This window comes from Streptomyces sp. NPDC049837 (assembly GCF_040674455.1).
Taxonomy (GTDB): domain Bacteria; phylum Actinomycetota; class Actinomycetes; order Streptomycetales; family Streptomycetaceae; genus Streptomyces.
This window is the reverse complement of the sequence record NZ_JBFAMP010000003.1, coordinates 459,336-573,181: the sequence shown is the minus strand read 5'-3', so window position 1 is coordinate 573,181 and position 113,846 is coordinate 459,336. Positions and strand designations below refer to the sequence as shown.

Below are 113,846 nucleotides of genomic sequence, written 5' to 3'. Positions count from 1 at the left end.
GAGCGGGCCCTGATCCTCCAGCGCAGCCTCCTGCCCCCCGGCGACCCCGAGGCCGCCGGCCTGGACATCGCCTGCCGCTACCTGCCCGGCAACACCGCCACCGAGGTGGGCGGCGACTGGTTCGACGTCATCCAACTGCCCGGCCACCGCACCGCCCTCGTCGTCGGCGACGTCATGGGACGCGGGCTGCGGGCCGCCGTCGCCATGGGGGAACTGCGCACCGCCGTACGCACCCTGGCCCAGCTCGACCTCGAACCGGCCGAGGTCCTCTCCCACCTCGACGAGATCGCCCGCGGCCTCGGCACCCCCACGGGCGGCGGGCAGGCCTCGCGGGTCACCACCAAGGCGCACGGCCCGGAGCTGTCCGAGGTCTACCTCGCGACCTGCGTCTACGCCGTGTACGACTCGGTCACCCGGCGCTGTACGTTCGCCAACGCCGGCCACCTGCCGCCCGTGCTCGTCGAACCGGGCGAGGCGGCGCTCCTGCTGGACGTACCGCCCGGGATGCCCCTCGGCGTCGGTGGCGAACCCTTCGAGGAGGTGGAGGTCGAACTCCCCGAGGGCGCGCTGCTCGCCCTCTACACCGACGGGCTCGTCGAGTCCCGCGACCACCCCCTGGACGAGGGCATGCAGGCCTTCCGCAGCGCGCTGACCGACCCGGGCAGGCCGCTGGAGGACGTCTGCGACCACGTCCTGAACACCCTCGACACCCGGCACGGCGAGGACGACATCGCCCTGCTGATGGCCCGTATCCAGGGGCTGCCCGCCGAAGCCGTCGGCGACTGGCGGCTGCCCCGCGAACCCCGCTCGGTGGGCCGGGCGCGGGAGCTGGCCCGCGCCCAGCTCACGGCCTGGGACCTCGAACCGCTCGTCGACACGGTCGAACTGCTCGTGAGCGAACTCGTCACCAACGCGCTGCGGTACGGCGAGGGCGAGATACGGCTCCGGCTGCTGCGCGACCGCTCCCTCGTCTGCGAGGTGTGGGACGCGGGCCTGGTCCAGCCCCGGCGGCGCCGGGCCCGCGACACCGACGAGGGCGGCCGCGGCCTCCAGCTCGTCGGCCTGCTCAGTGCGGGCTGGGGCTCCCGCCGCACGCCACGGGGCAAGACGGTCTGGTTCGAACTGCCCCTCCCGGACGGCGAGGCGATGACCGAACCGACCGTCGACCAACTGCTGAGCATGTTCTGACGCCGGGGTGGCCCGTCAGGCGGCCGGGGATCAGGCGGGCGGCGATCACGGCCGGGGATCAGGGGCCGGGGACCAGGCGGCCGGTGGTCACGGCCGGGGATCAGGCGGCCGCCTTGAGGGCCGCCAGCCGGGCCTCGATCTCCGCGCGGTCGCCGAGGCCCTCCAGTTGCTCGAACTGGGCGTCCAGCGAGGACGCGGCCAGCTCCTGCTTGCCCAGGGCCTTCGCCTCCTCGCGCCGTACCTTGTCCTCGAAGCGGCTCAGCTCGCTCGTCGGGTCCATCAGGTCGATGCTCCTGACCGCGTCCAGCATGCGGTTCTGTGCCCTGGCCGACGCGGCACGGGCGACCAGCTCGTCGCGCTTGGCCCGCAACTGGTCCAGCTTCGCCTTCATCTCCTCCAGGCCCGACTTGAGCTTGTCCACCACCTCCCGCTGGGCGGCGATGGTCGGCTCGGCGGTCCTGGCCTCCTTCTCCGACTGGAGCTGCCGGCCCAGCGCCACCTTCGCCAGGTTGTCGAACTTGTCCGCCAGGGCCGGCCGGTCCGAGGCGCGCAGCTCGTCCGCCTTCCTGCTGGCCGCCCTCGCCTTCTCGCCCCACTCCCGGGCCGCGTCCACGTCCTCCTGGTGGTCCTGCTCCAGCAGGCGCAGATTGCCGATGGTGCCGGCCACCGCCTGCTCGGCCTCGGTGATGTTCGAGGAGTAGTCGCGGATGAGCTGGTCCAGCATCAACTGCGGGTCCTCGGCCTGGTCCAGCAGGGCGTTGACATTGGCCTTCGCGAGCTGGGCGACCCGGCCGAGGATGGTCTGCTTGGTCATGGCACGTCTCCTTGTACGTCAGATACGTCCGGCACGTTCGTTGTGAGAGAGGAACCGGTTCAGAACCGGCCACCACCGCCCAGCCGGCCGCGGGTGCCCCCGCCGCCGAAGCGGCCGGGCCCGCCGCCTCCCCTCGAACCCCCGCCGAAACCCCCGCCGAAACCGCCACCGAAACCCCCGCCGTACCCCCCGCCCCCGCCTCCGCCGCCACCGAACAGCCCGCCGAGGAGGATGCCGCCGAGCACCGCACCGCCCAGCCCACCGCTCCCACCCGGCCCGGACACGTTCCCGCCCCCGTACCCGTACCCGCCCACGTCCTGCTCGGCGAGGCTCTGCGCCTGCCGGGCCAGCACGTCCGCCTGCCGCGCCTCGGCCAGCGCGCCCCGCACGTCACCCGCGTCACCCCGCGTGCCGTCCGCCCCCGCCGCCTTCCGTGCCCGCTCCAGCCGGCGGTGCGCCTCCGCCAGCCGGGTACGGGCCTGCGCGCCCACCGCCCCCCGGTGCGTCGCGATGTAGTCCGCCGCCGCCTCGACGGTGGAGCCGGCCGTGAGCAACGCCTGGTCGAGGAGCGCGCGTGCCCGCCGCGTGCCCTGTTCGTGCTCCCGCGCGCCCGCCAGGGCCTCGTCCAGCGCGGTGTCCGCCTCCTCGACCCGCCGCAGCGCGTCGATCGGGTCGTACCGCCCGCTCTCCACCGCGCCCCGCACGTCCGCGACGACCGACTCCGCACGCGCGGCCCTGCCCCGCAGGTCGGCCGTCGGGGCTCCGGCCGCAACGCCCTCCAACAGCCCGCCGGCGTCGGCGAGATCCGCCTCCGTGTCGGCCAGGGCGGTCGGCAGCCTGCCCGCGGCCTCCGCCAGTTCCCTCGCGCGCCGGTCCACCGCGGCGACGAGCCGCGCCGCCTGGTCGAGGGCGCCCTCGGCGGCCCGCACGTGCACCGCCGCCGTGGCGTTGTCGTCGCCCTCCACCGCCTCCCGCGCCCGCTCCAGGTTGGCCGAGGCGAACACGAGCCGGTCCCTGGCCTGGTCGGCACCGCCCGCCACCGGCGCGGCCGCCGACTCCGCGTACCGCTCCCGCATCGCCATGAGCGTCGCCTCCGCCAGGTCCGCCCCGCCGCTCACCTCACGGAACGCGGACTCCGCCGCGGCGAGGGCCTCCGGCGCCGTCCGCTCCAGGGCACGCAGCCGGTCGAACGCCTCCGCCTCCGCGTCCAGCCGCCGGTCGGCCTCGCCGCAGCGCGCGAGGATCTCCTCCAGCATCCGGCGGCGGGACGCCTCGTCCTCCGGGTGGGCGTCGTCGAGCCGCTGACGAAGCCGGAAGGCCTCGGTCAGCTCGCCCTTCGCGTACGCCACCGCCTCGGTGAAGGGCTTCGCCGCCTCGTCCCCGAACTGCGCGGTCGCGAACCCCAGTTCCTCCTCGCTCGTCCGCACGGCGTCGTCCGTGTCGACGAGCACCTGCTTGGCGCGGGCGTCCAGCTCGTCCACGGAGGGCTCGGCCGGGGAAGGGCCACCGGGGCCCCAGGGACCCCGCCCGCCGTGCGGTGTGGTGCGCGTCGCGGTCCGTCGGCGCCGCTTGGTGTACGTGTACGCCGCGACCGCGCCGGCCCCGACGAGCAGCACCACCGGGAGGACCAGGTCGGTGCCCGAACTCCCGTCGCCGCCCGGGTCCGCCGGGCCGGGCGTGACGTCGGGAGCGGGTACCGGCCGCCCGGCGAGTACCGCCTCGTAGCCACGGGCGGCACCGATCGCGGCCCCCGCCCAGTCGTTCTGCCGCAGCGCAGGCTCGATGGCGGTCCGCGCGACCTCGTCGAGTCCGGCCTGGGTGAGACCGGAGGCGGGATCGGCGGAGTAGGCGTACTGCCGGCCGTGCGTCGCGGCCGCCAGCAGCACGTCGTCGGCGCCGAGTCCGTTCCTGGCCGCGGTGGCGTCGGCCCAGTCCTGTGGTGGACGCCCCGAGAAGTCGCGCACGTACACCACGAAGAGCTGCACGCGCCGATCGTCGTAGAGCTCGTCGAGCGCCCGGCTGACCTCGCGCTCCCGGCCCTCCAGGGCGGCGACCTTGTCGGTGATCTGGCCCTGCCGGGACAGGTCGACCGGATCGTCGGCGTGGGCGCCCGGGACGGCGGGCAGGACCAGCCACCACGCCGCCACCAGTGCACCGAGCAGGGCAGCGAGGAAGCCCCGGGTGGCTCTCCGCGTCACATTCGTGAGGCTATGCCGGTGTTTGGGCGTGCGCGACCCGGCGTCAATCGTCACTGTCAGTGGTGACCACTAGTGTGGAGATCGTTCGGTATGGCTGACGGGGGGCGTGGGATGAACGTGCGAGCGCTGCGAGCCAAGCTCGCGAGCCCGAGACTGAAGTGGCCCAGGCGCGTCGCGCTGGCGCTGGTGCTGCTGATCGTGCTGCCCCCGCTCGCCGCCTGGGCGGCGCTGCGGATGAATTACGCGGGCGAGGTGCACGAGGGGACGAAGACCCGGGGCAAGGACGCCATCTGGCTCGGGCACGCCTGGGTGGACGGGCGGAAGAAGGACGCCGACCTCGCCGCCTTCGCCGCCCGGATAAAGGGGACCGGCATCCGGGACCTGTACGTCCACGCGGGGCCGCTGGAGCACGACGGGACGCTGCCCGCCGCGCGGTATCCCAGGGCGCGGTGGCTGATCGACTCCGTGCACCGCACGATGCCCGGCATACGGGTGCAGGCCTGGCTCGGTGACATCCTGGCCACCGAGGGGCCCGACGGGCTGCGCCTGGAGCGGGCCGAGTCCCGGGCCGCCGTCGTGCGCTCGACGCGCCAGATCCTGGACGCGGGCTTCGACGGCGTCCACTTCGACCTGGAGCCGCTGCTGTCCGGCGACCGTCACTACCTCTCGCTCCTCGACGACCTGGGCGAGGTGACGCGGGCCCGCAAGGTACCGCTGTCGGTCGCCGCGCACCAGATAGACCCGCTCCCGGCGGCCCACGCCGTCAACGGCGCGCTGAGCGGCAGCGAGAAGTGGTGGTCGCAGGAGTTCTTCGGCCAGGTGGCCCGCCGGGTCGACCAGATAGCCGTGATGTCGTACGACACCTGGATGCCGCTGGAGGGCATGTACGGCGGTTACGTCGCCCAGCAGACCTCGCTCGCGCTGGAGGTCACGCCCGAGGACACCGACCTGCTGATGGGCCTGCCGTTCTTCCACGAGGACGACCTGGGCCACCACGACTCGGCGGAGACCGTCGCGGCGGCGGTCCGTGGCACCAGGCTGGGCCTGGGGCGCACGGACCGCGACCGGGAGCGGTTCGGGGTCGCGCTGTACGTCGACTTCGCGGCGAAGGAGGAGGACTGGGCGGCGTACAAGGCAGGCTGGCACTAGGCCGGCCCGCCCCCGCCGCCCGACCCCTGAGAGCCGCCGCCTAGGGCTTACGGCGGGTGATCTTGTTGCCGAGCCAGACCAGCGGGTCGTACTTGCGGTCCACGGCCCGCTCCTTCAGCGGGATCAGCGCATTGTCGGTGATCTTGATCTGTTCGGGGCAGACCTCCGTGCAGCACTTGGTGATGTTGCAGTAGCCGAGTCCGTGCTCCTCCTGCGCCGTGCGCTTGCGGTCGAGACCCGACTCGGCCGCCGCGTCCAGGGGATGCATGTCCAGTTCGGCGACCCGCATCAGGAAACGCGGCCCGGCGAACGCGGTCTTGTTCTCCTCGTGGTCCCGGACCACATGGCAGGTGTCCTGGCACAGGAAGCACTCGATGCACTTGCGGAACTCCTGCGGGCGCTCCACGTCGATCTGCTGCATCCGGTACTCACCGGGCGCCACGCCCGGCGGCGGGACGAAGGAGGGCACCTCCCGGGCCTTCTCGTAGTTGAAGGACACGTCCGTCACCAGGTCGCGGACGACCGGGAAGGCCCGCAGCGGCGTCACGGTGATGGTCTCGTCGCGGGAGAACACCGACATCCGCGTCATGCACATCAGCCGCGGCCGGCCGTTGATCTCGGCGCTGCACGAACCGCACTTGCCCGCCTTGCAGTTCCAGCGGACCGCCAGGTCCGGCGCCTGGGTGGCCTGGAGCCGGTGGATGATGTCGAGGACGACCTCGCCCTCGTTCACCTCGACGGTGAAGTCCTTCAGGCTCCCGCCGTCCAGGTCCCCCCGCCACACCCGGAAGCTCGCGTCGTAGCTGGTCACTCGTAGAGCTCCTCTTCGGCGAGGTACTTGACCAGCTCCTCCTTGTCGAACAGGGCGAGCAGGTCGGAACGGATGGGTTCGGTCGTCGTGCGTTCGAGGGTGATCTGCCCCTCCTCGGAATCCGGGTCGGCGAGGCGGCACAGCAGGTTCACCCGGCGCCACTCGCGCTCCATGGCCGGGCAGTCCTCCCGGGTGTGCCCGCCGCGGCTCTCCGTGCGCTCCAGGGCCGCGCGCGCCACGCACTCGCTGACCAGCAGCATGTTCCGCAGGTCCAGCGCCAGGTGCCAGCCGGGGTTGAACTGCCGGTGCCCCTCGACACCCGCGCCCTGGGCCCGCAGCCGCAGCTCGGCCAGCCTCCGCAGCGCCCGCTGCATCTCCTCCTCGCGGCGGATGATGCCGACCAGGTCGTTCATCGTCTGCTGGAGCTCCTGGTGCAGGGTGTACGGGTTCTCCGGCCGCTCGCCCTCCCCGGTGGGACTGTCGCCGCTGAACGGCCGCAGCGCCTCCGCCGCCGCCGCGTGCACCTGGGCGTCGACCAGCACCGGGCGGGCTTCCAGGCCGCTCGCGTACTGAGCCGCGTACAGCCCGGCCCGGCGGCCGAAGACCAGCAGGTCGGACAGGGAGTTCCCGCCCAGCCGGTTGGAGCCGTGCATGCCGCCCGCGACCTCACCGGCCGCGAACAGCCCCGGTACGCCGACCGCCGCGGCCGTCTCCGACTCGACGGCGACCCCGCCCATCACGTAGTGGCAGGTCGGGCCGACCTCCATCGCCTCGGCCGTGATGTCGACGTCCGCCAGCTCCTTGAACTGGTGGTACATCGACGGCAGCCGGCGCCGGATCGTCTCGGCCGGCATCCGCGTGGACACGTCCAGGAAGACGCCGCCGTGCGGCGAGCCGCGACCCGCCTTCACCTCCGAGTTGATCGCGCGGGCGACCTCGTCACGCGGCAGCAGCTCGGGCGGGCGCCGGTTGTTGTCCGGGTCCTCGTACCAGCGGTCGCCCTCCTCCTCCGACTCCGCGTACTTCTCCTTGAAGACGTCGGGGATGTAGTCGAACATGAACCGCTTGCCCTCTGAGTTGCGCAGCACCCCTCCGTCGCCGCGCACCGACTCCGTGACCAGGATGCCCTTCACCGACGGCGGCCAGACCATCCCGGTCGGATGGAACTGCACGAACTCCATGTTCACCAGCGGCGCGCCCGCCAGCAGGGCCAGCGCGTGGCCGTCACCCGTGTACTCCCACGAGTTGGACGTCACCTTGAAGGACTTGCCGATCCCGCCGGTCGCCAGGACCACCGCCGGTGCCTCCAGCACGAAGAAGCGGCCGGACTCGCGCTCGTAGCAGAACGTCCCGCACACCCGCTCCCCGTCCTTGAGGATCCGGGTGACCGTGCACTCCTGGAAGACCTTCAGCCGGGCCTCGTAGTCGCCGAACTCCCGGAAGTCCTCCTGCTGGAGGGCGACGATCTTCTGCTGGAGCGTCCGGATCAGCTCCAGACCGGTCCGGTCGCCGACGTGGGCCAGGCGCGGGTACTCGTGACCGCCGAAGTTGCGCTGCGAGATGCGGCCGTCCTTCGTGCGGTCGAAGAGGGCGCCCCACGTCTCCAGCTCCCACACCCGGTCCGGCGCCTCGCGCGCGTGCAGCTCCGCCATCCGCCACTGGTTGAGGAACTTCCCGCCGCGCATGGTGTCGCGGAAGTGGACCTGCCAGTTGTCACCGGCGTTGACGTTGCCCATCGAGGCGGCGATGCCGCCCTCGGCCATCACCGTGTGGGCCTTGCCGAACAGCGACTTGCAGATCACGGCCGTACGGGCGCCCTGCTCGCGCGCCTCGATGGCCGCCCGCAGCCCCGCCCCGCCGGCGCCGACCACGACGACGTCCCACTGCTGCCGTTCCGCTTGTGTCATCAGAAGAACCTCGGATCCTCGAAGGCGCCCGTGGCGAGCAGGTACACGTAGAAGTCGGCGAGCGCCACGCTGATCAGCGACGTCCAGGCCAGCAGCATGTGACGGGCGTTCAGCTTGCCGACCCAGCCCCACAGCCGGTAGCGGACGGGGTGCTTCGAAAAGTGCTTCAGCCGGCCGCCGACGATGTGCCGGCAGGAGTGGCACGAGAGCGTGTACGCCCAGATCAGCACGATGTTGACGAGGAACACCAGCGTCCCGAGGCCCATGTGGCCCCACTCGTACGAGGCGTCGCGGAAGGCCAGCACGGTGTCGTAGGTCAGGATCCCGGCGACCGGCAGCGCGGCGTAGAAGAAGTACCGGTGGATGTTCTGGAAGATCAGCGGGAAGCGGGTCTCGCCGGTGTACTTCTTGTGCGGCTCGGCGACCGCGCAGGCCGGGGGCGAGGCCCAGAAGCCCCGGTAGTAGGCCTTGCGGTAGTAGTAGCAGGTCAGCCGGAAGCCGAGCGGGAAGATCAGGATCAGCAGGGCGGGGGACAGGCCCCACCAACTGCCGAAGATCTCCCAGTTGGGGCCGTCCTTCATGGGCACGCAGTTCTCGGCGAGACAGGGCGAGTAGAACGGCGAGACGTAGGGCGCGGCGTAGTAGTCGGTGTTCGCGAAGGCGCGCCAGGTGGAGTAGACGACGAACGCGAGCAGTCCGGCGGCGGTGGCGGCGGGCGCCAGCCACCAGCGGTCGGTCCGGAGGTGGGGCGCCGCGATGGTGGCGCGGGTCGGGCTGTGCACACCACCGAGCCCGGTGCGGGCGGCGGTGTCGGTGTCGGGTGGTTGTTCGGTGCCTGTGGCCAACGGGGTCTCCTAGGGCGCGTGCCGGTCATGGCGCGTGCCGGTCGGTGAGGGCGGGTGCCGGTCATGGGCCGGCGGTGGTGGCTGGCTGGTCGCGGTGCCCGTGCGTCTCGCGCACGCGCGCGCGTGCGGGGCCGGTATCGGCGTGCCTCGGCGCGCGGGCCGTGCGGCAGGGGCGGTGCCCCGGGCGGTGGCGACCGGGCGGGGCGGGCGGGGCGAACCCGTGGGGTGCCGGGCGGGGCGCGGGAGGCGCCGGGCGGGCGGGGCCGGCCGACGGCTCCGGGTAAGCCCCGGTTCAGCGGGGTACGGTCCCGTCCGCGCGGCGCACATGGCGTGTCCCGGCGCGGTACGGGCCGTACGGCCTGCGTGGCTGGTGCGGCCCGGTACGGCGCGCTACGGGCCCCGGTTCGGCGGCACGTGCCGGGAGCGGCGCGGCACGGAACGGCGGTGGACCGGCACGGACCGGGGGCGGACCGGCGCGGATCGGGGGCGGACCGGCGCGGCACGGCGGCCGCGGGGCGCACAGGCGCCCCGGTACGCCCCGGGTCCCGGCACGCCACGGCGCCGGGCGCGGTGGCCCTTCGGCGGGACCTCCCCGCGCTGTCCGGAACCCCGCTGCCCGGAACCGCACTGTCCGGTGCCGCGCTGCCCGGGACCGCCCACGGTGCCACTCCCGTCAGGGGGCGCGGCGGTCCCGCGCGCCGAGGCCCTCGTCGTCCGAGTCCGTCCACAGGGAGCTGTCGTACGGCGTATCCGGAATGGTCACCAGGCCTTCCGGCCGGCCGACCGACATGGGGACCGGTTTCTCCTCCCGCTGCTGCGTGAGATTCCGTTCCAGATTGATGACCGACCGGGCCAGCTCCTCCAGGCGGCGCTTGACCTCTGTCAGATCGTCTTCGAGTGACATGAATTGCCCTCACTTCCGCAATAGCGGGTGGCAAACACGCGCCTGAGAGTGTCGCGCGTCACATCCCCCATTGTGAAGCCATGTGCACGGATTCCACCCTTCCGGGGCTTGGGCCGCACGGGTGGTGTTTGCGCGCGGTGTCGCCGTGTCGCCACCGCGGGGACCTTCCAGTGCATTTCAGTGTATGGGCAATAGGTGTGATCATCTCTAAATTCACCAAAACAGCTAAATTCCACAAAACAGGACGAAGAGGTACAAGACATGTCCCACGTCGGCGCCCCTCGGGGGAGGACATGCTCCCGGGGCCCCCGTTCCCGCACGCTCCGGTCCGCCGTCCTCCTCACCACCGGCGTACTCGCGGTCTCCGTACTGAGCGGATGCAGCTCCCCCGAGGAGGAGAGCGACGCCAAGGCCGTCCCGCAGGACATCGCCCCCGCCGGCCGCGACAAGGTCGCCGACGGCGGCACGCTGCGCTGGGCCGTCGACACGACGCCGACCACCCTCAACGCCTTCCAGGCGGACGCCGACGCCACCACCGCGCGCGTCACCCAGGCCGTACTGCCCAGCCTCTTCACCCTCGACGAGCGCGGCCGCCCCCAGCGCAACCCCGACTACCTGGAATCCGCCGAGGTCGTCGAGCGCGAGCCCAAGCAGGTCGTCCTCTACAAGCTCAACCAGCAGGCGGTGTGGAGCGACGGCCGCGAGATCGGCGCCCCCGACTTCGTCGCCCAGTGGCGGGCCCTCAGCGGCAAGAACTCCGCCTACTGGACCGCCCGCAACGCCGGCTACGAGCGGATCGAGAAGATCGAGCGCGGCGCCGGCGACCTGGAGGTCCGGGTCACCTTCAGCAAGCCGTACGCCGACTGGCGCGCCCTCTTCTCGCCGCTCTACCCCAAGGACGTCATGGGGACGCCGGCCGCCTTCAACGACGGCGCCCGCTCGCAGCTCGCGGTGACGGCCGGCCCCTTCCAGCTCAAGGGCGTCGACGCCCGCGGCGGCACGACCACGCTCGTCCGCAACCCGCGCTGGTGGGGGCAGCCGGCCAAGCTCGACGCGATCGTGCTGCGTGCCGTCCCCCGCTCCGGCCGCGCCACCGCCCTCGCCACGGGCACCCTCGACCTCGCCGAGGTCGACCGCGCCACGGCGGACCGGATCGCCCGCGCGGCGAAGGGCGCGGCCAAGGACGCGCACGGCCCGGGTACGGCCGCGACCCCGCCGGCCGCCCAGAAGCCGGCGCCTCCCGCGCCCGGTACCGACCCCGCGAAGGCCCGGCTCCACCAGGCGGCAGTCCTGAAGAACCGGCAGGTGGCGGCGGCGTACGCGGCCGAGCAGAAGGCGCTGCGCGGCTACGTGGTCCGCAAGTCGCTGGAGCCCGCGTACACGCAGCTCGCGCTGAACGGGGAGAGCGGCCCGCTCTCCGACGACCGGGTGCGCCGGGCCGTGGCCCGCGCCCTGAACCGCCAGGAGCTCGCCGACGCGGTCCTGAAGCCGCTGGGGCTGCCCGCCCACCCGGTCGGCAGCCACCTCGCGCTCGTCGGGCAGCAGGCGTACGCCGACAGCAGCGGCGCCCTCGGCGGCCAGGACACCGAGGAGGCCCAGGAGCTGCTGGCCGACGCGGGCTGGACCCGGGGCGGGGCCCGCAAGCCCGCCGCCCCGAAGGACGGCACCAAGGCGGGCGCCCAGGCGTCGCCCGGCACGGGCGGGAAGAACGGCGGGGAGGCCGACGTACCGTCCGACGAGGGCCTGTACATCGTCGGCGACGACAAGCCCGCCATCGGCGGCAACGACGGCCCGGAGGGCACGCACGTCCTGGCCCCCGCCCCCGCCGCGGCCGCCCAGGGCATCGCCCTCCACCGCCAGGCGGAGATCCAGGCCCGGGCCCGGACGACGGCCGACCGCCCCGCGAACCGCCCGGCCGCCGCCCTCGGCGAGACCGACAAGGGTGCGGACCAGCCCAAGGCCCAGGGCGGCGGCGCCCCCGGCGCCTACGCCCCGCGCGGCACCGCCGTCCCCGCCCCGGCCGCCCCGGCCCCGGCGCGCGACGCGGCCGCCGGACCGCTCGGCAAGGACGGCGAATCACTCACGCTCCGCTTCGTCCTCCCGGCCGGCCCGGACTCCGAGTCCCTCCGCACCGTCGGCGACAAGATCTCCCGGATGCTGGGCCGCATCGGCATCGGCACCGAGATCGTGAAGGTCCCCGACGACAGCTTCTTCAAGGACCACATCGCCTCCGGCGACTACGACCTGGCCCTCTACTCCTGGCCCGGCACGGCCTTCCCGGCCACCGACGGGCGGCCCATCTTCGCCAAGCCGCAGCCGGCCGCCGACGGCTCGCTGCTGGTGGAGCAGAATTACACCCGGGTCGGCACCGACCACATCGACCAGCTCTTCGACCAGGCGGCCGCCGAGCTGGACGAGAAGGCGGCCCGTGACCTGCTGAAGCAGGCCGACGCCCGGATCTGGGCCGCGGCCGGCTCCATCCCGCTCTACCAGCGGCCGCAGCTCGTGGCCGCCAAGCCGGCGGTGGTGAACGCCGGGGCGTTCGGCTTCGCGACCCCGCGCTACGAGAACATCGGCTTCACGCGGAAGTAAGGCCAACTAAGGCCAACCTCAGAATCCGCTCAAGTCACTTGCCCGCCGGTACCACCGGCGGGCAAGCTCCGTTGCGGACCATGACCCGGGCCACACCCACGCACCCCCAGTGCACCGCAGTACAGCACCAGTACACGCACCTGTTCGATCTTCTCCGGATGGGCCGGGAAGCCTTGCGCGCGTCGGCCCCGTACCATGGACACAGCCGTGGCGCGTCCGCCCGGCGGGCGTACGAGGAACAAAGAGACGCCGCACCCACGATCCGAGAGAAGCGCCAGCCACCCATGCCCACGCGCCACGACATCCGTAACGTAGCCATCGTCGCCCACGTCGACCACGGCAAGACGACCATCGTCGACGCCATGCTCAAGCAGGCTGGTGCCTTCGCCGCCCACCAGCTCGATTCGGTCGACGACCGCATGATGGACTCGAACGACCTGGAGCGTGAGAAGGGCATCACGATCCTCGCCAAGAACACGGCGGTGAAGTACCACCCCAAGGACGGCGGGGCGCCCATCACCATCAACATCATCGACACCCCCGGCCACGCCGACTTCGGCGGCGAGGTCGAGCGCGGCCTGTCGATGGTCGACGGCGTGGTGCTGCTGGTGGACGCCTCCGAGGGCCCGCTGCCGCAGACCCGCTTCGTGCTCCGCAAGGCCCTCCAGCGCCGCATGCCCGTCATCCTGTGCATCAACAAGACGGACCGCCCCGACTCCCGGATCGATGAGGTCGTCAACGAGACCTACGACCTCTTCCTGGACCTGGACGCGGACGAGGAGCAGATCGAGTTCCCGATCGTCTACGCGTGCGGCCGTGACGGCATCGCCTCGCTGACGAAGCCGGAGGACGGCACGGTCCCGGCCGACTCCACCAACCTGGAGCCGTTCTTCTCCACGATCCTGGAGCACATCCCGGCCCCGGTGTACGACGAGGAGGCCCCCCTCCAGGCGCACGTCACCAACCTGGACGCCGACAACTTCCTCGGCCGTATCGCGCTGCTCCGCGTCGAGCAGGGCGAGCTGCGCAAGGGCCAGACGGTCGCGTGGATCAAGCGCGACGGCACCATCGCCAACGTACGCATCAGCGAGCTGATGATGACCGAGGCGCTCACCCGCAAGCCGGCCGAGGTGGCGGGCCCCGGTGACATCTGCGCCGTCGCCGGTATCCCCGACATCATGATCGGCGAGACGCTGGCCGACCCGGAGAACCCGATCGCGCTGCCGCTGATCACGGTCGACGAGCCCGCGATCTCCATGGTCATCGGTACGAACACCTCGCCGCTGGTCGGCCGTGGTGCCACCGGCAAGGGCGCGGACAACAAGGCGGCCGTCAAGGACCGCAAGGTCACCGCCCGCCAGGTCAAGGACCGTCTGGACCGCGAGCTGATCGGTAACGTCTCGCTGCGCGTCCTGGACACCGAGCGTCCCGACGCCTGGGAGGTGCAGGGCCGCGGTGAGCTGGCGCTGGCCATCCTGGTCGAGCAGATGCGCCGCGAGGGCTTCGAGCTGACCATCGGCAAGCCGCAGGTGGTCACCAAGGAGATCGACGGCAAGGTCCACGAGCCGGTCGAGCGCATGACCATCGACGTGCCCGAGGAGCACATGGGCGCCGTCACGCAGCTCATGGGCGTCCGCAAGGGCCGCATGGACAACATGTCCAACCACGGCTCCGGCTGGGTGCGCATGGAGTTCGTCGTGCCGTCCCGCGGCCTCATCGGCTTCCGTACCGAGTTCCTGACGCAGACGCGCGGCACGGGCATCGCCCACTCCATCCACGAGGGCCACGAGCCGTGGTTCGGCACGCTCCAGACCCGTAACAACGGCTCGCTGGTCGCCGACCGCTCCGGCGCCGTCACCGCCTTCGCGATGACGAACCTCCAGGAGCGCGGCGTGCTCTTCGTCGAGCCGGGCACCGAGGTGTACGAGGGCATGATCGTCGGCGAGAACTCCCGCTCCGACGACATGGACGTCAACATCACCAAGGAGAAGAAGCTCACGAACATGCGGTCGTCCTCGGCCGACTCGTTCGAGGCGATCGTTCCGCCGCGCAAGCTCTCGCTGGAGCAGTCGCTGGAGTTCTGCCGCGACGACGAGTGCGTCGAGGTGACCCCGGAGGCCGTCCGCATCCGCAAGGTGAACCTGGACCAGCGCGAGCGCGCCCGCGCCGCCTCGCGCGCCAAGAACGGCTGATCCGGCGCGGCGGCCGGGCCGGCCGCCGCCACGGACGTCAACTCCCCGTCCCGGGAGGGGTCATTCCCCTCCCGGGACGGGGAGTTTTTTCTGCGTTCCTCCGGGGCAGGCATGCCGCGCCCGCCCCTTTACCAGCACGGGACCCGTGCCCCCGCACCGGTCGGCGGACGGAGGTGTCGGCTGACCGCACGTCAAAGCGTTTTCCCGGCCGAAGCGTCCGCATATCGACCGTCGCTCTCCGGAACATGTGTTAACGGTCCGTTTCGCGGGTGTCTGTCTGTGATCGCTTTGTCCGGATTTCGGTCTTCGGGCCCTTGGTGATGTTGCCAAAACGAGACCCTTTAAGTGTGGTTTACGGCCCGGACGTACTTAATAGTTGGCTCCATTGAGCTCGGGTCAATGGGTCACGCGCTGTGGGGAGCGCCGACTCACGAGCACACTCGGGGCACTTGGGTCATCGCCGTCAGGGGTGTCGGCGTGCAACCTCGAAGTGCCCCTCTTGTAGTGACAAGTGGACTCATGAGGAGGAACCCATGCGCGGTGCCAAGAGCGCCAAGTGGGTCGCGGGCGCGATAGTCGTCGCCCTGGCAGCCACGGCTTGTGGCGGTGGCGGTAGCGACAGCAAGGCGGGCGGTGCCAAGCAGGTCGTGATGGAGCTCGGCGAGCCCCAGAACGGTCTGATCCCGTCGAACACGTACGAGTCCGAGGGCTCCGAGGTCATGAACGCCCTGTTCACCGGCCTCGTGCGGTACGACGAGAAGAACGAGACCCAGCTCGACATGGCGGCGTCGATCGAGACCAAGGACAGCAAGGTCTGGACGATCAAGCTCAAGGACGGCTACACCTTCCACAACGGTGAGCCGGTCACCGCGCAGTCCTTCGCGGACGCCTGGAACTACGGCGCCAACCAGGACAACACGCAGGAGACGAACCCGCTCTACAACAAGATCGACGGGTACGCCGACCTGAACCCGGGCGAGGGCAAGAAGCCCGCGACCGACAAGATGAAGGGCCTGAAGGTCGTCGACGAGAAGACCCTCGAGGTCACGCTCACGGCGCCGTTCTCCGCCTTCAAGACCATGCTGGGCTTCAACGCCTTCTACCCGCTGCCGAAGGCCTTCTTCAAGGACCCGAAGGGCTTCGAGACCGCGCCCATCGGCAACGGCGTGTTCAAGATGGACGGCAAGTTCGTCCGCAACCAGCAGATCAAGACGGTCAAGTACGACAAGCACCCCGACGCGGGCGAGATCAAGATCCCCGGCGTCACCTTCAAGATCTACAACAACCAGGACACGGCCTACCGTGACCTGCTCGGCGGCCGCGTCGACATCATGGACACCGTTCCGCTGTCCGCGATGACCACCGCCGCCAAGGACCTCGGCGACCGCTACATCCAGGGCACCGACTCGGGCGTCGGCTACATCGGCTTCCCGATCAAGTACAACAAGGCCTACGCGAAGCCGGAGCTGCGCAAGGCGATCTCCCAGGCGATCGACCGGAAGGCGATCACCGAGAAGATCTTCGTCAACACCCGTACGCCGGCGGACGACTTCATCAACCCGCTGGTCCCGGGCTACCGCAGCGGCGCCTGCGGCGCGCCCTGCACCTTCGACCCGGCCGCGGCCAAGAAGGCCTTCGACGCCGCGGGCGGCCTGCCGGGCAACAAGATGGAGCTCGGCTACAACGCCGACGGCGGCCACAAGGACTGGATCGAGGCCGTCGCGGCCCAGCTCGAGAAGAACCTCGGCGTCGACGTCACCGTCAAGCCGTTCGAGCAGTTCCAGACCATCCTGAACGACCTCGGCGACAAGAAGTACAGCGGCGCGTTCCGCCTGGCGTGGTCCATGGACTACCCGCACGCGGAGAACTACCTGCGCCCGGTCTTCTCCGAGGACGCCATCGAGCACGGCTCGAACTACTCGGGCTACGTCAACCCGCAGGTCGAGAAGCTCCTCGACCAGGGCGACACGGCGACCACCGAGGACGCCGCGATCAAGGCGTACCAGCAGGCTGACGACCTCATCCTGAAGGACATGCCGTACATCCCGGTGTACTTCTACAAGCTGAACGCCGGCCTCAGCAAGAACCTCAAGCCGGGCGTGCGGATCGACAACATGACCCAGATCGACTGGACCACGGTGAACCCCGCCTGACGGTTCAAAGGATCTCCGTAGGGAGATCCTGACAGCAGTGGGGGTGACGGGGTTCTGCCCCGTCACCCCCCTTCTGCCGTCCTGTTGTCGTCACCCCTCACCCGGGCCGGGGCCCATTGGTGTGCCCCTCCCGGTATCCGTACAACTGGAGACCTGATGGGTCGTTATGTGATCAGGCGTCTTCTGCAGGCGATACCCGTACTGCTCGGCGCGACAATACTTCTCTACTGCCTCGTCTTCCTGCTGCCCGGTGACCCCATCCAGGCACTGGCCGGAGAGAAGAGAGCGGACCCGGCCATCGCAGCGATCCTGCGAGAGCAGTACCACCTCAATGACCCGCTCTACATGCGGTACTGGTACTACATCTCCGGGGTTCTCACCGGGGACTTCGGCACCGACTTCACCGGCCGCGCGGTGTCCGAGATCATGGGCGAGACCTTCCCGGTCACGCTCAGGCTGGCCGGCATCGCCTTCGTCATCGAGGCCATCATCGGCATCGTCGCCGGTGTGTTCGCGGCGCTCGGCCGCGGCAAGTTCCTCGACAACCTGGTGCTGCTGTCGACCCTTCTTCTGGTCTCCATCCCGGTGTTCGTGCTGGGCAACGTGCTCCAGCTCGTACTGGGTGTGCAGTGGGCGATCGCACCGATCTCCTACGACGCCGAGGACATCACCACGCTGATCCTCCCGGGCACGGTCCTGGCGTCGGTCTCGCTCGCGTACATCGCCCGGCTCACCCGGACGAGCATGATCGAGACGATGCGCGCCGACTACGTGCGCACCGCCACCGCCAAGGGCCTGAGCCGGTCCCGGGTCATCGTGCGCCACGGGCTGCGCAACGCGATGATCCCGATCGTCACCTTCCTCGGTGTCGACCTCGGCTCCCTCATGGGCGGCGCGATCATCACCGAGCGCATCTTCAACATCCCCGGCATCGGCGGCACCCTCTACCAGGCCGTGTACCTGCGCCAGGGGACGACCGTGGTCAGCATCGTGACCGTGCTCGTCCTCGTCTACATCGCCGCGAACCTGATCGTGGACCTGCTCTACGCCGTGCTCGACCCGAGGATCCGCTATGCCTGAGAACACCTCCACCACCGTCGAGGAGAGCGAGGCCGTCAAGACGGCCGCGCCCGGCAGCCCCGTCCGCACCAAGAAGGACAAGCCCGAGCGGGTCGCCAGCATGTGGAGCGACGCCCGTCGCGACCTGATGCGCAACTGGGTCTTCCTGGTCTCCGCCGCGCTGATCCTCTTCCTGCTGGTCATGGCGTTCTTCCCGCAGCTCTTCACCAGCGGCGACCCGTACGCCAAGGGCTTCTGCGACCTGTCCAACTCGGTCGTGCCGCCCAGCAGCGCGCACTGGTTCGGCTACGACGTTCAGGGCTGCGACATCTACACCCGGACCATCTACGGCACCCGCAACTCGATCATCGTCGGCGTCCTCACCTCGGTGCTGACGACGCTCGCCGGTGGCGTGCTCGGCATGGTCGCCGGTCTGCGCGGCGGCTGGCTGGACGCCGTGGTCTCGCGCTTCACCGAGATCTGGTTCGCCATCCCGACCCTGCTCGGCGGTCTGCTCGTGCTGGCGATGCTGGGCACCGGCAACGTCGTCACCGTCTCGCTGATCATGGCGGTGCTCGGCTGGCCGCAGCTCTTCCGCATCATGCGCGGCTCGGTGATCACCAACAAGGCGAACGACTACGTGATGGCCGCCCGCGCGCTCGGTGCCGGCGGCTGGCGCATCGCGATGCGTCACATCCTGCCGAACGCGCTCGCCCCGGTGATCGTGGTCAGCACGATCAACCTCGGCGTCTACATCTCGGCCGAGGCGGCGTTCTCGTACCTCGGCATCGGTGTCCAGTCCCCGAACATCTCCTGGGGCCTGATGATCAGTGACGGCCAGGACCGGTTCCTGAGCTCCCCGCACATGGTGCTCTTCCCGTCCCTGTTCCTGAGCATCACGGTCCTCGCGTTCATCATGCTCGGCGAAGCTGTTCGCGACGCCCTCGACCCCAAGCTGCGCTAGGAGGGCGTACGTTGACCACCATCGACAAGAAGACGAGCGCTCCGCTGCTCGAAGTGCGCGACCTGCACGTCGAGTTCCACACCCGGGACGGCGTCGCCAAGGCCATCAACGGCGTGAGCTACAGCGTCGACGCCGGCGAGACCCTCGCCGTCCTCGGCGAGTCCGGCTCCGGCAAGTCGGTCACCGCCCAGGCGATCATGGGCATCCTCGACATGCCGCCCGGCCGTATCCCCAAGGGCGAGATCCTGTTCCACGGCGAGGACATGCTGAAGATGTCCGCCGAGGAGCGCCGCAAGATCCGCGGCCGCCGCATCGCGATGATCTTCCAGGACGCGCTCTCCGCGCTGAACCCGGTCCTCTCCGTGGGCTACCAGCTCGGCGAGATGTACCGCGTCCACCTGGGCATGTCCCGCAAGGACGCCAAGGCCAAGGCGATCGAGCTGATGGACCGGGTGAAGATCCCGGCCGCGGCGGCGCGGGTGAACGACTACCCGCACCAGTTCTCCGGCGGTATGCGCCAGCGCATCATGATCGCCATGGCGATGGCGCTGGAGCCGGACCTGATCATCGCGGACGAGCCGACCACCGCGCTCGACGTGACCGTCCAGGCCCAGGTCATGGACCTGCTCGCGGAGCTCCAGCGCGAGGAGAACATGGGCATGATCCTGATCACCCACGACCTGGGTGTGGTCGCGGACGTCGCCGACAAGATCGCGGTGATGTACGCGGGCCGGATCGTCGAGAACGCGCCCGTCCACGAGCTGTACAAGCGCCCCGCGCACCCGTACACCCGTGGCCTGCTCGACTCCATCCCGCGCCTGGACCAGAAGGGCCAGGAGCTCTACGCGATCAAGGGCCTGCCGCCCAACCTGATGAAGATCCCCACGGGCTGCGCCTTCAACCCGCGCTGCCCGAAGGCGGACGACCTCTGCCGTACGGAGATCCCGGCCCTGGTGCCGGTGACGGAGCAGGACGGCGGCGAGCTGCCGGGCCGCGGCAGCGCGTGCCACTTCTGGAAGGAGACGATCCATGGCTGAGCTCAGGAAGAACGATGAGGCGGCCGTGGACGCGACCCCGAACGTCACCGAGGTCGAGACGGTCGACGTGGCGAGCGAGACCGCCGCGGTCGCCGCGATCGAGGCCCCGGTGGAGCGCGGTGAGCCGATCCTCCAGGTCCGGAACCTGGTCAAGCACTTCCCGCTGACCCAGGGCATCCTGTTCAAGAAGCAGGTCGGCGCGGTCAAGGCCGTGGACGGGGTCTCCTTCGACCTGTACCAGGGCGAGACCCTGGGCATCGTCGGCGAGTCCGGCTGTGGCAAGTCCACGGTCGCCAAGCTGCTGATGATGCTGGAGACGGCGACCTCGGGCGAGATCTTCTACAAGGGCCAGGACATCACCAAGCTGTCCGGGCGCGCCCTGAAGGCGGTCCGCCGGAACATCCAGATGGTGTTCCAGGACCCGTACACCTCGCTCAACCCCCGGATGACGGTGGGCGACATCATCGGTGAGCCCTTCGAGATCCACCCCGAGGTGGCCCCGAAGGGCGACCGGCGCCGCAAGGTGCAGGAGCTGCTGGACGTGGTCGGGCTCAACCCCGAGTACATCAACCGCTACCCGCACCAGTTCTCCGGCGGTCAGCGCCAGCGCATCGGCATCGCCCGCGGTCTGGCGCTCAACCCCGAGATCATCATCTGCGACGAGCCGGTGTCGGCGCTGGACGTGTCGGTGCAGGCGCAGGTGGTCAACCTCATGGAGAAGCTCCAGGACGAGTTCAACCTGTCGTACATCTTCATCGCGCACGACCTGTCGATCGTCCGGCACATCTCGGACCGGGTGGGCGTGATGTACCTCGGGAAGATGGCCGAGATCGGTACGGACGTACAGATCTACGACCACCCGACGCACCCCTACACCCAGGCGCTGCTGTCGGCCGTCCCCGTGCCCGACCCGGACGCCCGCGAGGGCCGCGAGCGGATCATCCTGACCGGTGACGTCCCGTCGCCGGCGAACCCGCCGTCCGGCTGCCGCTTCCGCACCCGGTGCTGGAAGGCGGAGGACAAGTGCGCCACCGAGGTGCCGCTCCTGGCGGTCCCGGAGCGCTTCCAGGGCTCCGACAGCCCGGCGGCGCACGAGTCGGCGTGCCACTTCGCCGAGGAGAAGGACGTCGTCCACGCGGCGTAAGGCGCGGTTGTACGTGTACGAGGGTGCCCCGGGCGGGAACGGCCGGGGCACCCTCGCGTGCCGGGCCGTGCCGGGGCCGGGCTCCGGGGCGGTGACCGGCCGGGCCGGGCGGGCCGTCGCGCGAGGGCGGGGGCGTCGCGCAAGTGGGTGGTGCCGTGCCCGGACGGGCGGGTACAGCGTGCGCGGGCGCACCGTATGGGGTGGTATGTGGGCCTAGCCGTGAGGCGAGGACCACGACCAGGGGAGGCACCCATGCGCGGAGCCACGCACGTCAGGGCGGCAGCCTGTGCCGTGGCCGTCGTCCTCGTGGCGACCGCCTGCGGTGGCGGCAACGGCGCTGCCGGCGGCGCGGACGGGATCGTCAGCTCCTCCTGGGGCGACCCGCAGAACCCGATCGAACCGGCCAACACCAACGAGGTCCAGGGCGGCAAGGTCCTCGACCTGCTCTTCCGCGGCCTCAAGAAGTACGACCCCAAGACCGGCCAGGCCCGGGACATGGTCGCCGAGAAGATCGAGACCACCGACTCGAAGAACTTCACCATCACGCTCAAGCCCGGCTGGAAGTTCAGCAACGGCGAGCCCGTCACCGCCAAGTCCTTCACCGACGCCTGGAACTACGGCGCCCACGTCGACAACAAGCAGGCCAACGCGCCCTTCTTCAGCGACATCGCCGGCTACGAGGACGTCCACCCCGCCTCCGGGGCCGCCCGGGCCAGGACGATGCGCGGCCTGGTCGTCAGAGACGACCGCACCTTCACCGTCGCCCTCAAGGACACCTTCTCCACCTGGCCGGAAACCCTCGGCTACCAGGCCTTCATGCCGCTGCCCCGGGTGTTCTTCACCGACCACGACGCCTGGCTCGCCAAGCCCATCGGCAACGGCCCCTACACCGTCGAGTCGTACACCAGGGGCAGCAACATGAAGCTGCGCCGCTGGAACGGCTACGCGGGCGAGGACAAGCCCCGCAACGGCGGCGTCGACCTCGTCGTCTACACCGACAACAACAGCGCGTACACCGACCTGATCTCGGGAAACCTCGACCTCCTCGACGACGTGCCCGCCCAGCAGCTCAGGAACGTCGAGGGCGACCTCGGCGACCGTTACATCAACCAGCCCGCCCTCATCGTCCAGACCCTGGTCTTCCCGCTCTACCGGCCCGAGTGGAACAAGCCCGGCATGGAGAAGCTCCGCCGCGGCCTGTCCATGGCGATCAACCGCGAGGAGATCACCAAGCAGATCTACCAGGGCACCCGCACCCCCGCCAAGGACTGGACCTCACCCGCCCTCGGCAAGACCGGCGGCTACCAGGAGCTCTGCGGCGACGCCTGCACATACGACCCGGCCAGGGCCAAGCGCCTCATCGAGGAGGGCGGCGGCCTGCCGGGCGGCCGGGTGACGCTCACCTCGAACGTCGACACCGGCTCGCACCGCGCCTGGATGGACGCCGTCTGCAACAGCGTCAACAACGCGCTCGGCCGGGGCGCCGTCTGCACCGTCAACCCCATCGGCACCTTCGCCGACTTCCGCAACCAGCAGACCACGGCCAAGCTCACCGGCCCCTTCCGCTCCGGCTGGCAGGCCGACTACCCCCTCATCCAGAACTTCCTGGAGCCGCTCTACTCCACCGGCGGGTCCTCCAACTACGGCAAGTTCAGCAACAAGGAGTTCGACGGCCTCGTCGACAAGGCCAACCGCGAGACCGACCAGGCCGCGGCCGTCAAGGACTTCCAGGCCACCCAGCGCATCCTCGCCGAACAGATGCCCGCCATCCCCCTCTGGTACCAGAACGGCAGCGCCGGCTACTCGGAACGGCTCTCCGACGTGACCCTCAACCAGTTCAGCGTCCCGGTCTACGACCGGATCAAGGTCCGCTGAAGCCCCGCCTCGCGATCCTCCGGAGCCCTCATGGGACGCTATGTGATCCGGCGGCTGCTCCAGATGATCCCGGTGTTCATCGGCAGCACGTTCCTGATCTTCTTCATGGTGTACGCGCTCGGCGACCCGGTCGCGGCACTCTTCGGCGACAAGGCGCCCGACCCCGCCACCGCCGCCCGCATCCGCGAGGACCTCCACCTCGACCAGCCGCTGTGGAAGCAGTACCTGCTCTACATGGGCGCCATCTTCCAGGGCGACTTCGGCACCGCGTTCAACGGCCAGAAGGTCACCGAACTGATGGCCTCCTCCTTCCCCGTCACCCTGCGGCTCACCCTCGTCGCCGTCGTCATCGAGATCCTCATCGGCATCACCCTCGGCGTCATCAGCGGCCTCAAGCGCGGCCGCCCCCTCGACACCGGCCTGCTCGTCCTCACCCTCGTCGTCATCTCCGTCCCCACCTTCGTCTCGGGCTACCTCCTCCAGTTCCTGTTCGGTGTGAAATGGGGCTGGGTACGCCCCTCCGTCTCCTCCGAGGCCCGCGTCGACGAGCTGCTCCTGCCCGGCGTCGTCCTCGCCCTCGTCTCCCTCGCCTACGTCACCCGGCTCAGCCGCACCTCCATCGCCGAGAACGTCCGCGCCGACTACGTGCGCACCGCCATCGCCAAGGGCCTGCCGCGCCACCGGGTCATCACCCGCCACCTGCTGCGCAACTCCCTCATCCCGGTCGTCACCTTCATCGGCGCCGACATCGGCTCGCTGATGGGCGGCGCGATCGTCACCGAGCGGATCTTCAACATCCACGGCGTCGGCTACCAGCTCTACCAGGGCATCCTGCGCAACAACGCGCCCACGGTCGTCGGCTTCGTGACGATCCTCGTGATCGTCTTCCTGCTGGCGAACCTGCTCGTCGACCTGCTCTACGCGGTCCTGGACCCGAGGATCCGCTATGCCTGACACCCGCGACACCTACGACGAACCCGAGGACGTCATCGCCCCGGCCGGCGCCGGCGGCGCCATGGACCTGGCGATGAGCGAGGCCGAGACCCTGGCGCCCTCCACGGGCCGCCCGCGCAGCCTGTGGTCCGACGCCTGGCACCAACTGAGCCGCAACCCCGTCTTCCTCGTCTCCGCGGCCCTCATCGCCTTCCTCGTCCTGATCGCCCTCTGGCCGCAGATCCTCGCCGGCGCCGACCCGCTCCACTGCGACCTGTCCAAGTCCCAGGCGGGCCCCGCCCCCGGCCACCCCTTCGGGTACGACACCCAGGGCTGCGACGTCTACACCCGCACCGTCCACGGGGCCCGGGCCTCCATCACCGTCGGCGTGTGCGCCACCCTCGGTGCCGCCCTGCTCGGCAGCCTGCTCGGCGGGCTCGCCGGGTTCTTCGGCGGGTGGTGGGACGCGCTGCTGTCCCGGATCACCGACGTGTTCTTCGGCATCCCCGTCGTCCTGGGCGGCCTGGTGTTCCTGTCCGTCGTCACCAGCTCCACCGTCTGGCCGGTGGTCGGCTTCATCGTGCTGCTCGGCTGGCCCCAGGTCGCCCGCATCGCCCGCGGCTCGGTCATCACCGCGAAGCAGAACGACTACGTCCAGGCCGCGCGGGCGCTCGGCGCCGGCAGCGCCCGGATGCTGCTGCGGCACGTGGCGCCCAACGCGGTCGCCCCGGTCATCGTCGTCGCGACCATCGCGCTCGGCACGTACATCGCGCTGGAGGCCACCCTGTCCTTCCTCGGCGTCGGGCTGCGGCCGCCCACCGTCTCCTGGGGCATCGACATCTCCAACGCCGCCCCGCAGATCCGCAACGCCCCCCACATGCTGCTGTGGCCCGCCGGCGCCCTGAGCATCACCGTGCTGGCGTTCATCATGCTCGGCGACGCGGTGCGCGACGCCCTCGACCCGAAGCTGAGGTGAGACGTGCTCCTCGAAGTACGCGACCTGTACGTGGAGTTCCGCACCCGGGACGGGGTGGCCAGGGCCGTCAACGGCGTGACGTACTCCGTGGACGCGGGGGAGACGCTCGCCGTGCTCGGCGAGTCGGGCTCCGGCAAGTCCGTCACCGCCCAGGCGATCATGGGCATCCTCGACATGCCGCCCGGCCGGATCACCGGCGGCGAGGTCCTCTTCCGGGGCCGGGACCTGCTCACGCTCAAGGAGGACGCCCGGCGCGCGGTGCGCGGCGCCGAAATGGCGATGATCTTCCAGGACGCGCTGTCGGCCCTGAACCCCGTGCTCAGCGTCGGCGACCAGCTCGGCGAGATGTTCGTGGTCCACCGCGGCATGTCCAGGAAGGACGCCCGCGCCAAGGCCGTGGAGCTCATGGACCGGGTCCGCATCCCGGGGGCCCGCGAGCGGGTCGGCCAGTACCCGCACCAGTTCTCCGGCGGGATGCGCCAGCGCATCATGATCGCCATGGCGATGGCCCTGGAACCGGCGCTCATCATCGCCGACGAGCCGACCACCGCCCTCGACGTCACCGTCCAGGCCCAGGTCATGGAACTCCTCGCCGAGCTCCAGCGGGAACTCGGCACGGGCCTCATCCTCATCACCCACGACCTGGGCGTCGTCGCGGACGTCGCCGACCGGATCGCCGTCATGTACGCCGGGCGGATCATCGAGACCGCGCCCGTCCACGACATCTACAAGGCGCCCGCCCACCCCTACACCCGCGGCCTGCTCGACTCCATCCCGCGCCTGGACCACAAGGGCCGGGAGCTGTACGCCATCAAGGGCCTGCCGCCCAGCCTGACCGCCATCCCGTCCGGCTGCCCCTTCCACCCGCGCTGCCCCCGCGCCCGGGACCTGTGCCGGGTCGACGTACCGCCGTTGTACCCGGTCTCCGAGGACCGGCGCAGTGCCTGCCACTTCTGGAAGGAGACGATCGATGCCTCCCCTTCTTGAGGCCCCCCTTCGGGAGGCCCCCCTCCCTGAGGCTCCCCTTCTTGAGGTGCGCGACCTCGTCAAGCACTACCCGCTCACCCGCGGCATCCTGTTCAAGAAGCAGATCGGCGCCGTCAAAGCGGTCGACGGGGTCTCCTTCGCCCTCCACCCCGGCGAGACGCTCGGCATCGTCGGCGAGTCCGGCTGCGGCAAGTCCACGGTCGCCAGGATGCTCGTCAGCCTGGAACGGCCCACGTCCGGGCAGATCCTCTACAAGGGCGAGGACATCACGAGGCTGTCCGGCCGGGCCCTGAAGGCGGTGCGCCGCAACATCCAGATGGTGTTCCAGGACCCGTACACCTCGCTCAACCCCCGGATGACGGTCGGCGACATCGTCGGCGAACCGTACGAGATCCACCCCGAGGCCGCGCCGAAGGGCGACCGGCGGCGCAAGGTGCGGGAGCTGCTGGACGTGGTCGGGCTCAACCCCGAGCACATCAACCGCTACCCGCACCAGTTCTCCGGCGGCCAGCGCCAGCGCATCGGCATCGCCCGCGGCCTCGCCCTCAGACCGGAGATCATCGTGGCCGACGAGCCGGTGTCGGCGCTGGACGTCTCCGTCCAGGCGCAGGTGGTCAATCTGATGGAGAAGCTCCAGGACGAGTTCGGGCTGAGCTACGTGTTCATCGCGCACGACCTGTCGATCGTCCGGCACATCTCGGACCGGGTGGGCGTGATGTACCTCGGGAAGATGGCCGAGATCGGTACGGACGTACAGATCTACGACCACCCGACGCACCCCTACACCCAGGCGCTGCTGTCGGCAGTCCCCGTGCCCGACCCGGACGCCCGGGGGCGGAAGGAGCGCATCCTGCTCGCCGGCGACGTGCCCTCGCCCACCGGCGTCCCCTCCGGCTGCCGCTTCCGCACCCGCTGCTGGAAGGCGCGCGAGCGGTGCGCGCTGGAGGTGCCGGCGCTCGCCGTCCCGGCGGTCTTCCGCGACGCGGACACCCCTGCCCGGCACGATTCGGCGTGCCACTTCGCGGAGGAGAGGCAGGTCGTGCCGGCCGAGGCCCAGGCCGACATCCGTGGGCAAATGGGTTGATTGCCCATCAATTCCGTTAACATCCAGGCAACTTGCCGGAAGCGGTTTCGATATACGGACGCGTCAGTCTGAACAGCGTACGGCCGTGCGGGTGCCGTGGACCGGCCGGGGCGCGCCATGTCGCCCCGGCCGGTCGCCGTGCTACGCGAGCCCGAGCGACCGCTTCAGGAAGTCCACCTGGAGCAGCAGCAGGTTCTCGGCCACCTGTTCCTGCGGCGTCATGTGCGTCACGCCCGTCAGCGGCAGCACCTCATGCGGCCGGCCCGCCGCCAGCAGCGCCGACGACAGCTTGAGCGTGTGTGCCGCCACCACATTGTCGTCCGCCAGCCCATGGATGATCATCATGGGGCGGTGCGGGTTCTCCGGCGCCGACAGACCGTCGTCCGTGATCAGCGAGTTCGCCGCGTACACCTCCGGCGCCTCCTGCGGGAGGCCCAGATACCGCTCCATGTAGTGCGTGTCGTACAGCCGCAGGTCCGACATCGGCGCCCCCGCCACCGCGGCGTGGAACACATCCGGCCGCCGCAGCACCGCCATCGCGGCCAGGTAGCCGCCGAACGACCAGCCCCGCATCGCCACCCGGTCCAGATCCAGCGGGAACCGGTCCGCCAGCCCGTGCAGCGCCTCGATCTGGTCGTCCAGCGCCAGGGTCAGCCGGTCCTTGATCGCCTTCTCCCAGCCCGGCGAGCGGCCCGGCGCGCCCCGCCCGTCCGCCACGATCACCGCGAATCCCTGCTCGGCGAACCACTGGGAGGTCAGGTGCGGATTGTGCGCCGCCACCACCCGCTGCCCGTGCGGCCCGCCATACGGGTCCAGCAGCACCGGCAGCGGCCCGTCGCCCTCCTGGTAGTCCCGGGGCAGCAGCACCGCGCACGGGATGCGGTGCGCGCCCGCCTCGGTGAGCGTCAGGCGCGGCGACAGCACCGGCTGCTCCGCGTACGACGCCACCTCGGCCACCGGCTTGCCGTCCCGCAGCACCCGCACCGACGTCCCCGGCTCGTCCGGCCGCGCCGACGCCAGGACGGTCACCGCCCCGCACCGGACCGCCGAGTGGATTCCGGGCCCTTCGGAGACGCGCTCCACGCCCAGTTCGTTGACCCGGTACACATGAATCTCGCCAATTTCCGCCGCCGCGGCCTCCTCGCCCGCCGACGCCGACACCAGCACGTCGTTCTCGCCGACGTCCAGCACCCCGCGGAGGTGGAGCTGCGCGCCCGTCAGCGTCCGGTCGCCCACCGCCAGCACCCGCGCCCCGCCCTCGTCGGCGATCCGCACCAGCCGCCCGTCCGGCGCCCACGCCGGCACCCCGCCGAGCAGTTCCAGCCAATCCGGGTCCTCGTCGACGTGCACCGTCCGGGTCGTCCCCGTCTCGGTGTCCACCGCCAGGTACAACTGCGTGCGCTGGTCGCGGGTCTGCACGAGCAGCAGCGGCGCCCCGCCGGAGGACCAGTGCACCCGCGCCAGATACGGGTAACGCGCACGGTCCCACTCGACCTCCGTACGCGTACCGTCCAGGCCGAGCAGACACAGCGACACCTCCGAGTCGGCCGTCCCCGCCGCCGGATAGGCCACCTTGACCGGCTCCCGGTCCGGATGCGCCGGATCGGAGATCCACCAGCGCTGTACGGGGCTGTCGTCGGCCCGCGCGACCAGCAGCCGGTCCGACTCCGGCGACCACCAGTAGCCGCGCGAGCGGCCCATCTCCTCGGCCGCGACGAACTCCGCCAGCCCGTACGTGACGCCCTCCCCTTCCGGCTCGGCCAGCGCACGGTCGTCGCCCTCGCCACCGGCGCCCGTCACCCGCAGGGCGCCCCCGCTCACATACGCCACGTGCCGCCCGTCCGGCGAGGGACGCGGGTCGATCACCGGGCCCGGAACGCGCAGTTCACGCGCCGTCCCGGCCCTCAGCTCCGCCACGAACAGCCGCCCCGACAGGGCGAACGCCGCCAACTCGACGGCTCCGTCCACCGCGTAGCCCACGATGCCGCCCGCGCCTTCCCGGCTGCGTTCGCGGCGCGCCCGCTCCTCGGGCGACAACTCCTCCTGCGCGCCGCCCAGCAGCGCTTCCGGGTCGGCGGCCACGCGTTCGCGCATGCCGTCGTCCAGGTCGAGCACCCACAGCCGGTTCGCTCTGTCGGTGCCGGAGGGGGAGCGGAGGAAGACGACCCGGGAACCGTCGGGTGAGACGGTGAACGCCCGGGGAACACCAAGGGTGTAGCGCTGAGTCCGTGCGTACTGGCGGGGGAATGAGAGCTGTTGCCTGGAGGTCATACGACCGAAACTAGCGGTCGTGCGCCCCCATGTGCTGCCGTGCACCGATCGATGCGTGGGAACGGATAGTTATGATCCGTAGCGCCGGGTGGGTATGTACCCTCCGGCACGTGCGCCCTGCCCGGTCCGGAACGAACATGTATGGAGGTGAACCGCCGTGGCACTCTCGATTTCGGCGGTGGTGCTGCTGGCGATCGTCGTCTTCCTGCTGATCCGCAAGGCAGGCCTGAAGACCGGGCACGCGGTGGTCTGCATGCTGCTCGGTTTCTACCTGGCGAGCTCCTCCATCGCCCCCACCATCAGCGAGCTGACGACCAACGTGGCGGGCATGATCGGCGGCATCAAGTTCTGAGCCCTTGTGGCTAGGGTGTCCGTATGACGGAACTGCCCGCCCGTCGTCTGCTCCTGGTGCACGCGCACCCCGACGACGAGTCGATCAACAACGGCGCCACCATGGCCAAGTACGCGGCCGAGGGCGCCCAGGTCACCCTCGTGACCTGCACACGCGGTGAGGAGGGCGAGGTCATCCCGCCCGCCCTCGCCCATCTGGCACCCGACCGGGAGGACCGGCTCGGCCCCCACCGCGTCGGCGAACTGGCCGCCGCGATGAAGGAGCTGGGCGTCACCGACCACCGCTTCCTGGGCGGACCCGGCCGGTTCCGCGACTCCGGGATGATGGGCGCCGAGCAGAACCGCCGCGACGGCGCCTTCTGGAACACCGACGTGGACGAGGCCGCCGCCCACCTCGTCGAGATCATCCGCTCCGTCCGCCCGCAGGTGCTGGTCACGTACGACCCGGACGGCGGCTACGGCCACCCCGACCACATCCAGGCCCACCGCGTCGCGATGCGCGCCGCCGAGCTGGCCGCCGAACCGGCCTTCCGGCGCGACCTGGGCGACCCCCACGAGATCGCCAAGATCTACTGGAACCGGGTGCCGCGCACGGTCGCCGAGGAGGCCTTCGCCCGGCTTCACGCGTCCGGCGCCTTCGACCGGATGGCCGCCATCGACGACGTACCCGGGGTCGTCGACGACGAGCTGGTCACGGCCGAGATCGACGGGACGGAATACGCGGAACGGAAGGCGGCGGCGATGCGTGCCCATGCCACACAAATCGCCGTGCGGGACGCCTTCTTCGCGCTCTCCAACGACCTGGGCCAGCCCATCTTCGCCACGGAGTACTACCAGTTGGTACGGGGCGAATCCGGCGCCCCGGCCGGCCGGCGGGAGGACGACCTGTTCGCCGGGGTGGCGTCATGAGGGCCGCGCGGGCCGGCGGGTACGCGGGCCTCGCCGTGCTCGGCGCCGTCGTCGGCCTCGCCGGCACGCTGGTCCAAGCGGCGTGGTTCCCGGGCGGGTTGCTGCTGGCGCTCGCCGCGTGCGTGGGGCTCTTCTCCGGCGGGCTGCGCACGATGGGTACGCAACTGGGCGTGGTGGCGCCGGGCGTCGGCTGGCTCGTCGCCGTCATCGTGGCCAGCCTGGGCCGGCCGGAGGGCGACCAGGTCTTCTGGGGCGGCGGCACCGAGCTGGCGTACGTCCTGGGCGGCATGGCCGCGGCTGTGATGTGCGCCACCATGTCACGGCTCCCGCACCGGGACGGCCGATCGGGCCCACTTGGCATGTGACGTGCCCTGACTTGGGCCGGAATGACCGATCGGGTTCTCCTGGTCGCGGGATACCCGGCGGCGGCGGCCAGTATGGTGGTGCGCGCCGCCGAGCGCCCGCACGTGTAAGAGCGGGCGGCGGAGCCAACCGGGAGAACCTGCTTTGAGTCGTGAAACTGACAGTTCGTCCTCCGGCGCCCAGGGGCGCGGCGGAGCCGCGTATCCCTCGGGCACACCGCCGTACGGATCGCGCCAGTATCCGTCGCTGCACCCGACGCAGGACGCTCCGGAAGAGGGCGCCGGGGCCGCCGCGGAGTCGGACGAGCCCAGGACCGAGACCACGCTGACCACCCGCATCCGGATCAACATCCCCGGGTCGCGGCCGATCCCGCCGGTCGTCGTCCGCAAGCCGGTGAGCGAGACGGACGGGGCCGCCGCGGCCGCGGCCCCCCGCCCCGCCGCGGAGCGGCCGGCGGCGGACCGGTCACCGGCGGCGCAGACGGCCACGAGGCCGCCGGCGGAGGAGCCGCAGGCGGAGGAGAAGCCGGCGAGCGACTGGTTCGCCCCGCGCAAGCCCCCCGCGCCCGCGCCCTCCTCTCCGTCCGGGTCCGGGTCCCCGTCCGGGTCCGCTCCCGCCGGTGCTCCCGCGTCGGCTCCAGCGTCCGTGCGGCCGCCGTCGCCCGCGCAGCCGTCCTACGGGCAGGGCCCCGCCGGGCACGCCCCGCGCGCGGACGGACCGCGCATGGACGCCCCGCGCCCGCACAGCGCCCTGGACGACCTCGCGGCGGACACGGTGCCCCCGGCGGGTCCGGCCGGACCGCCCGGACCGGCGCACCCGAGCGGCCCCACGACCGGCCCGGTCACCGGCAGCATGGGCACCGTGCCGTGGATGTCCGACGACACCGCCGTACTGACCCCGCAGCCGCCCGCGCCCGAGCCGTCGTACCAGGAGGGCCAGGCGCGCCCGCCCGCCGGCCCGCCGGCCGGTGGCCACGTGTCGGGTGACACGCTCACCAGCGGCATCCCCGTCGTCCCGCCGGACCACCGCGGCCCCTCGCCGTTCCCCGTCTCCGGCCCGGCGCAGGTCGCGACCGACCGGAACGCCGCGCTGTTCGACGACCCGGCGCCGGCGCCCGCGCCGTCCTCCCCGGCTCCCGCCCCCGCCCCGGCCGGCCCGCCCGCCCGCCCGCAGAAGAAGGGCCGCTCCAAGCTGGTCCTGCTGGGCGCGGCGCTGGTCGGCCTGCTCGGTGTCGCCTATGGCGCCGGGCTGCTCCTCAACCACTCCGAGGTGCCGAAGGGCACCACGGTCCTCGGCGTCGACATCGGCGGCGGCACCAAGGAGCAGGCGGTCCAGAAGCTCGAAACCGCCTTCGGCGAGCGCGCCTCGGCCCCGCTCCAGCTCAGCGTCGGCGGCGAGAAGGAGGAGCTGGCCCCCGACAAGGCCGGCCTGTCCCTGGACGCCCAGGAGACCGTGCGCGCCGCCGCGGGCGCCGACTACAACCCCGTCTCGGTGATCGGCTCCCTCTTCGGCGGCGAGCGCGTCGCCCAGCCGGTCATCCCGGTCGACGAGGAGAAGCTCGGCGTCGCCCTGACCGACCTCGCGGGCGCTTCGGGCTCGGCCACCGAAGGCACGATCAGGTTCGAGCCGGGCAAGGCCGTCGCCGTACCCGGCAAGGCGGGCAAGGCACTGGACGTCCAGCGCTCCATGATCTCGGTACGCGACGCCTACCGCGCCCAGGTCGAGACGGGCAAGGCGAACACGGTCGAGCTGCCCGTGGTCACCAAGGAACCCACCATCACCCAGACCGAACTGAACCGGGCCATGAAGGAGTTCGCCGAACCGGCGATGTCCGGCCTCGTGACCATCAAGGCGGGCGGCAAGGAGATCCAGTTCGGACCGTCCAGGTCGCTGCCGAAGATCCTGTCCATGAAGCCGATCAACGGCCGCCTGGTCGAGGTCTACAACAAGAAGGCGATCGAGGACCTCCTGGACGGCGTCTTCGACGGTGTCATGATCACCAAGGGTGACGGCAAGCAGCACGAGGTCTCCGCCGACGACGTGGCCCACGCGATGCAGAAGGCCCTGCTCGGCAAGACCCCCGCCGAGCGCACCGAGACGATCGAACTCAACCCCCAGGGCTGATTCGTATGCGTATCCGGCCCCCGTCCGACTCCGGGCGGGGGCCTTTCGGGTGAGTACGGGACGGCTCCGGCATGCGCGCGCGCCGGAGGGGTTACCGGTGCGGACATGACCGCTCAGCTCCGCCTCCGCACCGTGTCCGTCGCCGCCGCCGTGTGCGCCGCCGTCGTGTCGGCCCCGCTGCTCACCGCCTGCGGAGACGACACCGGGGAATCTCGTGTCGCCGCCGCCGCGCCCACCCCGTACGGCAGCCCCACCGGCACCTCGTCCCCGCGCCTCGCGACCGAGGACCAGGCCGAGCGGAAGGCCCTCATCCAGGCCACCAAGGTGCCGTGGGACAAGGCGGCCGCGACGGCGGTCCGCGGCGTACGGCAGGGCAAGCTCGCCGAGATCGAGCTGAAGTGGGCGCGCTCCGCCGTCGGCAGCCCCAGCCCCGGCCCGCGCACCCCCGAGTGGGACACCACGGTCGCCGCCCGGAACGGCACCGCCTACACCGTCCGCGTCGACGCCGTCACCGGCAAGGTCACCGAGTCGCGCGTCGACCCCGACCAGGACCCGGACGACAAGCGCGAGCTCGCCGACCGGCTGGGCGCCGCCACGGTCACCCCGCAGCAGGCCGTCAAGACGGCCACCGACCGGAAGAAGGGCACGGTCACCGCCGTCCAACTGGACGACACGGTCTGGTCCGTCGACGTCGTCACGACGAACGACTGGTACAAGACGACGTACGACATCGACGCCAGGACCGGCAAGATCGTCCGCGAACACGTCGACCGGGACTGAGCCGCGGGATCCGCCGGTCCGCCCCGGCGGGCCGGCGGCCTTGGGTTACGGGATCGGGAGCCCACCTCTTGCCGCCAACCTCTGCGGGGGCGACCCCGCACGGCCCCGCCCGGCCGTCGGCCGTCTCGCGGGCCGGCGTCAGTTGAGCATCGCGCGGGCCGCGCGGGCGCGGTGGCGGACCGTCTCGGCGACCGTCGGTTCGACCGGGGCGACCACGTCCGCGTACGCGTCCATCTCCGCCGCGCCCATCAGGAAGTCGCCGCGCTGGATCAGGAGCTGGGCGCGCTCGTAGCGCAGCCGGGCCGGGTGCGCGGGCAGCAGCAGGGACAGCTCGACCGCCCACAGGGCCACGTCCGAGCGCTCGGGGCGTACGGAGGCCCAGGCGCGGATGTTGTTGAGGATCCGCTGCATGATCTGCAACGGGTCCGTGGGGGTCAGCATCGACGGGTGCAGGCGCTCGCCGGTCGCCCCCGCCACCAGCAGCTCCGCGTCCGACCCGGTCAGCGCCCGGCCCCCGGCGAAGGGGTCCGCCAGCACCTGCTCCTCCGGGTCGCCGAACCCGACCACGAAGTGGCCCGGCAGCGCCACCCCGTACACCGGCGCGCCCGCCCGCCGGGCCACCTCCATCCACACGACCGACAGCAGGATGGGCAGGCCCCGGCGGCGCCGCAGCACCTCGTGCAGGAGCGACGACTCCAGGCGCTGGTAGTCGCCGGGCGTGCCGTGGAAGCCGCACCGGTCACCGAGGAGGCCGGCCAGCGCGCCCACCCAGGAGCGCGGGCCGCGCAGCCCGTACGGCAGCAGCCCGGCCAGCCGGTCCAGCTCGATCTCGGCGGCGTCGATCCCCGCCTGCCCCAGCTCCGGGTCCGCCTCCGCGCCCACCAGCAGGCACAGCTCCGCGAGGTCCGGACGGTCCTCGCGGGCCTCCTCGGCGAACCGGCGGCGCCACTCGGTGGTGTGCATACGCGTCACGTACCCGCTTCGGGAGATCGGAAGTGGTGGTACAGGTGGTGGACGGCGAAGCCCATCCCCTCGTACAGGGCGAGGGCACCACCATTGTCCGACTCCACCTGGAGCCACGCAGCGGACGCGCCCTCCTCCAGCGCGCGGCGGGCGAGCGCCGCCATCACCGCCGTGCCCAGCCCCTGCCGCCGGTACGCCGGGTCCACCTCGACCGCCATGAAACCGGCCCACCGCCCGTCGACCACGCACCGCCCGATGGCGGCGGGCACGTCGGCGTCGCCGGGCACGGAGGCGAACCACACGGAGGGGCCGGTGCCCAGGACGTGCCGGACGTGGGGGCCCACCGCGCCCGAGCGGTTGTAGCGGCGCAGCCATGCCTCGTCCACGGAGCGGGACAGCCGTACGTCACCGGGCTCCAGGTCGCCGATCGGCGCCAGCGCCCCGATCCGTACCTCCGCCGTGACCTCCCGGCGCCAGCCCCGCTCCTCCAGCGCCGCGCACAACTGCTCCTGGGTCCCCTCCGCGCCGGTCGCCGCCTGCACGTACGGCGGCAGGCCCCGCTCCTCGTACCAGGCACGCACGCGTGCCAGGGCGTCGTCCAGCGGCATGCCCGGATCCCCGAGCGGCAGCACCGAATTGGCCCGCCGCGTGAATCCACCGGATGCCCGCAGCGTCCACTCCCCGAGCGGCTCGCTCTCCACCGGCTGCCACGCCCGGGCGGTCACCCGCGCCAGCTCCTCGAAACCGGCCGCGGGGCCCCGGCGGCGGGCGGGTGCGGCCGGTACGACCTTGCCGGCGACCAGCGACGATTCCGGGATCCGGACAGTCTCACCGGTCCGTCGTGTGATCAGCAGCACACCCTCGGTCCATGATGTGAGAACACCAACCGTGTCGGTGAACTTCTCCGGCCGTGCTCCAGTGTCGCTCAACCGGCGGACGGAGACGCGTTTTCCCACGTCAGAGGGGGTAATGCGGACCTCCAGCCGTCCGCCCGCAGTGAATTCCACAGCTCTGTCCGCCCCTCCTGTTCGGTTCCGTCCCAAGAACGGAGATACTAGGTGCGGGCATCGACGACGCCGCGCTCCCGCGCAACCAGCCCTACCGAGGAGGAACGACCAGCGTGACCTACGTCATCGCGCAGCCTTGTGTCGACGTCAAGGACAAGGCGTGCATCGAGGAGTGCCCCGTCGACTGCATCTACGAGGGCCAGCGGTCCTTGTACATCCACCCGGACGAATGCGTCGACTGCGGTGCTTGTGAGCCGGTCTGCCCGGTCGAGGCGATCTTCTACGAGGACGACACTCCGGAGGAGTGGAAGGACTACTACAAGGCGAACGTCGAGTTCTTCGACGACCTTGGTTCGCCCGGTGGTGCCTCGAAGCTGGGCCTGATCGAGCGCGACCACCCCTTCATCGCCGCTCTGCCGCCGCAGAACGGCTGATCGCGCCCCCTCGGTCCCGTACGGCTCCGCCGCTGTACGGGACCGACGCGTTCCGCCCCTGAAGCAGAAGAAAGCGAGCACCGTGTCCTCCCCCGTCTCCTCACGCCTCCCCGTCTTCCCGTGGGACAAGCTCGAGCCCTACAAGAAGACGGCCATGGCCCACCCGGACGGCATCGTGGACCTGTCCGTCGGTACGCCCGTGGACCCGGTCCCCGAGGTGATCCGGCGTGCCCTGATGGACGCCGCCGACTCGCCGGGCTATCCGACGGTGTGGGGGACCCCCGAGCTGCGCGACGCGCTCACCGGCTGGTGCGAGCGGCGCCTGGGCGCGCGCGGCTTCGCGCACACCAACGTCCTGCCCGTCGTCGGCTCCAAGGAGCTGGTGGCCTGGCTGCCGACCCAGCTCGGCCTGGGCGCGGGCGACACGGTGGCCTACCCGCGGCTCGCCTACCCGACGTATGAGGTCGGCGCGCGGCTGTGCGGCGCGACCCCGGTCGTCTACGACGACCCCACGGAGCTCGACCCGGCCGGGCTGAAGCTGCTGTGGCTGAACTCGCCGTCCAACCCGACCGGCAAGGTCATCCCCAAGGACGAGCTGATCCGGATCGTCGCCTGGGCCCGCGAGCACGGCATCCTCGTCTTCAGCGACGAGTGCTACCTGGAGCTCGGCTGGGAGGCCGACCCCGTCTCCGTACTGCACCCGGACGTCTGCGGCGGTTCGTACGAGGGGATCGTCGCCGTCCACTCGCTGTCCAAGCGCTCGAACCTGGCCGGCTACCGCGCCGCGTTCATCGCGGGTGACGCGGCGGTGCTCGGCGAGCTGCTCCAGATCCGCAAGCACGGCGGGATGATGACGCCCGCGCCGGTACAGGCGGCCACGGTCGCGGCCCTCGGCGACGACGTACACGTACAGGAGCAGCGGACGCGGTACGCGGCCCGGCGCACGGCGCTGCGTACGGCGCTGGAGACGCACGGGTTCCGGATCGAGCACAGCGAGGCGAGCCTGTACCTGTGGGCGACCCGCGACGAGCCCTGCTGGGACACCGTCGCCTACCTGGCGTCCCTCGGCGTCCTGGTCGCGCCCGGTGACTTCTACGGCGAGGCGGGGGAGCGGTTCGTGCGGGTGGCGTTCACGGCCACCGACGAGCGGGTCGAGGCCGCGGTCAAGCGGCTGGGCTGAGACACACCGAAGGGCCCGGGGAGAGTGCGTGACTCCCCGGGCCCTTCCGCGTGCGGTCCTACTTGCCGAGCCCGGGCAGGGCCGGCAGGCCGCCGCCGAGCGCGTCGGTGGGCGCGGCGCCCGCGGCCCCGCCGACGATGTCGCCGGTGTTGCCGGCCGCGTCACCGGCGGCCTTCTGCGCGACGGGCGTGGTGGCCTTGCCCGTCTTGGCGGCGGTCTTGCCCACGGCGGGAACGGCCTGCTTCACCGCCTTGCCGCCGGCCTCGCCGGCCAGGCCGGTCGTGCTCTCGGAAGCGCCGCTGACGGTGTCGGTCGCCGAGGCGGTGTCGAGGCTGCTCACGCCGCCCAGCTCGGGGGCGTTGGAGAGGTCCACGGCGCTTGCGGAGCCGGCCGCACCGACCACGGGAGCTGCACCCGCTGCGATCAGCAGCGCGGCACGGGCGATCCGACGGGTCAGGGGGAGGGACATGATGCTCCTTCGACGGGAGAGGTCGTTGACTGTGGTGCCTGTCCGACGATCGGACGCTGTGACAACCGGTCGGAGGGCGGGGAAGGTTGCGGTGGCCCGAGGTAAAGAGTTGGTAATGCGTCGCATTATCGGCTCCACCTAAAACCGGGCAAACGAGCAGAGTTCCGAGCGCATGAAGAACCGTCACTTCCCAGTGCTCGCAACGAAAATCGGCGGGAATATCGAGCGGGAGGAATTCCGGCCGGTGACGCGATGCCGAGTCCCTCGCCCGAGCGAATTCCCGCACGCACGCGCGGCGCCTTTTCGCGGGGCCGTCGTACCCGGACCGGGCGTGTGTACGGCCCGCAGCCGCCCGACGGCCGGGCGGGGCCGTGCAGGGTCGCCCCCGCAGAGGTTGGCGGCGATGGGTGGGCTCCCTTTCCTGGCGCCCAGGGCCGCCGGCCTCGAGGAGTCGAGCCCGGAGGGGCCCCGCCCCCACTCACCGGCGGTATCCGTACCCCACCGGGCCGCACTGGCCCGTGCGGCACGAATGCCCACAAACAGTCGAGGGGCGCCCGGGCACGGGGCGCCGCACGGGCACGCCCAGGCTGGGGCGCCCCGGCAGCACGGCACCGCCCAACCGCCCCGGGGGCGACCGCCCTGCGGCAGGCCCCCGCGAGTCGGTGACCGGCGGTTATCGGGCGACGCGGATGTGGACCTCGTCCGGGCGGGACGTAGGGGAGTCGGCCGTTCGCCAGCCTTCGTCGGATTCCTCCGCGCTCCAGACGCGTCCCGCGTACGAGACCTCCGCGAGTCCCAGCGCGTCGGCCTGGGCCACCGCCCACTGGGCCAGCTCCCAGCCGCCGCGCGACCCGCCGCCGGGCGTCGCGCCCTCGGGGCCGGCCGACCCGGCGGTCACGGTCCGGACCGGTACGGAGATGTCGGGCGCCGTCCCGCCGGGAGGCAGTTCGCCGAACGCTCGCTTCAGCTCCGCCCGTACCTTCGCCGGGTCACCGGCCCGTACCGGCCGGCTGCCGGACGTGCAGGTCAAAGACGCGGGCGAGCGGCCGGTGAGGGCCGCCGCCAACAGCGCGGCGTCCGGCTCGTGCTTCGCGTACGCCTGCGGGAAGCCGCTGCGCTGCACCCGCTGCGCGGCGACGGTCAGCGGCAGGCGCGAGTACCCCGGCACCTTGGCGAGGTGGTCGTAGAACTTCCCGGCCGAGAAGACCGGGTCGAGGATCTGCGCCTCGGTGCCCCACCCCTGCGAGGGGCGCTGCTGGAACAGGCCGAGGGAGTCGCGGTCGCCGTACCGGATGTTGCGCAGGGCCGACTCCTGGAGGGCGGTCGCCAGCGCGATGGTGACCGCGCGCTCGGGCATCCCGCGCGACGTACCCACGGCGGAGATCGTCGCGGCGTTCGAGGCCTGCTCGGGGGTGAACCGGTAGACGTTGTTCCCGCTGCCCACGACGCACCGCGGGGCGCCTTTGCCGCTGGTCGCGCACTGCACGACCACATACGCGACGACCGCCAGCAGCACGGCGAGCGCGATGGCGATTCTCAGACGGCGAGGTCGGCGAGGACGGGTGGACTCGGACACGGAGCCCACCGTACTGGAGGCCGGGTTAGGCTCGGCACCATGTCCGAGACCATGCCCGCCACCAAGCTGGACCTCACTCTGGACGGCCCGGCGCTCACCGCCGCGCTCGTCGACTTCCCCTCGGTCAGCGGCACCGAGAAGCCCCTCGCCGACGCGATCGAGCAGGCGCTGCGCACGCTGCCGCACCTGACCGTGGACCGGTACGGCAACAACGTCGTCGCCCGGACGAACCTGGGGCGGACCGAGCGCGTCGTGCTGGCCGGACACATCGACACCGTGCCGATCGCCGACAACGTTCCCTCCCGGCTCGACGAGAACGGCATCCTGTGGGGCTGCGGCACCTCCGACATGAAGTCGGGCGTCGCGGTCCAACTGCGCATCGCCGCGACCGTCCCGGAGCCCAACCGGGACCTCACCTTCGTGTTCTACGACAACGAAGAGGTCGCCGCCCACCTCAACGGCCTCGGGCATGTGGCCGCCGCACACCCCGAGTGGCTGGAGGGCGACTTCGCCGTCCTGCTGGAGCCGTCCGACGGCCAGGTCGAGGGCGGCTGCCAGGGCACGCTGCGGGTCCACCTCCGTACCAAGGGCGAGCGCGCCCACTCCGCGCGGAGCTGGATGGGGGCCAACGCCATCCACGCCGCCGCCCCGATCCTGGCGAAGCTCGCCGCGTACGAACCGCGCCGCCCGGTGATCGACGGGCTGGAGTACCACGAGGGGCTCAACGCCGTCGGGATCGAGGGCGGGGTCGCCACCAACGTCATCCCCGACGAGTGCACCGTGATCGTCAACTACCGCTACGCGCCCGACCGCTCCATGGCGGAGGCCGAGGCCCACGTACGCGAGGTGTTCGCGGACTGCGGCGTCGACGAGTTCGTGGTGGACGACCACACCGGCGGCGCCCTGCCGGGGCTGTCGCACCCCGCCGCCGCGGCCTTCATGGCGGCGGTCGGCGGCACCGCGCAGCCCAAGTTCGGCTGGACGGACGTGTCCCGGTTCAGCGCGCTGGGCGTGCCGGCGGTCAACTACGGCCCCGGTGACGCGCTCTTCGCCCACAAGCGGGACGAGCACGTCGCCATCGACAAGATCACCCACTGTGAACGGCGACTGTACGACTGGCTCACTGCCTGACCTCCGTAATTTCGCCTTTTGTCACGTCCGCCGCCCTACCCTGAGCGGGAAACGATGTTCAGCGGAGGGAGCGGATCATGGGCAACCCCGAGGCCGAGGCCGAAGGACTGCGAGCGCTGGCCGAGCAGCGGCTGGGGCCGGTACTGCGCCGCCGGGAGCAGGTCCAGCCCGGCACCACCGATCAGCGGCTGCTGGACACCGCGGGCGACTCCGAGTGGGTCCACACCGACCCCTGGCGCGTGATGCGCATCCAGTCGGAGTTCGTGGAGGGCTTCGGCGCACTGGCCGAACTGCCCAGCGCGATCAGCGTCTTCGGCTCGGCCCGCACCCCGGCGGGCACGCCGGAGTACGAGGCGGGCGTCAAGCTGGGCAGGGCGCTCGTCGAGGCGGGCTTCGCGGTGATCACCGGCGGTGGCCCGGGCGCCATGGAGGCCGCGAACAAGGGCGCCCGGGAGGCGAAGGGCATCTCCGTGGGCCTCGGCATCGAGCTGCCCTTCGAGCAGGGCCTGAACCCGCACGTCGACATCGGCGTCAACTTCCGCTACTTCTTCGTGCGGAAGACGATGTTCGTCAAGTACGCCCAGGGCTTCGTCGTCCTGCCCGGCGGACTCGGCACCCTGGACGAGCTGTTCGAGGCCCTGACCCTGGTCCAGACGCGGAAGGTGACCCGCTTCCCGATCGTGCTGTTCGGCACGGAGTACTGGAGCGGTCTGGTCGACTGGCTGCGCGACACGGTGATCGCCCAGGGCAAGGCGTCGGAGCGGGACCTGATGCTGTTCCACGTCACGGACGACGTCGACGAGGCGGTCGCCCTGGTCACCAAGGAGACCGGACCCGGTCGCCCCTGACGGGCGGGCCTACGCCAACCCCCGGCGGGCGACCGCCGGGGGGCGGTGGCCCGCGATGGACGCCACCATGTCCAGCACCTGCCTGGTCTCCGCGACCTCGTGGACGCGGTACACCTGGGCGCCCAGCCACGCCGAGACGGCCGTCGTCGCCAGCGTGCCCAGCACCCGCTCCTTGACCGGCTTGTCGAGGGTCTCGCCGACGAAGTCCTTGTTCGACAGCGACACCAGCACCGGCCAGCCCGTCGCCGTCATCTCGCCCAGCCGGCGCGTCGCCTCCAGGCTGTGCCGGGTGTTCTTCCCGAAGTCGTGACCGGGGTCGATCAGGATCCCGTCACGGCGTACGCCCAGCTCCACGGCGCGCTCCGCCAGGCCCAGCGTCACGCGCAGGATGTCCGCCATCACGTCGTCGTACGTGGTCCGGTGCGGCCGGGTACGCGGCTCCGCGCCGCCCGCGTGCGTGCACACCAGGCCCGCGCCGTAGCGGGCCGCGACCTCCGCGAGCCTCGGGTCGACGCCGCCCCACGCGTCGTTCAGCAGGTCCGCGCCGGCCTCGCAGACGGCCTCGCCGACGTCGTGCCGCCAGGTGTCGACGCTGATCACCACGTCCGGGTGGCGGCGGCGGACCTCGGCGACGAAGCCGACCGTACGGCGTGCCTCCTCCTCGGCCGACACCTCCTCGCCGGGACCGGCCTTCACCCCGCCGATGTCGATGATGGCGGCGCCCTCCGACACCGCCTGCTCGACCCGGGCGAGCGCCGGCTCGTCGCGGAACGTGGCGCCCTGGTCGTAGAAGGAGTCCGGGGTCCGGTTCACGATCGCCATGATCACCGGCTCGTGCGTGTCGAATTCACGCCGTCCCAAGCGGAGCATCCCGTTCGTCCTCCTCGCGTTCGTCGCCTGCGACCTTAACTGTCGGTGGCGCATGGCACGATCGGCAGCGTTGGGTTTTCGCTCCCGGTGGAGAGGCACGGTCGTGTTCTGGTTCTTGGCTGTAGCGATGGTCGTGGTCGTTGCCGCGGTCACCCTCGCCGTGATCGGCGGAGGGGAGAGCGAGGTGCTTCCCGAGGCGGCGCCCGAGCACACGGTGGACCAACTGCCGCTGACCCGTCCTGTCGGTCGTGCCGACATCGACGCGCTGCGGCTGCCGCTGGCGCCGCGCGGCTACCGGATGGCGGAGGTCGACGACGTCCTCGGCAGGCTCGGCGCCGAGCTCGCCGAGCGGGACGCGCGGATCGCCGAGCTGGAGGCCGCGCTGGCGGACGCCCGCGGGGAGGGCCCCGGCCCCGGCGCGGGCCCCGTGCCCGGCCCCGGCGCGGGCCCTGGCGCCGGTCCGGAGCAGGGCGAGGAGCGGGACCGGTGACCGGCGGAGCCGTGCCCGGCCCGGACGGGCGACTGCGCTGCCCGTGGGGCCTGTCCGCCGAGGACTACGTCCAGTACCACGACGAGGAGTGGGGCCGTCCCGTCCACGGCGACGACGCCCTGTTCGAGCGGCTCTGCCTGGAGGCCTTCCAGTCGGGCCTGTCCTGGATCACGATCCTCCGCCGCCGTGAGGGTTTCCGCCGGGCGTTCGACAACTTCAAGATCGCCGCGGTGGCCGGGTTCACCGACGCCGACAGGGAGCGGCTCCTGGCCGACACCGGGATCGTCCGCAACCGCGCCAAGATCGACGCCTGCCTGGCCAACGCGCGCGTGCTGGCGGGCTGGGCGCCCGGCGAGCTGGACGCCCTGATCTGGTCCCACGCCCCGGACCCCGCCTCCCGCCCGGTCCCCCGCACCCTCGCCGACGTCCCGGCGGTCACGCCCGAGTCGACGGCCCTGTCCAAGACGCTCAAGAAGCAGGGCCTCCGCTTCATCGGCCCCACGACGGCGTACGCCCTGATGCAGGCGTGCGGCCTGGTCGACGACCACCTCGCCGACTGCGCCGCCCGAGGCGGCGGCCTGGCCTGAGGGGCGGTGCCTGTTCCTGGGTTCCGCCCGGAGCGGTGCACGCCGGTGGGCCAGGGGCGGGGCCCCTCCGGGCTCACCTCCTCGCGGTCGGCGGGGAGCCCGAACGGTCCTGTGTCCGTATCCCGCCGCCGATCCGCTGCGGGGGCGACCCTGCACGGCCCCTTCCGTCGTCGCCGGACAGGCACCCGCCTGGGCGTGGGCCCTGCCCGGGAGCATTGGCCGAGCCCCAGTCGTGCAGGCGCCGCCCCGGAAGGGTCAGCGGCCGACGTACTTCGGCTTCTCCTTGGCCAGGAAGGCCTGGACCGCGATCCCGTGGTCCTCCGACGCGCCCGCCTTCGTCTGGAGCTCGTCCTCCTTGTCCAGGGCCTCGTCCAGGGTGTGGGCCGCTCCGTACGCCAGGGACTCCTTCAGGGCCGCGTACGCCAGGGTGGGGCCCGAGGCGAGGGTGCGGGCGGCCGAGGCGGCCTCGGCGGCGAGGTCATTGGCCGGGACGAGCCTGTTCGCGATGCCCAGCTCGTACGCCTCCTGCGCCGGGATCGAGCGCGGGAAGAACAGCAGGTCCGCCGCCCGTCCGGGGCCCACCACCCGGGGGAGCGTCCACGAGACGCCCGAGTCGGCGGTCAGGGCGACCCCGGCGAAGGAGGTGTTGAAGGACGCCGTGTCGGCGACGACCCGGTAGTCCGCCGCCAGGGCGAAGCCGAAGCCCGCCCCGGCCGCGACCCCGTTCACCCCGGCCACCACGGGCTTCGGCATCCCCGTGATCGCCCGGACGATCGGGTTGTAGTGCTCCCGCACCGTGCTCATCGTGTGCTCGGTGCCGAGCACCGAGACGTGTTCCTTGAGGTCCTGGCCCACGCAGAAGGCCCTGCCCGTCGCGGTGAGCAGGACCGCCCGTACGGCGGAGTCCTCCGCCGCCGCCAGGAGCGAGTCCCGGAGGGCGACCTTCGCCTCCGTGTTCATCGCGTTCATGGCGTCGGGCCGGTTGATCGTGATCGTGGCGAGCCCGTCGCTCACCTCGTACAGCACGGTGTCGGCCATGGCAGGTCCCCTTCGCGGCTACGGCGGTGATGTCCCGCCCAGCATGGCGGAGATCATCGGGCCCGGACATGTGACCTGCGTCAAAGAATGTCGTGCGCCGTCGTCGCGTGCGGTGGCGAAGTATCGCAGGCGTATCGCCGAAATGGACGGTTTTGCGAGAGCGCGTTGCGCAAGCGATGCCGACCGATGTTGGTCATCGGGTCCTGCCATGCGGGATAATGACCTGGAAGCAATGTGTTCGATGCCGGTGATGCGTGCCCATGCCAGAGGGCCGTCGGCGACGATGAGCTGGTTTCAGGAAGGGGAACGAGCATGGCGGCCATGAAGCCGCGGACGGGCGACGGCCCGCTCGAGGTGACCAAGGAGGGGCGGGGCATCGTCATGCGCGTTCCGCTCGAAGGCGGCGGTCGGCTCGTCGTCGAGCTGACTCCGGACGAGGCGAAGGCACTCGGCGAGGCGCTGGAGAAGGTCACGGCCTGACACGACACTGCCAAGGTTTTCCGACAGCCCCGGTGTGATCCGATCACGCCGGGGCTGTCGCCGCTCCCGGCGAGTCCTAGCCGCGGCGGACCGCGCAGAGGAGCCCGTCGCCGACCGGCAGCAGCGACGGCAGCAGCTCCTGGCTCTCCCGGACCGCCCGCAGCAGCTCGCGCAGCCTGAGCACCTCGGCCGGCTGGGCCGCCGAGTCGACCGTACGGCCGTCCGCGAAGACGCCCTCGAAGCAGACCAGACCACCCGGTCGCAGCAGGCGCAACGATTCAGCGAGGTAGTCCAGGCACTCCGTGCGGTCGCCGTCGCAGAAGACGAGGTCGTACCCGCCGTCCGCGAGCCGGGGGAGTACGTCGAGAGCGCGGCCGGGGATGAAACGGGCCCGGTTCCCGGCGAAGCCCGCCGCCCGGAACGCCTGCTTGGCGAACTGCTGGCGCTCCGGCTCCGGGTCGACCGTGGTCAGGACGCCGTCCGGGCGCATGCCCTCCAGCAGGTAGATACCGGAGACGCCGGTGCCCGTGCCGATCTCCGCCACCGCCTTGGCGTCCGCCGTGGCCGCCAGCAGACGCAGCGCGGCGCCGGTGCCTGGCGACACCGAGGGCAGCCCCGCGTCCCGGGCCCGGTCACGGGCCCAGCGCAGCGCTTCGTCCTCGGCGACAAAGGCGTCGGCGAACGCCCAGCTCGTCTGCCGGTTGGCGGTAATGACCCTCTCCTGTCCCCGTAGTTGGCGCAACGGTGACTGTAGCCGTTCGGGGCCGGGAACCCGCAGATGGGACCGCGCGTTATGGAGGGGCAGGGGGAGTACATGGATCAAGAGCCGAAGACGGTCCCAAATTCACGTAAAGATTCTTATCCGGAGCTAACGGGCGAGGTGGCTATGGTAGGGGCTCCACTGGACACCACCAGAGCCGATAGGGGAGGTGCGGCTGCGCCTGTGGATCGGGGAGGAGTGCTGCGGCGCCTTCTCAGGTCGGCGGGTGAGCCGAAATCCGTGACCGACACCGCTGACCGTTCCATGCCCGCCGACTTCGCACCCACCACCGCGACCTTCGCATCGGATGCGGAATCGCAGGCGTGGACTCCGCCCTCGTGGGAGGAGATCGTCAGCACGCACAGTGGCCGGGTCTACCGCCTCGCATACCGCCTGACCGGCAATCAGCACGATGCCGAGGACCTCACGCAGGAAGTCTTCGTCCGGGTCTTCCGCTCGCTGTCCACGTACACGCCCGGCACCTTCGAGGGCTGGCTGCACCGCATCACCACGAACCTCTTCCTGGACATGGTGCGCCGCAAGCAGCGCATCCGGTTCGACGCGCTCGGCGACGACGCGGCCGAGCGGCTGCCCAGCCGTGAGCCGTCCCCCCAGCAGGTCTTCCACGACACGCACTTCGACGCCGACGTCCAGCAGGCCCTCGACACCCTCGCGCCCGAGTTCCGCGCGGCGGTGGTCCTGTGCGACATCGAGGGACTGTCGTACGAGGAGATCGCCGCGACCCTCGGGGTCAAGCTCGGCACCGTCCGCAGCCGCATCCACCGCGGACGTTCCCATCTGCGCAAGGCCCTCAAGCACCGATCGCCCGAGGCCCGGGCCGAGCAGCGCACCTTCGTGGCCGTGGGCGGGGAGGGCGGACCCGCGTGAGTGGCACAAGTCCGACCCCCGCGGAACAGCACCTGGGGGACCGCCTCGCCGCGCTCGTCGACGGCGAGCTCGGTCATGACGCCCGCGAGCGGGTCCTCGCCCACCTGGCCACCTGCCCCAAGTGCAAGGCCGAGGCCGACGCGCAGCGCCGGCTGAAGAGCGTCTTCGCCCAGACCGCCCCGCCGCCCCCCTCGGAGGGGCTGCTCGCACGCCTCCAGGGGTTGCCCGGGGGCGCTCCGGGCGGTGACGACGACAGGCGAGGACCCTTCGGCGGCGACGGCGTCTTCGGAGTGAGACCCGACGCCTTCGGCTACGCCCGGCCGGAGGCGGGATTCCGCATCCATGAAGTGGACCGCCAGGAGACGGAGCGCTCCTCCTGGCGCGGCCGGAGGTTCGCGTTCGCCGCCGCCAGCGCCGTGTCGTTCGCGGCGATCGCCCTGGGCGGTGCGCTGCCGACGGTCGCCACGGTCGACGCGCGGGGCGACGGCACGGGCAACAACGTCACGCCGTTGCGGTCGCCCGGCCAGACCCAGAGCGCCGGCGCCGGCGAGAACAGCCGCCGCCGGGGCGGCGGGTACGGGCCGGTCCGGGCGACGGACCGGCCGGCCGGGCCGCTGTCCGCCGTGCCGCTGCACGCGGTGCAGCGCCCAGGAGGCCAGCCCTTTCCGGCGGCGACGCCGCTGGCCGTGGTGAGCGCGCTGAACACCATGCCGCCCGCGCCGCTGATACGTCCCACGGCGCTCGCGCCGCAGCTCGCCACCACCCCGTCCCCCAGCTCGCTGCCGCTGCCCGCGGGCCGCTGACCGGCGCCCCCCTGCGCGGTGGCCACCGGACCTGGTTGAATCACGCGCAGGGGCGCCCCATGGGGGCGCGGACGGGCACGCAGCGGGGAGAACATGGACGACGGGAAGCCCACGGGGTCGAAGCCGAAGTGGTGGAGCCGCCCGGCGCGGCAGCACGCGGCGCCGGACCAGCCGCCGGCCGAGGCACCGGACCCCGGCCCCGCCGAACCGTCCACCCCGGCACCCGAGCCCGCGACGCCCGCCGCCCCCGCGCCGGAATCCGCCGCAGCCGAGCCCGCGACGCCGGCCGCCTCCGTGACGCCGCCTGCGCCCGAGCCGCCCGCCGCCCCCGCGCCGGAACCCGGCCCCGCGCCGGACCCCGGCCCCTCGCCGGCGCACAGCCTCGCCCCCGCGCCCGGCCCCGCGCAGCCGCCCGCGCCCGTCGTGCCCACGCCCGCCGGGGAGCAGCCGGGCGGGGCGCCGGTGCGGCCGCAGCCGTTGCACCAGCCCGACGAGTACAGCACCCCGCCCTACGGTGAGCCCGGCCCGTGGGCGCCCGCGCCGCCCGTGCAGCGGCCCATGGCGACGCCCGCGCACGGGACCGCCGTCCCGCCCGCGTACGGCACGCCGCAACCGGTCACCCCACACCAGCCCCCGCAGCCCGCCCCACCCCCGCAGCCACACCAGCCCCGGCCGTCGCAGTGGCTCCAGTACGACCCGTGGAGCACCCCAGGCGGCGGGAACGGCGGCGGAAACCAGCCGCTCACCCACCCCGGCGGACACCCCGGCGGGGCCGTACCGGGGAAGCGGCAGGCACGGCGGCGCGGCCTGGGCGTGGTCGCCGCGCTGCTGTTCGCCGGGCTCACCGGCGTACTCGGCGGCGGCGTCGGCGCGTACATCGAGCGGCACGGCGGCCTCACCACCGTCGAGCTGCCGCAGGCCGGCCGGGAGGACGGCGACCGGGCACCCGACAGCGTCGCGGGCATCGCGGCCAGCGCCCTGCCCGGCGTCGTCACCCTGCACGTCAGCGGTGGCGGCGAGCAGGGCACCGGCACCGGCTTCGTCCTCGACGAGCAGGGCCACATCCTCACCAACCACCACGTCGTCGACCCGGCCGGCACCTCCGGCGACATCACCGTCACCTTCAGCGGCGGTGAGACGGCCGCCGCCGAACTGGTCGGCAAGGACAGCGGTTACGACCTCGCGGTCGTCCAGGTCAAGGGCGTCTCCAACCTCAAGCCGCTGCCGCTGGGCAACTCCGACAACGTCCGCGTCGGCGACCCGGTCGTCGCCATCGGCGCCCCCTTCGACCTCCAGAACACCGTGACCTCCGGCATCATCAGCGCCAAGGAGCGGCCCATCACGGCGGGCGGTGAGAAGGGCGACGGCAGCGACATCAGCTACGTCGACGCACTCCAGACCGACGCGCCGATAAACCCGGGGAATTCGGGCGGTCCGCTGCTGGACTCCAAGGCACGGGTGATCGGCATCAACAGCGCCATCCGCGCGGCCGACAGCGGTTCCGGACTCGACGGCGGCCAGGCCGGGTCGATAGGGCTCGGCTTCGCCATCCCCGTCAACCAGGGCAAGCGGGTCGCCGAGGAGCTGATCAACACCGGCAAGGCCAACCACCCCGTCATCGGCGTCAGCCTCGACATGAAGTACACCGGCGACGGCGCCCGGGTGGGGGAGAAGGCGCAGGACGGCGGCGCCTCCGTCATTCCCGGCGGCCCCGCCGCCAAGGCGGGCATCCGGCCCGGCGACGTCATCACCAAGGTGGACGGCCAGCGCGTGCACAGCGGCGAGGAGCTGATCGTCAAGATCCGCGCCCACCGCCCCGGCGACCGGCTGGAGCTGACGCTGGAGCGCGGCGGCAAGGAACAGACCAAGACCCTGACCCTCGGTTCCTCGGCCGGTGGCTGAGACCGGTGTCCTGCCGGTGGCCGAACACCCACCGGCAGGTCACCGGCAGGTCACCGGGAGGCCACCCGTGAGGTACCGCCCCGGCAGCCCGGCCAGGTACCGTGTTACGGGCCCCGGGCCGGAAGGAGCAGCAAGGTGTTCAATGACATAGGCGCACTCGAACTGGTGGCGCTCGTGATCCTTGCCGTGCTCGTCTTCGGCCCCGACAAGCTGCCGAAGGTCATCCAGGACGTCTCCGGCTTCATCCGCAAGATCCGCGACTTCTCGGAGAACGCGAAGCAGGACATCCGCAGCGAGCTGGGTCCGGAGTTCAAGGACTTCGAGTTCGAGGACCTGAACCCCAAGACGTTCATCCGCAAGCAGTTGACGGAGAACGAGGACCTCAAGGAGATCCGCAGCAGCTTCGATCTCAAGAAGGAGATCAACGACGTCGCCGACGCGGTCAACGGCCACGAGCCGGACGCGTCGGTCCCGGCTGCGGTCAACGGCGGCCACGGCGGCGGTCCCGACCTGCTCAAGAAGGGCGACAAGCCCGCTCAGGCCGAGCGCCCGCCGTTCGACGCGGACGCCACCTGAGCCCCACCGGGCCGACCTTCCGGAAAGAGCTCCCGCAAGGTGGCTATCCTCTCCATCTGTCCGGTTGCGAGAACGCCCGTCGGGGCGCGCCGCACCGGACTCCACGGATCGAGGAGGCGGCCGGGCAGATGGAGACGACGAGTCGAGTAGGGGCGCAGGGTGCCGCACCCGGCACCGCATCGACGTCCGAGACGACCGGGACGCCGGAGGGGGTGCCCGCGGCCCGGCGTACGGTCGACGGTTATCTGCGTGCGTCGTTCCCCTGGTACGGGCTGGACGAGGCGTTCACCGGGCCGCGCTGGCTGATGCAGGTCGGCACGTCCGCCGACGGTACGGTCCAGCACGGCTCGATCGGCCACGGTGACGAGCCGTCGATACGGCCGGACCGGCTCGACGGGGCCGGGAGCGAGAAGGAGCGGTTCGCGGCCGTCGTGACGGTCGCCGCGAGCCCCGTGCGCCGCAGCGGCGACGGTACGGGGGTGCTGGACGCCACCAGCGTGTCGTCCGCCGCCTGGCTGGCCGGGTCGGGGCTCCTGGCGTACACCTGGCCGCCCCAGCTCGACCACGCGCTGCGGGACGACTGGCTGGACCAGCAGACCGAGACCGCCTTCGAGCTGGCCGACGACCTGAACGGGCCGGAGTGGTCGACGCTCTCCCTGCCGGTCGACGGCGTGCCGACGCCGTTCCACTACCGCGAGTCCGCGTTCGGCTGGGTGCTGGCCGGAACGACCACGACCGGCGTCCATCTGGGCGCGTACGGACGGGGGATGAGCGCCTACGGCCTGGGCTTCTCGGTGGTGCGGGACATCGCCGCGTACGCGTAGGACCCAAGACGCGGAAGGGGCGGCCCCATGGCGGGGCCGCCCCTTCCGCGCACGCGCGCTCAGAACTTGTTGCGCGGGGTGATCCCCAGCGACATGCCCGACAGGCCGCGCTGACGGCCGCCCAGCTTGCCCGCGATGGTGCGCAGGGCCGCGCCCGCCGGCGAGTCGGGGTCGGACAGGACGACCGGCCTGCCCTCGTCGCCGCCCTCGCGCAGCCGTACGTCGATGGGGATGGAGCCGAGCACCGGGACCGTGGCGCCGGTGGTCTTCGTCAGCCCGTCGGCGACCTTCTGCCCGCCGCCCGTGCCGAAGACGTCGACCATCTCGTCGCAGTGCGGGCAGGGCAGGCCCGACATGTTCTCGACGACGCCGACGATCTTCTGGTGGGTCTGTACGGCGATGGAACCGGCCCGCTCGGCGACCTCCGCCGCCGCCTGCTGCGGCGTGGTGACGACCAGGATCTCGGCGTTCGGGACGAGCTGGGCGACCGAGATCGCGATGTCGCCGGTGCCCGGGGGCAGGTCCATCAGCAGCACGTCCAGGTCGCCCCAGTACACGTCCGCGAGGAACTGCTGGAGCGCGCGGTGCAGCATCGGGCCGCGCCACACCACCGGCGTGTTGCCGGGGGTGAACATGCCGATGGAGATGACCTTCACGCCGTTCGCCGACGGCGGCATGATCATGTTCTCGACCTGGGTCGGGCGGCCGTCCGCGCCGAGCATGCGCGGCACGCTGTGGCCGTAGATGTCGGCGTCCACCACACCGACCTTCAGCCCGTCGGCGGCCATCGCCGCGGCCAGGTTCACGGTCACGGACGACTTGCCGACGCCGCCCTTGCCGGAGGCCACCGCGTAGACCCGGGTCAGCGAGCCGGGCTTGGCGAACGGCACCTCGCGCTCGGCGGTGGTGCCGCGCAGCGCGGCGGCCAGCTCCTTGCGCTGCTCGTCACTCATCACGTCGAGCGTCACGTCGACGCCGGTGACGCCCGCCACGCGGGAGACCGCCTCGCTCACGCGCGTGATGATCGTCTCGCGCATGGGGCAGCCGGAGACCGTGAGGTAGACGGTGACGGCGACCGCCCCGTCCGTACCGATCTCCACCGACTTGACCATGCCGAGCTCGGTGATCGGTCGGTTGATCTCGGGGTCGTTCACCGTCGCCAGCGCTTCGCGCACCGCGTCTTCCGTAACCATATGGAGATGGTACGGCGCCGGACCCGGCCCCCGGAAAGCCCGTCAGCGGTCGGCTTCGTCACTTCCGTGGGTCCCGCCGCGCGGGAATAGATCGCGCCGCTCGTCGAGCTCGCGTACCAGGTCCTCCAGCTCGGAGCGGATCCAGTCGCGGGTGGCGACCTCGCCGAGGCCCATCCGGAGCGCCGCGATCTCCCGGGTCAGGTACTCCGTGTCGGCGATGGACCGCTCGTTCTGCTTGCGGTCCTGCTCCAGGTTGACCCGGTCCCGGTCGGCCTGCCGGTTCTGCGCCAGCAGGATCAGCGGCGCGGCGTAGGAGGCCTGGAGCGACAGGGCCAGGGTCAGGAAGATGAAGGGGTATTCGTCCCAGCGCAGGTGGCCGGGCGCCGAGATGTTCCACAGCACCCAGACGACGACGATCACCGTCATCCAGACGAGGAACCGCCCGGTGCCGATGAAACGGGCGATCCGCTCCGACAGCCGCCCGAAGGCCTCGGGGTCGTACGCCGGCAGCAGCTTGGGGCGCCGGATGCGTGGCTGGTCCAGCCGGATGCGGGGCGCGGGCGGCTCCCCCGTACGCTCGTACGTCCGCTCATGCGCCATGCGCGACCTCACTCTCGCCCGCCGCGCTTCCGACCTCCGCGTCGAACTCGGCCTCGCGCCAGTCCTCGGGCAGCAGGTGGTCGAGTACGTCGTCGACGGTGACCGCGCCGAGCAGCGAGCCGCTCTCGTCCACGACCGGGGCGGCGACCAGGTTGTACGCGGCCAGGTGCTGGGTCACGGCGGACAGCGGGGTCTCCGGGGTGAGCGGCTCCAGGTCGGTGTCGACGACCGCCGACACGAGCGTGAACGGCGGATCGCGCAGCAGCCGCTGGAAGTGCACCGTCCCCAGGAACTTGCCCGTGGGCGTCTCGTCGGGCGGCCGGCACACGTACACCTGGGCGGCGAGGGCCGGGGAGAGGTCCTGCTGGCGTACGCGCGCGAGCGCGTCGGCGACCGTCGCGTCGGGGCGCAGCACGATCGGCTCGGTGGTCATCAGACCGCCCGCCGTGCGCTCCTCGTACGACATCAGACGGCGTACGTCGGCGGCGTCGTCCGGCCGCATCAGGGTCAGCAGCCGCTCCTTCTCCTCCTCGGGCAGCTCGGACAGCAGGTCGGCGGCGTCGTCGGGGTCCATGGCCTCCAGGACGTCGGCGGCCCGCTCCTCCTTGAGCTTGCCGAGGATCTCGACCTGGTCGTCCTCGGGCAGCTCCTCCAGTACGTCGGCGAGCCGGTCGTCGTCGAGGGCGGCGGCGACCTCGGCGCGGCGCTTGGGGGTCAGGTGGTGCAGGGCGTTGGCGAGGTCGGCCGGGCGCATCCGCTCGAAGGTGGCGACCAGGCTCTCGGCGCCCTGCCCGTGCTCCTCCAGCGAGAAGCCGGTCACGGCCGACCACTCGACGGTGAGCGTCTCGCCCTTGCGGCGCAGCGCCCCGCCGCCGCCCCGGCGGACGAAGACCTTGTCGATCTCCCAGTCGCGGCGGGCCGGGAGCTGCTGGATGGCCACGTCGAGGACGGTCACCTCGGAGCCGTCCTCGACGAGCCGGACGCGCCGGTCGAGCAGTTCGCCGAGGACCAGGCGCTCGGTGGGGCGCTGCTCGAAGCGGCGCACGTTGAGCACGCCGGTGGTGATGACCTGGCCGGACTCGATGCCGGTGACGCGGGTCATGGGCAGGAAGATCCGGCGGCGGCCGATGACCTCGACGACCAGGCCGAGGAGGCGGGGCGGGCGGCGGCCCACCCGGAGCATCGCGACGAGGTCGCGGACGCGGCCCACCTGGTCGCCGTTCGGGTCGAAGACGGGGACGCCGGCGAGGTGCGAGACGAAGATACGAGCGCCTGCCGCCATGCCGCACACCTCCTCGTCTGCCGGAATTCTGGGCTTTCATGCCGATTCAGGCTAGCCCGTCCTGGTGCGGGTCGCCCAGGCAGGGCGTCCGTACGGCTCTCTGCCGACGGCCGTATACGACACAGGTACGCTGCGGTCTGCCAACCCCCCCACGGTTTGATGAGAGGCAGTGCGCTGGTGATCCTTCTCGCCCCGGCTTCGCGTGCCCGCCGGGCCGCCCTCCCCCTCGCACTGTGCGTCGGGCTGACCGCGGTGCTCACCGCCTGCGGAGAGGAACCCGATCCGGACGCGGGGACGAACGGGGTGGGCAGACTGTCCGCCACCGAGATCGAGACGAAGGCACGGGCGGCGGCGGCCGGGGCGAAGGCGGTACGGCTGTCGGGGTCGCTGGTCAGCAAGGGCGGCACGTACAAGCTGAACATGCGGCTGAACCAGACCGGCGCGACCGGGTCGGTCGTCACCAAGACGTCCACCTTCGAGCTGCTGCGGGTCGGCGACGCGCTGTACCTGAAGGCGGACGCGGCCTTCTGGACCAGCGCGGAGAGCGACGGGGGCGACCAGGACGACGAGAAGGACGACTCCGGCACGGGGGCGGCGGACAAGCTCGACGACAAGTATGTGAAGGTCCCCGAGGGCGACCCGTCGTACAAGCAGCTCCGCGGCTTCACCGAGATGAACGTCCTGCTCCGCGGGCTGCTGGAACTGCACGGCGACATCGTCAAGGGCGACCGCTCCAAGGTCGGCGGCATCCGCACCGTCAAGGTCGCCGGCGGTGCCCAGGGCGAGGGCGGCACCCTGGACGTCTCCCTGGAGGGCACCCCCTACCCGCTCCAGTTCGCCCGTGGCGGCGGCGCGGGAGTGGTCGTCCTGTCGGACTGGAACAAGCCCTTCCCCCTGACGGCCCCCTCCAAGGACGAGACCCTCGACTACGGCCGCCAGCTCCCGCGCACCAGCGACTGACCTCTGCGGGGGCGCGGGGGCGCAGCCCCCATACGCCCGCGCGCGGCTAGCGCTTCTTGCGCTTCAGCAGCAGGCGCGGAAGCGCCGCCGGGATCGGGTGGCGCGTGGTGGCCGGGGTGGACAGCGGGCGCGCCGCGAGGGAGCCGTCCGGGTGGGCGGTCGTCGCCTCACCGGGCGTCAGGCGCAGCACCCGGCACTCGCGCGCCCAGCGCTCGGTCATCGTCTCCGCGTCCGGGGCGTTCAGCCGCTTGCCCTTCAGCTCCGCGACGGCCGCCTCCCACGGCTCCGAACCGGGGGCCAGCTCGGTCACGGCGGCCGTCCAGGCGACCACCCGGCCGCCCTTGTCCTTGCTGCGCACCGTCACCTCGGCGGTGGAGCCGTCCGCCAGGCCCGGCAGCGGCTGCTCGCCCGGCCCGTCGCCGACGACGTACGCCGCGCCGTCCAGCCACACGTGCCACAGCGCCCGGGCCGGGCCCCCGCCGCGTACCCAGATGAGGCCGGACTTCTTGGTGGCCTCCTCGACGAGGGCCTGGTCGAGCAGTGCGTCTGTCATGGCACGCAGCTTAGCCACTCGCGCTAGAGCCACCCGTTGCGCTTGAGGGTTCGGTGGATCGCGAAACAGATCACCGAGATCCCGACCAGCACCAGCGGGTAGCCGAACTTCCACCGCAGCTCCGGCATGTAGTCGAAGTTCATGCCGTACACGCCGCACACCGCCGTCGGTACGGCGATGATCGCCGCCCACGAGGTGATCTTGCGCATGTCCTCGTTCTGCGCGACCGTCGCCTGGGCCAGGTTCGCCTGGAGGATGGAGTTCAGCAGCTCGTCGAAGCCGATGACCTGCTCCTGCACCCGCGCCAGGTGGTCGGCGACGTCCCGGAAGTACTTCTGGATGTCCGGGTCCACCAGCCGCATGGGCCGCTCGCTCAGCAACTGCATCGGCCGCAGCAGCGGCGAGACCGCCCGCTTGAACTCCAGCACCTCACGCTTGAGCTGGTAGATCCGCCCGGTGTCGGCGCCGCGCGTCGAGCCCTTGGCCGGCGGCGAGAAGACGTCGATCTCGATCTGGTCGATGTCGATCTCCACCGCGTCGGCGACCGCGATGTAGCCGTCCACCACGTGGTCGGCGATCGCGTGCAGCACCGCCGACGGGCCCTTCTCCAGCAGCTCCGGCTCGCCCTCCATGCGGTGGCGCAGGTTGCGCAGGGAGCCCTGCCCGCCGTGCCGGACGGTGATCACGAAGTCCCGGCCGGTGAAGCACATCACCTCACCGGTCTCGACGACCTCACTGGTCGCCGTGAGTTCGGCGTGCTCGACGTAGTGGATCGTCTTGAAGACGGTGAACAGCGTGTCGTCGTACCGCTCCAGCTTGGGCCGCTGGTGCGCGTGGACCGCGTCCTCCACGGCCAGCGGGTGCAGCCCGAACTCGGCCGCGATACCGGCGAATTCGGCCTCCGTCGGCTCGTGCAGCCCGATCCACGCGAAGCCACCGCCCTCGCGCACCTGCCGCATGGCCTCGCGCGGCGTGAGGCACGTGTCGGTCGCCTCGTCCTTCAGCCGGCGGCCGTCGCGGTACACGGCGCAGTCGACGACCGCGGTGGACGTCGACGGGTCACGGGTCGCGTCGTAGGAGTTGTACGTGTTGTACGGGGCAGTGCTCTTGCGCAGCGACGGGCGGACCGCTGCGCGCAGGTCACGGATCATCGACATGGCTGGCTCCTTCACGGAGAGGCCGTCGCGGGGCGTGGCACAGCCCGGAATGAGGACGTGGCGTTCCTTACGTCCGCAAAGCGGGCGGCACCGCGGGATCGCGGTGACGGCGTTCGCTACAGACAGGCAAAACGGTGTGCTCTTCCGTCGTGCGCATAGCCATGACCTCGTACTCACGCCCCATGAGGAAGAGCGGGAGCGAGCAGGTGAGATGTCTCTCGGATCACATCTCAGGTCACAGGAAAAAGCCGCGGGCGGAAGAGCGGTTGGTACTGCACGGTCGACTTCGATCCACCGCAGCCCCACCTCCTCCGGCCGGTCCCCCGTGGGGGATGACGTGTCGTCGGGACTGGAAAGCCACGCTCCGCGTGCTGTCCCGACCAGCAGACGGCCAAGACTATCAGCCGACTGAGGGTCAATCCCTTACTTTGCCCGTTCCATACGCGCTCTATGCTCGCCGCATGGGAGAAGTTCTTGCTCTGGTCGAGGCCCGGCTGCGTACCGCCCTCGGTGAACCGGACGCGCGCGCCGCGGTGACCTTCCTGGGCACCGACCGCATCGAGGTGCTCCGCTTCACGGACGCCGGCCTCGGCCTCGTGAGGTACGTCACCCTCGGGATGTCGGCCCAGCCGATGACCGACCCGACCGCCGCCCTCGCCGACCCGGTCAAGGGCCCGCGCGCGGAGCTCCTCCTGACCGTACGGTCCGGGCTCGCCGACACCGACAAGGTGCTGCGCCCGCTCGCGGTCCTCGCCGCCTCCCCGCAGGTCGAGGGCGTCGTCGTGGCCCCCGGCGCCTCCCTGGACACCGGCGAACCCCTGTGGCCCGGCGCGCCGTTCACCTCCGTCCTCGTCGCGGAGTCCGGCGGACTGGTCGAGGACCTGGAGCTGGACGCGCCGATGGACCCGGTGCGTTTCCTGCCGCTGCTGCCGATGACGCCCAACGAGGCCGCCTGGAAGCGCGTGCACGGCGCGCAGGCGCTCCAGGAGCGGTGGCTGGCGGCGGGCACGGACCTGCGCGATCCGCTGCGCAGGTCCGTAACCCTCGACTGACGGCGGTCAGTTGGCGAGGGCCGGCCGGGGGCGCGCGGCCCGGTGCTCCTCGGCCTCGTGGGTGAGCGAGCGGCGGCGCGCCCACACGATGCCCGCGCCGATCGCCGCCGCGACGCCCGCCACGACGAACGGCATGTGGACATCGCTCCACTCCTCGATCCTCGGTGCGAGCCAGGGCGCGGCGGCGGCCGCGAACCAGCGCACGAAGTTGTAGCCGGCGCTGGCCACCGGGCGCGGCGCGTCGGAGACGCCGAGGGCCAGTTCGGTGAAGACGGTGTTGTTCACGCCGATGAAGGCGCCCGACAGGATCGTGCAGGCGATCGCGGTGGTGTGGTCGCCGTACCCGAGGACGACGACGTCGGCGGCGAGCAGCACGAGCGAGCCGCCGAGCACCCTCAGCGACCCGAACCGCTCCTGGAGGCGCGGCGCCACCAGCACGGAGAACACCGCGAGCAGCACGCCCCAGGCGAAGAACACCGCGCCGGACTTGTACGGCGTCATGTCGAGCACGAACGGTGTGAAGGCGAGCACGGTGAAGAACGCGTAGTTGTAGAAGAAGGCGGAAGCGGCGGCGGACGCCAGCCCGCCGTGGCCGAGCGCCCTGAGCGGGTCGAGCAGGGACGTCTTGCGCGCGGGCTTCGGCTGTTCCCGCAGGAACGCGGCGATGCACAGGAAGCCGATCGCCATCAGCGCGGCCGTGCCGAAGAACGGATAACGCCAGCTCGCGTCGCCCAGGACGGCGCCCACCAGCGGCCCGCAGGCCATGCCCAGGCCGAGGGCCGACTCGTACAGCAGGATCGCGGCCGCGCTGCCGCCGGCCGCCGCGCCGACGATCACGGCGAGGGAGGTGGAGACGAACAGCGCGTTGCCGAGCCCCCAGCCGGCCCGGAAGCCCACCAGCTCGCCGACCGAGCCCGACTGACCGGAGAGGGCGGCGAAGACGATGACCAGGGCGAGCCCGGCGAGGAGCGTCCTACGGCCGCCGATGCGGCTGGAGACGAAGCCGGTGATCAGCATCGCGACGGCGGTGATCAGGAAGTACGAGGTGAACAGCAGCGAGACCTGGCTGGGGGTCGCGTGCAGGCCCTGGGCGATGGACGGCAGGATCGGGTCCACCAGTCCGATGCCCATGAAGGCGACGACGGAAGCGCCTGCCGTCGCCCAGACGGCCTTGGGCTGCCGCAGGATGCCGGTGGCCCCTTCGTCGAACGGATCCTTCTGCCGCATGTCCGCTCCTTTTCGTACCGGCGCATCGGCGCCCTCAAGTAGTTGCTATATACACACAATAAGTTAGACGGGCTAATGGATGCAAGATGCATCAAAAATCGGAGGGCTGAGCGGCACACCGGACGGGTGATCGTCCTTGACGAGGCGACGGCCGGGGAGGACCGTTGAACGCTATGAGGGGCGAACCCAGTTGCCCGAAGTGCGGAGGCCGGGTCCGGGCGCCCGGTCTCTTTTCCGACTCCTGGCAGTGCGACGTGCACGGCGCCGTGCAACCGCTCCAGCCCGTGATCCCGCCCAGCGTCGAAGCGCTCGGCGTCGTCACGCACCGGGCGCAGGTCCCCGTCTGGATGCCCTGGCCGCTGCCCGTGGGCTGGCTGTTCACCGGGGTCGCCTACGCGGGCGACGACCGCAGCGGCGGCCGGGCCACCGTCGTCGCCTGCTCGGGCCCCGCCCCCCTCGGCGGCGTGGGTGAGCTGCTGCTGATCGCCGAGGAACCGGGCGTCGGCCTGGGCGCGCGGTACGCCGGGATCGACGGCCCCGACCCGGGCCCCCACATGTGCACCGGCACCCGCCCGCAGGCCAAGGTCCTCGCGGCCGGGCGCCCCACCCCGCTCTGGCACGTCAGCGACGCCCCCGAGGACCGCGCGGTCTTCGCGGGCGAGGCGCGGGGGCTGTGGCTGTGGGCCATCGTCTGGCCCGAGAAGTCGGGGCTGCTGATGTACGACGAGCTCGTCCTGACCGACCTGAGGGAGGCCGGTTCGGAGGTGGAGCTGCTTCCCTGCGGCGCGCTGAGCCCGAGGCTGCTGGACTGACGGCGTGGCGACGGGGCCGGGGCCGGTATCCTTGAGCGGTCCCCTGTCCGTCCCGAGCCCCGGAGTCACGCGTCGTGCGCATCGACCTGCACACCCACTCCACGGCTTCCGACGGTACGGACACCCCCGCCGAGCTCGTGCTCGGCGCCGCCGCGGCCGGGCTCGACGTCGTCGCGCTGACCGACCACGACACCACGCGCGGCCACGCCGAGGCGATCGCCGCGCTCCCCGAAGGCCTCACGCTCGTCACGGGCGCCGAGCTGTCCTGCCGGATCGACGGCATCGGCGTGCACATGCTCGCGTACCTCTTCGACCCGGACGAGCCCGAGCTGGCCCGCGAGCGCGAGCTGGTGCGCGACGACCGTGTGCCGCGCGCCCGCGCCATGGTCGGCAAGCTCCAGCAGCTCGGCGTCCCGGTGACCTGGGAGCAGGTCGCGGCCATCGCCGGTGACGGATCCGTCGGCCGGCCGCACATCGCCGAGGCGCTCGTCCGGCTCGGCGTCGTGGCCGGCGTCTCCGACGCCTTCACGCCCGAGTGGCTCGCCGACGGCGGCCGGGCGTACGTCGAGAAGCACGAGCTCGACCCCTTCACCGCGATCCGTCTCGTCAAGGCGGCCGGCGGGGTCACCGTCTTCGCGCACCCCGGCGCCGTCAAGCGCGGCCGCACGGTGCCCGAGTCGGTCATCGCCGACCTCGCCGCGTACGGCCTCGACGGCATCGAGACCGACCACATGGACCACGACGAGCCGACGCGCGCCAGGCTGCGCGGGCTCGCCGCCGACCTCGGCCTGCTGACCACCGGCTCCAGCGACTACCACGGCACCCGCAAGACCTGCCGCCTCGGCGACTACACCACGGACCCCGAGATCTACGGCGAGATCACGCGCCGCGCGACCGGCGCGTTCCCGGTGCCGGGCACCGGGGGCCCCGCCCAGGCGTAGCTCCGGGGGAGCACGCCGCCCGCAACCCCCGCGCCCCCGCACTTCTCTGTACGACCCTCACCCCGCAAGGCCTCACTGTGTTCGACGTCGCCGTCTTCGGCTCCCTCTTCCTCACCCTTTTTGTCATCATGGATCCCCCTGGGATCACCCCGATCTTCCTCGCCCTGACCTCCGGCCGGGCCACCAAGGTCCAGCGCCGGATGGCCTGGCAGGCCGTCGCGGTCGCCTTCGGCGTGATCACCGTCTTCGGCATCCTGGGCCAGCAGATCCTGGCGTACCTGCACGTCTCCGTGCCCGCGCTGATGATCGCGGGCGGGCTGCTCCTGCTGCTCATCGCGCTCGACCTGCTGACCGGCAAGACCGACGAGCCCAAGCAGACCAAGGACGTCAACGTCGCCCTCGTACCGCTGGGCATGCCACTGCTGGCCGGTCCCGGCGCGATCGTGTCGGTGATCCTCGCCGTGCAGCACGCGGAGGGTGTCGGCGGGCAGATCTCCGTCTGGGCGGCGATCGTCGCCATGCACATCGTGCTGTGGCTGACCATGCGGTACTCGCTGCTGATCATCCGGGTCATCAAGGACGGCGGCGTGGTGCTCGTGACCCGGCTCGCCGGAATGATGCTGTCGGCGATCGCGGTGCAGCAGATCATCAACGGCGTCACCCAGGTCATCCAGGGCGCCTGAGACATCACTGCGCCCCCGTACGGATTCCGGCTGCTTCCAGGCCGCCGGAGTCCGCGCGGGGGCGCGGTGTCAGGGCGTCGTGCTTGTTATGAGGCCGTGGTCCCGGCCGGGCGGATCCAGATGCGCTGGCCGATCGAGGCGGCCTGCTGCACGATCCTGTTGACGGAGGCGGCGTCCACGACGGTGCTGTCCACGGGCGTGCCGTCGACGTCGTCGAGTCGCAGAATCTCGAAGCGCACGGGCTTCTCCCTTCGTCCTGAGTTGATCCTCCTGCTGGAGAACTGTGTTTCCGTATGAGTGCCAACGTCGTGTAGGGGGCAAACATTCCCTACGCTAAAGAAATTTTTTGAGCGCCTAAGTATCTGGGTGTGAGGTGGTGGCGGCGGGGGCCGAGGCGTCGGACAATGAGCCCCGTATGAACCACCGTCCGGAGCCCCCCGCTCCCACCCTCAGCGAACTCGGCGCCCGCCTGGAGCGCACCAATGAGCTCCTCCAGCGGATGCTGGCCGAGGTCGCCAAGACGCCCTCGACGCACGCCATCTTCGTCGACGCCGGTTACGTCCATGCTGCGGCCGGGTTGCTTGTCGCGGGCACCGAGGACCGGCGCTCCTTCGACCTGGACGCGGAAGGGCTCATCGAGGCCTTCATCGACACGGCCCGCACGATCTTCGCGGACAGCCGGCTGCTGCGCGTCTACTGGTACGACGGCGCCCGGCGCCGTATCCACACCCCCGAACAGCAGGCCATCGCCGAGCTGCCCGACGTCAAGGTCCGGCTCGGCAACCTCAACGCCAGCAACCAGCAGAAGGGCGTCGACTCCCTCATCCGCACCGACCTGGAGTCGCTGGCTCGCCACCGCGCCATCAGCGACGCGGCGCTCGTCGGCGGCGACGAGGACCTCGTCTCGGCGGTCGAGGCGGCCCAGGGGTACGGGGCCCGCGTCCACCTCTGGGGCATCGAGGCGGCCGACGGCCGCAACCAGGCCGAGCCCCTCCTCTGGGAGGTCGACAGCGCCCGCACCTTCGACCTCGACTTCTGCCGCCCGTACGTCACCCGGCGGCCGGTCACGACGTACGAGAGCGAGGGCGAGCCGCCGCCGTCACGCGACGAGGTGCGCTTCGTGGGCGCCCGGATCGCGGAGACGTGGCTGGCGGAGCGGGGCCAGACCGCGATGGCCGAGCTGCTGCCCGGCCACCCCTACCTGCCCGGACCGGTGGACCAGGACCTGCTCATCGAGGCGGAGCAGTTGCTGAGCCGGTCCCTGCGCGGGCACGCCATGCTTCGGCGGTCGCTGCGGGACGGCTTCTGGCAGCACCTTCAGTCGCGGTTCTGACGGCTCTCGCAGTCGTCCCAGAACCGGACTACGGCCACGGCGGTCTCCACCGGGCGGTCGGTGTTCGGTGAGTGCTCGGCGCCCTCGATACGCGTCCGGTGCGCGCCGAGCCGGTCCGCCATCGCGTCGAGCAGCGGCACCGGCCACGTGTCGTCCCGCACGCCCGAGATCACGTGCACGGGCACCGGCGGGCGCAGCGCGGCCAGCTCGTCGACCCGGTCCGGCTCGACGGTCAGCCGGCGGCCGGTGGCCAGGAGCTGCGCGGGGTTGTGCAGCAGCCAGCGGCGGCGGAGGTCCTCGCGGTTGCTGCCCGCCTCGTCGGCGTCCTCCGGCGGGTCCAGGGCGCGCATCGCCTGCCACACCTGACCCATCGTCATCACCGCGAGCGCGTCGCTCAGCAGCTTGATCTTCTCCTGCTGGGCGGGCGCGACCTGGGCGGGACCGGACGACATCAGCGTGAGCGTGGCGAAGGGCGCCGCGTCGAGCAGGACGGCCGCGCGGGCGATCTGGCCGCCGAGGGAGTGGCCGAGCAGGTGGACCCGGCCGCTGTCGAGCGCCGCCGCCTGGGCCAGCGCGTCGCGCGCCAACTCCTCCTGCTCGTAGGCCTGTTGGTCGTCGGGGCCGGTCGTCTCGTACTGCCCGCGACCGTCAACGGCGACCGCGCGGTAGCCGGCGTCGGCGAGCGGCTGGAGCATGGCGATGAAGTCCTCCTTGGACCCGGTGTACCCGGGCAGCAGGAGGGCCGTCCCCTTCGGTTCCGTACCGGCGGCGGGAGCCGCGTCCAGCACGGCGAAGTCACCACGGGACGTGCGGAGGGTGCGGGCACGGGCGCAGGGGGGCGGGGTGAACGTGGGCGGGCGGCTCATAGGACGAGGCTATCGGGACCCGGCCGCCGGACGCGGATACGGCGACGGCCCCGCCCCCGGGAAGGGGTGGGGCCGTCGCTCGTGTGCCTGGTGTGGCTCGGGTGTGGCGCTCGTCCGGTCAGCTCTCCGGCTGGGCGGCCGCCACGGCCTTCGTCGTCCGGCGCCGACGGGGCTTGGCCTCCGCCTCCGCGCCCGCTTCCGGGGCGGCCACGGCCTTGCGGGTGCGGCGGCGCGGCTTGGCCTCGGGCTCCGGCTCGGCGGCCGGGGCGTCGGCGACGGGGGCCTCGGTGGCCTCCGCGACGGGCTCGGCGGCCTTACGGGTACGGCGGCGCGGCTTGGCCTCCGCCTCGGCGGTCGCTTCCACGGCCGCTTCCGGGGCGGCCACGGCCTTGCGGGTGCGGCGGCGCGGCTTGGCTTCCGGCTCGGCCTCGGCGACCGGGGCCTCGATGACCGGGGCCTCGGCGACCGGCTCCGCGGCCTTGCGGGTGCGGCGACGGGGCCTGGCCTCGGGCTCCGGCTCGGTGGCCGGGGCGTCGGTGACAGGGGCCTCGATGGCCGGGGCGGTGGCCACGGCCTCCGCCGCGGGGGCGCCCGCGCGGGTACGGGTGCGGCGGCGGCGCGGCGTGCGGGGCGCCGGGGCCTCGTCCTCCGCCGGGGCCACCGGCTCGGCGGTCGTCACCGCGGCGTCGGCGGCCACGGGGGCGCCGCTCCGCGTGCGGCGGCGCTGGCGCGGCGTACGCGTACGCTCCGGGCGCTCCTCCGAGCGCTCCGTACGGTCCGAACGCTCCGGGCGCCGGCCACGCGACCCACGGCCGCCCGTCTCGCCGAGGTCCTCGACCTCTTCCGCGTCCAGACCGGCACGGGTCCGCTCGGCACGCGGCAGGACGCCCTTCGTGCCCTCGGGGATGTCCATGTCCGCGTACAGGTGCGGGGACGTCGAGTACGTCTCCACCGGGTCGTTGAAGTCCAGGCCCAGCGCCTTGTTGATGAGCTGCCAGCGCGGGATGTCGTCCCAGTCGACCAGCGTGACGGCGATGCCCTTCTTGCCCGCGCGGCCCGTACGGCCCACGCGGTGGAGGAAGGTCTTCTCGTCCTCGGGCGACTGGTAGTTGATCACGTGCGTGACGCCGTCCACGTCGATGCCGCGCGCGGCGACATCGGTGCAGACCAGGACGTCGACCTTGCCGTTGCGGAAGGCGCGCAGCGCCTGCTCGCGGGCGCCCTGGCCGAGGTCGCCGTGGACCGCGCCGGAGGCGAAGCCGCGCCGTTCGAGCTGCTCGGCGATGTCGGCCGCCGTCCGCTTCGTACGGCAGAAGATCATCGCGAGCCCGCGGCCGTTGGCCTGGAGGATGCGCGAGACCATCTCGGGCTTGTCCATGGAGTGCGCGCGGTACACGTACTGCGCGATGTTCGCGACGGTCGCGCCCTCGTCGTCCGGCGCGGTGGCGCGGATGTGCGTGGGCTGCGACATGTAGCGGCGGGCCAGGCCGATGACGGCGCCCGGCATGGTCGCCGAGAACAGCATGGTCTGGCGCTTCGCCGGAAGCATGTTGATGATCTTCTCGACGTCGGGCAGGAAGCCCAGGTCGAGCATCTCGTCGGCCTCGTCGAGGACGAGCGCCTTGACCTTGGACAGGTCGAGCTTGCGCTGGCCGGCGAGGTCGAGGAGGCGGCCCGGGGTGCCGACGATCACGTCGACGCCCTTCTTCAGGGCCTCGACCTGGGGCTCGTACGCGCGGCCGCCGTAGATCGCGAGAACGCGGACGTTACGGACCTTGCCGGCGGTGAGCAGGTCGTTGGTGACCTGGGTGCACAGCTCGCGGGTGGGGACCACCACGAGCGCCTGCGGGGCGTCCGTGAGCTGCTCGGGCTTAGCCCGGCCCGCCTCGACGTCGGCGGGGACGGTGACGCGCTCCAGCAGCGGCAGGCCGAACCCGAGGGTCTTGCCGGTGCCGGTCTTGGCCTGGCCGATGACGTCGGTGCCGGAGAGCGCGACCGGAAGGGTCATCTCCTGGATGGGAAAGGGGGACGTGATGCCGACGGCTTCGAGGGCCTCGGCGGTCTCGGGAAGGATCCCGAGCTCTCGGAAAGTCGTAGTCAGGGTGCTGCCTCTTCTGTGAGACGCGGCATGAGGCGAACGCTGGGGGTCGTACCGTGCCGGTTACGGCCGGCCGCTGGTCGTCAAGACCGCTGCCGGGTGGCGCGGGACCACTGCCGTCGCTCGAGCGTCATACCGCTGAGGGGCCCCTCATGTGCGGCTCATGCGCACGGAGGGCTGTCGGGTCGGAGCCGATCGGGCCACCGACCGGGCATCCTCATTCATGAGATGGCCCGCCGAGTACATACGAACATGACTGAATACTCAGCAGGCGCATTACCACTGTACCCCGGATCCGCGCAGGTGTGTCGGGACGATTCATAAGGAGGGGGAGGTCACAGTGGATGACCAGGGCCTTCGGCGGCGCGCCGAGCGGGCTATTGTGCGCTTCATGGAGACGCCTGACAACGCCGCCGCTTCCGCTGCTTCCGCCGCCGCCGCCGAAGAACCGACCGGGATCGCCGCCCTCGACTGGGCCGGTGCCTCCGCCGAGCCCCAGTACCGCGCCGCGGTCGTGGACCTGCTCGGCGCGCTCGCGTACGGGGAGCTGGCGGCCTTCGAGCGGCTGGCCGAGGACGCGAAGCTGGCGCCGACGCTCGCCGACAAGGCGGAGCTGGCGAAGATGGCGTCGGCCGAGTTCCACCACTTCGAGCGGCTTCGGGACCGGCTGACGGCGATCGACGCGGAGCCGACGGCCGCGATGGAACCGTTCGCCAAGGCGCTGGACGACTTCCACCGCCAGACCGCGCCGTCCGACTGGCTGGAGGGCCTGGTCAAGGCGTACGTCGGCGACTCGATCGCCAGCGACTTCTATCGGGAGGTCGCCGTCCGGCTGGACTCCGACACCCGGGCGCTGGTGCTGGCGGTGCTGGACGACACCGGGCACGGCAACTTCGCCGTCGAGAAGGTGCGCGCCGCGATCGAGGCCGACCCCCGGGTGGGTGGCCGCCTCGCGCTGTGGGCACGCCGCCTGATGGGCGAGGCCCTGTCCCAGGCCCAGCGGGTGGTGGCGGAGCGCGACGCGCTCTCCACGATGCTCGTCGGCGGCGTGGCGGACGGCTTCGACCTGGCGGCGGTGGGCGAGATGTTCTCCCGCATCACCAAGGCCCACACCAAGCGCATGGCCGCCCTGGGCCTGGCCGCCTGACGCGGCGGCCTCCTCGCCGGGCGGTCCCCCGCGCGTCTACGTCGCCGCCGAGCGGCGTAGGCGGCGGGTGGGGCGGAGCAGGAGCGAGAGCACGACGGCCGTGACCGCGACCGCGCCCAGCAGGGTGCCCAGCGCATGGCCGGGGCCGAGCGCCGCGTGGGTGATCAGCGCGCCGAACAGCGCGCCCAGCACGCCCGCGCCGAGCACCACGCGGCGTGACGGGAGCCGGTCGGTCAGCCGGTGGGCGGCCGCCCAGGACAGTGCGAGTCCGAGCACGACGGAGCCGAAAGCTTCCCAGAACACTGGATCACCTCGCGGACGGCGGGGCGGGCAAAACGGTCACAGCCCGTACTACCCGATGCGCACGAAACGCAATCCTGCTCCTGGGACGTCCTGGGACCTCCAGGGACGCGCGAAGGCCCGGCGGGACCAACCCCGCCGGGCCTTCGCGTCGTACAACCCGTACTGCTAGAGCGCCCCGAAACCCACGCGGGGCTTCGCCGGCTCGCCGATCTCCACGTAGGCGATCCGGTCCGTCGGCACCAGGACCTTGCGGCCCTTGTCGTCCGTCAGACTGAGCAACTGCGTCTTGCCGGCCAGTGCCTCGGTCACCGCGCGCTCCACCTCCTCGGCGGACTGCCCGCTCTCCAGAGCGATCTCCCGGGGCGCGTGCTGCACGCCGATCTTGACCTCCACGGCTATGTCCCTCCGAACGGTCAGCGATGCGCGGTCAGCCGCGCCGTACGCTGCACACATTAGCCCGGAGAGACGACACCGATCATCAGTGGGAATCAGAGCCGTGCAGCGGGAAGCCCGCGATGCCCCGCCACGCCAGGGACGTCAGCAACTGGACCGCCTTGTCGCGGGGGATCGACGACTCGCTGGACAGCCAGTACCGCGCGACCACCTGCGAGACGCCGCCCAGGCCCACGGCCAGCAGCATCGACTCGTCCTTGGACAGCCCCGTGTCCTCGGCGATGACTTCGGAGATCGCCTCCGCGCACTGGAGCGAGACCCGCTCGACGCGCTCGCGCACCGCCGGCTCGTTGGTCAGGTCCGACTCGAACACGAGGCGGAAGGCGCCGCCCTCGTCCTCCACGTACGCGAAGTAGGCGTCCATGGTGGCCGCCACGCGCAGCTTGTTCTCCGTGGTGGAGGCGAGCGCGGTGCGCACGGCCTGGAGCAGCGACTCGCAGTGCTGGTCCAGCAGGGCCAGGTACAGCTCCAGCTTCCCGGGGAAGTGCTGGTAGAGGACGGGCTTGCTGACGCCCGCGCGCTCCGCGATGTCGTCCATCGCGGCCGAGTGGTACCCCTGTGCGACAAACACTTCCTGGGCCGCGCCCAGGAGCTGGTTGCGTCGGGCTCGGCGCGGCAGGCGCGTGCCTCGCGGGCGCGCCGCCTCTGTCTGCTCGATGGCTGTCACGCCGCCTCCCAAAATCGATCCTTGCGCGCTGTGCGCCGCGCCCGCCATCGTACTTTTGGGTAACCCGGCTGTGCGCGGTGCGAGCGCAGAATTTCACGTACCGGACGCCTCTGGTAGCCGGAGATTCAACGTTAAACGGATCAAATCAGCGGTAGTCGTCCTCGTCGAGCTCCACCACGCGGGCCTGTTCGGCGGCGTCGGCGGGGTTCGCCACGGCCGGATCGATACGGGTCAGCGGTTCGTCCGCGTGCGGTCGCACCTCCGTGTGCTGCTCGGCGGCGTCCGCCTCGGGCGTCTCCTCGTCGAGCGCGGCGGTCGTCGTGCCGTTGTCGTTGCCTTCGAAGGTCTCCGGGTCGGTCGGGTCGACGGTCATGGGCTCCCTTTCACATGGGCGGGCGGGGGCCTGGGCGAACTGCCCTCATGTATGAGCCTAGGAGGTACCCCCTTCCGGCGCTATGCGATCTGTGACGGCGAACACATCGGTGCCTGCGTGATCGTCTCGTAACATTGCCGCATGTCTTCGACCGAGCTGCCGGAATCCGTCGCCGCCACCGCGGCGGGGCCGCGCGTGAGCGCCGTACGGGTCGCGGCGGGGGAGCGGCTGCGCTCCGTGACGCTGCCCGGGCTGACGCTGAACGTGCGCTACCGGCCGTCGGAGCGGACCGGGCTGCCCCCCGCTCTGTACGTGCACGGGCTCGGCGGCTCCTCCCAGAACTGGTCGGCCCTGATGCCGCTGCTCGAGGACATCGTGGACGGCGAGGCGCTCGACCTCCCCGGCTTCGGCGACTCCCCGCCGCCCGACGACGGCAACTACTCCCTGACCGCGCACGCCCGCACGGTCATCCGGCTGCTGGACGCCGGGGCCCGCGGGCCCGTCCATCTGATCGGGAACTCGCTGGGCGGCGCCGTCGCCACCCGGGTCGCGGCCGTCCGCCCCGATCTCGTCCGCACGCTGACGCTGATCTCGCCCGCGCTGCCCGAGCTGCGCGCCCAGCGCGGCGCGTGGCCCACGGCGCTGCTCGCGCTGCCCGGCGTCGCCTCCCTGTTCACCCGGCTCACCCGGGACTGGACGGCGGAGCAGCGGGTGCGCGGCGTGCTCGCCCTCTGTTACGGGGACCCCGGGCGGGTCACCGACGAGGGCTTCCGCAACGCCGTGGAGGAGATGGAACGGCGCCTGAGGCTGCCGTACTTCTGGGACGCGATGGCCCGCTCGTCGCGCGGCATCGTGGACGCGTACACGCTGGGCGGCCAGCACGGGCTGTGGCGGCAGGCGGAGCGGGTGCTCGCGCCGACGCTGCTGGTGTACGGCGGGCGTGACCAGCTCGTCTCGTTCCGGATGGCGCGGAAGGCTGCGGCGGCGTTCCGCGACTCGCGGCTGCTGGCGCTTCCGGACGCGGGGCACGTCGCGATGATGGAGTACCCGGAGACGGTCGCCCGGGCCGTACGGGAACTGATCGACGACACCGACCACGAAGACGGGAGCTGATCCGGGGCCGTGGGACGACATAGCCGCAAAGGCCCCGTACCTAAGGGCTCCGAACAGGGCACGGGCGCGGTGCGCGAGGGGGCGCGTCCCGGTACCGGACGCCGGCGCAAATCCGCGGCGGCGCCCCCTGAACCGCACCACCAGCAGCCCCCGCATCAGCCGCAGAGCGCCCAGCAGTACGAGCACCCTCAGCAGCACCAGCAGCACCCCCAGCACCAGAGCACCCAGCAGCACGTACGGGGCGGCCACCCCGAGCAGCACGAGCCCGGCGGCGGCTGGGGCGAGCCCGGCCGGTACGGCGACTGGCGCGGCGTACCCGCCTCGCGGCCGGCCCCGCCCGGAGCCCCCGCGACCGGAGTGGGCGCCGGCGCCCGGATACCCGGACCACGGCGCGAATTCGTCGAGGCCTTCGACCGCACCCCGCCCGGGACGCCGGCCGGCGAGCCCGATGAGCCCCGGTCCGGAGAGGACCGGGAAGAGGTCCGGAAGGCGCGCGGCGCCGGCCTGGGGCGCACGTTCACCGGCATCGCGGCCGCCGCCGTCACGACCGTCCTCGCCGTCGTCGTGGCCGGTCAGGTCACCGGCGCCGGACCGGACGGCTCCGCCTCCCGCCCGCCGGGCGAAGCCGCGGGGCGCGTGCCCGAGCCCGGCAGCGGGTCCCGCTCGGACCGTTCCGACGAGCGCGGCGCCCCGCCGGAGGCCGCCCCGCCGGCCGCCCCGGCGACGTACGCGCAGCTCATGGCCAAGCGCTTCCCGCTGGACCCGAAGCTGAAGGGGTCCGGCGAGTTCGAGGTGGTACCCGGGACCGACCCGGCACCCGGCAAGGGGGACAAGGTGCGCTACCGCATCGACGTCGAGAAGGGTCTCGGGCTCGACGCCGAGCTGTTCGCACGGGCCGTCCAGGAGACCCTGAACGACGACCGGAGCTGGGCGCACGGCGGTGCCATGACGTTCGAGCGGATCTCCAGCGGCGAACCGCAGTTCGTGATCACCCTGGCGAGCCCCGGGACCACCGGCGTCTGGTGCGCCAAGTCCGGGCTCGACACGACCGTCGACAACGTCTCGTGCGACTCCGCCGCCACCGACCGCGTGATGATCAACGCCTACCGGTGGGCGCAGGGCTCGGAGACCTACGGCGTCAACGCGATGCTGCCGTACCGGCAGATGCTGATCAACCACGAGGTCGGCCACCGGCTGGGGCACAACCACGTGAACTGCCGTACCCCGGGCGCGCTCGCGCCGGTGATGCAGCAGCAGACCAAGTCGCTGGAGGTCGAGGGCATCAAGTGCCGCCCCAACCCCTGGGTGTACCCCGGCGGTTGATCGGGCGAATTCACCTGTAGTGGCCTGTAGCCGCCTCTAGCGCGTCGAAACGCTACGGGTGCAGGAAAGTTACGAGCATTCACCCCTTCCGGTGGCGCAACGGACAACCGTCCATCGCGCCACCGGCATATCCGCTTACGTTCTTCCCGCTGTGAGTCGCCGGACCAACGGTGGCCGCACACAAGGGAGATCGGGGGTGTACTCGTGCGGATCGGACTGCTCACCGACGGTGGATACCCGTATGTCACGGGTGAGTCCAGGCTCTGGTGCGACCGGCTCGTGCGCGGGCTCGCGCAGCACGAATTCGACGTCTACGCGCTGAGCCGGAGCGCCCGCCAGGAGGACGCCGGCTGGGTCCCGCTCCCGCCCCAGGTGCGGCGCGTCCGCACGGCTCCGCTGTGGGCCCCCGGGGACGAGGGGCGCGGCGGGCGCGCGTACGGCAGGCGTGAGCGCCGGCGCTTCACCGCCTGCTTCACGCAGCTCGCCGCCGCCCTGTGCGGGCCGCGCGACGCCGCCGCCGAGAGCTTCGCGGAAGGGCTGTACGGGCTGGCCGAGCTCGGCCGGGAGTACGGCGGCCTCCACGCCGCCCTCCGGTCGGAGGCCGCCGTCCGCGTCCTGGAGTCCGCCTGCCGCACGCGCGGCGTACGCCGGAGCGTGCACGGCGCCACCGTCCTCGACCACCTCGCTCTCGCCGACCGCCTGGAGCGCGCCCTGCGCCCCCTGTCTCCCGACTGGTACGGCGAGGACGGGCTGGGCGCGGTCGACCTCTGCCATGCGGCGTCCGGCGGGACGGCGGCCCTGCCCGGACTGGTGGCCAAACGCTTCTTCGGCGTTCCGCTGCTGGTCACGGAGTACGGCGTACACCTGCGCGCGCACTACCTCGGGGCTTCCGACGCGCGGCTGAGCACTCCCGTGCGCGCCCTGCTCGCCGCCTTCCACAACTGCCTGGCCGCCGAGGTGTACCGGCAGGCCTCCGTCATCACGCCGGGCAACACCCACGCCCGCCGCTGGCAGGAGAGGTGCGGGGCCGATCGGGCCAGGCTGCGGACCGTCTACCCGGGCATGGAGGCCGAGCGGTTCGCCGCGGTGGGCGAGAGCGGCGACGGCGGCGATCCGTACACGCTGGTCCGGGTCGGGCGGATCGAGCCCGCGAAGGACCTCGTCGGCCTGCTGCACGCCTTCGCCGAGGTACGGAGGCAGGTGCCGGCGGCCCGGCTCAGGATCGTTTCCGTGCCCGGCCGCGACGCCGAGTCCGCCACGTACCGCGCGCACTGCGAGGCGCTGGCCGCCCAGCTCTTCCCCGACGAGGCCACCGACGCGCACGCCGTGGGCGACAACCCCGTCTCCTTCGAGGACCTCGGCGGCCCCTGCGCCCCCTCCCTCACCGAGGTGTACGCCGGGGCCGGCGTGGCCGTCCTGTCCAGCGTGGTCGAGGGCTTCCCGGTCAGCCTCGTCGAAGCCATGCTCTGCGGACGCGCCACCGTCTCGACGGACGTGGGCGCGGTCGTGGAGGTCATCGGCGGTACGGGACTGGTCGTGCCCCCGCGCAATCCGCGGGCGCTCGCCGACGCGTGCCTCGCGCTGTTGCGCGACCCGGCGCGGCGCGAACGGCTGGGCGCCGCCGCACGCGCCCGCGCACTCGAACTGTTCACGGTGGAGCAGAACATCGCGGCATTTCACGGCATTTACCTGGAGCTCATCTCCCACACGCCCGTGCACCGCGACGCGGACGCCATCGGTGCGGACGGCGCGCTCCTCCCGTTCGCGCACCCGGCCGAGGCGCATGTGCCGGGCCACTGGACCGGACGCCGCTCGGGCGGCGCGACGACCCCGGCCTGGGCCGCCGCACCGCGGCCGGCGGGCGGAAGTACGGGCGGGGGTGGGGGCGCTCGTGCGGGCGTGGGCGCTTATGCGGGCGCCGTCGCGGGTGCGGGGAGGGCGGACGGCCATGTCTGAGGGAGGCACACCCATGCCGGGCGGCCGCCCCCACGGCGGGAGGCCCGCCCTCGGCGAGGCCGTCTGGGCCAGCCGCGCGGAGGCCGTCCTGTCGGAGCCCGCGCTCGGAGGGTCCGCTCCTGGGCGGGGCACTCCCGGGCGGTCCGCTGCCGAGCAGCCCGCTCCCGGGCCGGGCGGTGACCACGCGGGCGGTGACCACGCGGGCGGTGGCCTTGCGGGTGGCCGTCCCGGAGGCGTCCGGCGGGGGCAGGGCGATCCGGTGAAGGCGCTGCTGCACCGCCACCGGGAGCTGTGCGAGCGGGCGGTCGACCCGCTGGAGATCGCCGCCGGGCTGGAGGCCCACGGGATCACCGACCGGACCGCCGCCCGGTTCCGGCACCGGGACGTGTTCTCGCTCGCCGAGGAGCTGTACGCACGCGTGCCGCGCGGTGACGACAACGCGCCGCACCGCACCGCCGCCGTACCCGACCCGGACTCCGCGTGGAGCGGCCGGGCCGCCCTGCCGTACCTGCTGCCCGGAGCCGTCGGTGCCCTCACCGTCGTCGCCCTCGCCCTGACCGGCGGGCCGCTGCGGGCGGCCGTCGGCGCGGCCGGCGCGGCAGGGCTGGCCGTGGCGCTCACCGTCTGCCTCCGCCGCGGCCCCCTGCGCGTCGCCGGGCGCACGGTACCGGGCACGCGCGCGTGGACCGGCTTTCTGCTCGCGTACGCCGTGGGCGGCGACGGCCTGCTGGACGAGCTCATCGCCGGCGGCCCGGACGGGCCCTGGCCCACGGACCCCGCGCCGCTGCTCGGCCTCGCCCTCACGGTCGCCCCCGCGGCCTGGTGCGCGCACCTCTTCGCCGTGCGGGCCCGGTGCGGCCTCGCGGGCAGCCGGGGCCTGGCCGAGTTCGCCTCCGGCACCCGCCCGCTGCTCCTCGGGGTCGTCGCGCTCTACACGGCCGCCCTGACCGGACTGCTCGCGCTCGTGGGTGCCGCCCTCGACGACGGCTCCCTCAGCGGCGGCGCCCTCGCCCTCGGCACCCTGCTGTTCCTCGCCCGGCTGCTCACCGTCCACGGCTTCCCCGGCGCCGCCGCCGCCGGGCTCCTCGGCGCGGCCGCCGCCGAGGCCCTCGCCCTGGCGTCGGTCCTCGCGGGCCGCCTGCCGGGGTGCGACCGGCTCGCCCGCCCCGTCGAGGCGGCCGTCGACACCTGGGGTCCCGCGGCCGTGCCGACGCTCGTGTGCGGCGCGGCCACCCTCGCCCTGCTGGCGCACGCCACCGCCGTACTGGCCCGCGCCTCCGCCCATGCCGGCGGTACCGCCACCGCCACCTGAACCGGCCACCTGAAAGCCGGTCCGTACCCGCGTACACCCTTCACCAGCTCATCAGCTCAAGGAGACAACCGACATGACCCCCCAAACCCCCGCAACGGCCACTCGGCGCGAAGGGGGCGCGCGATGAGGGTGCTGCTGCTCGGTGCCAACGGATTCCTCGGCCGGTTCGTCGCCGACCGGCTCCTCGCCGACCCGGCGGTCCACCTGACCGCGCTCGGGCGCGGCGACGACGCCGACGTACGGTTCGACCTCGCCGGCGGAAGCCCCGGCGCGCTGACCCGGTTCCTGGACGCCGTCCACCCCGGTGTCGTGATCAACTGCGCGGGAACCACCCGTGGCGGCGCCCGCGAGCTGACCCGGCACAACACCGTCGCCGTCGCCACCGTCTGCGAGGCGCTGCGCCGCAGCGGCTGCGGGGCGCGCATGGTCCAGGTCGGCTGCGCCTCCGAGTACGGGCCCTCGCAGCCCGGCTCGTCCACCGCCGAGGACGCGGTGCCGCGCCCCGGCGGCCCGTATGGCGTGTCCAAACTGGCCGCCACCGAGCTGGTCCTCGGCTCCGGCCTGGACGCGGTCGTCCTGCGCGTCTTCTCGCCGGTCGGGCCCGGCACCCCCGCCGGGTCGCCGCTCGGCCGGCTCGCGGAGGCCATGCGGCGCGCCATGCAGACCGGCGACGGCGAGCTCAAGCTCGGCAGCCTCGGCGTGCAGCGCGACTTCGTGGACGTGCGCGACGTGGCGCGCGCCGTGCACGCCGCCTCGCTCTCGGCGGCGCAGGGGATCGTCAACATCGGCACGGGCCGTGCGGTGCGGCTCCGCGACGCGGCCGCCGTCCTGGCGAGGGTCGCCGGGTACACGGGCGCCCTGCACGAGCTGGACGGGCCGCCGGCCAGGCCGTCCCTGTCGGCGATGGGCTCCATGGCGTCCATCGGCGCCCAGCGCGGCGACAGCGCCCCGGACCACCTGTCCGCCACGCCCTACCCGTACCCCGACGGCTGCGGCAGTTGGCAGCAGGCCGACGTGCGCACCGCGCGCGACCGGCTCGGCTGGCGGCCCCGCATCAACCTGGAGGAGTCGCTGGCCGACATCTGGATGGAGGCCGCATGCCGCATCTGATCAGCACGGACACGGGGCTCTCCGCGACCGGTGCCGAACGGCTCGGGTTCGGTGTCCCCGGCTACGCCCACCCCCTGCTCGCCCCCGTGGAGTGGGCGGAGCTGACCCGCCCGGGTACGCCCCTGCACTGGGCCGTCCTCAATGTCGCGGACGGCCCCGGGGCCCGGCCCGACCCGCACTGCCTGGAGGCGGCCGGAAAGCTGCGCAACGCGGGCGTCCGGGTGCTGGGCCACCTCGACCTGCGCCACGGCTCGCGCCCGTTCGGCGAGATCGTCTCCGACGCGCACCGCTACCTCGACTGGTACCTGGTGGACGGCTACCTGCTGGACCGCTGTCCCACGGACCGGGCGGACCTGGCCGCCGTGCGGCGTACGACGGCCACGCTGGAGGTGGTCCTGGAGGGCGGCGACGGCGGGCACCTGGTGCTGGGGCACGGCTCCCATCCGTATCCCGGGTACGCGGAGATCGCCGACCAGCTCGTGACGTTCTGCGGGCCGTGGGCGGAGTACCGCTGGTCACAGGCGCCGGAGTGGACCGCCGACCACCCGCCGGAACGGTTCGCGCACCTCGTCCACGGGGTGCCGCGCACCCATCTCGACGAGGCGATGCGGATCGCCCGCTGGCAGGGCGCCGGGACGATCTTCTTCACCGACCGGACCGCCGACCGCACCGGACAAAATGATCCATTCGCGGCTCTGCCCGGCTACTGGGACGAAATCGTCTCGCAGATCGGACCGGGTGTCTCGGAATGAGGAGGGCCGTGGCAGTGTTACGGAAGAACAACCGTACTGACTACCGACCAACGGAGTCCCCGTGTCGCTGCCACCCCTGGTCGAGCCGGCTGCCGAGCTCACCGTAGACGAGGTCCGCAGGTACTCCCGCCACCTGATCATCCCCGATGTCGGGATGGACGGGCAGAAGCGGCTCAAGAACGCCAAGGTGCTCTGTGTGGGCGCCGGTGGCCTGGGCTCGCCCGCCCTGATGTACCTGGCCGCGGCCGGCGTGGGCACGCTCGGCATCGTGGAGTTCGACGAGGTCGACGAGTCGAACCTCCAGCGGCAGATCATCCACAGCCAGTCCGACATCGGCCGCTCCAAGGCCGAGTCGGCGCGCGACAGCGTGCTCGGCATCAACCCGTACGTGAACGTGATCCTTCACGAGGAGCGGCTCGAGGCCGACAACGTGATGGACATCTTCAGCCAGTACGACCTGATCGTCGACGGCACGGACAACTTCGCCACGCGCTACCTGGTCAACGACGCGTGCGTGCTGCTGAACAAGCCGTACGTGTGGGGCTCGATCTACCGCTTCGACGGCCAGGCCTCGGTCTTCTGGTCCGAGTACGGCCCCTGCTACCGCTGCCTGTACCCGGAGCCCCCGCCGCCGGGCATGGTCCCCTCCTGCGCCGAGGGCGGCGTGCTGGGCGTGCTGTGCGCGTCCATCGGCTCCATCCAGGTCACCGAGGCGATCAAGGTCCTGGCCGGCGTGGGCGACCCGCTGGTCGGCCGCCTGATGATCTATGACGCCCTGGAGATGCAGTACCGCCAGGTCAAGGTCCGCAAGGACCCGAACTGCGCGGTCTGCGGCGAGAACCCGACCGTCACCGAGCTCATCGACTACGAGGCCTTCTGCGGCGTCGTGTCGGAGGAGGCCCAGGAGGCGGCGGCCGGCTCGACGATCACTCCCAAGCAGCTCAAGGAGTGGATCGACGAGGGCGAGAACATCGACATCATCGACGTTCGCGAGAAGAACGAGTACGAGATCGTCTCGATCCCCGGCGCCCGTCTGATCCCGAAGAACGAGTTCCTGATGGGCACCGCCCTCCAGGACCTCCCGCAGGACAAGAAGATCGTCCTGCATTGCAAGACGGGTGTCCGCAGTGCGGAAGTCCTCGCCGTGCTGAAGTCCGCGGGCTTCGCGGACGCCGTGCACGTCGGCGGCGGCGTCATCGGCTGGGTCAACCAGATCGAGCCGGAGAAGCCGGTCTACTAGACCGCGCCGTTCACGGCAGGGGGCCGGACCTGTGGCGGGTCCGGCCCCCTGTTGCCGTATGGCGCTCAGGAGCAGGTCTTGCCGCTCGCCGGGACCTTGCCGTCCAGCAGGTAGTCGTTCACCGTGCCCTGCACGCACGCGTTGCCGCTGCTGTACGCGCCGTGTCCCTCACCCTTGTAGGTGAGGAGGACGCCGACGCCCGGACCCAGCTCGTCCGCCATCTTCTTGGCGCCCTCGTAGGGCGTCGCCGAGTCGCCCGTCGTGCCCACGACCAGGATCGGAGCCGAACCCGGGGCGCTCGCCTCCGGTGTGGCGCTCTCGCCCTTCACGGGCCAGTCGGCGCACCAGCCGGCCGTGTCCCAGGCCATGAACTCGGCGAAGACCGGCGATATCTTCCGGAACTCCGGGAGCAGCGCCTTGGCTTCGGCCACCGTTGGCCGGCTGCTGCTGTCGGCGCACGAGATGGCGCGCTGCGAATGCGCCTGTGTGCCATAGGTGCCGTCCGGCGCCCGGTCGTTGTACATGTCGGCGAGCTGGAGCAAGGGGTCGCCGTTGCCCGCCTCGGCCTCCTTGAGGCCCTCGGTGAGGTAGGGCCACATCTGCTCCGAGTACAGGGTCTGGGCGATGCCGGTGAGCGCGAGGCTCTGTGTGAGGTCGCGGCCGTCGACGGTGGACAGCGGCTCGCGGTCGAGCTTCTTGAGCAGCGTCGCCACGCGCGCGGTGCCCGCCTCGGCGCCCTCGCCGGTGGACGTGAAGTAGTTGTTCAGCGCCCGCTGGAAGCCGATGGCCTGGTTCCGCGCGTGGCCCGCGCTGTCCGCCGTCGGGTCGACGACCGCGTCCAGGACGGTCCGGCCGACATTGCGCGGGAACAAGTGGGCGTAGGTGCCGCCCAGTTGCGTGCCGTAGGAGAAGCCCATGTAGTTGAGCTTCCGGTCACCGAGCACATGCCGGACGAGGTCCAGGTCCCGTGCGGTGTTGCTCGTGGTGACGTGGGCGATGACCTTGCCGGACCGCTCGGCGCAGCCGGCGCCGAAGTCGGCGCCTTCCTTCATGAAGGCGGCCTCTTCCTCGGGCGTGTCCGGAGTGAGGTCGACCCGCGCCAGGGCGGCCGCCTGCTCCTTGCTGTCGCGGCACACCACCCCGGAACTCCGGGCGACCCCGCGCGGGTCGAACCCGACCAGGTCGTAACGGGCGCCCAGTCGCTCGAACTCCTTGGCCGCGTGCGGCATGGCGGTCACGCCGGAGGCGCCCGGGCCGCCGAAGTTGAACAGCAGGGAGCCGATGCGGCGGTCCCGGTCGCGGGCCTCCTTGCGGATCAGCGCGATGGAGATCGTCTCGCCGTCCGGCTTCCCGTAGTCGAGGGGCACCTTCACGCTCGCGCAGCGCCACTGCGGACCGGGCTTCTCACCGCCCTCGGGCGCCTCGCAGCCGCGCCAGTCGAGCTTCTGGCCGGTGAGAGCGGCGGGCAGGGAGGCCATCGCGTCGCTCCTCGCGGTGCCGCTCCGGCCGCTGCCGGTGTCCGTGTCGCCGCCGCTGTCGCAGCCGGTGACCAGCCCGGCCACCAGGGCCGCGGCGGCCGCCAGGCCTCCGGCCCGTACCCGCATGGACATGTGTCCCCCAAACTCCTGTGCCGAACAGTCATCCTAGGCCGGGTCACCGACAGCCCTACGGGCACACCGTCCCGGACTTCGGGACCCTGCCGTCCAGCAGGTAGGCGTCCACCGTGCGCTTCACGCACGCGTCGCCGATGCTGTACGCGCCGTGCCCCTCGCCCTCGTACGTCAGCTCCACGCCGACGCCCTTGCCCAGTGCGGCCGCCATCGCCCTGGCGCCCGCGTACGGTGTGGCCGGGTCGCCGGTGTTGCCGATGACCAGGATGGGCGCCGAGCCGGGGGCGCTGACGTCCGGGTGCTCCCACGTACCGGGGACGGGCCACTGCGAGCAACTGATCAGGCCCCACCCGAGCCAGGGGCCGAAGATGGGGGACGCCTCGCGGAATTCGGGGAGTTTCGCCTTCGCCTGCTCCACGGAGAACCGCGCCTTGTCGTCGACGCAGTTGATGGCGGCGTTGGCCGCCTGGAGGTTGCTGTAGTCGCCGTTCTGGTCGCGGCCGTTCATGGAGTCCGACAGGGCGAGGAGGAGCCCCCCGTCGCCGCCGTCCGCCTCGTCGAGGCCCTGTTCGAGGTAGGGCCAGTACTGCTTGGAGTACAGGGCCTGGGCGATGCCGTTGGTGGCCTGGGTCTGGGTGAGCTTCCGGTCGCCGAGGCCCTGGATGGGCTTCTTGTCGAGCCTGGCGAGCAGGTCGGTGATGAAGTCCTCGATCTCCTTGGCGCTGCTGCCCGGCAGCTTGCAGGCCGCGCCGCGCTTGACGCAGTCCTCGGCGAAGTTGTTCAGCGCGAGCTGGAAACCCCTCGCCTGCCCGAGTGCGCCCTGCTCGCCGCTGCCGGTGGGGTCGACGACGGCGTCGAAGACGGCCCGGCCGACGTTCTTGGGGAAGAGGTGGGCGTAGACGCCGCCGAGTTCGGTGCCGTAGGAGATGCCGAAGTAGTGCAGCTTGGCGTCGCCGAGGACCTGGCGCATCAGGTCCATGTCGCGGGCGGCGTTGGCGGTGCCGACGTGCGGGAGCGTGTCGCCGGAGTTCTCCTCGCAGGCGTCGGCGAACCGCTTCAGGCCCTCCTGGTAGACCTCCTCCTCACGCGCGTCGTCGGGCGTGGAGTCGAGCGCGAAGAAGGCGTCCAGCTCGGGGTCGTCCTGGCACTCCACTCCCTCGCTGCGGCCTACCCCGCGCGGGTCGAAGCTGACCAGGTCGTAGCGGCTGCGCAGGGATTCGAAGGACTTGGCGAAGGAGGGCAGGCCGGTGATGCCGGAGCCGCCGGGACCGCCGAAGTTGAAGATGAGGGAGCCGATACGTTTCGCCGGGTCGGTCGCCCTGGCCCGGATGAGCGCCAGTTCGATCGTCTCCCCGCCGGGGTCCGCGTAGTCGAGCGGGGCCTGCATGAAGGAGCACTCCCACTTGGTGCCGCCCGGCAGCGGGGACGGGGCGGTGCCCGTGCCCTCCTGGAGGGACGGGGCCGGGCACGCGTCCCAGGTCAGCTTCTGGGTGGCCAGCTCCGTGGGCCGCTCCGGGTCCCGGCCGCCCCGGTCGCCGTTGTCCGAGCAGCCGGCGGCCATCAGTACGGTGGCGGTCGCGGCGGCGAGCACGGCGGCGGAGCGCGTGGCCGCCCTGGTGGCGGGCCCGGTGGCGCGCGCGGCGGCACGCCGTCGAGTGCGGGTGGCGGCGGGCCGGGCGGCGCGGGTGGTCATGGACCCATGGTGCGCCGGGGTCCTGTCCGGCGCCCCTGACGAGGTCCATGCGGGTGGCCGGAGGGCCGCTGTGACCGGTCGCCGGGCGGCCGCTAGAGGGCGCCCTTCCGTGTCAGGAAGTTGAACGCGAACCACCCCGGCAGCACCGGCAGCCACAGTGTCATCAGGCGGTAGAGCAGCACGGCCGGCGCCGCCACCTCCGTGGCCAGACCGCCCACGGCCACGAGGAAGAAGGTCAACGTGGTCTCCACCGCTCCGACACCGCCCGGTGTGGGCGCGGCCGACCCCAGGGCGTTGCCCGCGAGGAACACCACGGCGAGGCTCGCGTAACTCAGCGGCTGCGCACCGCCGGAGAAGGCCCGGATCGACGCGTCCAGGCAGAGGACGAACGCGCCGGTCAGCAGCAGCATCCCGCCGATACCGGTGAGCAGCTTCGTGGGGCGCTGCAACACGTCGAGCATGCGCGGCACCACGCCCGCGAACAGCGTGCGCAGCCGGGTCACGACGAACTTGCGGAGGCCCGGGATGGCCGTGACGACCAGCATCAGTACGGCCACCGTCAGCAGGCCCGCGATCACGGTCCTGGACGGCGTGAAGTCCTGGGTCTTCTCCGTTCCCGTCAGGTAACCGAAGGCCAGCAGCAGCAGGATGTGCGCCCCGAGGCCGAACAACTGCGAGGCGCCCACACTGGCCACCGCGAGCCCCGGCCGGACCCCAGAACGCTGGAGGAACCGCGTGTTGAGCGCCACACCGCCCACCGCCGCCGGGGCGACGATCTTCACGAACGACCCCGCGACCTGGGCGATCACCGTCCGCCCGAACGACACCCGCTCGGGCACGAAGCCCAGCAGGCTCATCGAGGCCGCCACGTAACTGAGCGCGGAGAACAGCAGCGCCACCGCGACCCACGCCCAGTCCGCCTCGGCGAACGTGGAGAAGGACAGCGACGCCTTCGAGATCTGGGAGATCAGGAAGTACACGGCGATGGCGCCCGCGATGATGCTGATGAGCGTGCGGGGCCTGATGCGCTCCAGCCGGGCCGGTTCCACCGGGGCCTGGGGGCGGATGAGCAGGACCTGCTGCCGGATCTGCACCAGCAGGTCCTCCTCGCGGGCCTCTTCCAGAGCCTCCTCCAGGGCGCGCTTCTCGGCCTGCTTCTCGGCGCGTACCGCCTTGCGGTCGGCCCGCTTCTCCTCCTCGCTCTTGTCGGCGTGGCCCTCCATGCGGGCGTGCTTGGCCGCCTCCGAAGCGGCCAGCACCGCCTCCCGCTCCCGCTGGGCCCGCTCCTTGCCCAGCTTGCGCAGGGTGGCGCGGGTGGAGCGGCTCAGGGCGATCGGCTGGAGCAGCGGCAGGCAGTCCGCGACCCGGTCCGGGCCGAGGGCGTCCACGGCGGCGGCGACCGCCCGCTCGGCGCCGACGCGCAGCCCCAGGGTGGTGAGGAGCTGGGCGATGTCCATCCGCAGCACCAGGTCACCGGCCGCGATCTCGCCGCCCCGCAAATCAGTGATGATCACTTTGCCGGAACGATCCACCAGAAGGGCGTCGCCGGTCAGCCTGCGGTGTGCGATACGCCGCGACTGGAGTGCCTTCACCTGCTGCCAGGCGCCCCGCACGACCTCGTCGGTGATCTCCTTGTCGTCCAGGGCGTCCAGCGAACGGCCACCGAGGTGCTCGTACACCAGCATCACGGCGTCCGGGCCCAGCTCGGAGGTGGCGATCAGCTTGGGCGCGTTGGCGCCGGCGGCGATCGCCGCGTACGCCAGCAGCGCCTCCTGCTCCAGCGCCTGGCGCAGGGACTGGATCGAGCGGCGGGTGGTGATGCCCCGCAGCGTCAGCCGGCGCCATGCCCGGTAGAAGAAGCCCTGGGCCTGCTGCTCCCGGTCGACGACGGTGACGTCGAGCGGGGGGCCCTCCTCCAGCGTGACCAGGTAGCGCCGGCCCCGGTCGCCCTGTTCGGCCAGGTCGGTGAGGTCCTCGGCGCGCATCGCCGTGACCGGGCGGAAGCCGACGTGGCGCAGTCCGGCGAGGAGGGTCTGGCCGGTGGGCCGGACATTGGGGGAGCCGACCGCGTAGAGCGTGCCGTAGGCGACGGTCCAGCCGATCAGGATGGTCAGGATGATCGAGAAGGGCGTGGTGTAGTCGGCGACCAGCATCGCGAACGCGTCGAGCAGGATCACCACCCACAGCGACACCCGCCAGCGCGGCCTGCGGGCCATCCCCACGGCCGTCATATAGGCGATGACGGGGGCGAGGTATCCATGGACCGGGTCGGAAAGGCCGCCCCCCGGCTGCGGCTGTGTCAGCGCCTCCTGGATCGTGCTGGGCGCGGCCCTGGCGACCCACAGGTCGATGGCGAGGGTGACGCCGTGCGCCAGTACGGCGGCGAGGACGCCGTCCGCGATGCGCAGCCCGTCACGTTTGATCAGCCGCTCGATCGCGAAGGCGACCGGCACGAGCAGGACGGCGATGCTGGAGACGAGACCGGCGACCTTGACGAAGACGTCGGGGGCCTGGCCGGTGCCCTTGCTGATGTCCTCTTCCAGGCCCGTGGTGGTGGCGTGGGCGAAGGCGGCGATGGCGATGACGACGCCGATCGCGAGGATGCCGATGAGCAGGCGCAGCAGGTCGGACGGCCGGTGGACGCGTGCGGCGAGAAGCGGCTCGTCACCGGAGACGCGGTCGATGCGGCTCTCCGCGTTCACGCACACCGTCTCCTTCGTCTGATTCTTCTCCATCGTCTCAGGAGGCCCCGAAGTGGTCGCCACTTCGGGAGGCCGCACATCCTGCCCCTTCGCCGCGTCTGTGTCTTGTTGATCTCGTATCACCGGTCACCGCCCGGAAGATGGTGGCATGACCGGGCCGTGCGGGGGGCCATCAGGGTGCATTGCCCGCGTTGTCGGTGGTGTGGTGCAGGATGGACCGGGTGAGTGCCGAGGAGCTTCCGGAGTACGCGGAAAGGGTGCTGGACGTCGCCGAGCTGATTCCGCCCGGCCGGGTGATGACGTACGGGGACGTCGCCGAATGGCTCGCCCAGGAGGAGGAGCGCGAAGCGCTCTCGGGCAAGGGTGGTGGTGGGCGACGGGTGGGCGGTCCGCGCCAGGTCGGGCGCGTCATGGCGCTCTACGGGGGCGCGGTGCCGTGGTGGCGGGTGGTGCGGGCCGACGGGCGGCTCCTGCCGGGCCACGAGCTGCGCGCCCTCGGCCACTACCGGGAGGAGGGCACGCCGTTGCGCGAGGCGACGGGGCACGCCGAGGACCATCTGCCGCGGCTCGACATGCGCCGGGCGCGCTGGGACGGCGCGGGTCCCTCCGGCGGCGGCGCGAGTGCGACGGCTCACAGGTGACCGCTTCGGCCATCCGGCGGCGCGGCGGGCATGGTGGGAACGGCCGTCACGACCGTGGGGAGTACGCGTAGCGTCGTTCCGCGTAGCGTGCTCACCGCACCCACCCAGCATCCTCAGCACCAGCACACCCACCAGGACCGGCGATCCACGTGAGCTCCTCCTCGATTACCACCGGGCGTACGCCGTCTCGCGGGCGGACCCCGGGCGCGTACCGACTGGTGCGTACCCCGCCGGCCCCCGTGAACCCCCCTCTCCTGGACGCATCACAGCGTGCTGTGGTTGACCATCCCGGCGGCCCGATGCTGGTTCTGGCCGGGCCGGGCACCGGCAAGACGACGACGCTGGTGGAGGCGGTCGCCGCCCGGATCGCCCGGGGCACCGACCCGGAGCGGATCCTGGTCCTCACCTTCAGCCGCAAGGCCGCCGTTGAACTGCGCGACCGGATGGCGGCGCGGATCGGCGGGACGCGCGCCCCCCAGGCCACCACGTTCCACTCCTTCTGTTACGCACTGATCCGCGCCCACCAGGACGCGGATCTCTTCTCGGAGCCGCTGCGACTGCTCTCCGGCCCCGAACAGGACCTGGCCGTCCGTGAACTGCTGGCGGGCCAGCTCGACCTGGAGCGCGAGGGCCTGGCCCGTATCCACTGGCCCGACGAGCTGCGGGCCTGCCTGACCACGCGCGGCTTCGCCGACGAGGTACGGGCCGTGCTCGCCCGCTCGCGCGAGCTGGGCCTGGGCCCGCGCGCCCTGGCGGACTTCGCGGCGCGCACCGGGCGGCGGGACTGGTCGGCGGCGGCCGAGTTCCTCGCCGAGTACCTGGACGTGCTCGACATGCAGGGCGTGCTCGACTACGCGGAGCTGGTCCACCGGGCGGTGCTGCTGGCCGGTTCGGCGGCCCTGCCCGGCTACGACGCGGTGTTCGTCGACGAGTACCAGGACACCGACCCGGCGCAGGTCCGGCTGCTGCGGGCGCTGGCGGGCGGCGGGCGGACGCTGTACGCGTTCGGCGACCCGGACCAGTCGATCTACGCGTTCCGGGGCGCGGACGTCAACGGGATCCTGGACTTCCCCGGCACGTTCCGCCGCGCGGACGGCACGCCCGCGCCGGTCGCCGTCCTGACCACCTCGCGCCGCTCGGGCGCCGCCCTGCTGTCCGCCACCCGCCTGCTGACCACCCGGATGCCGCTGCCGCGCCTTCCCGCCGACAAGGCGAGGGCGCACCGGGACCTGGCGGCGGTGCGGGACGGCGGCCGCGTCGAGGCGTACACCTTCCCGACCCCCTCCACGGAACTCGACAACATCGCGGACATCCTCAGGCGCGCCCACCTGGAGGACGGCGTGCCCTGGAACGACATGGCGGTCCTGGTCCGCGCGGGCGGCCGCACCATCCCGACCCTGCGCCGCGCCCTGACCTCGGCGGGCGTGCCGGTCGAGGTCGACGGCAACGACGTGCCGCTGCGTCACGAACCGGCGGTGGCCCCGCTGCTGACCGCGTTGCGCGCGGCGGCGACGCCGTCCGGCGGCGACGGCACGGCGGCCACGGCCGGCGGTGCGGCTCCGGTCGAGGATGCGGCTACGGCCGGCGATGCGGCCACGGCCGGCGGTGCGGCTCCGGTCGAGGATGCGGCTACGGCCGGCGCTCCGGAAGGGCCGGATGCGGAGCCGGGCGGGCCGGGAGCGGGGGAGGCGGCTGCCGAGGGCCGTACCGTCGTCGCGTCCGACGGCGCGACCCCTTCCGACGGTGCCGGTACCGAAGACGCCGGGTCCGGCTTCGCCGAGCCGCCGCACGCGGCGGCGGACGCGCCGGATGTGCCGCCGGGGGGCTCCGGCCCTGCCGACGAGAACGCCGGGACAGCGGCCGCCCCGTCCCGCGTCGCCGACCCGGAGGAGCGGGCCGACACCCCGGGGGAGCGCGACGACGCCCCGGCGGAGACCCTGCCCTGGCTCGACACCGAGACCGCGATCAGCCTGCTCACCTCGCCGCTCGGCGGCATGGACGCCGCCGATCTGCGCCGCCTCGGGCGGGCCCTGCGGGACGAGGAGCGGGCGGGGGGCAACAAGGTGCCGCCGCCGTCCGACGTCCTGCTCGCCCGGGCCCTCGCCGAGCCCGAGCGGCTCGTCACGCACGACCCCTCCTACGCCCGTGGCGCCCAGCGGCTGGGGGCGCTGCTCCGGGACACGCGCGAGCTGCTCGCGGGCGGCGGCACCGCCGAGGAGGCCCTCTGGCTCCTGTGGAACGGCACGCCCTGGCCCGCCCGCCTCCAGCGGGCCGCGCTCCGGGGCGGCGCGGCCGGCCGCAACGCCGACCGCGACCTCGACGCCGTGTGCGCCCTGTTCGACACGGCCGCCCGCGCCGAGGAGCGCACCGGTGGTCGCGGCGCCCTGAACTTCCTGGAGGAGCTCGACGCCCACGACATCGCCGCCGACACCCTCTCCAAGCGGCCCGTACGCCCCGACGCCGTACGCCTCATGACCGCCCACCGCTCCAAGGGCCTCGAATGGAGCCTGGTCGTCGTGGCCGGCGTACAGGAGGGCCTCTGGCCCGACCTGCGCCGCCGCGGCTCCCTCCTGGAGGCCGACCGCATCGGGCGCGACGGCCTCGCCGAGCCGCTCACCCCCGGCGCCCTGCTCGCCGAGGAGCGCCGCCTCTTCTACGTGGCCGCCACCCGCGCCCGCGACCGGCTCGTCGTCACCGCCGTCAAGGCGCCCGCCGACGACGGCGACCAGCCCTCCCGGTTCCTCACCGAGCTCGGCGTCGAGCCGAAGGACGTCACCGGCCGCCCCCGCCGCCCGCTCGCCGTGGCCGCGCTCGTCGCCGAGCTGCGCGCCACCACCGTCGACCCCGACGCCCCCCCGGCGCTGCGGGACGCCGCCGCCCGGCGTCTGGCCCGGCTCGCCGCGCTCACCGACGACGAGGGCCAGCCGCTCGTACCCGCCGCCCACCCCTACCGCTGGTGGGGCCTGTACGAGCCGACCCACTCGACCGTCCCGCTCCGCGACCGCGACCGCCCCGTCGCGCTCTCCGGCAGCGCCCTGGACCAGCTCGCCAACACCTGCTCCCTCCAGTGGTTCCTGGGCCGCGAGGTCAAGGCGGACGCGCCCGCGACCGCCGCCCAGGGCTTCGGCAACGTCGTACACGTCCTCGCCGACGAGGTGGCCTCCGGCCGCACCCCCGCCGACCTGGCCGTCCTCATGGAGCGCCTGGACTCCGTCTGGGACGCGCTCGCCTTCGACGCCCCCTGGAAGTCGGCCCAGGAGAAGGAGCACGCACGCGTGGCGCTGGAAAGGTTCCTGCGCTGGCACGTGATGGACCGTGGCGGCCGCACCCCCGCCGCCACCGAGCACGACTTCGACGTCACCCTCGAAGCGGGGGAGTACGAGGTACGGATCCGGGGCTCCATGGACCGCGTCGAGGCCGACGAACACGGCCGCGCGTACGTGGTCGACTTCAAGACCGGCAAGTCCGCCCCGACCAGGGACGAGGTCGCCCGCCACCCCCAGCTCGCCGTCTACCAGCTCGCCGTGCGCGAGGGCGCCGTCGACGAGGTCTTCGACGGCCGCCGCCCCGAGCCCGGCGGCGCCGAACTCGTCCAGCTCCGTCAGGCCGCGCCCAAGAAGGAGGGCGGCGAACAGCTCCCCAAGGTGCAGGCGCAGGAGCCGCTCAGCGGCGAGTGGGTCGGCGACCTGCTCGCCACCGCCGCCGGCCGCGTCCTGGACGAACGGTTCACCCCCACCACCGGCCAGCACTGCACCCACTGCGCGTTCCAGGCCGCGTGCAGCGCCCGGCCCGAGGGCCGCCACATCGTGGAGTGATCACTGCCAGTGGGGGCTGTCAGTGGGGGCGGTTAGCCTCATTGACCGTGACCACTCGCCTCACCGACCCCGAGCAGCTCAAGGAGCTCCTCGGCATCCCGTTCACCCCGGAGCAGACGGCCTGCATCACCGCGCCGCCCGCCCCGCAGGTCATCGTGGCCGGAGCCGGTTCCGGCAAGACGACGGTGATGGCCGCCCGGGTGGTCTGGCTGGTCGGCACCGGGCAGGTCGCACCCGAGCAGGTCCTGGGCCTGACGTTCACCAACAAGGCGGCCGGTGAGCTCGCCGAGCGCGTCCGCAAGGCGCTCGTCCGGGCCGGGGTGACCGACCCCGACGTCATCGACCCCGACAACCCGCCGGGCGAGCCGCGCATCTCCACGTACCACGCCTTCGCCGGGCAGCTCCTCACCGACCACGGCCTGCGCATCGGCCTGGAGCCCACCGCCCGCCTCCTCGCCGACGCCACCCGCTACCAGCTCGCCGCGCGCGTGCTGCGCGAGGCGCCGGGCCCGTACCCCGCCCTCACCAAGTCCTTCCCCACCCTCGTCAGCGACCTGCTCGCCCTCGACGCGGAGCTCGCCGAGCACCTCGTACGCCCCACGGACCTCCTCCGCCACGACACCGAGCTCCTCGCCGCCCTCGACGGCGCCCGCCTCACCAACGCCGACCTCCGCAAGGTCCCCGAGGCGGCCGTCGCCCGCCGCGAGCTCACCGACCTCGTCATCCGCTACCGCACGGCCAAGCGGGAGCGGGACCTGCTGGACTTCGGCGACCAGATCGCCCTCTCCGCCGAACTGGCCCTCACCCGCCCCGAGGTGGGCGAGATCCTGCGCGACGAATTCCGGGTCGTGCTCCTGGACGAGTACCAGGACACCTCCGTCGCCCAGCGGCTCCTGCTGTCCGGCCTGTTCGGCGGCGGCACCGGGCACCCGGTCACGGCGGTGGGCGACCCCTGCCAGGCGATCTACGGCTGGCGCGGCGCGTCCGTCGCGAACCTGGACGACTTCCCCGAGCACTTCCCGTACGAGGACGGCACCCCCGCCACCCGCTTCTCGCTCAGCGAGAACCGCCGCAGCGGCGGCCGCCTCCTGGACCTCGCCAACGGCCTCGCCGAGCCGTTGCGCGCCATGCACGCGGGCGTGGAGGCGCTGCGCCCGGCGCCCGGCGCCGAGCGCGACGGCACCGTCCGGATCGCCCTGCTGCCCACCCAGGCGGAGGAGATCGCCTGGCTGGCCGACTCCATCGCCCACCTCGTGCGCACGGGCAAGGAGCCCGGCGACATCGCGGTCCTGTGCCGTACCGCGACCGACTTCCCCGAGATCCAGGCCGCCCTGGTCGCGCGGGACATCCCCGTCGAGGTGGTGGGCCTGTCCGGGCTGCTGCACCTCCCGGAGGTCGCCGACCTGGTCGCGGTCTGCGAGGTTCTCCAGGACCCGGGCGCCAACGCCTCCCTCGTCCGGCTGCTCACCGGTCCCCGCTGGCGGATCGGCGCCCGCGACCTGGCGCTGCTGGGGCGCCGCGCCCGCCTCCTCGTCCACCGCTCCCGGGACGACGGCGACACGGACCCCGACGAGCGTCTGGCGGCGGCGGTCGAGGGCGTCGACCCCTCCGAGGTGATCTCGCTCGCCGACGCCCTGGACACCTTCCTGGAGCCGGCCGGTGAGGACGACGGCCTGCCGTTCTCCGCCGAGGCACGGGTACGGTTCGCCCGCCTCGCCACCGAGCTGCGCGACCTGCGCCGCTCCCTGGCCGACCCCCTGATGGACGTCCTGCACCGCATCCTGGCCACCACGGGCCTGGAGGTCGAGCTGTCCGCCTCCCCGCACGCCCTGGCCGCCCGCCGCCGCGAGACGCTCTCCAACTTCCTCGACATAGCGGCCGGTTTCGCCTCCCTGGACGGCGAGGCGACGCTCCTCGCCTTCCTGGGCTTCCTGCGCACGGCCGCCCAGTACGAGAAGGGCCTGGACAACGCCCTGCCGGGCGGCGAGAACACCGTCAAGGTCCTCACCGCCCACAAGTCCAAGGGCCTGGAGTGGGACGTCGTCGCCGTCCCGGGCCTGGTGACCTCGCAGTTCCCCAGCACCAGGTCGCGTGAGTCCTGGACCGCCCAGCCCCAGGTCCTGCCGCACGCGCTGCGCGGTGACGCCCCGACCCTCCCGGCGATCGAGGACTGGGACGCCAGGTCCCTGAAGTCCTTCAAGGACGCCATGAAGGACCACCAGCACACCGAGGAGCTCCGTCTCGGGTACGTGACCTTCACCCGCCCCCGCACCCTCCTCCTCGGCTCGGCCCACTGGTGGGGGCCCTCCCAGAAGCGCCCCCGGGGCCCGTCCCCGTTCCTGCACGCGCTCTACGACCACTGCGCGGCGGGCTTCGGCGAGATCGAGGCCTGGGCGGACGAACCGGCCGACGACGCCGAGAACCCCATGCTCCAGGAGTCCACGGCCGACCACGCCTGGCCGCTCCCCCTGGACCCCACCTCCCTGTCCCACCGCCGCGCAGCCGCCGACAAGGTCATGGAGTACCTGGAGCTCCGCACCGGCCCCGGCCCCGACCCGGCCGACCCCGACGATCCCGTGGACGCGGGCGAGCCGTGGCCGGCCGATGACCTCGCGGAGTGGGACGACTGGGCAACCGAGCAGCCCGGAGCGGCCGTGCCGGCCCCCCGGCGCGGCGACGGGGCCACGGCTCAGCGCCTCACCCCCGAGGAGGCCCGCACCATCGCCTCCTGGGACCGGGACCTCGACGCCCTCACCGGCGAGCTGCTCCGCGCCCGCGCCACCACCCGTGACGTGCTCCTCCCGTCGTCCCTGTCCGCCTCCCAACTGCTGCGGCTGGCCGCCGACCCCGACGGCTTCGCGCAGGAGCTGGCCCGGCCGATGCCGCGCCCACCGCAGCCCGCCGCGCGGCGCGGGACGCGGTTCCACGCGTGGGTGGAGGCCCGGTTCGAGGAGCTGCCGCTGCCGATGCTGGGCCCGGACGAACTCCCGGGCGGGGAGGTGTACGGCGACGAGCCGGAGATCGCCGACGAGCGGGACCTGGCCGCGCTGAAGGAGGCGTTCGAGAGGACCGCGTACGCCCACCGCACCCCGCACCGGGTCGAGGCGCCCTTCCAGCTCGCCCTCGCCGGGCGGGTGATCCGTGGCCGCATCGACGCCGTCTACCACGACCGCGAGAGCGGTACGTACGAGATCGTCGACTGGAAGACCAACCGCTCGCACACCGCCGACCCCCTCCAGCTCGCGGTCTACCGGCTCGCCTGGGCCGAGCAGCACGGGCTGCCGCTCGACGCGGTCACGGCCGCCTTCGTCTACGTACGCACGGGTGAGGTCGTACGCCCGGACGACCTCCCCGGACGTGAGGGGATCGAGCGCATCCTGCTCCTTGGGACGGCGGACGGGACGACCGCCGACGCCGGATAGGCTCAAGGGCATGAGCGACACCCCGGACAGCGCCGTCCAGACCGTACGTACGTACATAGCGCAGCACCGCGCGGCCTTCCTCGACGACCTGACCGAGTGGCTGCGCATCCCGTCCGTGTCGGCGCAGCCCGTCCACGCCCCGGACGTGCGGCGCAGTGCCGAGTGGCTCGCGGCGAAGCTCGAGGAGACCGGCTTCCCGGTCGCCGAGGTGTGGGAGACCGACGGGGCCCCGGCGGTATTCGCCGAGTGGCCCTCCGGCGAGGAGGACGCGCCGACGGTCCTGGTCTACGGCCACCACGACGTCCAGCCCGCCGCCCTGGAGGACGGGTGGGACACCGACCCCTTCGAGCCGGTGATCCGCGGAAACCGGCTCCACGCGCGCGGTGCCGCCGACGACAAGGGCCAGGTGTTCTTCCACACCCTGGGCGTGCGCGCGCACCTGGCGCTGACCGGCCGCACCGCCCCCGCCGTCAACCTCAAGCTCCTCGTCGAGGGTGAAGAGGAATCCGGCTCCCCGCACTTCCGTGCCCTCGTCGAGCGGCACCGCGCCCGTCTCGCCGCCGACGCGGTGGTCGTCTCGGACACGGGCATGTGGTCGGAGACGAGGCCCACGGTGTGCACCGGCATGCGGGGCGTGGCCGACTGCGAGATCGACCTGTACGGGCCCGACCAGGACATCCACTCCGGCTCCTTCGGCGGCGCCGTCCCGAACCCGGCCACCGTCGCCGCCCGCCTGGTGGCCGCGCTGCACGACGAGAACGAGCGGGTGACGATCCCCGGCTTCTATGACGGCGTCGCGGAGCTGACCGACGCCGAGCGGGAGCTGATCGCCGAGCTGCCGTTCGACGAGGCGTCCTGGCTGGCCACCGCCACCTCGTACGGGACGCTCGGCGAGGCCGGCTACTCCACCCTGGAGCGGGTCTGGGCCCGTCCGACCGCCGAGGTCAACGGCATCGGCGGCGGCTACCAGGGCCCCGGAGGCAAGACGATCATTCCGTCCTCGGCCCACGTGAAGCTGTCGTTCCGCCTGGTCGCGGGTCAGGACCCGCACACCATCGAGGTGGCCGTACGCGACTGGGTCGCCGACCGCGTACCCGCCGGCATCCGCCACAAGATCACCTTCGGTGCGCCGACCCGCCCCTGCCTGACGCCGCTCGACCACCCGGCGCTCCAGTCCGTCGTACGGTCGATGAGCCGGGCCTTCGACGGCGCGAAGATCCGCTTCACACGCGAGGGCGGTTCGGGGCCGGCCGCCGACCTCCAGGACGTACTGGCCGCGCCGGTGCTGTTCCTGGGCGTCTCCGTACCGTCCGACGGCTGGCACGCACCGAACGAGAAGGTCGAACTGGACCTGCTGCTCAAGGGCGTGGAAGCGACCGCCCACCTGTGGGGCGACCTGTCCACCGCGCTCCGCCGGGCCGCACCCCGCTGAAGCCCATTCCGCTGAAGCCGCACCTGCTGAAGCCGCACCGCTGAAGCCGCACTCCGCTGAACAGACACCCAGGCGAACCCATCCACCGGGGGAGTTGGAAGCACCAGTGAGCACCATCAGTAACGAGGCCGGGCACCGTCCGATCGGGCTCACCGCCCCGAGCGGCATCGACCGCGCGGCCCACCACCGTCTCGACGAGGCGTGGCTGGCCGCGGCATGGAGCCACCCGACGACGCGGGTGTTCGTGGTGTCCGGCGGGCAGGTCCTGATCGACGACACCCCCGACGGCCGCACCGAGCTGGTGATGACCCCCGCCTTCGAGGCGCCGCTCACCGAGACCCACCGCTACTTCCTGGGGACGGACGCGGACGGCGTCAGCTACTTCGCGCTGCAGAAGGACTCCCTGCCGGGCCGCATGGACCAGTCCGCCCGGCCGGCCGGGCTGCGGGAGGCCGGTCTGCTGCTGTCACCGCGCGACGCGGGCCTGATGGTGCACGCGGTGGCCCTGGAGAACTGGCAGCGGCTGCACCGCTTCTGCTCGCGCTGCGGCGAGCGCACGGTGATCGCGGCCGCCGGCCACATCCGCCGCTGCCCCGCCTGCGGCGCGGAGCACTACCCGCGCACCGACCCGGCGGTGATCATGCTGGTGACGGACGAGGAGGACCGCGCGCTGCTGGGCCGGCAGGTCCACTGGCCGGAGGGGCGCTTCTCGACGCTGGCCGGGTTCGTGGAGCCGGGCGAGTCGATCGAGCAGTCGGTGGCCAGGGAGGTCTTCGAGGAGGCCGGGGTGACGGTCGGCGAGGTGGAGTACGTCGCCAGCCAGCCGTGGCCGTTCCCGTCGAGCCTGATGCTGGGCTTCATGGCGCGCGCCACGTCCTCGGAGATCAACGTGGACGGCGACGAGATCGAGGAGGCCCGCTGGTTCTCCCGGGAAGAGCTGCGGGCCGCGTTCGAGTCCGGCGAGGTCCTTCCCCCGTACGGAATCTCGATCGCGGCCCGGCTGATCGAGCTCTGGTACGGCAAGCCGCTGCCAAAGCCCGGGAACATCGCCTGAGGGCGCTTCGGTCGGGCGCCGTCAGACGCCGATCTTCTGCTTCACCTGGGCCAGCGAGGGGTTCGTCAGGGTCGTCCCGTCCGCGAAGAGCACGGTCGGGACGGTCTGGTTGCCCCCGTTGGCCTTCTCCACGAACGCGGCCGACTCCGGGTCCTGCTCGATGTTGATCTCGGTGTACGCGATGCCCTCACGGTCCATCTGGCTCTTCAGCCGCCGGCAGTAGCCGCACCACGTCGTGCTGTACATCGTCAGGCTGCCCTGCATCGTCTGCGCTCCTCGGGGTCGCTTCGGGGGTGAGTGCCGGAAGGGGCACCAGGAGGCAGAACGTACGCGTCCCCGCCACCATTCCCGGATTGGTACGACTCCGCGGGGCCGGCCCCATGAGTACGACCGCAGGTCCGGCATTAGTACGACCGCGGGTCCGGCCCTGTGGACAACCGTCCCGTCCGCCTCGGGCGACCTGGCAGCATGGCAGGGTGACAGCAGCAACGCACTCCACTCTCTTCCCGCAGGCCCCGGGCCCGAGCCAGTTCCTGGCCGCGCCCCCGGACGCCGACGCGGTGCTCGACGGGCTGGACCCCGAGCAGCGTGAGGTGGCGACCGCCCTGCACGGTCCGGTGTGCGTGCTGGCGGGCGCCGGCACGGGCAAGACGCGCGCGATCACCCACCGCATCGCGTACGGCGTCCGCGCGGGCATACTCCAGCCCAGCAGTGTGCTGGCCGTCACCTTCACCAACCGCGCCGCCGGCGAGATGCGCGGCCGGCTGCGGCAGCTCGGCGCGGGCGGTGTCCAGGCGCGTACGTTCCACTCGGCCGCCCTCCGCCAGCTCCAGTACTTCTGGCCGAAAGCCGTCGGTGGCGAGCTGCCCCGGCTGCTGGAGCGCAAGGTGCAGCTCGTCGCCGAGGCGGCCGCCCGCTGCCGCGTCCGGCTCGACCGCAATGAGCTGCGTGACGTCACGGGCGAGATCGAGTGGGCCAAGGTCACCCAGACCGTCCCCGCCGACTATCCGGCCGCCGTCGCCAAGGCCTGCCGCGAGGCCCCGCGCGACCCCGCCGAAATTGGCCAGATCTATTCCATGTACGAGCAGCTCAAGCGGGACCGCGGAACCATCGATTTCGAGGACGTCCTCCTGCTGACCGTCGGCATCCTCCAGGACCGGCACGACATCGCCGACCAGATCCGCCGCCAGTACCAGCACTTCGTGGTGGACGAGTACCAGGACGTCTCGCCGCTCCAGCAGCGCCTCCTCGACCTGTGGCTCGGCGACCGCGACAGCCTCTGCGTCGTGGGCGACGCCAGCCAGACGATCTACTCCTTCACCGGTGCCACCCCCGACCACCTGCTGAACTTCCGCACCCGGCACCCGAACGCCACCGTGGTCAAACTGGTCCGCGACTACCGCTCGACACCCCAGGTCGTCCACCTGGCCAACGGGCTGCTCGCCCAGGCCCGCGGCCGCGCCGCCGAGCACCGCCTGGAGCTGATCTCCCAGCGGGACCCGGGCCCCGAGCCTGTCTACACCGAGTACGCCGACGAGCCCGCCGAGGCCGAGGGCACCGCCCGCCGCATCCGTGACCTGATCGCCGCGGGCGTCCCGGCCGGCGAGATCGCCGTGCTGTACCGGATCAACGCCCAGTCGGAGGTCTACGAGCAGGCACTCGCCGACGCGGGCGTTCCCTACCAGTTGCGCGGCGCCGAGCGCTTCTTCGAGCGCGCCGAGGTACGGGAGGCGGGCGTCGCCCTGCGTGGCGCGGCCCGCGCCGGGGGCAACGACTCCCTGCTGGACGACGCCGAGGACCTGCCCTCGCAGGTGCGGGCCGTGCTGTCCACCAAGGGCTGGACCACCGAGCCGCCGGCCGGTTCCGGAGCGGTCCGGGACCGCTGGGAGTCGCTGGCCGCGCTGGTCCGGCTCGCCGAGGACTTCGCCCGCGCGCGGCCCGGGGCCACCCTGGGCGACCTGGTCGCGGAGCTCGACGAGCGGGCCGCCGCGCAGCACGCCCCGACGGTCCAGGGCGTCACGCTCGCCTCACTGCACTCGGCGAAGGGCCTGGAGTGGGACGCGGTGTTCCTGGTGGGCCTCACCGAGGGCATGATGCCGATCACCTACGCCAAGACCGACGAGCAGGTCGAGGAGGAGCGCCGCCTGCTGTACGTGGGCGTCACCCGTGCCCGGCTTCACCTCTCGCTGTCCTGGGCGCTCGCCCGCTCCCCGGGCGGCCGCGCCTCGCGCCGGGCCACCCGGTTCCTGGCCGGGCTGCGCCCCGGCTCCGCCGCGCCGGGTGCCCGCACCGCGGGCGGCGGCGGGGGCGTCGAGCGGGGCGGCGCCGCGGCGGGCGGCGCGCGGCGCGGGCGGCGCGGACCTGCGCGGTGCCGGGTGTGCGGGGCGACGCTCACCGACGCGGGCGACGTGAAGCTCATGCGCTGCGAGGACTGCCCCTCCGACATGGACGAGGCGCTGTACGAGCGGCTGCGCGAGTGGCGCTCCGACCAGGCGAAGCGGCTCGGCCAGCCCCCGTACTGCGTCTTCACCGACAAGACGCTGATGGCGATCGCAGAGGCCGTCCCCGCCACGGACGGCGAGCTGGCTCGGATCTCCGGCGTAGGTGTACGGAAGCTCGACCGCTTCGGCGCCGATGTCCTGGCCATTTGTGCAGGTCAGGGCCCTGGGGAGGGTGACGAGGAGGATTGATCGGAACTCGTCGAAAAAATAGTTTGCGCCCGCCCCGTCAAGCCCCATAGGTTCTTAACCACGGAAACGGCGGCTTCTCCGAAGCCCCGTCTTCGTGCTGTACTTATCCGAATATCCGCGGGACCGGTTCCGACCGATCCCCCCGAGACGCCGAGAGGAGGCGATTCCAGTGATCACCATCACCACCAGCTCCGCCAGCTTTGTCAGCACCACCGCCAAAATGACCGATCGCTCGGTCGTCTCCACCTGCTCGCTCGGCCTCTCCGGCTCGGCGTTCATTGGCACCGGTATGCCCGGCTTCGCGGCCGTGCGTCCCGCCATGCTCCTGGCGGCTCTTCCCGTCCGGCAGCTCAATGAGCGACCGACCAAGGCACTGGAAGCAGGAGTAGCAGCAGGCGAGGCCCAGGCCTATGCCATTGCGGCGACCGGTGCCGAAACCAAGACGCAGACGCAGCAGCACCACACGAAGTGGGCCTTCCGTGGGCTCGAACCCTGGAGTGATCCAGCCTGATCCAGGATCAGGCCGGCGCCTTCAGGGCCGCGGAACCCCACCCGGGATCCGCGGCCCTTCTGTTTTGCCCGAACGGGCGGAACGGAGCGAAGGGGCCTCGGGACGACGCAGAACCCGGTACCAGCCCACCGGCCAACAGGCCGGACCGACCAGACGAGGAAAACGAAACCGTGCAACTCGAAGCGCACGCCCCGTCCGTACCGCCTTCCGAAACGATCCCCCCGCCCGGTCTCACGGAGGACCCCACCTTGACCCCCCTCACCGCGCTCACCGCGCTCGACGACGCCATCGAGAACCTCGGCGTACCCGTTCCGTGCCGTTCGTACGACCCGGAGGTCTTCTTCGCCGAGTCGCCGGCCGACGTCGAGTACGCCAAGTCGCTCTGCCGCACCTGCCCGCTCATGGAGGCCTGCCTCGCGGGCGCCAAGGAGCGGCGCGAGCCGTGGGGCGTCTGGGGCGGTGAGCTCTTCGTCCAGGGCGTGGTCGTCGCCCGCAAGCGGCCCCGTGGCCGCCCGCGCAAGAACCCGGTCACGGCATGAACGTCCGAGCCGGAACCATCGACCGCCCCCTCACGCACGATCCCCAGAAGCAGGCCCCGATGACCTCTTCCGCCAGCGAGCCGTCCGGCTCCGCGACCCCAGCCGTCAGCACCATCGGCGCGAACGCCTCGCGTCAGAACAGGAACCGTGAGATGCAACTCATCCAAGAAGCCCTGGCCCGTGCCCATATGCACGAGCGCATGCGGGAAGCCGACGCGGAACGCCAGGCCCTGCGCCTGGTCGCCGCCCGGCGTATGCAGCGGCGCGCCGAGCGCGTGTCCCTGCGCGCCCGCCGTGCGCTGGCCATGGCCGTCATGCACTAGTGCCCGTCCGGCACTGATCCATTTCCACTCGCGGGGACCGGTCCGTCACGACCGGTCCCCGCGGTGCGTTGCGCCCGCCCCGAGCTGCCCGGCGGAGTTATCGTCTCGTAGTGAACGAGCGGACTTCTCCCCCCGCGCAGCCGGGAGCGCAGAGTGTGGTGTGCTCCCGCTGCGGCGCGACCGCCGAAAGCCTCCCGGTGACCTGGACCTGCTCTGTGGAGAACGGCAGCCGCCTCTACTTCTGCGACGACTGTGCCCGGGCCCACCTCAGAGCCATCGAGAGCAGACTCGACTCCGCCTGGTGGTGAACCCGGCGGCGATCAGACCCCTGCGGCGGTCAGACGTGAGCCTCCGCCGGGGCCGGGTCCGCGTCGCCCTCGGGCAGGAAGCCGGGCAGCCACCACTCGAGTTCCTCCCGCAGCCGTACCGTCGCGTTGAGCTGGCACAGCACCCCGATCGTGCTCAACGTCACCCGGTGGATCAGCAGGTACGAGGGCGGAAGGTTGAGCTGCTTGCCCAACTGGTGCGCGGGGGAACGGATATCGGCGATCCGGGCGGCCTGGCTGCGTATCCAGCCCCGGGTGAAGGTGAACTCGTCCGCCTCCGCCGGCTCGATGATCGGCAGCAGGTACTCCAGCACCGCGTCGGGGTCGAGGTCGATGGTCTCCTTGACGAACCCCTCCTCACGGAGCAGCTCGTACACCGTCTCGGCATCGCCCTCCAGGGTCATCCGCAGACAGGCCCCGATGGTCTCCGGCAGCCCGCCCGGCAGCCGGTCCACGGTGCCGAAGTCCAGGACACCGAGCCGCCAGTCCGCCACGTCGTCCCCGTCGTCACCGGCCGGCAGCAACCGGAAGTTCCCGGGGTGCGGGTCCGCGTGCAGCAGCCCCGTCCGGGCCGGCCCCGAGAAGAGGAACCGCGCCAGCAACTGCCCCGCCCGGTCACGCTGCTCCGGCGTGCCGTCCGCGATGATCTCGGCCAGGGGTATCCCGTCGATCCACTCGGTCACCAGCACCTGGTCGGACTGGTGCACCACACCCGGCACCACCACATCCGGATCGTCCGCGAACTCCTCGGCGTGCTCCTGCTGCGCCTGCGCCTCCAGGGTGTAGTCCAGCTCCTCCGACACCCGGTCCCGAAGCTCGGTGATCAACGGCTTGATGTCCATGCCGGGGATCAGCGGCCCCAGCAGCCGGGCGAACCGGCCCAACTGCGCCAGGTCCGACAACAGCGCCTCACCCGCCCCCGGGTACTGCACCTTCACGGCGACCTCACGCCCGTCATGCCACACGGCCCGGTGCACCTGGCCGATCGACGCCGCCGCCGACGGCTTGTCCTCGAACTCCAGGAACAGCTCCCGCCATTCGTCACCCAGCCGCTCCTCCAGCACCGAGTGGACCGTACGGGTCGGCATCGGCGGAGCCGCCTCCTGGAGCTTGGTCAGCGCCGCCCGGTAGGGCCCCGCCACCTCCTCCGGAAGGGCCGACTCGAAGACGGACAACGCCTGCCCGAACTTCATCGCACCGCCCTTGAGCTCGCCCAGCACACGGAACAATTGCTCCGCCGTGCGCTGTTGCAGCTCCCGCGCCACGATCTCCGCGGACTTGCCCCCGATCCGCTTGCCCAGCCCCCATGTGGCCCGGCCGGCGAAGCCCAGAGGCAACGCGGCCAACTTGGCGGTACGGGTTACCGCCTTCCGGGGAAGATCAGACATGCGCCCCTCCAAATCCCAGCCTGCCGTGCCGTGTTCGCCATCGGCGTCGCTCCGTCGACCGCGGTTACCCAGCCATTGTGTCCTGCCCGCCCGTGGCCGCCGAGGCGCGCACCCCCGCAGCGCGCCCGGCGGCCCCGCAGGGGCACCCCGTATGGGGCGACATCCGCTCCGAGCGCCACTCCAGCAACGGCAGCGAAGCCTCCCACCGGGCACCCGTGCTCGCGGGCAGCTCCCCGTCCAGGAAGGACAGCGCATGGGCTGCCGCCAGACCCGCCACCGCGGCGGCCAGACCCGCATCGCACGCGGGCACCCTGCTCTGCCGTCCCGAACGCCACTGCGCCAGCATCCGCGGCCACGCGGGGTCACGGTCGGACCGCCCCAGCTCCACGCACCCCGCGCACGCCGTGCCCCCGGGCAGCACCAGCGGGCCCACCACCCCCGTCGCCTCGATCACGCCCGCGTACAGATGAGGGGTGCCCGTGGCCACCCAGTCGTCGGCCGGCACCGGATCCGGGGCGTACGCCGCCAGGCCGTCCCGCGGAGCGACCACCACCAGCGACAGCCCCGGCTCCGAGCCCGCCTCCCTCCCCGACCGCACCGCCCGTGGCGCCCGCCCACCCGGTGCCGACCGCCCCACCAGCCGCCGGGCCGCCGTGTCGCGCCGCTTCCCGACCGCCTCCGCCGGCAGCCCGCCGGGTGTCACGTCCCACGGCTCCACCCGCTCACCGTCCAGCACCTCCACCCGGCCCACGCCCGAGGCGGACAGCAGCGCCGCGATACCCGCGCCCACCCGCCCCGCGCCCCTCACCTGCACCCGCATCCCCCGCCGCGCCGCCAACCGCCGGGCCGCCCCGCCCGGTTCGCGGTGGACCACGGAGAGCGACGCCAGGTCGGCGCGAAGCCGGTCGAGTGCGCCGTCCTCCTTCCGCAACGCATCGGTCGCCGGGGCGCCGGCCGTCGCGTCGTCCAGCAGCCCTGCCTCCGCCAGCCGGTCCAGCAGTGCCTCCAGCCGCCCGTCCGGCAGCCCCAGCGCCCGCGCCTCCTCACGCAGCAGCCCCAGCCCCCGCGTCCCGTCGAACAGCGCGAGCAGACTGCCCGTCGTCGTGTCCACCGGACCGACCACGACCGCGTGCGCCGGCGCCGCTCCGAACTGCACGAACTGTAGATTCCGCCAGGCGCGCCGCAGCGCGGGCTTCACCATTGGATGCATATCCGCCGCCCCCGTGTTCCGATCCCCGTGTCGATCTCCGTGTCGATCTCCCGGCGTCAGAATGCCCGGCACCGGGGGCGGTCGCGGAAAGTTGTCCACAGGCCGGGTGCATTAGTCGTTCAAATGGTGCAGGCTGTGGATGGATCACACGCCAACGGTTCCGGAGGCGGGACTTCCCCCGCTGACAGCGGGTAACGTCGGGGCGTGCCCGCCGACCCACAGCGCCGTCCGACAAGCGACCCGTCCCGTGGCCCGGGGACGAGTGCGGTCGAGGTCCGCAGGAGCTCCCGGCGCAACAGAACCGTCTCCGCCTACCGCGAGGGCGACCGCACCGTCGTGCTCATCCCCGCCCGGATGTCCGAGGCGGAGGAGCGGCGCTGGGTGAACGTGATGCTCGACAAGCTCGCCGCCCAGGAGAGCAAACGCATCCTCGGCGACACCGAACTGGCCGAGCGGGCGGAGCGCCTGTCCACCCAGTATTTCGACGGCAAGGCCCGGCCCACGTCCGTGCGGTGGGTGACCAACCAGAACACCCGATGGGGCTCCTGCACCCCGGTGGAGGGCAGCATCCGCCTGTCGCACCGCTTGCAGGGCATGCCGGAGTACGTCGTGGACTACGTACTCGTCCACGAGCTGGCCCATCTGCTGGTGCCCGGTCACGGGCCGCGCTTCTGGCGGCTGCTGGAGGCGTACCCCCGCACCGAGCGGGCCCGCGGCTACCTCGAAGGAGTCGTCGCGGCGGGCCGGTTGCCGCACCTGCCGGCCGCTCGCTGAGAGTGACATTCGCCGATCCTGTACCGAAACAGTCCCGACTTGGCTCATTGTCGCCGCCAGCCGTTAGCCTGGCGCGACGCAGTCAGAAATCGGGATGGGGGACGGTCGTTACGCATGGCCAGGGAATTCCAACGGGGCCACAAGGCCAAGATCAGCGATCTCACGCCCGGAACCGATCTGTACGTGGGAGTGCAGATCGCGGCTCCAGGCCTGACCTTCGACATCAGTTGCTTCGGCCTGGACGCCAATGAGCAGCTCTCGGACGACCGGTATTTCGTCTTCTTCAACCAGCCGAAGTCGCCCGAGGAGTCCATCCAGCTCCTGGGCGCGCAGGCCGGCGACACGGAGTCCTTCCGCGTCACGCTCGACCGCGTCCCGCCGCACATCCACAAGCTGTCCTTCACCGCGACGATCGACGGTGCCGGACAGATGTCCCAGGTGGGCCCCGGGTACATCCGGATCGTCGCCGGCGGCGAGGAGGTCGCCCGGTACGCGTTCGACGGCTCGGAGTTCAGCACCGAGCGCGCGGTGATGCTGGGGGACTTCTACCTCAAGGACGTGTGGCGGTTCGCCGCCGTGGGGCAGGGCTTCGACGGCGGACTGGAGGCACTGCTCAAGAACTTCGGCGGCGAGGTCGCCGAGGAGGAGCCGGCCGCCCCGCAGCACCCGCAGGCCGCGGCGCCGTCCTTCGCCCCGCCTCCGTTCGCCGCCCCGGCCGCCCCGGCCACACCGGCCGCGCCGCAGCCACAGCAACCCGCCCCGTCGTTCGGCGCCCCAGCGGCCCCCGCGCCCGCACCCGCACCCGCGCCGACGCCCGCACAGGCTCCGCAGGCTCCGGCTCCGCAGCCCGTGCACACCGCGCCGACGCTGGCCGCGCCGATGGCACCGGCCGCGCCTGTCCCGCCGGCCCCGCCGTCCCCGTACGGCCAGCCGCCTCAGCAGCCGCAGCCGCCCCAGCAGCCGCAGTACGGCCAGGTCCCGGGCCAGACGCCACCGCCCGGTGCCCCGGCCCCGTACGGCCAGCCGCCCCAGCAGCAGGCCCCCTACGGCCAGCAGCAGTACGCCCAGTCCTACGGTCAGCAGCCGCCCGTCGGCATGCCCCCCGGCGGGATGCCGCCAGGGGCTCCGCAGGGTGTGCCCCAGGGCGTGCCCCAGGCCGGTGCCGGACTGGAGGCCGCGCTCCAGAAGTACCGCGAGACCGCCACCGGGCAGCGCTGGACGCCGCAGAACCAGCAGCTCATGCGGGTCGACCTGGCCATGGGCGGCACGCCGGTGCTCGCCCGGCAGGGCAGCATGGTCATGTACCAGGGCAAGGTCGAGTTCGGTTACAAGGGCGCCGGTTTCTCCGGCCGTATCGTCGGCAACGCCACGGGCCAGGAGATGCAACTCATGCGCTGCACCGGCCGCGGCCAGGTGTTCCTCGCCGAGAACGGGGCCCATCTGCACCCCATCGAGCTCCAGGGCGACGGCATCTGCGTCTCCGCCGAGAACGTCCTCGCCTTCGACGAGTCGCTCCAGTACGAGGTCCGCCGCATCGAGGGCCACGGCATCCCCGGCGGGGCACTGTTCACCATGCAGTTCACCGGCACCGGCACGGTCGTCGTCAAGACGCACGGCGTCCCGGTCGTCCTGCCCGTCACGCCGACCACCTTCGCCGACTGCAACGCCGTCGTCGCCTGGTCGTCCGCCTCCCAGGTGATCCTTTCCAGCCAGGTCAGGCTGCGCCGGAACGCCTACCCGGGCCACAGCGGAGAGACCGTCAACCTCCAGTTCCGGGGCGCCCCCGGCAACTTCATCGTCGTCCAGCCCTACGAGGTCTGAGGGAGCCCGAACAATGAACCAGCAACTGGCGGGCTACGCCCCGACCCCCGTCGCGGCCCGTATGGAGAACCACGGCCGCGCCATGCTCAAGGTCGCCATGGCCTCGGGCCAGGACCTGTACGCACGCACCGGATCGGTCGTCGCCTACGAGGGCTTCGTCCAGTACGAGCCGAACCCGCCCGCCGTCCGCCAGATCGCCTCCCAGTGGGTGACCGGCGAGGGCGCGCCCATCATGAAGTGCTCCGGTGACGGGCTGCTCTACCTCGCCGACTACGGCGCCGACGTGGTCGTCATCAACCTCAACAACGACGCCCTGTCCGTCAACGGCACCAATGTGCTGGCCTTCGACGCGCACCTCCAGTGGGGTGCCGAGAGGGTCAAGGGCATGGCCAAGTTCGCCGGACAGGGCCTGTGGAACGTCCAGTTCGCCGGCACCGGCTGGGTCGCCCTCACCTCGCGCGGCACCCCGATCGTCGTCGACTGCGGCCGTGGCGAGGACGAGACGTACGTCGACCCCGACGCGCTCGTCGCCTGGACGCCCTCCCTCAAGGTCAAGGGCAAGCGCAGCTTCAAGGCCTCCTCCCTGATCGGGCGGGGCAGCGGAGAGGCGTACCAGATGGCCTTCTCCGGGCAGGGCATCGTCGTCGTACAGCCGAGCGAGGACAGCACCGACCGCCTGCGGATCCGGGGCTGAGGGGGAGCGAGAACACACCATGCAGAGCCCGCTTTTCAGCTACACCGAACAGCAGAGCCAGGAGCGGTACGTCGTCCAGAACCCGCAGCTCCTGCGCGTCGCCCTCACCGGGCACGACGACGTCCTCGCCCGCAAGGGCGCCATGGTCGCGTACCAGGGGCTGATCGACTTCGACGGCGAGTACCAGAACAACAGCCAGCGCCGCGCCCGCGCCAACACCGGTGAGGGCCTGGACCTGATGCGCTGCTCCGGGCAGGGCACCGTCTACTTCGCCAACCTGGCCCAGTACATCCACGTCGTGGACGTCGACCAGGAGGGCATGACCGTGGACAGCGCCTATGTGCTGGCGCTGGACTCCACGCTGCACACCGAAGTGATCGCCGTGGACAGCCAGTACGGCATCTCCGGCTCCGGCAAGTACCAGCTCAACATCTCCGGCCGCGGCAAGGTCGCCCTGATGACCTCCGGCCAGCCGCTGATGATGCATGTCACCCCGGACAAGTACGTCAACGTCGACGCCGACGCGATCGTCGCCTGGTCGTCGGCGCTGCGCGTACAGATGCAGGCGCAGACCCACTCGTCCAACGTGCGCCGCAGGCGCGGCAACACCGGCGAGGGCTGGGAACTGAGCTTCCTGGGCCAGGGCTTCGCGCTCGTCCAGCCCAGTGAGGTCATGCCGCCGCAGAACGCCCAGGTCGGGCAGGGGCTGGGGGCGCAGTTCGGCGTGGGCCAGCAGGGCGCGCACGCCCAGAACCAGAACAACGCCTGGAACTGAGCACCGAGCTCTGAGCTTGTAAGGGGCGGCCGCAATGGCGACCGCCCCTTACCGCTACAGCGAGGCCCGGGCCGCCTCCACCAGCCGTACGACCGAGGTGTCGGCCACGCCCGCCACCTCGTCGTAGCCGAACCAGCGCAGGTCCAGCGACTCGTCGCTGATCGCCTCCACCGCGTCCGGCGGCGCGACCGCCACGTACTGGACGTCCAGGTGCCAGTGACAGGGCGCCGGGATCGGATGCCGGTCCAGGCGCGCCGGGCCGCCCGGCAGCAGCGTCAGTCCGGGAATCCCGGACTCCTCCGTGGCTTCCCGCAGCGCCGCCCCGGCGACCGTCCCGTCGCCGGGCTCGCAGTGGCCGCCCATCTGCAACCACATGCCCAGCTTCTTGTGCAGGGTCAGCAGGACCCGGCCGCGCTCCGGGGCCACCACCAGCGCGCTGGCCGTCACGTGCCCGGCTTCGCACGCCTTCCACATCCCGTCCGGGTGGGCCGCCAGGTGATCCAGATAGACCTGGCGCAGCTCCGCCTGGTCCCCGGACCCTTCGTACGCCTTCAGTACGAGGACGGCGTCATCGTGCAGGCTCACTTGTCGGAGTCGTCCTCACCCTGGTCGCGGTCGTCCTTGGCGCGCTCGTCCCGCCCGGCGGCCTCGCCGAGCATCCTGTCGAGCTCAGAGAAGTCCAGGTGCTCGCGGTGGACGAAGCCGTCCGGGTCGTCCAGGTCGGACGCCGTCGGCAGCATGTCCGGGTGCTCCCACAGACCGTCGCGGCCGTCGACACCGCGCGCGTCCGTGAGCGAGGCCCACAGCCGCGAGGCGTCCCGCAGCCGCCGAGGCCGCAGCTCCAGACCGATCAGCGTGGCGAACGTCTGCTCGGCGGGGCCGCCCGAGGCGCGACGGCGGCGCAGCGTCTCACGCAGGGCGTCGGCGGACGTGAGACGGGTCTTGGCGGCCTCGTGCACCACCGCGTCCACCCAGCCCTCGACCAGGGCCAGCGCCGTCTCCAGCCGGGCCAGCGCGGCCTTCTGCTCGGGGGTGTCCTCCGGCTGGAACATGCCCTGCTGAAGGGCCTCCTGCAACTGCTCCGGGTTGGACGGGTCGAGCCCGCCGACCGCGTCCTCCAGCTTGCCGGTGTCGACCTTGATCCCGCGCGCGTACCCCTCGACCGCGCCGAACAGGTGCGAGCGCAGCCACGGCACGTGGGCGAAGAGCCGCTGATGGGCGGCCTCGCGCAGCGCCAGGTACAGCCGGACCTCGTCCTGCGGCACGCTCAGGTCCTTGCCGAACGCCGCCACGTTCAGCGGCAGCAGCGCGGCCTTGCCGGCCGGGCCCAGCGGCAGCCCCACATCGGTCGAGCCGACCACCTCGCCGGCCAGGACGCCCACGGCCTGGCCGATCTGCTGGCCGAACATGGCGCCGCCCATGGAGCGCATCATGCCGATCAGCGGGCCCGCCATGGCCTGCATCTCCTCGGGCAGGACGTCACCCATGGCCGCGCCGACCCGCTCGGCGACCGGGTCCACGAGCTGCTGCCAGGCCGGCAGCGTCGCCTCGACCCACTCGGCGCGGCTCCACGCGACGGCGGTGCTCGCCCCCGACGGCAGGGACGTCACGCCGTCCAGCCACAGGTCGGCGAGGCGCACGGCCTCCTCGACCGCCGCCCGCTCGCCCGGGCCCACACTGGCGTCCTTGGTGCCGTCGGGCGTGCCCTGCGAAACCGTCTGGCGGGCGATCTGCTTGGCCATGTCCCAGTTGACCGGACCGCCCTCATAGCTCAGCATCTGTCCGAGCTGCTGGAAGGCCGCGCCCAGGTCCGTGGGGTTCAGGGAACCGAACATCGCGGCGAACGGGTTGTCCCCGCCGCCCGGCATGCCGCCGAACCCCAAGGGGTTCCCACCGGCACCCTTGCCACCTTCGGCGGGTCCCTTCTTCTTGCCTTCGTCGCCGTCCTCCGGCTCCTCCGGCGGAAGGCCGAATCCGAATGGGGTGTCACTCACGGGGTTCCTCGGCTCGTAGGGCCGCCGGCTTCCTGCCGGCGGCGGCTGCCCGACAACACCACCAGCGTAGACATCCGAGCCGGATGTGGGCTCGGTGCTCCACCGGCTCATGGCCTGCGGCAGGATGGACGCCACCTGGTACGTACGCGTCATACACGTACGTACTGAAGACAACCGCTGGAGACGCCCGGTGAGTTCCCCAGATCCGCAGGTTCGCGCAGCGCGAAACCACTCAACCCAGTCCGCCGGCCGCGGCCCCGTCGTCGCGGTCACCGGCGCCGCGTCCGGCGTCGGAGACCTGCTCACCCGGCGCCTCGCCGCCTCCGGGGAGGTCAAGCAGGTCATCGCCATCGACGAGCGCCGCGGCGAGGTCTCCGAGGCGCAGTGGCACATCCTCGACGTGCGGGACCCGGCCATCGCCGAGAAGCTGCGCGGCGCCGACGTCGTGGTGCACCTGGCGCTCGACCTCGACCTGGAGACCGACGCGGCCGCCCGTACGGCGTACAACGTGCGCGGCACGCAGACCGTGCTGACCGCCGCGGCCGCCGCGGGCGTCCACCGGGTCGTGCTGTGCACGTCCGCCATGGTGTACGGCGCGCTGCCCGACAACGACATCCCGCTCTCCGAGGACGCCGAGCTGCGGGCGACCGCCGAGGCCACCGGCGTGGGCGACCTGCTGGAGATCGAGCGGCTGGCCCGCCGGGCGCCCCGCGCGCACCCCGGCCTGAACGTCACCGTCGTGCGCCCCGCCGTCCTGGTGGGCGGCACGGACACGGCGCTGACCCGGTACTTCGAGTCGCCCCGGCTGCTGGTGGTCGCCGGGTCGCGGCCGGCCTGGCAGTTCTGTCACGTCGAGGACCTGGTCAGCGCGCTGGAGTACGCGGCGCTGGAGAAGGTGGAGGGCGAGTTCGCGGTGGGCTGCGACGGCTGGCTGGAGCAGGAGGAGGTCGAGGAGCTGAGCGGTATCCGGCGCATGGAGCTGCCCTCCGCGGTGGCCCTCGGGGCGGCGGCCCGGCTGCACCGGATCGGGCTCACTCCGTCACCGGCCGGTGACCTGGCGTACACGATGCATCCATGGGTGGTCAGCGTCGGGCGGCTGCACGACGCGGGCTGGCGGCCGCAGTGGACCAACGAGGAGGTCCTCGCCGCGCTCCTGGAGGAGGTCGAGGGCCGCCACACGGTCGCCGGCCGCCGCCTCGGCCGCAAGGACGCCACGGCCGCCGGAGCCGCGGGCGCCACGGTCGCCCTGCTGGGCACGGCCGCCCTGGTACGCCGGGCCCGCAAGCGCCGCGGTCTGTAGCCGCCCGGTGAAGAGGGCGCGGGCCCTGTAGGAGGCTCCAACGCGCGCGTGGCCGGGCAGGTCGAAAACGCTATTCCGCGATGTCAGTCCCGTGCGGCACGATGGCTGCATGGCACCCACGTACGACCACCCCGGCGAGCGCGCGGCGGCGGACCCGATCCGGCTGCTGGCGATCCGTGACACCCCGCTCTCCCTCGACGAGGTCTTCCGGGCCGTCGGCGACGACGCGGCCGGTGGTACCGCCCTCTTCGTGGGCACCGTGCGCAACCACGACGGTGGCGCCGACGTCGACGCCCTCGGCTACTCCAGCCACCCCAGCGCCGAGGCGGAGCTGCGCCGTGTCGCGGAGAAGGTCGTCGCGGACTATCCCGTGCGTGCCCTCGCGGCCGTTCACCGGGTGGGCGACCTGACGGTCGGCGACCTGGCCGTGGTCGTCGCCGTGTCGTGCCCGCACCGCGCGGAGGCCTTCGACGCGTGCCGCAAGCTGATCGACGACCTCAAGCACGAGGTGCCGATCTGGAAGCACCAGCGGTTCTCCGACGGTACCGAGGAGTGGGTCGGGGCCTGCTGAGTCTCAGGCACCGGTTTGGGGTCCCCCCGGACGAAGTCCGGGGGAGGGTCGGAGCCTGCTGACCGGATCCGGACGGTGGCCAAGCGTCCGATTTGCGTAACCCGACCCCTGGCGTGAGCGTTGAACCGGCGGATGGTTAATCTGCTGATCATTCGGTGCGTTGTGCTCATGGGGACGGGAGGTCGCGATGGCAGTTCTCGCCTGGTTGCTGATTCCGCTGTTCGCTGCCATCGGCGCTGCGATATGGGGAAGCTGGGCCTCACGGGACCGGACCACCGGTGACGTGGCCGAGCTGGCGGGCTATGCGCGCTTCCGTGAAGTCATGGAGAAGTCGCACTCCGGCAGCGGCACGGCCTGACCGCCTTCCCGGTCCCCCCGTACGGACCGGCCCCGGGGGTGCACAGACAGACGCGTCCCGTACTGTCGTTCCATGCCCCGCCGCACTGCGACGATGCTCGCCTCCACCCTCGTCCTCATCGCGCTGCTCTGCGCAGGCGTGTTCTTCCGGGTGCCCTACGCGGAGATGAGCCCGGGACCGACGGTCAACACGCTGGGCGAGGCCGACGGGGAGCCGGTGCTCCAGATCTCCGGCCACAAGACCTACCCCACGACCGGGCATCTCAATATGACGACGGTCAGGGTCACCGGTGCGGACTACAGGATGAACCTGGTCGAGGCGGTGTTCGGGTGGATCGCCCACGACAGCGTCGTGGTGCCGCACGAGACGCTCTACCCGAACGGCAAGACCGAGGAGGAGTCGACCCAGGAGAACGCCGAGGAGTTCAGCCAGTCCCAGGAGAGCGCCAAGGTCGCCGCCCTCGGACAGTTGGGCATCCCCGTCGCGTCCCGCGTGGTCGTCTCCTCCGTGCAGAAGGACAGCCCCGCCGAGGGCACGCTGCACGCGGGCGACGTGATCAAGGCCGTGGACGGTACGCCGGTCAAGGAGCCGCAGGACGTGGCGAAGCTCGTCACCAAGCACAAGCCGAAGGAGGACGTGGTCTTCACCATCGTCCCGGCGAAGGACGCGGCGGCCGCGGAGAAGGCGGGCCGCGAGCCCACTACGACCGAGCGGGTCACCGTCACCACCAAGACGTCCGACGAGGGCGACCGGGCGATCGTCGGCATCCAGGCCGGGACCGACCACACGTTCCCGTTCAATGTCGACATCAAGCTCGCCGATGTGGGCGGCCCGAGCGCCGGCCTGATGTTCTCCCTCGGAATCGTCGACAAGCTGACCCCGGGCGACCTCACGGGCGGCAAGTTCGTCGCGGGCACCGGCACGATCGACGACACCGGCAAGGTCGGGCCCATCGGCGGCATCGAGATGAAGCTGGTCGGCGCGCGGAACGCGGGCGCCAGGTACTTCCTGACGCCCGCCGACAACTGCGCGGCGGCGGCGTCGGACACGCCTGACGGGCTCACCCTGATCAAGGTGAACACGATCAAGGACGCGGTCCAGTCCCTGGACAAGGTCCGCAAGGGCGCCACCACCGGCCTGCCGAGCTGCTCGGCAAGCTGACGAGGGACCGCCCCCGGCACCGGCCCCCGCCGGGCCCCCGGCGCGGAGCCGGCCTTGCGGGCCGGTGGCCCGCTCCGCCCGTCAGGACTCGAATGTGGCCGCCAGCGCTTCGGCGAGGCCGGGGACGAGGTCGGCGCCGGTGAGGACCTCGGTGGGGGAGTCCTTCTCGCGCAGCCGGAGCGCCGACTCGCGGGCGCCGTCGCGGAGGACCGCGACCGTCATGCGGACCTCCTGGCGGTCGGGGTGGGCGGCGACCCACTTGGCCAGGCCCGCCTCGTCGAGGCCGTCCGGGACGGAGGCCTCGGCGGACGGCGGGAGCATCAGCCGCTCCACCGTCATCGCGCAGCCCGCCACGGCGTCGGGCCAGGCGATGGTGGCGAGGAACTCGTCGAGCGGCCGGTCGGCGGGGATCTCGTCCTGCTCGATCGGGGTGAGGGGGGCGGCGGCCTCGTCGGTGTCGAGGCCGAGCTGGGACGCCAGGGCCGGCTCCTGGGAGCGCAGCCGCGCGGTGTCGACGAGGGCGAAGAGCCGGGCCGGCTGGTCCCAGCCGAGGCCGGACGCGTACTCGTCGATTTCGAGCACGGCACGGGTCAGCGGGCTGGCGGCCATCGGGGGACCTGAGGGAGAAACGTTGGACATGGTCAATATCCTGCCTCCTTTCGACCCGGAGACGGGAACTAGGTAAAGCTTCAGTAAGTTGCATGAGTGGGCTCTACGATCGCTGGGCCTGCTTCACCACACGACCGCGAACTCGAGGGGCGCACGTTGGCTTTCCAGATGCCGGACCGCGGCGGAGGCCCGACCGGGCCACGGATCAGAGTCGGCCGGCCGTCCCGGCGGGCCCGTACCCTGCTCATGACACTGGGCGTACTGGCCGTGCTGGCCATGCTCTTCGTCATGTTCGCCGGGTTCTGGACGGACTGGCTGTGGTACAGGTCCGTCAATTACTCGTCCGTCTTCACCACCACCCTGTGGACCAAGATCGGCCTCTTCGCCGTCTTCGGTCTGCTGATGGCCCTGGCGGTCGGACTGAACATCTGGCTCGCGCACCGGCTGCGCCCGCCGCTGAGCGCCATGTCGCTGGAGCAGCAGAGCCTGGACCGGTACCGGATGGGGCTGGCCCCGTACAAGAAGTGGGTGCTCCTGGCGATCACCGCCCTGGTCGGGCTGATCGCGGGTGCCTCCGCGTCCGGTCAGTGGCGGACCTGGCTGATGTGGGTCAACGGCGTGCCCTTCGGCCAGAAGGACCCGCAGTTCCGCATGGACGTGGCGTTCTACGCCTTCGACCTGCCCTGGTACCGGTTCCTGCTGGGCTTCGGCTTCGCCGCGACCGTGCTGTCGCTGATCGCCGCGGCCCTGACGCACTACCTGTACGGCGGGCTGCGCGTCACCAGCCCGGGCGCGCGCGCGACCGCCGCCGCGACCGGTCACCTCTCCGTCCTGCTGGGCGTCTTCGTCTCGCTGAAGGCGGTCGCGTACTGGCTCGACCGGTACGGCCTGGCGGTGAAGTCCAGCGACTTCAAGGCGACGGGCAACTGGACGGGCCTGAGGTACGTCGACGCCAACGCCTACCTGCCGGCGAAGACCATCCTCTTCTGCATCGCCGTCATCTGCGCCGTGCTGTTCTTCGCGACGCTCTGGCGCCGCACCTGGCAGCTCCCGGTGATCGGCTTCGGGCTCATGGTCCTGTCGGCGATCCTCATCGGCGGGCTCTACCCGGCGATCGTGCAGAAGTTCCAGGTCCAGCCGAACGAGCAGGCCAAGGAAGCGCCGTACATCGAGAAGAACATCGACGCGACGCGCAAGGCGTACGACATCGACCGGGCGAAGCCGGAGAACTACTCCGGCAAGTCCACGGTCAAGGCCAAGGACAAGCTGCGGGCCGATGCCGACCTGGCCGCCAGCTACCGGCTGGTCGACCCGAACATCGTGTCGCCGACCTTCCAGCAGCTCGAGCAGCGGCGGAAGTACTACCAGTTCCCGACCACGCTCGACGTCGACCGGTACCAGGGCAAGGACACGGTCATCGGTCTGCGTGAGCTGAACATCAGGGGCATCCCGAAGCGGAACTGGATCAACGACCACTTCACGTACACCCACGGCTATGGCGCGATCCTGGCCACGGGCACGGCGACGGACGCCAACGGCTCCCCGATCTTCACCGAGGCCGGCCTGCCGACCAAGGGCGAGCTGCCCACGTACGAGCAGCGGATCTACTACGGCGAGAAGACCGAGCAGTACTCGATCGTCGGCGGTCCGCAGAAGGAGCTCGACTACGAGGAGAACGGCGAGAAGACCACCAGCTTCAAGGGCAAGAGCGGGGTCAACCTCTCCAACGCCTTCAACCGGGCCGCCTACGCCGTGGCCTTCAGCGAGCCGCAGATCCTGTACTCGGGAGCCATCGGCGACGGCTCGCGGATCCTCTACAACCGCACGCCCAAGCAGCGCGTGGAGGCGGTCGCCCCCTGGCTGACCATCGACGGCGACGCGTACCCGGCGGTCATCGACGGCCGGATCCAGTGGATCGTCGACGCCTACACGACGACGAACGGCTACCCGTACGCGTCGCGCACGACGCTGGGGGACACCACCACGGACTCCCTCACCGCGGGCAACCAGACGCGCGCGGTCGTCGCCCAGCAGAACCAGGTCAACTACATCCGCAACTCGGTGAAGGCCACCGTCGACGCCTACGACGGCACGGTGAAGCTGTACCAGTGGGACACCCAGGACCCGGTCCTCAAGACCTGGATGAAGGCGTTCCCCGGCACGGTGCAGCCCAAGAGCGCCATCAAGGACAGCCTGCGGGAGCACCTGCGCTACCCGCAGGACATGTTCAAGGTCCAGCGCGAGCTGCTGACCCGCTACCACGTCCAGGACGCCGCCCAGTTCTACAGCGGCAGTGACGCCTGGCAGGTGCCGGACGACCCGACCAACAGGGACGGCAACGCGGTTCCGCCGTACTACCTGAGCCTGAAGATGCCCGGGGACACGGCGCAGCGGTTCTCGCTGACGACGACGTTCACGCCGAACGGCCGGCCCAACCTGGGCGGCTTCATGGCGGTCGACGCCGACGCCAACAGCAAGGACTACGGCCGGATAAGGCTGCTCAGGGTCACCCAGGACGTGCCAGGCCCCGCGCAGGTGCAGAACAAGCTCAACAGCCTGCCCTCCGTGGCCCAGTTCGTCCGTGACCTCAAGGGCGCCGACTCCGACATCCAGTACGGCAACCTGCTGACGGTGCCCCTCGACGGCGGCTTCCTGTACGTGGAGCCGATCTACGCACAGGGCCGCAACGCCGCGTATCCGCTGATGCGGAAGGTGGCGGTGTCGTACGTCGACGCGGACCAGCCGGAAGGCGACACGACCAAGGACACCACGGTGTTCGAGGACGACCTCGCCAAGGCGCTGAACGCGGTCTTCGGGGTGGACGGTGAGACGCCCACCACACCGCCGCCGCCGAGCGACCCGACCAAGCCGCCGGCCACCGGTGAGGCCGCGCTCCAGCAGGCGATCGCGGACGCGCAGAAGGCGTTCGCGGACGGCGAGGCGGCCATGAAGAAGGGTGACTGGACCGCGTACGGCAAGGCGCAGGAGGCGCTGGCGGAGGCGCTCCAGCGAGCCGCCGCCGCCGACGCCCAGCGCAAGGCGGACGCCGGCAAGAACGCCGACGGCAAGCCGGCGGCCGGGGCGGCCAAGCCCCAGCCGGGTGCCGGTACGGCCGGTGCCGGCAAGCCCGCGTCCAGCGGCTGAACCATGGCGGTGCCCCTGCCCGTCCTCCGGGCGGGCGGGGGCACTCCCGGGTCGTGATACGGTAGTGACACAACGACGCGGGGTGGAGCAGCTCGGTAGCTCGCTGGGCTCATAACCCAGAGGTCGCAGGTTCAAATCCTGTCCCCGCTACTGAAAGCAAGGGCCCGGATCCTTCCAGGATCCGGGCCCTTGCTGTGTCCGTGGGGAGCGGGGCTGGTGTGAAGAACGGCCCTGACGGGGGCAGTTGGGGTGAGACGTGTTTGACTTGTCTCCCTGTGGGCATGTCGACAAAACGCTGAAGTGACCTCACTGGCTGCGGTATACCAGGTGTACGCGGGTAGCAGGTG

At 72.0% G+C, this 113,846-nt stretch carries 100 protein-coding genes and 1 tRNA gene (1 of these 101 only partly in view); 65 read left to right on the top strand and 36 right to left on the bottom strand.

Annotation, left to right across the window (positions count from 1 at the left end; translation table 11 throughout):
• On the top strand, positions 1-1,188 hold the 3' end of the coding sequence (locus AB0J57_RS10520) for a SpoIIE family protein phosphatase (protein WP_366127826.1). It extends 1,320 nt beyond the left edge of the window; 1,188 of the gene's 2,508 nt are visible here — the last part of the coding sequence; its start codon lies off the left edge, out of view; it ends in the stop codon at positions 1,186-1,188.
• A 100-nt stretch (positions 1,189-1,288) separates the two neighbouring features.
• On the opposite strand, the gene AB0J57_RS10515 is transcribed toward AB0J57_RS10520, so the two are convergent.
• On the bottom strand, positions 1,289-2,002 hold the full coding sequence (locus AB0J57_RS10515; protein ID WP_366127643.1) for a PspA/IM30 family protein: 714 nt from the start codon (positions 2,000-2,002) through the stop codon (positions 1,289-1,291).
• Positions 2,003-2,061: 59 nt separating this feature from the next.
• Positions 2,062-4,200 (bottom strand): TPM domain-containing protein, encoded by a 2,139-nt coding sequence (locus AB0J57_RS10510; RefSeq protein ID WP_366127642.1) that lies wholly within the window; start codon positions 4,198-4,200, stop codon positions 2,062-2,064.
• Positions 4,201-4,311: 111 nt separating this feature from the next.
• Here AB0J57_RS10510 and AB0J57_RS10505 point away from each other — a divergent pair, with 111 nt between their 5' ends.
• Positions 4,312-5,349 carry a hypothetical protein gene (locus AB0J57_RS10505; RefSeq protein ID WP_366127641.1) on the top strand — a complete coding sequence of 346 codons (1,038 nt, stop codon included), beginning with the start codon at positions 4,312-4,314 and terminating at the stop codon, positions 5,347-5,349.
• A 40-nt stretch (positions 5,350-5,389) separates the two neighbouring features.
• Here AB0J57_RS10505 and AB0J57_RS10500 read toward each other — a convergent pair whose 3' ends face one another.
• The 4 genes from AB0J57_RS10500 to AB0J57_RS10485 all read right to left on the bottom strand — a co-directional run bounded on the left by AB0J57_RS10500 (position 5,390) and on the right by AB0J57_RS10485 (position 9,816).
• Complete coding sequence (locus AB0J57_RS10500) at positions 5,390-6,160, bottom strand: succinate dehydrogenase/fumarate reductase iron-sulfur subunit (protein WP_366127640.1); 771 nt, start codon at positions 6,158-6,160, stop codon at positions 5,390-5,392.
• A complete protein-coding gene (locus AB0J57_RS10495; RefSeq protein WP_366127639.1) occupies positions 6,157-8,067 on the bottom strand; it encodes a fumarate reductase/succinate dehydrogenase flavoprotein subunit in 1,911 nt (636 codons plus the stop codon). Before AB0J57_RS10495 ends, AB0J57_RS10500 begins: the two co-directional genes overlap by 4 nt.
• Entirely contained in the window at positions 8,067-8,912 is an 846-nt protein-coding gene (locus AB0J57_RS10490) for a hypothetical protein (RefSeq protein ID WP_366127638.1), read from the bottom strand. The genes AB0J57_RS10495 and AB0J57_RS10490 overlap by 1 nt, the downstream gene beginning before the upstream one ends.
• 673 nt (positions 8,913-9,585) lie before the next feature.
• Positions 9,586-9,816, bottom strand: coding sequence for a hypothetical protein (locus AB0J57_RS10485; protein WP_366127637.1), 231 nt, complete (start codon positions 9,814-9,816; stop codon positions 9,586-9,588).
• Positions 9,817-10,077: 261 nt separating this feature from the next.
• Between AB0J57_RS10485 and AB0J57_RS10480 the strand changes: the two genes are divergently transcribed.
• The 12 genes from AB0J57_RS10480 to AB0J57_RS10425 all read left to right on the top strand — a co-directional run bounded on the left by AB0J57_RS10480 (position 10,078) and on the right by AB0J57_RS10425 (position 26,812).
• Entirely contained in the window at positions 10,078-12,408 is a 2,331-nt protein-coding gene (locus AB0J57_RS10480) for an ABC transporter family substrate-binding protein (RefSeq protein ID WP_366127636.1), read from the top strand.
• A gap of 284 nt (positions 12,409-12,692) precedes the next feature.
• The gene (gene typA, locus AB0J57_RS10475; protein ID WP_064068287.1) at positions 12,693-14,600 is read left to right on the top strand and encodes a translational GTPase TypA; all 1,908 of its coding nucleotides are present in this window, start codon (positions 12,693-12,695) and stop codon (positions 14,598-14,600) included.
• 533 nt (positions 14,601-15,133) lie between these two features.
• Entirely contained in the window at positions 15,134-16,753 is a 1,620-nt protein-coding gene (locus AB0J57_RS10470) for an ABC transporter substrate-binding protein (RefSeq protein WP_366127635.1), read from the top strand.
• Between the two features lie 156 nt (positions 16,754-16,909).
• Positions 16,910-17,833 carry an ABC transporter permease gene (locus AB0J57_RS10465; protein ID WP_366127634.1) on the top strand — a complete coding sequence of 308 codons (924 nt, stop codon included), beginning with the start codon at positions 16,910-16,912 and terminating at the stop codon, positions 17,831-17,833.
• On the top strand, positions 17,826-18,776 hold the full coding sequence (locus tag AB0J57_RS10460) for an ABC transporter permease (protein WP_366127633.1): 951 nt from the start codon (positions 17,826-17,828) through the stop codon (positions 18,774-18,776). The genes AB0J57_RS10465 and AB0J57_RS10460 overlap by 8 nt, the downstream gene beginning before the upstream one ends.
• A gap of 11 nt (positions 18,777-18,787) precedes the next feature.
• Entirely contained in the window at positions 18,788-19,813 is a 1,026-nt protein-coding gene (locus AB0J57_RS10455; RefSeq protein ID WP_366127632.1) for an ABC transporter ATP-binding protein, read from the top strand.
• Positions 19,806-20,957: a dipeptide ABC transporter ATP-binding protein gene (locus AB0J57_RS10450; RefSeq protein ID WP_366127631.1), complete on the top strand. Its 1,152-nt coding sequence runs from the start codon at positions 19,806-19,808 to the stop codon at positions 20,955-20,957. The genes AB0J57_RS10455 and AB0J57_RS10450 overlap by 8 nt, the downstream gene beginning before the upstream one ends.
• Before the next feature lie 252 nt (positions 20,958-21,209).
• Positions 21,210-22,832: an ABC transporter substrate-binding protein gene (locus AB0J57_RS10445; protein ID WP_366127630.1), complete on the top strand. Its 1,623-nt coding sequence runs from the start codon at positions 21,210-21,212 to the stop codon at positions 22,830-22,832.
• A 30-nt stretch (positions 22,833-22,862) separates the two neighbouring features.
• Positions 22,863-23,786, top strand: a complete 924-nt coding sequence (locus AB0J57_RS10440) for an ABC transporter permease (RefSeq protein WP_366127629.1) — start codon at positions 22,863-22,865, stop codon at positions 23,784-23,786.
• Entirely contained in the window at positions 23,779-24,741 is a 963-nt protein-coding gene (locus tag AB0J57_RS10435; protein WP_366127628.1) for an ABC transporter permease, read from the top strand. The genes AB0J57_RS10440 and AB0J57_RS10435 overlap by 8 nt, the downstream gene beginning before the upstream one ends.
• A gap of 3 nt (positions 24,742-24,744) precedes the next feature.
• Positions 24,745-25,728 (top strand): ABC transporter ATP-binding protein, encoded by a 984-nt coding sequence (locus tag AB0J57_RS10430; RefSeq protein ID WP_366127627.1) that lies wholly within the window; start codon positions 24,745-24,747, stop codon positions 25,726-25,728.
• Complete coding sequence (locus tag AB0J57_RS10425) at positions 25,712-26,812, top strand: dipeptide ABC transporter ATP-binding protein (protein WP_366127625.1); 1,101 nt, start codon at positions 25,712-25,714, stop codon at positions 26,810-26,812. The genes AB0J57_RS10430 and AB0J57_RS10425 overlap by 17 nt, the downstream gene beginning before the upstream one ends.
• 141 nt (positions 26,813-26,953) lie before the next feature.
• Here AB0J57_RS10425 and AB0J57_RS10420 read toward each other — a convergent pair whose 3' ends face one another.
• Positions 26,954-29,083: an alpha/beta fold hydrolase gene (locus AB0J57_RS10420; RefSeq protein WP_366127624.1), complete on the bottom strand. Its 2,130-nt coding sequence runs from the start codon at positions 29,081-29,083 to the stop codon at positions 26,954-26,956.
• A 157-nt stretch (positions 29,084-29,240) separates the two neighbouring features.
• On the opposite strand from AB0J57_RS10420, the gene AB0J57_RS10415 reads away from it, so the two are divergent.
• The 5 genes from AB0J57_RS10415 to AB0J57_RS10395 all read left to right on the top strand — a co-directional run bounded on the left by AB0J57_RS10415 (position 29,241) and on the right by AB0J57_RS10395 (position 33,610).
• The gene (locus AB0J57_RS10415; RefSeq protein ID WP_366127623.1) at positions 29,241-29,435 is read left to right on the top strand and encodes a hypothetical protein; all 195 of its coding nucleotides are present in this window, start codon (positions 29,241-29,243) and stop codon (positions 29,433-29,435) included.
• A gap of 23 nt (positions 29,436-29,458) precedes the next feature.
• Positions 29,459-30,343 (top strand): N-acetyl-1-D-myo-inositol-2-amino-2-deoxy-alpha-D-glucopyranoside deacetylase, encoded by an 885-nt coding sequence (mshB, locus tag AB0J57_RS10410; RefSeq protein ID WP_366127622.1) that lies wholly within the window; start codon positions 29,459-29,461, stop codon positions 30,341-30,343.
• Positions 30,340-30,708 (top strand): DUF6113 family protein, encoded by a 369-nt coding sequence (locus tag AB0J57_RS10405; RefSeq protein ID WP_366127621.1) that lies wholly within the window; start codon positions 30,340-30,342, stop codon positions 30,706-30,708. The genes mshB and AB0J57_RS10405 overlap by 4 nt, the downstream gene beginning before the upstream one ends.
• A 142-nt stretch (positions 30,709-30,850) precedes the next feature.
• A complete protein-coding gene (locus AB0J57_RS10400; RefSeq protein ID WP_366127620.1) occupies positions 30,851-32,830 on the top strand; it encodes a hypothetical protein in 1,980 nt (659 codons plus the stop codon).
• A 105-nt stretch (positions 32,831-32,935) separates the two neighbouring features.
• A complete protein-coding gene (locus AB0J57_RS10395; RefSeq protein ID WP_366127619.1) occupies positions 32,936-33,610 on the top strand; it encodes a PepSY domain-containing protein in 675 nt (224 codons plus the stop codon).
• A 138-nt stretch (positions 33,611-33,748) separates the two neighbouring features.
• Here AB0J57_RS10395 and AB0J57_RS10390 read toward each other — a convergent pair whose 3' ends face one another.
• Together AB0J57_RS10390 and AB0J57_RS10385 are read right to left on the bottom strand one after the other, a co-directional pair.
• Positions 33,749-34,573 carry a transglutaminase-like domain-containing protein gene (locus tag AB0J57_RS10390; protein WP_366127618.1) on the bottom strand — a complete coding sequence of 275 codons (825 nt, stop codon included), beginning with the start codon at positions 34,571-34,573 and terminating at the stop codon, positions 33,749-33,751.
• Positions 34,574-34,578: 5 nt separating this feature from the next.
• Positions 34,579-35,580 (bottom strand): GNAT family N-acetyltransferase, encoded by a 1,002-nt coding sequence (locus tag AB0J57_RS10385; RefSeq protein ID WP_366127617.1) that lies wholly within the window; start codon positions 35,578-35,580, stop codon positions 34,579-34,581.
• Between the two features lie 113 nt (positions 35,581-35,693).
• Here AB0J57_RS10385 and fdxA point away from each other — a divergent pair, with 113 nt between their 5' ends.
• Both fdxA and AB0J57_RS10375 read left to right on the top strand, forming a co-directional pair.
• Positions 35,694-36,014: a ferredoxin gene (gene fdxA, locus AB0J57_RS10380; RefSeq protein WP_031078476.1), complete on the top strand. Its 321-nt coding sequence runs from the start codon at positions 35,694-35,696 to the stop codon at positions 36,012-36,014.
• Between the two features lie 82 nt (positions 36,015-36,096).
• Positions 36,097-37,194: a bifunctional succinyldiaminopimelate transaminase/glutamate-prephenate aminotransferase gene (locus AB0J57_RS10375; protein WP_366127616.1), complete on the top strand. Its 1,098-nt coding sequence runs from the start codon at positions 36,097-36,099 to the stop codon at positions 37,192-37,194.
• A gap of 58 nt (positions 37,195-37,252) precedes the next feature.
• Here the strand turns inward: AB0J57_RS10375 and AB0J57_RS10370 are convergent, their stop codons facing one another.
• Entirely contained in the window at positions 37,253-37,663 is a 411-nt protein-coding gene (locus AB0J57_RS10370) for an ATP-binding protein (RefSeq protein ID WP_366127615.1), read from the bottom strand.
• Positions 37,664-38,336: 673 nt separating this feature from the next.
• Positions 38,337-39,248: a hypothetical protein gene (locus tag AB0J57_RS10365; RefSeq protein ID WP_366127614.1), complete on the bottom strand. Its 912-nt coding sequence runs from the start codon at positions 39,246-39,248 to the stop codon at positions 38,337-38,339.
• 42 nt (positions 39,249-39,290) lie between these two features.
• Between AB0J57_RS10365 and dapE the strand changes: the two genes are divergently transcribed.
• Together dapE and AB0J57_RS10355 are read left to right on the top strand one after the other, a co-directional pair.
• Positions 39,291-40,370: a succinyl-diaminopimelate desuccinylase gene (gene dapE, locus AB0J57_RS10360; protein ID WP_366127825.1), complete on the top strand. Its 1,080-nt coding sequence runs from the start codon at positions 39,291-39,293 to the stop codon at positions 40,368-40,370.
• Positions 40,371-40,447: 77 nt separating this feature from the next.
• Positions 40,448-41,218 carry a TIGR00730 family Rossman fold protein gene (locus tag AB0J57_RS10355; protein WP_366127613.1) on the top strand — a complete coding sequence of 257 codons (771 nt, stop codon included), beginning with the start codon at positions 40,448-40,450 and terminating at the stop codon, positions 41,216-41,218.
• A gap of 9 nt (positions 41,219-41,227) precedes the next feature.
• On the opposite strand, the gene folP is transcribed toward AB0J57_RS10355, so the two are convergent.
• Positions 41,228-42,088 (bottom strand): dihydropteroate synthase, encoded by an 861-nt coding sequence (gene folP, locus AB0J57_RS10350; RefSeq protein ID WP_366127612.1) that lies wholly within the window; start codon positions 42,086-42,088, stop codon positions 41,228-41,230.
• Between the two features lie 103 nt (positions 42,089-42,191).
• Between folP and AB0J57_RS10345 the strand changes: the two genes are divergently transcribed.
• Positions 42,192-42,578, top strand: coding sequence for a DivIVA domain-containing protein (locus tag AB0J57_RS10345; protein WP_366127611.1), 387 nt, complete (start codon positions 42,192-42,194; stop codon positions 42,576-42,578).
• Positions 42,575-43,165 (top strand): DNA-3-methyladenine glycosylase I, encoded by a 591-nt coding sequence (locus AB0J57_RS10340; protein WP_366127610.1) that lies wholly within the window; start codon positions 42,575-42,577, stop codon positions 43,163-43,165. Before AB0J57_RS10345 ends, AB0J57_RS10340 begins: the two co-directional genes overlap by 4 nt.
• A gap of 255 nt (positions 43,166-43,420) precedes the next feature.
• On the opposite strand, the gene AB0J57_RS10335 is transcribed toward AB0J57_RS10340, so the two are convergent.
• The gene (locus AB0J57_RS10335) at positions 43,421-44,203 is read right to left on the bottom strand and encodes an enoyl-CoA hydratase-related protein (protein ID WP_366127609.1); all 783 of its coding nucleotides are present in this window, start codon (positions 44,201-44,203) and stop codon (positions 43,421-43,423) included.
• A 312-nt stretch (positions 44,204-44,515) separates the two neighbouring features.
• Between AB0J57_RS10335 and AB0J57_RS10330 the strand changes: the two genes are divergently transcribed.
• Complete coding sequence (locus AB0J57_RS10330; RefSeq protein WP_179198936.1) at positions 44,516-44,683, top strand: DUF3117 domain-containing protein; 168 nt, start codon at positions 44,516-44,518, stop codon at positions 44,681-44,683.
• A 76-nt stretch (positions 44,684-44,759) separates the two neighbouring features.
• Here the strand turns inward: AB0J57_RS10330 and AB0J57_RS10325 are convergent, their stop codons facing one another.
• Positions 44,760-45,425 carry an O-methyltransferase gene (locus AB0J57_RS10325; RefSeq protein WP_084895721.1) on the bottom strand — a complete coding sequence of 222 codons (666 nt, stop codon included), beginning with the start codon at positions 45,423-45,425 and terminating at the stop codon, positions 44,760-44,762.
• Between the two features lie 144 nt (positions 45,426-45,569).
• Between AB0J57_RS10325 and sigE the strand changes: the two genes are divergently transcribed.
• From sigE to AB0J57_RS10300, 5 genes are all read left to right on the top strand, one after another.
• The gene (gene sigE, locus AB0J57_RS10320; RefSeq protein ID WP_179166401.1) at positions 45,570-46,331 is read left to right on the top strand and encodes an RNA polymerase sigma factor SigE; all 762 of its coding nucleotides are present in this window, start codon (positions 45,570-45,572) and stop codon (positions 46,329-46,331) included.
• A complete protein-coding gene (locus tag AB0J57_RS10315; RefSeq protein ID WP_366127608.1) occupies positions 46,328-47,134 on the top strand; it encodes a zf-HC2 domain-containing protein in 807 nt (268 codons plus the stop codon). The genes sigE and AB0J57_RS10315 overlap by 4 nt, the downstream gene beginning before the upstream one ends.
• 93 nt (positions 47,135-47,227) lie before the next feature.
• Positions 47,228-49,036 carry a trypsin-like peptidase domain-containing protein gene (locus AB0J57_RS10310; RefSeq protein WP_366127607.1) on the top strand — a complete coding sequence of 603 codons (1,809 nt, stop codon included), beginning with the start codon at positions 47,228-47,230 and terminating at the stop codon, positions 49,034-49,036.
• Between the two features lie 135 nt (positions 49,037-49,171).
• Positions 49,172-49,612 carry a sec-independent translocase gene (locus tag AB0J57_RS10305; protein WP_366127605.1) on the top strand — a complete coding sequence of 147 codons (441 nt, stop codon included), beginning with the start codon at positions 49,172-49,174 and terminating at the stop codon, positions 49,610-49,612.
• A 128-nt stretch (positions 49,613-49,740) separates the two neighbouring features.
• Positions 49,741-50,436 carry a hypothetical protein gene (locus AB0J57_RS10300; RefSeq protein WP_366127604.1) on the top strand — a complete coding sequence of 232 codons (696 nt, stop codon included), beginning with the start codon at positions 49,741-49,743 and terminating at the stop codon, positions 50,434-50,436.
• Positions 50,437-50,495: 59 nt separating this feature from the next.
• On the opposite strand, the gene AB0J57_RS10295 is transcribed toward AB0J57_RS10300, so the two are convergent.
• From AB0J57_RS10295 to AB0J57_RS10285, 3 genes are read right to left on the bottom strand one after another with little or no spacing between them, the layout of a single operon-like run.
• Positions 50,496-51,629 (bottom strand): Mrp/NBP35 family ATP-binding protein, encoded by a 1,134-nt coding sequence (locus AB0J57_RS10295; protein ID WP_366127603.1) that lies wholly within the window; start codon positions 51,627-51,629, stop codon positions 50,496-50,498.
• Between the two features lie 42 nt (positions 51,630-51,671).
• A complete protein-coding gene (locus AB0J57_RS10290; RefSeq protein WP_366127602.1) occupies positions 51,672-52,229 on the bottom strand; it encodes a DUF1003 domain-containing protein in 558 nt (185 codons plus the stop codon).
• Positions 52,219-53,511, bottom strand: a complete 1,293-nt coding sequence (locus AB0J57_RS10285; RefSeq protein ID WP_366127601.1) for a CBS domain-containing protein — start codon at positions 53,509-53,511, stop codon at positions 52,219-52,221. The genes AB0J57_RS10290 and AB0J57_RS10285 overlap by 11 nt, the downstream gene beginning before the upstream one ends.
• A gap of 159 nt (positions 53,512-53,670) precedes the next feature.
• Between AB0J57_RS10285 and AB0J57_RS10280 the strand changes: the two genes are divergently transcribed.
• Complete coding sequence (locus tag AB0J57_RS10280) at positions 53,671-54,471, top strand: hypothetical protein (protein WP_366127600.1); 801 nt, start codon at positions 53,671-53,673, stop codon at positions 54,469-54,471.
• Between the two features lie 46 nt (positions 54,472-54,517).
• Here AB0J57_RS10280 and AB0J57_RS10275 read toward each other — a convergent pair whose 3' ends face one another.
• Positions 54,518-55,024, bottom strand: a complete 507-nt coding sequence (locus AB0J57_RS10275; RefSeq protein ID WP_366127599.1) for a hypothetical protein — start codon at positions 55,022-55,024, stop codon at positions 54,518-54,520.
• A 23-nt stretch (positions 55,025-55,047) separates the two neighbouring features.
• Entirely contained in the window at positions 55,048-56,181 is a 1,134-nt protein-coding gene (locus AB0J57_RS10270) for a magnesium and cobalt transport protein CorA (protein ID WP_366127598.1), read from the bottom strand.
• Positions 56,182-56,642: 461 nt separating this feature from the next.
• Between AB0J57_RS10270 and AB0J57_RS10265 the strand changes: the two genes are divergently transcribed.
• On the top strand, positions 56,643-57,233 hold the full coding sequence (locus AB0J57_RS10265; RefSeq protein WP_366127597.1) for a suppressor of fused domain protein: 591 nt from the start codon (positions 56,643-56,645) through the stop codon (positions 57,231-57,233).
• A gap of 6 nt (positions 57,234-57,239) precedes the next feature.
• On the opposite strand, the gene AB0J57_RS10260 is transcribed toward AB0J57_RS10265, so the two are convergent.
• Positions 57,240-58,460 carry an MFS transporter gene (locus AB0J57_RS10260; protein ID WP_366127596.1) on the bottom strand — a complete coding sequence of 407 codons (1,221 nt, stop codon included), beginning with the start codon at positions 58,458-58,460 and terminating at the stop codon, positions 57,240-57,242.
• 173 nt (positions 58,461-58,633) lie between these two features.
• Between AB0J57_RS10260 and AB0J57_RS10255 the strand changes: the two genes are divergently transcribed.
• The 3 genes from AB0J57_RS10255 to AB0J57_RS10245 all read left to right on the top strand — a co-directional run bounded on the left by AB0J57_RS10255 (position 58,634) and on the right by AB0J57_RS10245 (position 60,896).
• A complete protein-coding gene (locus tag AB0J57_RS10255; protein WP_366127595.1) occupies positions 58,634-59,272 on the top strand; it encodes a DUF6758 family protein in 639 nt (212 codons plus the stop codon).
• A 74-nt stretch (positions 59,273-59,346) separates the two neighbouring features.
• On the top strand, positions 59,347-60,213 hold the full coding sequence (locus AB0J57_RS10250; protein ID WP_366127594.1) for a PHP domain-containing protein: 867 nt from the start codon (positions 59,347-59,349) through the stop codon (positions 60,211-60,213).
• Positions 60,214-60,290: 77 nt separating this feature from the next.
• Positions 60,291-60,896 (top strand): MarC family protein, encoded by a 606-nt coding sequence (locus AB0J57_RS10245; RefSeq protein WP_366127593.1) that lies wholly within the window; start codon positions 60,291-60,293, stop codon positions 60,894-60,896.
• A gap of 86 nt (positions 60,897-60,982) precedes the next feature.
• Here AB0J57_RS10245 and AB0J57_RS10240 read toward each other — a convergent pair whose 3' ends face one another.
• A complete protein-coding gene (locus tag AB0J57_RS10240) occupies positions 60,983-61,135 on the bottom strand; it encodes a hypothetical protein (RefSeq protein WP_366127592.1) in 153 nt (50 codons plus the stop codon).
• Between the two features lie 176 nt (positions 61,136-61,311).
• Here AB0J57_RS10240 and AB0J57_RS10235 point away from each other — a divergent pair, with 176 nt between their 5' ends.
• On the top strand, positions 61,312-62,229 hold the full coding sequence (locus tag AB0J57_RS10235) for an NYN domain-containing protein (protein WP_366127591.1): 918 nt from the start codon (positions 61,312-61,314) through the stop codon (positions 62,227-62,229).
• Here the strand turns inward: AB0J57_RS10235 and AB0J57_RS10230 are convergent.
• Positions 62,214-63,095: an alpha/beta hydrolase gene (locus AB0J57_RS10230; protein ID WP_366127590.1), complete on the bottom strand. Its 882-nt coding sequence runs from the start codon at positions 63,093-63,095 to the stop codon at positions 62,214-62,216. The two genes, AB0J57_RS10235 and AB0J57_RS10230, sit on opposite strands and share 16 nt — an antisense overlap.
• Positions 63,096-63,213: 118 nt before the next feature.
• Complete coding sequence (locus AB0J57_RS10225; RefSeq protein WP_366127588.1) at positions 63,214-65,103, bottom strand: DEAD/DEAH box helicase; 1,890 nt, start codon at positions 65,101-65,103, stop codon at positions 63,214-63,216.
• A 481-nt stretch (positions 65,104-65,584) separates the two neighbouring features.
• Here AB0J57_RS10225 and AB0J57_RS10220 point away from each other — a divergent pair, with 481 nt between their 5' ends.
• A complete protein-coding gene (locus AB0J57_RS10220) occupies positions 65,585-66,340 on the top strand; it encodes a ferritin-like fold-containing protein (RefSeq protein ID WP_366127587.1) in 756 nt (251 codons plus the stop codon).
• Positions 66,341-66,376: 36 nt separating this feature from the next.
• Here AB0J57_RS10220 and AB0J57_RS10215 read toward each other — a convergent pair whose 3' ends face one another.
• The 4 genes from AB0J57_RS10215 to AB0J57_RS10200 form a co-directional block, all read right to left on the bottom strand.
• Positions 66,377-66,643, bottom strand: a complete 267-nt coding sequence (locus AB0J57_RS10215) for a hypothetical protein (RefSeq protein WP_366127586.1) — start codon at positions 66,641-66,643, stop codon at positions 66,377-66,379.
• Between the two features lie 165 nt (positions 66,644-66,808).
• Positions 66,809-67,036: a DUF3107 domain-containing protein gene (locus AB0J57_RS10210; protein WP_351815300.1), complete on the bottom strand. Its 228-nt coding sequence runs from the start codon at positions 67,034-67,036 to the stop codon at positions 66,809-66,811.
• Between the two features lie 85 nt (positions 67,037-67,121).
• The gene (locus AB0J57_RS10205; protein WP_366127585.1) at positions 67,122-67,763 is read right to left on the bottom strand and encodes a TetR/AcrR family transcriptional regulator; all 642 of its coding nucleotides are present in this window, start codon (positions 67,761-67,763) and stop codon (positions 67,122-67,124) included.
• A gap of 145 nt (positions 67,764-67,908) precedes the next feature.
• Positions 67,909-68,136 (bottom strand): hypothetical protein, encoded by a 228-nt coding sequence (locus AB0J57_RS10200; protein WP_366127584.1) that lies wholly within the window; start codon positions 68,134-68,136, stop codon positions 67,909-67,911.
• Between the two features lie 141 nt (positions 68,137-68,277).
• Here AB0J57_RS10200 and AB0J57_RS10195 point away from each other — a divergent pair, with 141 nt between their 5' ends.
• The 7 genes from AB0J57_RS10195 to moeZ all read left to right on the top strand — a co-directional run bounded on the left by AB0J57_RS10195 (position 68,278) and on the right by moeZ (position 76,942).
• Positions 68,278-69,249, top strand: coding sequence for an alpha/beta fold hydrolase (locus AB0J57_RS10195; protein ID WP_366127582.1), 972 nt, complete (start codon positions 68,278-68,280; stop codon positions 69,247-69,249).
• A gap of 9 nt (positions 69,250-69,258) precedes the next feature.
• Positions 69,259-70,572 (top strand): DUF3152 domain-containing protein, encoded by a 1,314-nt coding sequence (locus tag AB0J57_RS10190; RefSeq protein WP_366127580.1) that lies wholly within the window; start codon positions 69,259-69,261, stop codon positions 70,570-70,572.
• A 204-nt stretch (positions 70,573-70,776) separates the two neighbouring features.
• Positions 70,777-72,528, top strand: a complete 1,752-nt coding sequence (locus AB0J57_RS10185; protein WP_366127579.1) for a DUF3492 domain-containing protein — start codon at positions 70,777-70,779, stop codon at positions 72,526-72,528.
• Positions 72,521-73,840: a hypothetical protein gene (locus tag AB0J57_RS10180; RefSeq protein ID WP_366127578.1), complete on the top strand. Its 1,320-nt coding sequence runs from the start codon at positions 72,521-72,523 to the stop codon at positions 73,838-73,840. Before AB0J57_RS10185 ends, AB0J57_RS10180 begins: the two co-directional genes overlap by 8 nt.
• 123 nt (positions 73,841-73,963) lie before the next feature.
• Positions 73,964-74,950, top strand: a complete 987-nt coding sequence (locus tag AB0J57_RS10175; RefSeq protein WP_366127577.1) for an NAD-dependent epimerase/dehydratase family protein — start codon at positions 73,964-73,966, stop codon at positions 74,948-74,950.
• Positions 74,938-75,702 carry a spherulation-specific family 4 protein gene (locus AB0J57_RS10170; protein WP_366127576.1) on the top strand — a complete coding sequence of 255 codons (765 nt, stop codon included), beginning with the start codon at positions 74,938-74,940 and terminating at the stop codon, positions 75,700-75,702. The genes AB0J57_RS10175 and AB0J57_RS10170 overlap by 13 nt, the downstream gene beginning before the upstream one ends.
• A 61-nt stretch (positions 75,703-75,763) precedes the next feature.
• Positions 75,764-76,942 (top strand): adenylyltransferase/sulfurtransferase MoeZ, encoded by a 1,179-nt coding sequence (moeZ, locus tag AB0J57_RS10165; protein WP_366127575.1) that lies wholly within the window; start codon positions 75,764-75,766, stop codon positions 76,940-76,942.
• A 65-nt stretch (positions 76,943-77,007) separates the two neighbouring features.
• Here moeZ and AB0J57_RS10160 read toward each other — a convergent pair whose 3' ends face one another.
• The 3 genes from AB0J57_RS10160 to AB0J57_RS10150 form a co-directional block, all read right to left on the bottom strand.
• On the bottom strand, positions 77,008-78,552 hold the full coding sequence (locus AB0J57_RS10160) for an alpha/beta hydrolase (protein ID WP_366127574.1): 1,545 nt from the start codon (positions 78,550-78,552) through the stop codon (positions 77,008-77,010).
• A 55-nt stretch (positions 78,553-78,607) separates the two neighbouring features.
• Positions 78,608-80,113 carry an alpha/beta hydrolase gene (locus tag AB0J57_RS10155; protein ID WP_366127824.1) on the bottom strand — a complete coding sequence of 502 codons (1,506 nt, stop codon included), beginning with the start codon at positions 80,111-80,113 and terminating at the stop codon, positions 78,608-78,610.
• Between the two features lie 224 nt (positions 80,114-80,337).
• Positions 80,338-82,980: a lysylphosphatidylglycerol synthase transmembrane domain-containing protein gene (locus AB0J57_RS10150; RefSeq protein ID WP_366127573.1), complete on the bottom strand. Its 2,643-nt coding sequence runs from the start codon at positions 82,978-82,980 to the stop codon at positions 80,338-80,340.
• 188 nt (positions 82,981-83,168) lie between these two features.
• Here AB0J57_RS10150 and AB0J57_RS10145 point away from each other — a divergent pair, with 188 nt between their 5' ends.
• From AB0J57_RS10145 to nudC, 5 genes are all read left to right on the top strand, one after another.
• Entirely contained in the window at positions 83,169-83,588 is a 420-nt protein-coding gene (locus AB0J57_RS10145; protein ID WP_366127572.1) for an MGMT family protein, read from the top strand.
• A gap of 218 nt (positions 83,589-83,806) precedes the next feature.
• Positions 83,807-87,403, top strand: coding sequence for a UvrD-helicase domain-containing protein (locus AB0J57_RS10140; protein ID WP_366127571.1), 3,597 nt, complete (start codon positions 83,807-83,809; stop codon positions 87,401-87,403).
• 47 nt (positions 87,404-87,450) lie between these two features.
• On the top strand, positions 87,451-90,825 hold the full coding sequence (locus AB0J57_RS10135; RefSeq protein ID WP_366127570.1) for an ATP-dependent DNA helicase: 3,375 nt from the start codon (positions 87,451-87,453) through the stop codon (positions 90,823-90,825).
• A 10-nt stretch (positions 90,826-90,835) separates the two neighbouring features.
• Positions 90,836-92,257 (top strand): dipeptidase, encoded by a 1,422-nt coding sequence (locus AB0J57_RS10130; RefSeq protein WP_366127569.1) that lies wholly within the window; start codon positions 90,836-90,838, stop codon positions 92,255-92,257.
• A 106-nt stretch (positions 92,258-92,363) separates the two neighbouring features.
• Positions 92,364-93,311 (top strand): NAD(+) diphosphatase, encoded by a 948-nt coding sequence (gene nudC / locus AB0J57_RS10125; protein WP_366127567.1) that lies wholly within the window; start codon positions 92,364-92,366, stop codon positions 93,309-93,311.
• Between the two features lie 21 nt (positions 93,312-93,332).
• On the opposite strand, the gene AB0J57_RS10120 is transcribed toward nudC, so the two are convergent.
• Complete coding sequence (locus AB0J57_RS10120; protein ID WP_073754154.1) at positions 93,333-93,575, bottom strand: mycoredoxin; 243 nt, start codon at positions 93,573-93,575, stop codon at positions 93,333-93,335.
• 212 nt (positions 93,576-93,787) lie between these two features.
• Here AB0J57_RS10120 and AB0J57_RS10115 point away from each other — a divergent pair, with 212 nt between their 5' ends.
• The 5 genes from AB0J57_RS10115 (at position 93,788) to AB0J57_RS10095 (ending at position 97,682) form a co-directional block, all read left to right on the top strand.
• Positions 93,788-96,001, top strand: coding sequence for an ATP-dependent DNA helicase UvrD2 (locus AB0J57_RS10115; protein ID WP_366127566.1), 2,214 nt, complete (start codon positions 93,788-93,790; stop codon positions 95,999-96,001).
• Between the two features lie 169 nt (positions 96,002-96,170).
• Positions 96,171-96,512, top strand: coding sequence for a hypothetical protein (locus AB0J57_RS10110; protein ID WP_366127565.1), 342 nt, complete (start codon positions 96,171-96,173; stop codon positions 96,510-96,512).
• Between the two features lie 170 nt (positions 96,513-96,682).
• Positions 96,683-97,051, top strand: coding sequence for a WhiB family transcriptional regulator (locus tag AB0J57_RS10105; RefSeq protein WP_073754157.1), 369 nt, complete (start codon positions 96,683-96,685; stop codon positions 97,049-97,051).
• The gene (locus AB0J57_RS10100) at positions 97,048-97,374 is read left to right on the top strand and encodes a hypothetical protein (RefSeq protein ID WP_366127564.1); all 327 of its coding nucleotides are present in this window, start codon (positions 97,048-97,050) and stop codon (positions 97,372-97,374) included. The genes AB0J57_RS10105 and AB0J57_RS10100 overlap by 4 nt, the downstream gene beginning before the upstream one ends.
• A gap of 110 nt (positions 97,375-97,484) precedes the next feature.
• Positions 97,485-97,682 (top strand): hypothetical protein, encoded by a 198-nt coding sequence (locus AB0J57_RS10095; RefSeq protein ID WP_366127563.1) that lies wholly within the window; start codon positions 97,485-97,487, stop codon positions 97,680-97,682.
• 29 nt (positions 97,683-97,711) lie between these two features.
• Here the strand turns inward: AB0J57_RS10095 and AB0J57_RS10090 are convergent, their stop codons facing one another.
• Together AB0J57_RS10090 and AB0J57_RS10085 are read right to left on the bottom strand one after the other, a co-directional pair.
• Complete coding sequence (locus tag AB0J57_RS10090; RefSeq protein WP_366127562.1) at positions 97,712-99,088, bottom strand: AarF/ABC1/UbiB kinase family protein; 1,377 nt, start codon at positions 99,086-99,088, stop codon at positions 97,712-97,714.
• Between the two features lie 64 nt (positions 99,089-99,152).
• Positions 99,153-100,298, bottom strand: a complete 1,146-nt coding sequence (locus AB0J57_RS10085) for a ThiF family adenylyltransferase (RefSeq protein WP_366127561.1) — start codon at positions 100,296-100,298, stop codon at positions 99,153-99,155.
• A gap of 204 nt (positions 100,299-100,502) precedes the next feature.
• On the opposite strand from AB0J57_RS10085, the gene AB0J57_RS10080 reads away from it, so the two are divergent.
• The 4 genes from AB0J57_RS10080 to AB0J57_RS10065 all read left to right on the top strand — a co-directional run bounded on the left by AB0J57_RS10080 (position 100,503) and on the right by AB0J57_RS10065 (position 104,362).
• The gene (locus tag AB0J57_RS10080) at positions 100,503-101,072 is read left to right on the top strand and encodes a M48 family metallopeptidase (RefSeq protein WP_366127560.1); all 570 of its coding nucleotides are present in this window, start codon (positions 100,503-100,505) and stop codon (positions 101,070-101,072) included.
• A gap of 114 nt (positions 101,073-101,186) precedes the next feature.
• Positions 101,187-102,893 carry a TerD family protein gene (locus AB0J57_RS10075; RefSeq protein WP_366127559.1) on the top strand — a complete coding sequence of 569 codons (1,707 nt, stop codon included), beginning with the start codon at positions 101,187-101,189 and terminating at the stop codon, positions 102,891-102,893.
• 13 nt (positions 102,894-102,906) lie between these two features.
• The gene (locus AB0J57_RS10070) at positions 102,907-103,587 is read left to right on the top strand and encodes an AIM24 family protein (RefSeq protein WP_366127558.1); all 681 of its coding nucleotides are present in this window, start codon (positions 102,907-102,909) and stop codon (positions 103,585-103,587) included.
• Between the two features lie 19 nt (positions 103,588-103,606).
• On the top strand, positions 103,607-104,362 hold the full coding sequence (locus tag AB0J57_RS10065; RefSeq protein WP_366127557.1) for an AIM24 family protein: 756 nt from the start codon (positions 103,607-103,609) through the stop codon (positions 104,360-104,362).
• A 54-nt stretch (positions 104,363-104,416) separates the two neighbouring features.
• On the opposite strand, the gene AB0J57_RS10060 is transcribed toward AB0J57_RS10065, so the two are convergent.
• Together AB0J57_RS10060 and AB0J57_RS10055 are read right to left on the bottom strand one after the other, a co-directional pair.
• The gene (locus tag AB0J57_RS10060) at positions 104,417-104,947 is read right to left on the bottom strand and encodes an NUDIX hydrolase (RefSeq protein WP_366127556.1); all 531 of its coding nucleotides are present in this window, start codon (positions 104,945-104,947) and stop codon (positions 104,417-104,419) included.
• On the bottom strand, positions 104,944-106,356 hold the full coding sequence (locus AB0J57_RS10055) for a zinc-dependent metalloprotease (protein ID WP_366127555.1): 1,413 nt from the start codon (positions 106,354-106,356) through the stop codon (positions 104,944-104,946). Before AB0J57_RS10055 ends, AB0J57_RS10060 begins: the two co-directional genes overlap by 4 nt.
• Before the next feature lie 190 nt (positions 106,357-106,546).
• On the opposite strand from AB0J57_RS10055, the gene AB0J57_RS10050 reads away from it, so the two are divergent.
• From AB0J57_RS10050 to AB0J57_RS10035, 4 genes are all read left to right on the top strand, one after another.
• A complete protein-coding gene (locus tag AB0J57_RS10050; protein WP_366127554.1) occupies positions 106,547-107,656 on the top strand; it encodes an SDR family oxidoreductase in 1,110 nt (369 codons plus the stop codon).
• A 109-nt stretch (positions 107,657-107,765) separates the two neighbouring features.
• Positions 107,766-108,227: a molybdenum cofactor biosynthesis protein MoaE gene (locus AB0J57_RS10045; protein ID WP_366127553.1), complete on the top strand. Its 462-nt coding sequence runs from the start codon at positions 107,766-107,768 to the stop codon at positions 108,225-108,227.
• A 187-nt stretch (positions 108,228-108,414) separates the two neighbouring features.
• Positions 108,415-108,585 (top strand): hypothetical protein, encoded by a 171-nt coding sequence (locus AB0J57_RS10040; RefSeq protein WP_179166405.1) that lies wholly within the window; start codon positions 108,415-108,417, stop codon positions 108,583-108,585.
• A gap of 72 nt (positions 108,586-108,657) precedes the next feature.
• Positions 108,658-109,746: a PDZ domain-containing protein gene (locus AB0J57_RS10035; RefSeq protein WP_366127552.1), complete on the top strand. Its 1,089-nt coding sequence runs from the start codon at positions 108,658-108,660 to the stop codon at positions 109,744-109,746.
• 81 nt (positions 109,747-109,827) lie between these two features.
• Here AB0J57_RS10035 and AB0J57_RS10030 read toward each other — a convergent pair whose 3' ends face one another.
• Positions 109,828-110,385, bottom strand: a complete 558-nt coding sequence (locus AB0J57_RS10030; protein WP_366127551.1) for a PPA1309 family protein — start codon at positions 110,383-110,385, stop codon at positions 109,828-109,830.
• 138 nt (positions 110,386-110,523) lie between these two features.
• Between AB0J57_RS10030 and AB0J57_RS10025 the strand changes: the two genes are divergently transcribed.
• Together AB0J57_RS10025 and AB0J57_RS10020 are read left to right on the top strand one after the other, a co-directional pair.
• Positions 110,524-113,499: a UPF0182 family protein gene (locus AB0J57_RS10025; RefSeq protein ID WP_366127823.1), complete on the top strand. Its 2,976-nt coding sequence runs from the start codon at positions 110,524-110,526 to the stop codon at positions 113,497-113,499.
• A 76-nt stretch (positions 113,500-113,575) separates the two neighbouring features.
• A tRNA-Met gene (locus AB0J57_RS10020) sits at positions 113,576-113,649 on the top strand.
• The last annotated feature ends 197 nt before the right edge of the window (positions 113,650-113,846 follow it).

Excerpts from the sequence above, each read along its gene's own strand:
- AB0J57_RS10170 (WP_366127576.1), top strand. The coding sequence starts at position 74,938 with ATGCCGCATCTGATCAGCACGGACACGGGGCTCTCCGCGACCGGTGCC.
- AB0J57_RS10255 (WP_366127595.1), top strand. The coding sequence starts at position 58,634 with ATGAGGGGCGAACCCAGTTGCCCGAAGTGCGGAGGCCGGGTCCGGGCG.
- AB0J57_RS10175 (WP_366127577.1), top strand. The coding sequence starts at position 73,964 with ATGAGGGTGCTGCTGCTCGGTGCCAACGGATTCCTCGGCCGGTTCGTC.
- AB0J57_RS10290 (WP_366127602.1), bottom strand. The coding sequence starts at position 52,229 with ATGGCGCATGAGCGGACGTACGAGCGTACGGGGGAGCCGCCCGCGCCC.
- AB0J57_RS10390 (WP_366127618.1), bottom strand. The coding sequence starts at position 34,573 with ATGCACACCACCGAGTGGCGCCGCCGGTTCGCCGAGGAGGCCCGCGAG.
- AB0J57_RS10040 (WP_179166405.1), top strand. The coding sequence starts at position 108,415 with ATGGCAGTTCTCGCCTGGTTGCTGATTCCGCTGTTCGCTGCCATCGGC.
- AB0J57_RS10485 (WP_366127637.1), bottom strand. The coding sequence starts at position 9,816 with ATGTCACTCGAAGACGATCTGACAGAGGTCAAGCGCCGCCTGGAGGAG.
- AB0J57_RS10330 (WP_179198936.1), top strand. The coding sequence starts at position 44,516 with ATGGCGGCCATGAAGCCGCGGACGGGCGACGGCCCGCTCGAGGTGACC.
- AB0J57_RS10160 (WP_366127574.1), bottom strand. The coding sequence starts at position 78,552 with ATGTCCATGCGGGTACGGGCCGGAGGCCTGGCGGCCGCCGCGGCCCTG.
- AB0J57_RS10235 (WP_366127591.1), top strand. The coding sequence starts at position 61,312 with ATGAACCACCGTCCGGAGCCCCCCGCTCCCACCCTCAGCGAACTCGGC.
- dapE (WP_366127825.1), top strand. The coding sequence starts at position 39,291 with ATGCCCGCCACCAAGCTGGACCTCACTCTGGACGGCCCGGCGCTCACC.
- AB0J57_RS10355 (WP_366127613.1), top strand. The coding sequence starts at position 40,448 with ATGGGCAACCCCGAGGCCGAGGCCGAAGGACTGCGAGCGCTGGCCGAG.
- AB0J57_RS10100 (WP_366127564.1), top strand. The coding sequence starts at position 97,048 with ATGAACGTCCGAGCCGGAACCATCGACCGCCCCCTCACGCACGATCCC.
- AB0J57_RS10470 (WP_366127635.1), top strand. The coding sequence starts at position 15,134 with ATGCGCGGTGCCAAGAGCGCCAAGTGGGTCGCGGGCGCGATAGTCGTC.
- AB0J57_RS10035 (WP_366127552.1), top strand. The coding sequence starts at position 108,658 with ATGCCCCGCCGCACTGCGACGATGCTCGCCTCCACCCTCGTCCTCATC.
- AB0J57_RS10085 (WP_366127561.1), bottom strand. The coding sequence starts at position 100,298 with ATGCATCCAATGGTGAAGCCCGCGCTGCGGCGCGCCTGGCGGAATCTA.
- AB0J57_RS10045 (WP_366127553.1), top strand. The coding sequence starts at position 107,766 with ATGGCACCCACGTACGACCACCCCGGCGAGCGCGCGGCGGCGGACCCG.
- AB0J57_RS10265 (WP_366127597.1), top strand. The coding sequence starts at position 56,643 with ATGGGAGAAGTTCTTGCTCTGGTCGAGGCCCGGCTGCGTACCGCCCTC.
- AB0J57_RS10230 (WP_366127590.1), bottom strand. The coding sequence starts at position 63,095 with ATGAGCCGCCCGCCCACGTTCACCCCGCCCCCCTGCGCCCGTGCCCGC.
- AB0J57_RS10395 (WP_366127619.1), top strand. The coding sequence starts at position 32,936 with ATGACCGCTCAGCTCCGCCTCCGCACCGTGTCCGTCGCCGCCGCCGTG.
- AB0J57_RS10460 (WP_366127633.1), top strand. The coding sequence starts at position 17,826 with ATGCCTGAGAACACCTCCACCACCGTCGAGGAGAGCGAGGCCGTCAAG.
- AB0J57_RS10075 (WP_366127559.1), top strand. The coding sequence starts at position 101,187 with ATGGCCAGGGAATTCCAACGGGGCCACAAGGCCAAGATCAGCGATCTC.
- AB0J57_RS10495 (WP_366127639.1), bottom strand. The coding sequence starts at position 8,067 with ATGACACAAGCGGAACGGCAGCAGTGGGACGTCGTCGTGGTCGGCGCC.
- AB0J57_RS10405 (WP_366127621.1), top strand. The coding sequence starts at position 30,340 with ATGAGGGCCGCGCGGGCCGGCGGGTACGCGGGCCTCGCCGTGCTCGGC.
- AB0J57_RS10260 (WP_366127596.1), bottom strand. The coding sequence starts at position 58,460 with ATGCGGCAGAAGGATCCGTTCGACGAAGGGGCCACCGGCATCCTGCGG.
- AB0J57_RS10370 (WP_366127615.1), bottom strand. The coding sequence starts at position 37,663 with ATGTCCCTCCCCCTGACCCGTCGGATCGCCCGTGCCGCGCTGCTGATC.
- AB0J57_RS10025 (WP_366127823.1), top strand. The coding sequence starts at position 110,524 with ATGCCGGACCGCGGCGGAGGCCCGACCGGGCCACGGATCAGAGTCGGC.
- AB0J57_RS10440 (WP_366127629.1), top strand. The coding sequence starts at position 22,863 with ATGGGACGCTATGTGATCCGGCGGCTGCTCCAGATGATCCCGGTGTTC.
- AB0J57_RS10465 (WP_366127634.1), top strand. The coding sequence starts at position 16,910 with ATGGGTCGTTATGTGATCAGGCGTCTTCTGCAGGCGATACCCGTACTG.
- AB0J57_RS10280 (WP_366127600.1), top strand. The coding sequence starts at position 53,671 with ATGAGAGGCAGTGCGCTGGTGATCCTTCTCGCCCCGGCTTCGCGTGCC.
- AB0J57_RS10220 (WP_366127587.1), top strand. The coding sequence starts at position 65,585 with ATGGAGACGCCTGACAACGCCGCCGCTTCCGCTGCTTCCGCCGCCGCC.
- AB0J57_RS10505 (WP_366127641.1), top strand. The coding sequence starts at position 4,312 with ATGAACGTGCGAGCGCTGCGAGCCAAGCTCGCGAGCCCGAGACTGAAG.
- AB0J57_RS10130 (WP_366127569.1), top strand. The coding sequence starts at position 90,836 with ATGAGCGACACCCCGGACAGCGCCGTCCAGACCGTACGTACGTACATA.
- AB0J57_RS10155 (WP_366127824.1), bottom strand. The coding sequence starts at position 80,113 with ATGGCCGCCGGCTGCTCGGACAACGGCGACCGGGGCGGCCGGGACCCG.
- AB0J57_RS10480 (WP_366127636.1), top strand. The coding sequence starts at position 10,078 with ATGTCCCACGTCGGCGCCCCTCGGGGGAGGACATGCTCCCGGGGCCCC.
- AB0J57_RS10425 (WP_366127625.1), top strand. The coding sequence starts at position 25,712 with ATGCCTCCCCTTCTTGAGGCCCCCCTTCGGGAGGCCCCCCTCCCTGAG.
- AB0J57_RS10335 (WP_366127609.1), bottom strand. The coding sequence starts at position 44,203 with ATGGCCGACACCGTGCTGTACGAGGTGAGCGACGGGCTCGCCACGATC.
- AB0J57_RS10150 (WP_366127573.1), bottom strand. The coding sequence starts at position 82,980 with ATGGAGAAGAATCAGACGAAGGAGACGGTGTGCGTGAACGCGGAGAGC.
- AB0J57_RS10420 (WP_366127624.1), bottom strand. The coding sequence starts at position 29,083 with ATGACCTCCAGGCAACAGCTCTCATTCCCCCGCCAGTACGCACGGACT.
- AB0J57_RS10120 (WP_073754154.1), bottom strand. The coding sequence starts at position 93,575 with ATGCAGGGCAGCCTGACGATGTACAGCACGACGTGGTGCGGCTACTGC.
- folP (WP_366127612.1), bottom strand. The coding sequence starts at position 42,088 with ATGCTCCGCTTGGGACGGCGTGAATTCGACACGCACGAGCCGGTGATC.
- AB0J57_RS10275 (WP_366127599.1), bottom strand. The coding sequence starts at position 55,024 with ATGACAGACGCACTGCTCGACCAGGCCCTCGTCGAGGAGGCCACCAAG.
- AB0J57_RS10435 (WP_366127628.1), top strand. The coding sequence starts at position 23,779 with ATGCCTGACACCCGCGACACCTACGACGAACCCGAGGACGTCATCGCC.
- sigE (WP_179166401.1), top strand. The coding sequence starts at position 45,570 with ATGGTAGGGGCTCCACTGGACACCACCAGAGCCGATAGGGGAGGTGCG.
- AB0J57_RS10295 (WP_366127603.1), bottom strand. The coding sequence starts at position 51,629 with ATGGTTACGGAAGACGCGGTGCGCGAAGCGCTGGCGACGGTGAACGAC.
- AB0J57_RS10200 (WP_366127584.1), bottom strand. The coding sequence starts at position 68,136 with ATGACCGTCGACCCGACCGACCCGGAGACCTTCGAAGGCAACGACAAC.
- AB0J57_RS10515 (WP_366127643.1), bottom strand. The coding sequence starts at position 2,002 with ATGACCAAGCAGACCATCCTCGGCCGGGTCGCCCAGCTCGCGAAGGCC.
- AB0J57_RS10180 (WP_366127578.1), top strand. The coding sequence starts at position 72,521 with ATGTCTGAGGGAGGCACACCCATGCCGGGCGGCCGCCCCCACGGCGGG.
- AB0J57_RS10070 (WP_366127558.1), top strand. The coding sequence starts at position 102,907 with ATGAACCAGCAACTGGCGGGCTACGCCCCGACCCCCGTCGCGGCCCGT.
- AB0J57_RS10310 (WP_366127607.1), top strand. The coding sequence starts at position 47,228 with ATGGACGACGGGAAGCCCACGGGGTCGAAGCCGAAGTGGTGGAGCCGC.
- AB0J57_RS10285 (WP_366127601.1), bottom strand. The coding sequence starts at position 53,511 with ATGGCGGCAGGCGCTCGTATCTTCGTCTCGCACCTCGCCGGCGTCCCC.
- AB0J57_RS10225 (WP_366127588.1), bottom strand. The coding sequence starts at position 65,103 with ATGACCCTTCCGGTCGCGCTCTCCGGCACCGACGTCATCGGCCAGGCC.
- AB0J57_RS10445 (WP_366127630.1), top strand. The coding sequence starts at position 21,210 with ATGCGCGGAGCCACGCACGTCAGGGCGGCAGCCTGTGCCGTGGCCGTC.
- AB0J57_RS10065 (WP_366127557.1), top strand. The coding sequence starts at position 103,607 with ATGCAGAGCCCGCTTTTCAGCTACACCGAACAGCAGAGCCAGGAGCGG.
- AB0J57_RS10090 (WP_366127562.1), bottom strand. The coding sequence starts at position 99,088 with ATGTCTGATCTTCCCCGGAAGGCGGTAACCCGTACCGCCAAGTTGGCC.
- AB0J57_RS10450 (WP_366127631.1), top strand. The coding sequence starts at position 19,806 with ATGGCTGAGCTCAGGAAGAACGATGAGGCGGCCGTGGACGCGACCCCG.
- mshB (WP_366127622.1), top strand. The coding sequence starts at position 29,459 with ATGACGGAACTGCCCGCCCGTCGTCTGCTCCTGGTGCACGCGCACCCC.
- AB0J57_RS10270 (WP_366127598.1), bottom strand. The coding sequence starts at position 56,181 with ATGTCGATGATCCGTGACCTGCGCGCAGCGGTCCGCCCGTCGCTGCGC.
- typA (WP_064068287.1), top strand. The coding sequence starts at position 12,693 with ATGCCCACGCGCCACGACATCCGTAACGTAGCCATCGTCGCCCACGTC.
- AB0J57_RS10030 (WP_366127551.1), bottom strand. The coding sequence starts at position 110,385 with ATGTCCAACGTTTCTCCCTCAGGTCCCCCGATGGCCGCCAGCCCGCTG.
- AB0J57_RS10195 (WP_366127582.1), top strand. The coding sequence starts at position 68,278 with ATGTCTTCGACCGAGCTGCCGGAATCCGTCGCCGCCACCGCGGCGGGG.
- AB0J57_RS10300 (WP_366127604.1), top strand. The coding sequence starts at position 49,741 with ATGGAGACGACGAGTCGAGTAGGGGCGCAGGGTGCCGCACCCGGCACC.